This is a genomic window from Caenispirillum salinarum AK4, assembly GCF_000315795.1.
In the GTDB taxonomy this organism is placed as follows: Bacteria; Pseudomonadota; Alphaproteobacteria; order Rhodospirillales; family Rhodospirillaceae; genus Caenispirillum; species Caenispirillum salinarum.
Genome location: NZ_ANHY01000012.1, coordinates 1 through 114,761, shown reverse-complemented (window position 1 = coordinate 114,761; position 114,761 = coordinate 1). Strand labels below are relative to the sequence as shown.

Annotated in this window: 98 protein-coding genes and 1 tRNA gene (1 of these 99 running past the window's edge); 42 read left to right on the top strand and 57 right to left on the bottom strand. The window is 69.9% G+C overall.

Annotated features, from left to right (window positions below; genetic code table 11):
- Both mbhE and C882_RS12810 read right to left on the bottom strand, forming a co-directional pair.
- Positions 1-1,540, bottom strand: the 5' portion of a protein-coding gene (gene mbhE, locus C882_RS12815; RefSeq protein ID WP_009541042.1) for a hydrogen gas-evolving membrane-bound hydrogenase subunit E. 821 nt of this gene lie to the left of the window's left edge; only the first 1,540 of its 2,361 coding nucleotides appear in the window; the start codon lies at positions 1,538-1,540; the stop codon falls past the left edge of the window.
- Between the two features lie 89 nt (positions 1,541-1,629).
- Positions 1,630-2,583 carry a DMT family transporter gene (locus C882_RS12810; protein WP_009541041.1) on the bottom strand — a complete coding sequence of 318 codons (954 nt, stop codon included), beginning with the start codon at positions 2,581-2,583 and terminating at the stop codon, positions 1,630-1,632.
- Positions 2,584-2,746: 163 nt separating this feature from the next.
- Between C882_RS12810 and C882_RS12805 the strand changes: the two genes are divergently transcribed.
- Positions 2,747-3,253 carry an HIT domain-containing protein gene (locus C882_RS12805; protein WP_009541040.1) on the top strand — a complete coding sequence of 169 codons (507 nt, stop codon included), beginning with the start codon at positions 2,747-2,749 and terminating at the stop codon, positions 3,251-3,253.
- A gap of 110 nt (positions 3,254-3,363) precedes the next feature.
- The gene (locus tag C882_RS12800; protein WP_009541039.1) at positions 3,364-4,809 is read left to right on the top strand and encodes a cryptochrome/photolyase family protein; all 1,446 of its coding nucleotides are present in this window, start codon (positions 3,364-3,366) and stop codon (positions 4,807-4,809) included.
- Between the two features lie 198 nt (positions 4,810-5,007).
- On the opposite strand, the gene C882_RS25035 is transcribed toward C882_RS12800, so the two are convergent.
- Positions 5,008-8,301, bottom strand: a complete 3,294-nt coding sequence (locus C882_RS25035; RefSeq protein ID WP_009541038.1) for a coiled-coil domain-containing protein — start codon at positions 8,299-8,301, stop codon at positions 5,008-5,010.
- Positions 8,302-8,648: 347 nt separating this feature from the next.
- Here C882_RS25035 and C882_RS24670 point away from each other — a divergent pair, with 347 nt between their 5' ends.
- The 6 genes from C882_RS24670 to C882_RS12765 are packed head-to-tail and all read left to right on the top strand — an operon-like array spanning position 8,649 to position 16,308.
- Positions 8,649-9,416 carry a WecB/TagA/CpsF family glycosyltransferase gene (locus C882_RS24670; protein WP_043645478.1) on the top strand — a complete coding sequence of 256 codons (768 nt, stop codon included), beginning with the start codon at positions 8,649-8,651 and terminating at the stop codon, positions 9,414-9,416.
- Positions 9,413-10,087 carry a sugar transferase gene (locus tag C882_RS12785; protein WP_052000152.1) on the top strand — a complete coding sequence of 225 codons (675 nt, stop codon included), beginning with the start codon at positions 9,413-9,415 and terminating at the stop codon, positions 10,085-10,087. Before C882_RS24670 ends, C882_RS12785 begins: the two co-directional genes overlap by 4 nt.
- Entirely contained in the window at positions 10,084-11,565 is a 1,482-nt protein-coding gene (locus C882_RS12780) for an O-antigen ligase family protein (protein WP_009541034.1), read from the top strand. The genes C882_RS12785 and C882_RS12780 overlap by 4 nt, the downstream gene beginning before the upstream one ends.
- A complete protein-coding gene (locus C882_RS12775; protein ID WP_009541033.1) occupies positions 11,562-13,025 on the top strand; it encodes a glycosyltransferase family 4 protein in 1,464 nt (487 codons plus the stop codon). Before C882_RS12780 ends, C882_RS12775 begins: the two co-directional genes overlap by 4 nt.
- Entirely contained in the window at positions 13,022-14,122 is a 1,101-nt protein-coding gene (locus C882_RS23285; RefSeq protein ID WP_009541032.1) for a glycosyltransferase family 4 protein, read from the top strand. Before C882_RS12775 ends, C882_RS23285 begins: the two co-directional genes overlap by 4 nt.
- Complete coding sequence (locus tag C882_RS12765) at positions 14,113-16,308, top strand: GumC family protein (RefSeq protein WP_009541031.1); 2,196 nt, start codon at positions 14,113-14,115, stop codon at positions 16,306-16,308. Before C882_RS23285 ends, C882_RS12765 begins: the two co-directional genes overlap by 10 nt.
- Positions 16,309-16,741: 433 nt before the next feature.
- Here the strand turns inward: C882_RS12765 and C882_RS12760 are convergent, their stop codons facing one another.
- From C882_RS12760 to C882_RS12740, 5 genes are all read right to left on the bottom strand, one after another.
- The gene (locus C882_RS12760) at positions 16,742-18,073 is read right to left on the bottom strand and encodes an O-antigen ligase family protein (RefSeq protein ID WP_009541030.1); all 1,332 of its coding nucleotides are present in this window, start codon (positions 18,071-18,073) and stop codon (positions 16,742-16,744) included.
- Entirely contained in the window at positions 18,073-18,606 is a 534-nt protein-coding gene (locus C882_RS12755; RefSeq protein WP_009541029.1) for a polysaccharide biosynthesis/export family protein, read from the bottom strand. Before C882_RS12755 ends, C882_RS12760 begins: the two co-directional genes overlap by 1 nt.
- Before the next feature lie 26 nt (positions 18,607-18,632).
- A complete protein-coding gene (locus C882_RS12750) occupies positions 18,633-19,877 on the bottom strand; it encodes an outer membrane beta-barrel protein (RefSeq protein ID WP_043645397.1) in 1,245 nt (414 codons plus the stop codon).
- 54 nt (positions 19,878-19,931) lie between these two features.
- Positions 19,932-20,732 (bottom strand): hypothetical protein, encoded by an 801-nt coding sequence (locus tag C882_RS12745; RefSeq protein ID WP_152415325.1) that lies wholly within the window; start codon positions 20,730-20,732, stop codon positions 19,932-19,934.
- Positions 20,733-20,878: 146 nt separating this feature from the next.
- Entirely contained in the window at positions 20,879-21,640 is a 762-nt protein-coding gene (locus C882_RS12740; protein WP_009541026.1) for a metallophosphoesterase family protein, read from the bottom strand.
- Positions 21,641-21,787: 147 nt separating this feature from the next.
- Between C882_RS12740 and C882_RS12735 the strand changes: the two genes are divergently transcribed.
- Entirely contained in the window at positions 21,788-22,480 is a 693-nt protein-coding gene (locus C882_RS12735) for an SDR family oxidoreductase (protein WP_009541025.1), read from the top strand.
- 4 nt (positions 22,481-22,484) lie between these two features.
- Here C882_RS12735 and C882_RS23280 read toward each other — a convergent pair whose 3' ends face one another.
- Both C882_RS23280 and C882_RS12725 read right to left on the bottom strand, forming a co-directional pair.
- On the bottom strand, positions 22,485-22,796 hold the full coding sequence (locus C882_RS23280; RefSeq protein ID WP_009541024.1) for a PepSY domain-containing protein: 312 nt from the start codon (positions 22,794-22,796) through the stop codon (positions 22,485-22,487).
- Between the two features lie 62 nt (positions 22,797-22,858).
- The gene (locus C882_RS12725; RefSeq protein WP_009541023.1) at positions 22,859-24,220 is read right to left on the bottom strand and encodes an aminotransferase-like domain-containing protein; all 1,362 of its coding nucleotides are present in this window, start codon (positions 24,218-24,220) and stop codon (positions 22,859-22,861) included.
- 93 nt (positions 24,221-24,313) lie between these two features.
- Between C882_RS12725 and C882_RS12720 the strand changes: the two genes are divergently transcribed.
- Both C882_RS12720 and C882_RS12715 read left to right on the top strand, forming a co-directional pair.
- A complete protein-coding gene (locus tag C882_RS12720; RefSeq protein ID WP_009541022.1) occupies positions 24,314-25,309 on the top strand; it encodes a threonine dehydratase in 996 nt (331 codons plus the stop codon).
- 86 nt (positions 25,310-25,395) lie between these two features.
- Positions 25,396-25,471 (top strand) — tRNA-Thr (locus C882_RS12715).
- A gap of 297 nt (positions 25,472-25,768) precedes the next feature.
- Here the strand turns inward: C882_RS12715 and C882_RS12710 are convergent.
- The 11 genes from C882_RS12710 to C882_RS12660 form a co-directional block, all read right to left on the bottom strand.
- Positions 25,769-26,071, bottom strand: coding sequence for a cytochrome C oxidase subunit IV family protein (locus tag C882_RS12710; protein WP_009541021.1), 303 nt, complete (start codon positions 26,069-26,071; stop codon positions 25,769-25,771).
- 3 nt (positions 26,072-26,074) lie between these two features.
- Positions 26,075-26,725, bottom strand: coding sequence for a cytochrome c oxidase subunit 3 (locus C882_RS12705; RefSeq protein WP_009541020.1), 651 nt, complete (start codon positions 26,723-26,725; stop codon positions 26,075-26,077).
- Positions 26,715-28,343, bottom strand: a complete 1,629-nt coding sequence (locus C882_RS12700) for a cytochrome c oxidase subunit I (protein ID WP_009541019.1) — start codon at positions 28,341-28,343, stop codon at positions 26,715-26,717. Before C882_RS12700 ends, C882_RS12705 begins: the two co-directional genes overlap by 11 nt.
- Positions 28,340-29,308, bottom strand: coding sequence for a cytochrome c oxidase subunit II (gene coxB / locus C882_RS12695; RefSeq protein ID WP_009541018.1), 969 nt, complete (start codon positions 29,306-29,308; stop codon positions 28,340-28,342). The genes C882_RS12700 and coxB overlap by 4 nt, the downstream gene beginning before the upstream one ends.
- Positions 29,308-29,664 (bottom strand): hypothetical protein, encoded by a 357-nt coding sequence (locus C882_RS12690; protein ID WP_009541017.1) that lies wholly within the window; start codon positions 29,662-29,664, stop codon positions 29,308-29,310. The genes coxB and C882_RS12690 overlap by 1 nt, the downstream gene beginning before the upstream one ends.
- Positions 29,657-30,739, bottom strand: coding sequence for a hypothetical protein (locus tag C882_RS12685; protein WP_009541016.1), 1,083 nt, complete (start codon positions 30,737-30,739; stop codon positions 29,657-29,659). Before C882_RS12685 ends, C882_RS12690 begins: the two co-directional genes overlap by 8 nt.
- A complete protein-coding gene (locus tag C882_RS12680) occupies positions 30,736-31,293 on the bottom strand; it encodes a c-type cytochrome (protein WP_009541015.1) in 558 nt (185 codons plus the stop codon). The genes C882_RS12685 and C882_RS12680 overlap by 4 nt, the downstream gene beginning before the upstream one ends.
- Positions 31,290-33,224 (bottom strand): quinol:electron acceptor oxidoreductase subunit ActD, encoded by a 1,935-nt coding sequence (locus C882_RS12675; RefSeq protein WP_009541014.1) that lies wholly within the window; start codon positions 33,222-33,224, stop codon positions 31,290-31,292. Before C882_RS12675 ends, C882_RS12680 begins: the two co-directional genes overlap by 4 nt.
- A complete protein-coding gene (locus C882_RS12670; protein ID WP_009541013.1) occupies positions 33,224-36,205 on the bottom strand; it encodes a TAT-variant-translocated molybdopterin oxidoreductase in 2,982 nt (993 codons plus the stop codon). Before C882_RS12670 ends, C882_RS12675 begins: the two co-directional genes overlap by 1 nt.
- A 3-nt stretch (positions 36,206-36,208) precedes the next feature.
- Positions 36,209-36,865: a cytochrome c3 family protein gene (locus tag C882_RS12665; RefSeq protein ID WP_043645395.1), complete on the bottom strand. Its 657-nt coding sequence runs from the start codon at positions 36,863-36,865 to the stop codon at positions 36,209-36,211.
- Between the two features lie 76 nt (positions 36,866-36,941).
- Positions 36,942-37,880 (bottom strand): LysR family transcriptional regulator, encoded by a 939-nt coding sequence (locus C882_RS12660; protein ID WP_009541010.1) that lies wholly within the window; start codon positions 37,878-37,880, stop codon positions 36,942-36,944.
- Between the two features lie 178 nt (positions 37,881-38,058).
- On the opposite strand from C882_RS12660, the gene C882_RS12655 reads away from it, so the two are divergent.
- The 6 genes from C882_RS12655 (at position 38,059) to C882_RS12630 (ending at position 45,106) form a co-directional block, all read left to right on the top strand.
- Positions 38,059-39,036, top strand: a complete 978-nt coding sequence (locus C882_RS12655) for a tripartite tricarboxylate transporter substrate binding protein (RefSeq protein ID WP_009541008.1) — start codon at positions 38,059-38,061, stop codon at positions 39,034-39,036.
- Between the two features lie 36 nt (positions 39,037-39,072).
- Entirely contained in the window at positions 39,073-40,617 is a 1,545-nt protein-coding gene (locus C882_RS12650) for a tripartite tricarboxylate transporter permease (protein WP_009541007.1), read from the top strand.
- A complete protein-coding gene (locus C882_RS12645; RefSeq protein ID WP_009541006.1) occupies positions 40,607-41,074 on the top strand; it encodes a tripartite tricarboxylate transporter TctB family protein in 468 nt (155 codons plus the stop codon). The genes C882_RS12650 and C882_RS12645 overlap by 11 nt, the downstream gene beginning before the upstream one ends.
- Positions 41,075-41,080: 6 nt before the next feature.
- The gene (locus C882_RS12640; RefSeq protein ID WP_009541005.1) at positions 41,081-42,250 is read left to right on the top strand and encodes a mandelate racemase/muconate lactonizing enzyme family protein; all 1,170 of its coding nucleotides are present in this window, start codon (positions 41,081-41,083) and stop codon (positions 42,248-42,250) included.
- A 146-nt stretch (positions 42,251-42,396) separates the two neighbouring features.
- Positions 42,397-43,455 (top strand): tartrate dehydrogenase, encoded by a 1,059-nt coding sequence (locus tag C882_RS12635; RefSeq protein WP_009541004.1) that lies wholly within the window; start codon positions 42,397-42,399, stop codon positions 43,453-43,455.
- Between the two features lie 673 nt (positions 43,456-44,128).
- Positions 44,129-45,106 carry a GDP-L-fucose synthase family protein gene (locus C882_RS12630; RefSeq protein WP_009541003.1) on the top strand — a complete coding sequence of 326 codons (978 nt, stop codon included), beginning with the start codon at positions 44,129-44,131 and terminating at the stop codon, positions 45,104-45,106.
- A 36-nt stretch (positions 45,107-45,142) separates the two neighbouring features.
- Here the strand turns inward: C882_RS12630 and C882_RS12625 are convergent, their stop codons facing one another.
- The 6 genes from C882_RS12625 to dctP form a co-directional block, all read right to left on the bottom strand.
- Positions 45,143-46,012: a universal stress protein gene (locus C882_RS12625; protein ID WP_009541002.1), complete on the bottom strand. Its 870-nt coding sequence runs from the start codon at positions 46,010-46,012 to the stop codon at positions 45,143-45,145.
- Positions 46,013-46,031: 19 nt separating this feature from the next.
- Positions 46,032-46,655 (bottom strand): glutathione S-transferase family protein, encoded by a 624-nt coding sequence (locus C882_RS12620; RefSeq protein WP_009541001.1) that lies wholly within the window; start codon positions 46,653-46,655, stop codon positions 46,032-46,034.
- Between the two features lie 10 nt (positions 46,656-46,665).
- Positions 46,666-48,042 (bottom strand): malonyl-CoA decarboxylase, encoded by a 1,377-nt coding sequence (locus C882_RS12615; protein WP_009541000.1) that lies wholly within the window; start codon positions 48,040-48,042, stop codon positions 46,666-46,668.
- Positions 48,042-49,358, bottom strand: coding sequence for a TRAP transporter large permease (locus C882_RS12610; protein WP_009540999.1), 1,317 nt, complete (start codon positions 49,356-49,358; stop codon positions 48,042-48,044). The genes C882_RS12615 and C882_RS12610 overlap by 1 nt, the downstream gene beginning before the upstream one ends.
- Complete coding sequence (locus C882_RS12605; RefSeq protein WP_009540998.1) at positions 49,355-49,909, bottom strand: TRAP transporter small permease subunit; 555 nt, start codon at positions 49,907-49,909, stop codon at positions 49,355-49,357. Before C882_RS12605 ends, C882_RS12610 begins: the two co-directional genes overlap by 4 nt.
- 84 nt (positions 49,910-49,993) lie before the next feature.
- The gene (gene dctP / locus C882_RS12600) at positions 49,994-50,986 is read right to left on the bottom strand and encodes a TRAP transporter substrate-binding protein DctP (protein WP_009540997.1); all 993 of its coding nucleotides are present in this window, start codon (positions 50,984-50,986) and stop codon (positions 49,994-49,996) included.
- A gap of 156 nt (positions 50,987-51,142) precedes the next feature.
- On the opposite strand from dctP, the gene C882_RS12595 reads away from it, so the two are divergent.
- From C882_RS12595 to C882_RS12575, 5 genes are all read left to right on the top strand, one after another.
- Positions 51,143-51,820 carry a GntR family transcriptional regulator gene (locus tag C882_RS12595; RefSeq protein WP_009540996.1) on the top strand — a complete coding sequence of 226 codons (678 nt, stop codon included), beginning with the start codon at positions 51,143-51,145 and terminating at the stop codon, positions 51,818-51,820.
- Positions 51,817-53,331: a malonate--CoA ligase gene (locus tag C882_RS12590; RefSeq protein WP_009540995.1), complete on the top strand. Its 1,515-nt coding sequence runs from the start codon at positions 51,817-51,819 to the stop codon at positions 53,329-53,331. The genes C882_RS12595 and C882_RS12590 overlap by 4 nt, the downstream gene beginning before the upstream one ends.
- A 190-nt stretch (positions 53,332-53,521) precedes the next feature.
- Positions 53,522-54,799 (top strand): molybdopterin molybdotransferase MoeA, encoded by a 1,278-nt coding sequence (locus tag C882_RS12585; protein WP_009540994.1) that lies wholly within the window; start codon positions 53,522-53,524, stop codon positions 54,797-54,799.
- 30 nt (positions 54,800-54,829) lie between these two features.
- On the top strand, positions 54,830-55,357 hold the full coding sequence (gene mobB, locus C882_RS12580) for a molybdopterin-guanine dinucleotide biosynthesis protein B (RefSeq protein WP_009540993.1): 528 nt from the start codon (positions 54,830-54,832) through the stop codon (positions 55,355-55,357).
- A complete protein-coding gene (locus C882_RS12575) occupies positions 55,354-56,613 on the top strand; it encodes a molybdopterin molybdotransferase MoeA (protein ID WP_009540992.1) in 1,260 nt (419 codons plus the stop codon). The genes mobB and C882_RS12575 overlap by 4 nt, the downstream gene beginning before the upstream one ends.
- A 178-nt stretch (positions 56,614-56,791) precedes the next feature.
- Here C882_RS12575 and C882_RS12570 read toward each other — a convergent pair whose 3' ends face one another.
- The 8 genes from C882_RS12570 to fdhD all read right to left on the bottom strand — a co-directional run bounded on the left by C882_RS12570 (position 56,792) and on the right by fdhD (position 65,266).
- On the bottom strand, positions 56,792-57,901 hold the full coding sequence (locus tag C882_RS12570) for a formate dehydrogenase subunit gamma (RefSeq protein WP_009540991.1): 1,110 nt from the start codon (positions 57,899-57,901) through the stop codon (positions 56,792-56,794).
- Positions 57,902-57,968: 67 nt separating this feature from the next.
- Entirely contained in the window at positions 57,969-58,589 is a 621-nt protein-coding gene (fdh3B, locus tag C882_RS12565) for a formate dehydrogenase FDH3 subunit beta (RefSeq protein WP_009540990.1), read from the bottom strand.
- 23 nt (positions 58,590-58,612) lie between these two features.
- Complete coding sequence (locus C882_RS12560) at positions 58,613-61,492, bottom strand: formate dehydrogenase subunit alpha (RefSeq protein WP_009540989.1); 2,880 nt, start codon at positions 61,490-61,492, stop codon at positions 58,613-58,615.
- Between the two features lie 27 nt (positions 61,493-61,519).
- The gene (locus tag C882_RS12555) at positions 61,520-61,738 is read right to left on the bottom strand and encodes a hypothetical protein (RefSeq protein WP_009540988.1); all 219 of its coding nucleotides are present in this window, start codon (positions 61,736-61,738) and stop codon (positions 61,520-61,522) included.
- 62 nt (positions 61,739-61,800) lie between these two features.
- A complete protein-coding gene (locus C882_RS12550) occupies positions 61,801-62,430 on the bottom strand; it encodes a TorD/DmsD family molecular chaperone (RefSeq protein WP_009540987.1) in 630 nt (209 codons plus the stop codon).
- Positions 62,431-62,608: 178 nt separating this feature from the next.
- Positions 62,609-63,211 (bottom strand): DUF3306 domain-containing protein, encoded by a 603-nt coding sequence (locus C882_RS23275; RefSeq protein WP_009540986.1) that lies wholly within the window; start codon positions 63,209-63,211, stop codon positions 62,609-62,611.
- Positions 63,208-64,392, bottom strand: coding sequence for a molybdenum cofactor guanylyltransferase MobA (mobA, locus tag C882_RS25745; RefSeq protein ID WP_009540985.1), 1,185 nt, complete (start codon positions 64,390-64,392; stop codon positions 63,208-63,210). Before mobA ends, C882_RS23275 begins: the two co-directional genes overlap by 4 nt.
- Entirely contained in the window at positions 64,385-65,266 is an 882-nt protein-coding gene (gene fdhD, locus C882_RS12535; protein WP_009540984.1) for a formate dehydrogenase accessory sulfurtransferase FdhD, read from the bottom strand. The genes mobA and fdhD overlap by 8 nt, the downstream gene beginning before the upstream one ends.
- 145 nt (positions 65,267-65,411) lie before the next feature.
- On the opposite strand from fdhD, the gene C882_RS12530 reads away from it, so the two are divergent.
- The 3 genes from C882_RS12530 to C882_RS12520 are packed head-to-tail and all read left to right on the top strand — an operon-like array spanning position 65,412 to position 69,018.
- On the top strand, positions 65,412-67,415 hold the full coding sequence (locus C882_RS12530; RefSeq protein WP_236262649.1) for a 4Fe-4S binding protein: 2,004 nt from the start codon (positions 65,412-65,414) through the stop codon (positions 67,413-67,415).
- Between the two features lie 8 nt (positions 67,416-67,423).
- The gene (locus tag C882_RS12525) at positions 67,424-68,131 is read left to right on the top strand and encodes an ABC transporter permease (protein WP_009540982.1); all 708 of its coding nucleotides are present in this window, start codon (positions 67,424-67,426) and stop codon (positions 68,129-68,131) included.
- Positions 68,128-69,018 (top strand): helix-turn-helix transcriptional regulator, encoded by an 891-nt coding sequence (locus tag C882_RS12520; protein ID WP_009540981.1) that lies wholly within the window; start codon positions 68,128-68,130, stop codon positions 69,016-69,018. Before C882_RS12525 ends, C882_RS12520 begins: the two co-directional genes overlap by 4 nt.
- Positions 69,019-69,046: 28 nt before the next feature.
- On the opposite strand, the gene C882_RS12515 is transcribed toward C882_RS12520, so the two are convergent.
- From C882_RS12515 to C882_RS12495, 5 genes are all read right to left on the bottom strand, one after another.
- The gene (locus C882_RS12515) at positions 69,047-69,877 is read right to left on the bottom strand and encodes a substrate-binding domain-containing protein (RefSeq protein WP_009540980.1); all 831 of its coding nucleotides are present in this window, start codon (positions 69,875-69,877) and stop codon (positions 69,047-69,049) included.
- Between the two features lie 30 nt (positions 69,878-69,907).
- Positions 69,908-70,678 (bottom strand): ATP-binding cassette domain-containing protein, encoded by a 771-nt coding sequence (locus tag C882_RS12510; protein WP_009540979.1) that lies wholly within the window; start codon positions 70,676-70,678, stop codon positions 69,908-69,910.
- Between the two features lie 141 nt (positions 70,679-70,819).
- On the bottom strand, positions 70,820-72,268 hold the full coding sequence (locus C882_RS12505; RefSeq protein ID WP_009540978.1) for a helix-turn-helix domain-containing protein: 1,449 nt from the start codon (positions 72,266-72,268) through the stop codon (positions 70,820-70,822).
- Between the two features lie 101 nt (positions 72,269-72,369).
- Positions 72,370-74,151 (bottom strand): crotonyl-CoA carboxylase/reductase, encoded by a 1,782-nt coding sequence (gene ccrA, locus C882_RS12500; RefSeq protein WP_009540977.1) that lies wholly within the window; start codon positions 74,149-74,151, stop codon positions 72,370-72,372.
- Between the two features lie 243 nt (positions 74,152-74,394).
- Positions 74,395-74,667, bottom strand: coding sequence for a DUF1127 domain-containing protein (locus C882_RS12495; RefSeq protein WP_009540976.1), 273 nt, complete (start codon positions 74,665-74,667; stop codon positions 74,395-74,397).
- 217 nt (positions 74,668-74,884) lie between these two features.
- Between C882_RS12495 and C882_RS23270 the strand changes: the two genes are divergently transcribed.
- Positions 74,885-79,474: an alpha/beta fold hydrolase gene (locus tag C882_RS23270; RefSeq protein ID WP_009540975.1), complete on the top strand. Its 4,590-nt coding sequence runs from the start codon at positions 74,885-74,887 to the stop codon at positions 79,472-79,474.
- On the opposite strand, the gene C882_RS12485 is transcribed toward C882_RS23270, so the two are convergent.
- The 11 genes from C882_RS12485 to C882_RS12435 all read right to left on the bottom strand — a co-directional run bounded on the left by C882_RS12485 (position 79,437) and on the right by C882_RS12435 (position 92,241).
- On the bottom strand, positions 79,437-79,814 hold the full coding sequence (locus C882_RS12485) for a group I truncated hemoglobin (protein ID WP_009540974.1): 378 nt from the start codon (positions 79,812-79,814) through the stop codon (positions 79,437-79,439). The genes C882_RS23270 and C882_RS12485 overlap by 38 nt on opposite strands.
- A gap of 228 nt (positions 79,815-80,042) precedes the next feature.
- Entirely contained in the window at positions 80,043-81,245 is a 1,203-nt protein-coding gene (locus tag C882_RS12480; protein WP_009540973.1) for an NAD(P)/FAD-dependent oxidoreductase, read from the bottom strand.
- 17 nt (positions 81,246-81,262) lie between these two features.
- On the bottom strand, positions 81,263-82,492 hold the full coding sequence (locus C882_RS12475; RefSeq protein ID WP_009540972.1) for an NAD(P)-binding domain-containing protein: 1,230 nt from the start codon (positions 82,490-82,492) through the stop codon (positions 81,263-81,265).
- A gap of 83 nt (positions 82,493-82,575) precedes the next feature.
- Positions 82,576-83,181, bottom strand: a complete 606-nt coding sequence (locus C882_RS12470) for an OsmC family protein (protein ID WP_009540971.1) — start codon at positions 83,179-83,181, stop codon at positions 82,576-82,578.
- A 278-nt stretch (positions 83,182-83,459) separates the two neighbouring features.
- Positions 83,460-84,932 carry an FAD-binding oxidoreductase gene (locus tag C882_RS12465; RefSeq protein WP_009540970.1) on the bottom strand — a complete coding sequence of 491 codons (1,473 nt, stop codon included), beginning with the start codon at positions 84,930-84,932 and terminating at the stop codon, positions 83,460-83,462.
- A 113-nt stretch (positions 84,933-85,045) separates the two neighbouring features.
- Complete coding sequence (locus tag C882_RS12460; RefSeq protein ID WP_009540969.1) at positions 85,046-85,750, bottom strand: Crp/Fnr family transcriptional regulator; 705 nt, start codon at positions 85,748-85,750, stop codon at positions 85,046-85,048.
- Entirely contained in the window at positions 85,747-86,817 is a 1,071-nt protein-coding gene (locus C882_RS12455; protein WP_009540968.1) for an adenylate/guanylate cyclase domain-containing protein, read from the bottom strand. The genes C882_RS12460 and C882_RS12455 overlap by 4 nt, the downstream gene beginning before the upstream one ends.
- Positions 86,814-87,206 carry a response regulator gene (locus C882_RS12450; RefSeq protein WP_009540967.1) on the bottom strand — a complete coding sequence of 131 codons (393 nt, stop codon included), beginning with the start codon at positions 87,204-87,206 and terminating at the stop codon, positions 86,814-86,816. Before C882_RS12450 ends, C882_RS12455 begins: the two co-directional genes overlap by 4 nt.
- Positions 87,203-90,595 (bottom strand): PAS-domain containing protein, encoded by a 3,393-nt coding sequence (locus C882_RS23265; protein WP_009540966.1) that lies wholly within the window; start codon positions 90,593-90,595, stop codon positions 87,203-87,205. Before C882_RS23265 ends, C882_RS12450 begins: the two co-directional genes overlap by 4 nt.
- Complete coding sequence (locus C882_RS12440; protein ID WP_043645391.1) at positions 90,592-91,602, bottom strand: ABC transporter substrate-binding protein; 1,011 nt, start codon at positions 91,600-91,602, stop codon at positions 90,592-90,594. Before C882_RS12440 ends, C882_RS23265 begins: the two co-directional genes overlap by 4 nt.
- A 165-nt stretch (positions 91,603-91,767) precedes the next feature.
- The gene (locus C882_RS12435; RefSeq protein WP_009540964.1) at positions 91,768-92,241 is read right to left on the bottom strand and encodes a hypothetical protein; all 474 of its coding nucleotides are present in this window, start codon (positions 92,239-92,241) and stop codon (positions 91,768-91,770) included.
- A gap of 383 nt (positions 92,242-92,624) precedes the next feature.
- Between C882_RS12435 and C882_RS12430 the strand changes: the two genes are divergently transcribed.
- The 4 genes from C882_RS12430 (at position 92,625) to C882_RS12415 (ending at position 97,673) form a co-directional block, all read left to right on the top strand.
- The gene (locus tag C882_RS12430) at positions 92,625-93,899 is read left to right on the top strand and encodes an imelysin family protein (RefSeq protein WP_009540963.1); all 1,275 of its coding nucleotides are present in this window, start codon (positions 92,625-92,627) and stop codon (positions 93,897-93,899) included.
- A gap of 75 nt (positions 93,900-93,974) precedes the next feature.
- On the top strand, positions 93,975-95,471 hold the full coding sequence (locus C882_RS12425; RefSeq protein ID WP_009540962.1) for a di-heme oxidoreductase family protein: 1,497 nt from the start codon (positions 93,975-93,977) through the stop codon (positions 95,469-95,471).
- 8 nt (positions 95,472-95,479) lie between these two features.
- A complete protein-coding gene (locus C882_RS12420) occupies positions 95,480-96,547 on the top strand; it encodes an imelysin family protein (RefSeq protein WP_009540961.1) in 1,068 nt (355 codons plus the stop codon).
- Positions 96,548-96,551: 4 nt separating this feature from the next.
- On the top strand, positions 96,552-97,673 hold the full coding sequence (locus C882_RS12415) for a DUF1513 domain-containing protein (protein WP_009540960.1): 1,122 nt from the start codon (positions 96,552-96,554) through the stop codon (positions 97,671-97,673).
- Positions 97,674-97,697: 24 nt separating this feature from the next.
- Here the strand turns inward: C882_RS12415 and C882_RS12410 are convergent, their stop codons facing one another.
- The gene (locus C882_RS12410; protein ID WP_009540959.1) at positions 97,698-99,692 is read right to left on the bottom strand and encodes a Kelch repeat-containing protein; all 1,995 of its coding nucleotides are present in this window, start codon (positions 99,690-99,692) and stop codon (positions 97,698-97,700) included.
- Positions 99,693-100,057: 365 nt separating this feature from the next.
- On the opposite strand from C882_RS12410, the gene pflB reads away from it, so the two are divergent.
- From pflB to C882_RS12365, 9 genes are all read left to right on the top strand, one after another.
- The gene (gene pflB, locus C882_RS12405) at positions 100,058-102,328 is read left to right on the top strand and encodes a formate C-acetyltransferase (protein ID WP_009540957.1); all 2,271 of its coding nucleotides are present in this window, start codon (positions 100,058-100,060) and stop codon (positions 102,326-102,328) included.
- Positions 102,315-103,079, top strand: a complete 765-nt coding sequence (gene pflA / locus C882_RS12400) for a pyruvate formate-lyase-activating protein (RefSeq protein ID WP_009540956.1) — start codon at positions 102,315-102,317, stop codon at positions 103,077-103,079. Before pflB ends, pflA begins: the two co-directional genes overlap by 14 nt.
- 100 nt (positions 103,080-103,179) lie before the next feature.
- Positions 103,180-103,365, top strand: coding sequence for a periplasmic nitrate reductase, NapE protein (locus C882_RS12395; protein WP_009540955.1), 186 nt, complete (start codon positions 103,180-103,182; stop codon positions 103,363-103,365).
- 12 nt (positions 103,366-103,377) lie between these two features.
- Positions 103,378-103,902: a ferredoxin-type protein NapF gene (locus tag C882_RS12390; protein WP_009540954.1), complete on the top strand. Its 525-nt coding sequence runs from the start codon at positions 103,378-103,380 to the stop codon at positions 103,900-103,902.
- The gene (locus tag C882_RS12385; protein WP_009540953.1) at positions 103,899-104,219 is read left to right on the top strand and encodes a chaperone NapD; all 321 of its coding nucleotides are present in this window, start codon (positions 103,899-103,901) and stop codon (positions 104,217-104,219) included. Before C882_RS12390 ends, C882_RS12385 begins: the two co-directional genes overlap by 4 nt.
- Positions 104,216-106,711: a nitrate reductase catalytic subunit NapA gene (napA, locus tag C882_RS12380; protein WP_009540952.1), complete on the top strand. Its 2,496-nt coding sequence runs from the start codon at positions 104,216-104,218 to the stop codon at positions 106,709-106,711. The genes C882_RS12385 and napA overlap by 4 nt, the downstream gene beginning before the upstream one ends.
- Before the next feature lie 15 nt (positions 106,712-106,726).
- Positions 106,727-107,224, top strand: a complete 498-nt coding sequence (locus C882_RS12375; protein ID WP_009540951.1) for a nitrate reductase cytochrome c-type subunit — start codon at positions 106,727-106,729, stop codon at positions 107,222-107,224.
- Positions 107,224-107,880, top strand: a complete 657-nt coding sequence (locus tag C882_RS12370; protein ID WP_009540950.1) for a NapC/NirT family cytochrome c — start codon at positions 107,224-107,226, stop codon at positions 107,878-107,880. Before C882_RS12375 ends, C882_RS12370 begins: the two co-directional genes overlap by 1 nt.
- Positions 107,881-107,889: 9 nt before the next feature.
- Positions 107,890-108,975 (top strand): peptidoglycan-binding domain-containing protein, encoded by a 1,086-nt coding sequence (locus tag C882_RS12365; RefSeq protein WP_009540949.1) that lies wholly within the window; start codon positions 107,890-107,892, stop codon positions 108,973-108,975.
- A gap of 31 nt (positions 108,976-109,006) precedes the next feature.
- Here C882_RS12365 and C882_RS12360 read toward each other — a convergent pair whose 3' ends face one another.
- The 5 genes from C882_RS12360 to C882_RS12340 all read right to left on the bottom strand — a co-directional run bounded on the left by C882_RS12360 (position 109,007) and on the right by C882_RS12340 (position 112,461).
- Positions 109,007-109,546: a cytochrome b gene (locus C882_RS12360; protein ID WP_009540948.1), complete on the bottom strand. Its 540-nt coding sequence runs from the start codon at positions 109,544-109,546 to the stop codon at positions 109,007-109,009.
- A 73-nt stretch (positions 109,547-109,619) separates the two neighbouring features.
- Complete coding sequence (locus C882_RS12355) at positions 109,620-110,198, bottom strand: YceI family protein (RefSeq protein WP_009540947.1); 579 nt, start codon at positions 110,196-110,198, stop codon at positions 109,620-109,622.
- A 120-nt stretch (positions 110,199-110,318) separates the two neighbouring features.
- Entirely contained in the window at positions 110,319-111,122 is an 804-nt protein-coding gene (locus C882_RS12350; RefSeq protein WP_009540946.1) for a metal ABC transporter permease, read from the bottom strand.
- Complete coding sequence (locus tag C882_RS12345; RefSeq protein WP_009540945.1) at positions 111,119-111,928, bottom strand: ATP-binding cassette domain-containing protein; 810 nt, start codon at positions 111,926-111,928, stop codon at positions 111,119-111,121. The genes C882_RS12350 and C882_RS12345 overlap by 4 nt, the downstream gene beginning before the upstream one ends.
- Complete coding sequence (locus C882_RS12340) at positions 111,925-112,461, bottom strand: Fur family transcriptional regulator (RefSeq protein WP_009540944.1); 537 nt, start codon at positions 112,459-112,461, stop codon at positions 111,925-111,927. Before C882_RS12340 ends, C882_RS12345 begins: the two co-directional genes overlap by 4 nt.
- 89 nt (positions 112,462-112,550) lie before the next feature.
- Here C882_RS12340 and C882_RS12335 point away from each other — a divergent pair, with 89 nt between their 5' ends.
- The 3 genes from C882_RS12335 to mnmD all read left to right on the top strand — a co-directional run.
- Positions 112,551-113,699 (top strand): zinc ABC transporter substrate-binding protein, encoded by a 1,149-nt coding sequence (locus C882_RS12335; protein ID WP_009540943.1) that lies wholly within the window; start codon positions 112,551-112,553, stop codon positions 113,697-113,699.
- A 91-nt stretch (positions 113,700-113,790) separates the two neighbouring features.
- On the top strand, positions 113,791-113,961 hold the full coding sequence (locus C882_RS25025) for a hypothetical protein (protein ID WP_009540942.1): 171 nt from the start codon (positions 113,791-113,793) through the stop codon (positions 113,959-113,961).
- Positions 113,962-114,018: 57 nt separating this feature from the next.
- Positions 114,019-114,761, top strand: a 743-nt coding sequence (gene mnmD, locus C882_RS12330) for a tRNA (5-methylaminomethyl-2-thiouridine)(34)-methyltransferase MnmD (protein ID WP_152415322.1), incomplete at its 3' end; no start/stop codon positions are given.

Here is a 114,761-nt window from a genome sequence, read left to right as displayed (position 1 = left end):
GCGCCGCCCGCAGGCTGCGCCGCCGCCAGTAGAACAGCAGGCCGAGCGCCACTGTCAGGACGCTCAGCATCAAGGGCACGTTGACGCCGTGCCACAGCTTCAGTTCCACGTCTCGGGGGGCTTCCTCGATGGTGATGACGGCCGGCTGGATGATGCGATCGCCGAAGGTTTCGGGCATGAGGCCCAGCGCCAGTCCAAGCGCCGCCAACAACAGGGCCGAACCCCACAGGCGCCAGTCGCCCTCCTCGCCGGGCTCCGGCCCCGGCTTGCGGGCGGAAGCGAAGAAGGGGCGGATGACCAGGATCAGCGCCGCCGTGCCCATGAGGGAGTTGGCGAGCACGCTGCCGCCCACCACCCACGTCGGCGCCGCGGACAGCGCCATGGCGCCCTCGTAGTGCAGTTCCTTTCCGATGAACCCCAAAAACGGCGGAAAGCCCCCCATTGACAAGGCCGCCAGGACGGCGGCGGTCACCGTGCGCGGCATGGGCCCCGCCAGATGCGACAGGCGTTCCACGTCGCGGCTGCCGACTTCATGGTCGACTGTTCCCGCCACCAGGAACAGCGACGACTTGTAGAGCGCGTGAACCACCAGGAAGGTCATGGCCGCCGTCACCGCCGCCTTGTCGCCGCCCGACAGCAGCAGCACGATGGTCCCCAGCCCCATCACGGTGGAATAGGCCAGGATCAGCTTCATGTCCGTCTGGCGGATCGCCAGCACCGCGCCGGTCACCGCCGAGATGACGCCGACGATGGACAGCGTCATCAGCCATGCCTGGCTGTCCGCCAGCGCCGGATGAAACCGCGCCAGCACATAGATGCCGGCCTTCACCATGGCCGCCGAATGCAGGTAGGCCGACACCGGCGTCGGCGCCGCCATGGCGTTGGGCAACCAGAAGTGGAAGGGCACCTGGGCACTTTTGGTGAAGGCGCCGAGCAGGATCAGTCCCAGCATCCACGGATAGAACGGGTGGTCGGGCAGGTTCTCGGCGGCCCGCACGGCCGTTATGGTGAAGCCGCCGGCCGCCAGCCCCAGCAGGATCAGTCCTGCGAGCAGGCTCAGGCCTCCGACGCTGGTCACCAGCAGCGCCTGAAGGGCTGCGGCGCGGCTTTCGCCGTCCTGGTGCTTCCACCCGATCAGCACATAGCTGGTGATCGTCGTCAGTTCCCAGAAAACATACAGAAGGATCAGGTGTTCAGCGGTCACCAGACCCATCATTGCCAGCATGAAAGCAGTCATGTAGAGGATGAAACGTCCCCGGTGCGGCGAATGCTTCATGTAGCCGCCCGAGAACACCATCACCAGCGCCCCGACCCCTGCAATCAGCAGCCCGAACAGGACCGACAGACCGTCGAGCCGCAGGGAGAAAGGCACGTCAAGGCTGGGCACCCAGGGCCACGACAGCACACGCACGTCGCCGCCCTGCACCGCCGGAACCTCGGCGGCGAGCAGGCCAAGGATCAGGAGCGCGAGCAGCGCGGAGAAGGCTCCGGAGGAGAAGATGCGGGCGACTGGCGACGCGGACCCGGACGAGGCCTGCAACGGCACCTCCCTGGGTTCACATTCAAGAAGGGACGGCTTGCAAACACGCCGCCCCACCTGATGGTTGCGCCGCCCTTACGCTCCTCGCCTCAAGAGCCGGCCCCGCGGCGCCGCCTGCGCGCGCCCAGCGTGCCCAGCAGGATGCCGGAGAAGATCAGCACCAGGCCCGCGCCGTGGAACCAATAGAGGCTCTCGCCAAGGAATATGACGGCCAGGATCGCCGTGAACACCGGCAGAAGGTTGATGTACAGCCCCGCCGTGGAGGCCCCGGCCTCCGCCACGCCCCGGTTCCAGAAATAGAAGGCCCCGATGGACGGACCGGTGGCGACATACAGGAAGACCAGCGCCATGCCCCAGGTGACGGGAACGGGGCTGCCGACCGTCGCGGCTTCCACGGCGTAGAGCGGCGCCAGGAAGCACAGGCCCGCCATCATCTGCACGGTCAGCATGGCGCCCGGCGTCAGCCCCGGCGGGTGGGCGCGCAGGCCCACGGAATACAGCGACCACACCAGCACCGCCAGCAGCATGAGCCCGTCGCCCGCGTGCACCTCCAGCCCCATGAGCACGCTCGGATCACCGCGCCCGACCACCACCGCCACGCCCAGCATGGACAGCAGGATGCCGGCAATGCCGCCCCCCGAGGGCCGCTCGCGCAGCCAGATCCACGAGACCAGCACAATCGTCATGGGCATGGAGGTGTTGAGCAGCGTCACGTTGATCGCCGTCGTGGTCTCCAGCGCCATGTAGAGGAACAGGTTGTAGAGACCGGCCGAAAGAATGCCGAGCACGGCAATGCTCTTCCACTTCGCCCGCACCACCGGCCACTGGGTCAGCACGGCCGATGCGGTGAAGGGCAGCAGGATCAGGATCGCCAGGCTCCAGCGCACCACCGACAGCGCCAGCGGAGAGATGTCCGCCACCGCCACGCGCCCGACCACCGCATTGCCGGCCCAGAACAGGGGCGGCATCACCAGCATCAGGTAGGGCGAGGCCCACCAGGGGGCGGATTTGGTGGCGGTGGTGGACGTCTGGGTGTTCGACACGCCGGGGCACTTCCGGAACAAGAGGGTGGGCTCGTACGGGGCCGCATACCATGCCCGACCGGCCGACGCGGCCACAAGGGCCGCTATCACCGTGACAGGCGCCGGCCGTTGCGGCAGGATTGCAGGCGATGCCTTCCCTGCCCTCCGTCCGGAGACCGTTCCCATGTTCACGCTCGACGACCGCTTGGCCGCGGACACCGTTGAAATCGCCCGCTGGCCGCTCTGCCGCGTGCTGCTGATGAACGACCGGACCTATCCGTGGCTGATCCTGGTGCCGCAGCGCGAGGGGATGAGCGAGATCCACGAACTGGCAGCGGAAGACCGCACGCGGCTGATGGAGGAGGCGTCCTGCGCCGCACAACGGCTGCAACTGTTCACTGCCGCAGACAAGATGAATGTCGCCGCGCTGGGCAACATGGTGCGGCAGCTGCACGTCCACGTCATCGCCCGCTTCGACGACGACCCCGCCTGGCCCGGCCCGGTGTGGGGCGCGAAGGAGCGCGAGCCCTACTCCGAGGCCGAACTGCCGCACGTGGTCAGCCGCCTGCGCGAGGCCATCACCCCGCCCGAAGTGGACCCGCCGGCGCGTGAAGGCGGCGCCGGCAGCGGCAGCGGCAGCGGCAGCGCCATCCGCCGGACCCAGGCGCCGGGAACGCGAACGGTGCATTGATACCGCCGCGCGGCACCGGCGTCTTTTTCGGGAAATGCTGATCGGCAGCCGCCCCTCGCGCGTAAAGTGTGGGAATTCTTGCTGAAATCAAGCCCAGCCCAGGACTGCCGATGCCCTCCTCCGCTTCCGCTGCCCCGGTGATCGTCCTCTTCCGCGACGACCTGCGCCTGGCCGACCACCGGGCGCTGTCCGCCGCCGTCGGCACGGGCGCACCGGTCATCCCGCTTTATGTGGTGGACACCGCCCACGGCCTGGGCGCGGGCGAAACCGCACGGCCGCTGGGTGGGGCTGTCAGATGGTGGCTGCACTACAGCCTTGAAAGCCTGTCCGAAGGCCTCCGCGCCCTCGGCTCCCGCCTGATCCTGCGCGCCGGGCGCCCGCACGAGGTGGTGCCGCAGGTCGCCGCCGAGACCGGGGCGGCGCGCGTATTGCTCAACGAAACCGTGGTCCCCACCCACCGCGAAAGCGCGCGCCGGATGGCGGCGGCGCTGGAGGATCAGGGGGTGGAGGCGGTCACCCTGCGTCCCGACGCGCTGGTCTGGCCGTCGGAGCTGAAGACCGGCACCGGCGGGCACTACAAGGTCTACACCCCGTTCTGGAAGGCCCTGAAGCAGGCGGTCGGAGACCCCGAGACCCTGCCGCCGCCCGAGCGCCTGCCCGCCCCGGACCACTGGCCCGACAGCACGCCGTTGGCCGAGTTCCGCCTGACGCCCGCCATGCCCGACTGGGCAGGCGGCCTGCGGGAAAGCTGGACGCCCGGCGAGGATGGCGCCTGGGCCTGCCTGCACACCTTCATCGACGGCGCGCTCGCCCGCTACCGCACCGGCCGCAACCTGCCGGCGGAGGTTGGCACGTCGCGTCTGTCGCCGCACCTGCGCTTCGGCGAGATTTCGGCCCGGCAGGTGTGGAACGCCGTGCGCAGCATGGCCGAGCCGAACGCCAGCACCGACGCTTACTTGAGTGAAATCGGCTGGCGGGAGTTCAACCGCTACCAGCTCTTCCACAACCCCGATCTCCACCGCACGCCGCTGCGCCCCGAGTTCCGCCTGTTCCCCTGGCGTGAAGACGACGCCGACATCCGCGCCTGGCGCAAGGGCCTGACCGGCTACCCCATCGTCGACGCCGGCATGCGCGAACTGTGGGAAACGGGGTGGATGCACAACCGGGTGCGGATGATCGTCGGGTCCTTCCTCGTCAAGGACCTGCTGGCGCCCTGGCAGGTGGGCGAGGCCTGGTTCTGGGACACTCTTGTGGACGCCGACTGGGGCAGCAATCCCGGCAACTGGCAGTGGGTGGCCGGCTGCGGCGCCGACGCCGCGCCCTTCTTCCGCGTGTTCAATCCGGTGCTTCAGGGCGAGAAGTTCGACCCGCGCGGCGACTACGTCCGCCGCTGGGTGCCGGAACTGCGAGAAATGGACCGTCGCGTCATCCACAAGCCCTGGCAGGCGCCGCTCGAGTTGGCGCGCACCGGCTACCCCGAACCCATGGTCGACCACAGCCACGCCCGCCACCGCGCCCTGGCCGCCTGGCGCGGCATCAAGGATGCGGCGGAGTAAGGCGGCTCAGCAGCAGCGATTGACAGGGCTGCGTCAGGGCGGTCAACACCGCAGGTGGGCCCCTGCTTTCGCAGGGGCGACGAGTATTTTACAAAAAATATTAAACACTTAACTGATCGTCATTCCTGCGAAAGCAGGAATCCATATCCACTGTTATCCGACCTGCGAACGACGGCACCGCCCAGGACCGACCAACCCTCATCCTTCCATCGGCCGGCCTACCGCGCGGGCGAGCACCAGGTACAGCTTGCCCATGTCGGCGCTGGTCAGCGTTGCCGCCAGCACCTCCGCCCGGTCCGTCTGGCGGGCGGTGCGCAGCAGGCTTTCGTATTCGGCGATGTAGCGGTTCACGTAGTCGCGGAATTCGGCGTTGGCGCCATAGAGTTCGCGGATCTGGCCAGCCTGCTTGCGGGTCAGCGTGCGGGCGGCGTGGCGCAGGAAGGCCGAGGTGTCGCCCCGGTAGTAGCGCTGCCACAACTCTTCGTCCACCGTCGGGCTGAACAGGCGGGTGACGTCGACAGCCACCGACTGAAGGCGCTCGATGATGAACACCGCGCTGTTGAGGAAGCGTTGCAGGTCCGCCTGGTCGCGCGAGGCCTCCAGGGCGCGCAGCTTCTCCTCGGCCCGGTCGGCGACGTGGTTGAGGGTTTCCGCCCGCCGCTCGAACAGGGTGCCGGCGCGCTCCGTCTGGTCTGTCAGGCGGTCGCTGGCGCGGCTGAGCCCATCGGTCTGCGCACGCATTTCCTCCAGCGCGGCCGCGACCTTCTCCATGGACTCTTCGGACGTGCGGCCCAGGTCGCGGAAGCGCACCCGGAAGTCCTCGCTTGCCAGACGCATTTCCTCGGCAATGCGGCCGGTGTGCTCGCGGTAGGATGTCACGGCGTTGTCCAGCGCCTCGGCACTTTCGCCCACCGCCGTGGAGCCGTTGACGACGATCTCGTGCAGGCGCGAGCCGGTGGTGTCCAGCGCGTGCGCCAGGTCGCCGATGTGCTGGAGCGCACTGTCGGTGACCTGCGCCAGCATCTCGGCCCGCTCGCGCACGCCCGCATCGGTGGCGGCCAGGGCGTCGGCGGCGCGGTCGGCGGAGTCCGTCAGGGCATTGACGTTGCCGGTCAGCGCCTGGGCCAGGTCGCCGACGCGGGTCTCGCAGTCGCCGGTGGCGCGCTCGATCTGTTCGGTCAGGAATCGCGTGCGCTTGCCGACGTCCATGCCCAGCGCATCCATGCGCGCCTCCACGCGCCGGGCGGCCTCGTCCACCGGATCGGCCAGCCCCTCGCCACGGTCCCGCAGCGCCGCGACCAGGATGTTGACGCGCTCCTCGGCCGAACCGGCGGTGCGGTCGATGAGCGCGGCCAGTTCGGCGGCCTTGGCCTCCATGCCCTCGCCCACGGTCGACAGCCGCGCCTCCACCCCGCGCGCCGCCTCGTCGATGGGTGCCAGAAGGCCGGCGGCGCGCTTGGTCACCGCCGTGTTCAACTGCCCGATGCGGCCCTCGGCCTGCTGGGCGGCCTGATCCACCGTCTCGGTAAGCGCGGCGGCCTGGGCCTCCATCGCCTTGCCGGCGGAATACAGGCGTTCCTCCACCCGGGCGACAGCCTCCGCCACCGCACCGTCCAGTTCCTCGGCCCGCTGCCCCAGGCGCTGGCCAACCGTTTCGCCACGCTGCTCAGCGTTCGACACGACCTCGTCCAGCGCCGTATCCAGCGCCGTGACGATCTTGCGCGCCCGGTCGATGAAGGTCTGGTTGAGCCCGGTGAGGCGCGTGTCGGCTCCGGCGGCCGTCTCCTCCACCTCCGCGCCGGCCTTGCGCAGGTCCTCGGTCAGGGCGAGCAGGCGGTCGCGGGCGTCCTCGGCCACGCCGGCGATCGCCTTCGTGCGGGCCTCGACGCTTTCCGCCGCTTCCGTGGCGCGGGCGATGACGCCGTCCGTCTCCTCGGTCGCCGCCTTGACGCCGGCGGTGACGGTCTCCAGCCGCGACAGCGCCTCGGCCGTGGCGCCGTCCAGGGCCTTGGCCTGCTCGGACAGCGTGCTTTCGTTGGCCGTCATGCGCTCGCTCAGGCGGGCGACCACCGCGTCGACCGCCTCCACCTGTTTTTCCAGGCTGCCGCGGATGCCGCCGGTCTGGCGCTGCACCCGCACCGCCGTCTGTTCCAGAAGGTCGGCCTGGGCGCGCACGTCTTCCGAGGCTTCGCGGGCGCGGGCGCCGATGTTGTCGGTGGCGATCCCCAGCGCGCGCACCCGCTCCAGCGCCGTCGCCCCCACCGTGTCCAGGCGCCCGGTCACGGCGTCCGCCATATCGTTGACCGACTGCGTGTAGCCTTCGGCCTTGCCGGTGATGCCGTCCAGGCGGGCGCCGGCCTCGTCCACGGCCGACGCCATGCCGGCCTTGGCCCCCTCCAGGGCCTCCGACGCCTCGGCGGCGCGCTTGACCGCCTGCTCGGCGGCTTCGTCCAGCGCCTTGGCTGCGGCGGCCACGTTGTCGCGGGCCTGAACCGCGTGCTCGTCCAGGCGCCCCACGGCGCGTTCCACCCGGTCGGCACCATCGGCCAGCGAGGTGAGCGTTTCCGTGGTGCTGCCGGCCAGGATCTCGGCGGCCTCGCGCAGCGTCTTGCCGGCCTGCTCGGCACGGGAGGCGACACCTTCCTGGCGCTCCACCAGATGTTCCAGCGCCTCCACCCGGCCGGTGGTGTTCTGGGTGAGGGTATCGAGAACCTTGGTCTGGTTGTCGAGCACCTCGAACAGGCGCACGCCGGCCTCCTCGGCCTTGCCCGTGGCGCCGTCGACGGCGCTGGTGTGCTTGGCGAGCCCGTCCGACAGCCGCTTGCCGACGCTTTCCACCCGTTCCAGCACGCCTTCCAGGGCGCTGGCCTGTTCCTTCAGGGCGTCGGCCGCCGTCTTGGCCTCGCCGCCGACGGAGCCGGACACGCGCGCCAGTTCGCGGTTTTCCTCCGACAGCATGGCGCGGGCGGCCTCGGCCCGTTCCACGGCGCGGCGGCTGGCGTCGGTCAGCGCCTCGGCCTGTTCCTTGAGCGCATCCGTCACCTGCCCCACCCGCGCCCGCGCGGCGGCGTCGGGATAGGTCAGCCGCGCCAGGTGCTCGCGCAGCAGCCGGGCCTCGTGCCGCAGCGCCGATCCACGCTCGATGGTGGAGACCACCAGCCACAGCACGGCCACGGGCACCAGGGCACCGGCCGCCAGCCCGCCGAAGACGTCCGGAGCCACGTCGGGCAGGGCCGGCCACCCCATGGTGCGGCCGATGTACCATGCGCACACGCCCAGCCACGCCGCCGACAGCAACAGGGCGGCACCGTACAACCATCCCGCGCCACGGCGCGGCGGCGCGGGCTCCAGCGCATCCTCGGGTCCCAGCGCCGCAGCCAGGGCCGGAACGGGATGGTTGCCCGATCCGCCGCCGGTGGCGGTGCTGCTGGTGGTGGAGGAAGAGGAGGACGGGTCTTGCGCGCCGCTGGTCGTCGCCTCGTCGGCCTTCACTGCAACGGTACTCCTGCGGGAGAACGGAGGATGCGAACACGGGCGGACCGACGCGACGTGCGGCACGGTCCGGTGGAGCGAAGCCTACACCGCGTCGTGATCCCATTCCAGCGCCGCAAACATGCCGAGTCGCTTCCCTTCGCCGGGCGACGCTACCACTCATGATTTTTTGCCACCATGAACAATTATCATGGGATGCGGAACGAAAGACGATCATCGCGCCTGAGATGCTTTTTCGGCTGCTCTCGCGCGGAAGCAGGGCCGCCTACCCTCGCGTGCCGTGGTACAAGCTTTTCACCGGAAGAGGTAGTACACCACCCTGGAACGGCGGGGATCGCATGGGGGACATGGGGAAGACGCCGGGGCTGGACATCCTGGGGACGACGGTCCACGCCCTGACGCTGGACGAGGCCGCACGCCGCATGGTCGCGGCGGCGGTCGAGGGCCGGCCGCTGACCGTCTGCCCCCGCGACGCCCACGGCATCATCCGCGCCCGATCCGACGACGGCTTGCGCCACGCCCACGCCCGCGCGGACCTTGTCACCGCCGACGGGATGCCGCTGGTGTGGCTGCAGCGCATGGCGGGTTTCCGTGACGCCGCAAGGGTCTACGGTCCGGACCTCATGGACCGGGTCTGCGATATCGGCCGCCCGCACGGCCTGCGCCACGTCATCCTGGGCGGCCGGCCGGGCACCGCCGCACGGGTGGCGGCGGCGCTGGGGACGCGGCACCCCGGCCTGCGGATCGCGAGCGCCGAAGGCCTGCCCATGCGCCCACCGGGCCGCCTGCCGCAGGCCGGAGAGGACCTGGAGGCGCTGCGCGGCTTAGAGGCTGACGTGCTGTGGCTGGGGCTCGGATCGCCGCGCCAGGAGCTATGGCTGGACACCAACCGAAGGGCCTTGACGATCCCGGTCCGCGCCGGTGTGGGCGCGGCCTTCGATTTCGTCGCCGGTACGGTGCCCCAGGCACCCCGCACCCTTCAACGCGCCGGGTTGGAATGGCTGTGGCGGCTGGCCGCGGAGCCGCGCCGGCTCGGCCGGCGCTATGCCCGCACCGTCCCGGCCTTCCTGCTGCTCTGCGCCCTGCACCGGCCGTGGCGGAGGCGCGCCGCATGAGCAGCATTGTGCCCGCCGCCGCTGTCATCGACGCCGCCCCGCCGCTCGTGCGACGCGCACCCGCCGCGCTGAAACGCACCATGGACGTGGCGCTGGCGGTGCCGCTGCTGGCGCTCGCCCTGCCCGTCATCGCGCTGGCCGCCGTCGCGATCCGCCTCGCCGATTGCGGGCCGGCCTTCTACAGCCAGGTCCGTCTGGGTCGCGACGGCCGGCCCTTCCGCCTGTGGAAGTTGCGGACCATGGTCCCTAATGCCGAACGGGTCCTCGCCCGCCGGCTGACGGCGGACGACGCCGTCAAGGCGGAGTGGGCGGCGACGTGCAAGCTGGCCGACGACCCCCGCATCCTGCCCGGTATCGGCCACATGCTCCGTCGCTACGCCATCGACGAGGTGCCGCAGTTGTGGAATGTGCTGCGCGGCGACCTGTCCCTGGTGGGCCCGCGCCCTCTGCCCCCCTATCACCTGAACGCCCTGGACGCCGGCACCCGGACGCTGCGGCGCGGCGTCCGGCCGGGGCTGACCGGCCTGTGGCAGGTCGCCCGCCGCGACCGCTCGCTGGGGGAAATGGCGAGACTTGACGCCGCCTACGTGCGGTCGTGGACGCCCCTGCTGGACGTTTGGCTGCTCCTGAGGACGATCGTCGTGTTGAGCGGCGGCCGGCATTGCCTGTGACCACCGCCCGCCCCTCCGGCACGCTCCTGCTGATGCTGGCCGCGCCCGTCCTGGCCGCCGCCGGTGCGGTGCTGGGCGGGTCCGGCGTGATCCTGCTGGCACTGGCCTGCACCCTGCTGCTGCTGGTGGGCGCGCGGTTGAGCCTCGCCGGTCTGCTGGCCGCCGTTCTGCTGGCCGAGCCTCTGGCGGAGGCGCTGAAGCGGGCGGTGTTCCTGCTGGGCGAGGACAGCCCGGCCGCCTATTACGGTGTGCAGCTTCTGCCGTCCGCCCTGCTGGCGGTGGCGCTGGCTGCCGCCCTGCCCCGCCTGCTGTCGGCCCGCCTGCCGAACAGCGGCATCTGGCTGGCGGCACTGGTAGCGTGGACCGGCGCCGCCGCTGTCGCCTCCTCCTACGGGACGCCGTGGTTCCAGCGGCTGGGCGCCCTGCATCAGGAAATTCTGCCGGCTCTGATCTTCCTGCCCGCCCTGCTGATCGGCGCCGACGCGGCCGCGCGCGCCACCATCGCCCGGGCGGCGGCGCTGGTCTGCATCGCCAGCGCGGCCTACGGCCTGTGGCAGTTCCTGGCGGGCTACACGGGTCTGGACCTCGCCTGGGCCGTAGGTGCGGCGGACCGCTCCATCCAGGCCGGCAAGGTGCACGCCTGGATGATCGGCGACAGTTGGGAGCGCCGCGTCTTCTCGCTGTTTCCCGACCCCTTCACCTGGGGGCAGGCCTTGACCGGCGCCCTGGTGATCGTGCTGCTGGCGCGCCTCGGGCCCGGATGGACCCTCGCCACCTGGGCGGCGGTGCTGATCGGCCTGACCCTGACACAGAGCCGGACGCCGTGGCTGACCCTGGCGGTCACCGGCACGGCCTGGCTGGCGCTGGGCTGGCGGCCGCTGCGGCGCCCGGCGGTGATCGTGGGCGCGGCGCTGGCCGGATTCCCGCTGACGCTGTGGCTGGGCGGATGGGCCTATGACGCGCTGTTCACGGGCCTGCCCGCCACCGACGATCCGTTCCTGCGCCGCTATCTTACCGTCGGGACCATCGAGGCCCGGCTCGACGCCTGGACCAACCTGCGCGACGTGCTGAGTTTCCATCCGCTGACCGGCCTGGGTGCCGGCACCGATCCGCGCTACGGCGCCGCCCTGCCGCTGCCGCCGGCACTGCTGGCCGCGCACGACAGCCACAACGTGCTGGTGAAGCTCGCCATCCTGGGCGGCCTTCCGGCGGTGATGCTGTTCCTGGGATTCCTGTGGCGGTGGACTCGCGAGGCTTTCACCGCCGGCTCAACGCCTTACGCCGATGCCCGCCTGGCCGCCGCCTTCCTGCTGGGCAGCCAGGCCGCCGGGTATCTGAACGCCGGCATCTTCCTGACGTGGCAGTATTTCCTGGTTCTGGGGCTGGTGGCCGGTGCCGCGGCCGTGGCGAAGGCCCCGTCTCAAGTGGTAGCGTCCCGCCTCGATCAATCCCCGGCATCCAGGAGGATCGTGGCGTGAACGTCACCTTCGTCATGTACGGCGCGTGGTTCGCCCAGGGCGGCATGGAAAAGTACAACCGCCGCCTCATCCGCGCGCTGACGGAACTGCCCGGCGTGAAGGCACGGGTGTTTTCCGTGCTCGACGATCCGCACGCGCCCTGCCCCGTGCCCATGCGCACCGGCGGCGGCAAGACCAAGGCCGTGCGCGACGCCGTGCTGACCCACGTTCTGACCAACCGGCCCGACGTGCTGATCCTGGGGCATGTGGACTTCCTGCCCATCGGCGCGGCGGCACGCGTGACGGCGCCCAAGTGCAAGGTGATCCTGCTGGCCAACGGGCCGGAGGTCTGGGGCGATCCGTCCCACCGCCGCACGCCGGGATGGGAAGCTTTCCTGTCGCGCAAGGTGCCCCACCGCATCGCCGCCCTGTCGGCGGTGACGCTCAAGCGCATGAGCCGCCGCCACCACATCCCGCGCGACCGCTTCTTCCTGCTGCCCCAGGCCGTGGATGCGGTCCACGAGGACGTCAAGCGCCCGCACGGCCACAACATCCTGACGGTCGCGCGGCTGGGCGTGCGCGACGTCAACAAGGGCGTCGGGCTTGTGATCCGCGCCCTGCCGCGCCTGCTGGAGCGCTTCCCTGCCCTGCGCTACCGCATCGTCGGCGCCGGCCCGCTGATCGAGCCCCTGTGGGACTACGCCGTGCAGATGGGCGTCCACCGCAGGGTGGAGTTCCTGGGCCCCCTGGACGACGCCGCGCTGGAAAAGGTCTACCGCCAGACGGACCTGGTGGTCCTGCCGTCGAAAAAGGAGGGCTCGGGCCTTGCCTTCCTGGAGGCCTGGTCCCACGGCATTCCGGTCGTCGGCGGCACCGACGATGCCGCCGCCTGGCTGATCGAGGACGGCGTCACCGGCCTGACCGCGCCGCCGGGCCAGGTGGCGTCGGCCATCTGGCGCGTGCTGGTGGATGCCAAGGCGGCGCGCGAGATGGGCCGCAAGGGCCGCGATCAGATACCCGGCGCCTTCGACCACGAAAGCTTCCGCGGCCGCCTCGCCGCCCTTCTGGAGGTGCCCGACACGGCCGCCGTCGCCGAAGGTCCCGCCGCCCTGCCCGAAATGGACGAAGCCCAGTGGGAGCCCGTTTCGTGGGAGGATACACCCGCCGACGACGTCGAGGCCGAACCCTGGCCGGCGGCGGAAAGCGGGGCCGGGGCCGGAGCCGAGGCCTGGACCGACCCGGAGCCGCCGCAGGAGCCCGACCCCTGGGCGCCGGCGCCCGATCATACGCAAGCGTACGAAAAGGCCGAGCCGCGCCCGACCCTGGGCGATGCGCTCGGCGGAATGATGCCCGACGACGTGCGCCGCCAGTGGGAGGAGGAAGGGTTCACTCTGCCCGACAACGGCACCGAACCCAGCGACGCATGGGGACCGCAGGAGCCCGGCGCGCCCGGCGACGAGGGCGACTGGCGGCGATCATGAAGGTTCTGATGGTCCACGCGCGCTACCGCCATCCGGGCGGGGAGGACGTCTCGGCCGCCACCGAGGCCGACGCCCTGTCCGCCATGGGCGTCTCGGTGGAGCGATGGACCCTGCCGCCGGAGGACGGCTCCGGCATCCGTGCCTTCGGCCGCGCCGTTTGGAACCGCGCCACTGCCGCCGAACTTGCCGAGCGTGTCGCGGCGGCGCGGCCGGACATCGTTCACGTGCAGAACTTCTTCCCCGCCCTGTCGCCGCTGGTCCACCGCACGGCGGCACGGCTGGGGGTGCCGGTGGTGCAGTCGGTGCGCAATTGGCGGCTGGTCTGCCCCGCCGCCACCCGCTTCCGCACCGGACGCCCATGCGACGCCTGCGCCGGCCACGCCATCGCCTGGCCCGCCCTTGGCCGCCCCTGCTGGCGCGACAGCCGGACCGCCACGGCGGGCGCCGCCGCCGCCCTGGGCCTGCACCGCCTGATCGGCACGTGGCGGCGCTGCGTGCGGGCTTTCGTCTGCCCCTCCGCCGCAGTGGCCGACATGTTGCCCGCTTTCTGGCCGCGCGCCGTCGTCCCCAACATGACCGAAGCCGCCGCGGCCGGGCCGGGCGGCGGCGCGATCATCTATGCCGGACGGCTGACGCCGGAGAAGGGTGTCGGCCTTCTGGCCGACGCCTGGGCGCGCTTCCGCGGCCTACCGCCCCTGCACGTCCTGGGCGATGGCCCGGCGCGGGTGACGCTGGAGGGGCAGCCCAACATTGTCCTGCTTGGTCAGCGGCCTCATGCCGAAGTGCTGGAACGGCTGGCCGCCGCCCGCGCCGTCGTGGTGCCGAGCCTGTGGCCGGAGCCTTTCGGCCGTGTGGTGATCGAGGCCGCCGCGCGGGGTACGCCGGCCATCGTCAGCAGCGCCGGCGGCCTGCCGGACCTGGTGGAGGACGGCGTGACGGGCTTCATCGTTCCCGCCGGCTCGTCCGCGGCCATCGCCGGTGCCGTGCAGGGCCTGCACCCCGCCATGAGGACCGCCGCCCGCGCCGCCTTCTCCCGTCGGTTCGCCGCGCCCGTGGTGGCGCCGCGCCTGCTCGAGGTCTACCGCTCATGCCTGTGACAGCCGCCCCGCCTCCACCGGGCCTCGCCGCCCCCGACCATCCGCATGCCCAGGTCGACCGTCTGCGCCGGCAACTCACCGTTCCCTGGCGCCGCCGCGGCACCATCGCGGCGGTGACGCTTCTGGGCGTGGTGCTGGCGGGACTGGTCATGGTGCTGGTCACACCGCTCTATTCGGCGACGGCGCTGGTCCTGGTGGCGGCGCCGCAGAGCCGGGTGGTTGAGATGGATGCGGTGATGGCCGGCACCCCGGCCGATGCCGCCACCGTCTTCACCGAGGCTGAAGTCCTGCGCGCCCCGGCGCTGCTGCACAGGGTGGCAGAGGCGGAAGGCCTCTACGCCGAGCCTGAGTTCAATACGGCGTTGAAGCCGCCGGGGCTCGTCTCGATGGCGCTCGGGATGCTGCCGGCCGAGTGGCAGGCGGTGGTTCTGGGGCGGGCGCCGGTGGAAGACCCCGCCAGCCCCGCCGCCCGGGCCGACACGCTGGAGGAATTCCGCGACGCCGTCTCGGTCGCGCCGGTCCACCGCTCGCGCGTGCTGCGGGTGACGGTGGAGAGCGAACGGCCCGAGACAGCGGCCCGGTTGGCCAATGCCCTCGCCGACGCCTACCTGACGGCGCAGCTCGAGGCCAAGTTCGACGCCACCCGCAAGGCCACCGAATGGCTGGACACGCGGCTTGCCGACCTGCGCGCCGAGGTGCGCACCGCCGAGACCGCCGTGGCCGACTTCCGCACGGCACAGGGTCTGACCGAGACCGCCGAGGCGCCGCTCACGGCCCAGCAGATGGGCGAGGTCTCCAGCCAGCTCATCCTTGCCGAATCCCGCCGGTCCGAGGCCGAGGCGCGTCTCGCCGCCGCCCGTCGCCTGGCCGGTGGCGAGGGCGTGCCCGAGGTGCTGAACTCGCCGCTGGTGCAACGCCTGAAGGAGCAGGAGGCCGGCGTCCTGCGCACGGTCTCGGAACTGTCGACGCGCTATGGTGAAAAGCACCCGCGCATGATCGACGCCCGCGCCCAGTTGGAGGAGGTCCGGGCCAAAATCGCGACCGAGGTGGGCGCCATCGTCGCCGGACTGGAAAGCGAGGTGCGTGTCGCCCGCGCCCGCGAGACCAGCCTGCGCAACAGCCTGTCGCGGCTGGAAGGACGCGATGCTCAGGAGGACACCGCCGCCGTCACCCTGCGCGAGCTGGAGCGGGAGGCCGACGCCTCGCGCCTGATGTACGAGGCCTTCCTGGCCCGCTTCAAGGAAACCAGCGCGCAGGAAAGCCTTCAGGAACCCGACAGCCGCGTCGTTTCGCCGGCCGTCGTGCCGGTTGATCCGTCGCATCCGCGCCGCCTGGCCTGGCTGGGCTCGGCCGGGGTGCTGTCGCTGATGGCCGGCGTGGCTCTCGCCTACCTGCGCGAGCACCTGGACCGGGCCGTGCGCACGGCCGCCGAGGCCGAAGCCGCCACGGGCCGCGCGGTCCTCGCCATGGTGCCGCTGACGCCAGGCCGCGCGCCCGCCGACGCGATCCTGGACGCGCCGGGCGATGCCGCCGCCGAGGCGGTGCGGAGCCTGCGCGCCCAGCTTCTCATCCGCACGTGCGGCGCAGCGCCCGGCGTGGTCGCCGTGACGTCTTCCCTGCCAGACGAGGGCAAGTCGACGCTCGCGCTCTGGCTCGCGCGGACGGCGGCGCAGGCAGGGCGCCCGGCGGTTCTGGTGGACTGCGACTTGCGCCGTCCTGCCCTGGCACGCGCCCTGGGCCTGCCCGCCGGCCCGACGGTGCTGGACGTTCTGAGCGGCGAGGCCTCGCTGGAAGAGGCGCTGGCCGACGATCCGCGCACGGGCCTCAAGGTCCTGCCGGGCGGGCGCGCCGGCGTGACCGCGCTGGACCTGGCGGAGGCCGAGGCCATGGCGGCCCTGCTGGCCGACCTGAAGGCGCGCTTCGACACCGTGGTGGTGGACGCACCGCCGGTGCTGGCCGTCGCCGACGGCCGGCTGCTCGCGCGGCGGGCGGACCATGTGCTCTATGCCCTGCGCTGGGACAGCACCCCGCGCGAGGCGGCGGCGGAGGGCGTGCGGGCGCTGGTGGAGGCCGGCGCCGATCCGCTGCCGGTCATCACGCGCATCGACCTCAAGCGGCATGCCCGGTACGGCTATGGCGACGCGGCCTCGGTCTACGGCCGCTATGCCGCCTACTACCGGGCCTGATCCATGCTGCGCCGGCTGCCCGCCCTTGCATTCGGGCTGGCGCTGATCGCCCTCGCCGGCACGACGGCGGTGGAGGCGGTGCGCGCCCTGCCGGCCGCGCCGGTTCTGGACGCCCTGCGGGCGGGCGAGACGGTTCCGCCGGATGAAAGACAGCGCGCCGCCCTGACGCTGGCCGGCCTCCGGGATGCGCGCACGCTGGCCGCCCGCGCGGTCCTGCTGCCGCCGGGGGAAGCCGAGAGGGCGGCTGCGGCGGCACTCATGCGCCGGCCGCTGGATGCTCACACATGGCTGCGGCTCGCCCACCTGCGGCAGGCGCGCGGCGCGACGGAGGCGGAGGTGGCCGCGGCGGTGGTGGCGTCCATGCGTGCCGCGCCGACGGACCGCCCCCTCCTCTTCGCCCGCCTGCCGGCGGCGGCCCATGCCTGGGCAGGGGTCAGAGCTGCCGATCGGGCGACGGTGCTGGACCAGGTGGCGCTGGCGTGGGACGTGGACGCCGCGCGGGTGCGGGCGGTTCTGCGCTCGCCCGCCGGGGCGGCGCTTCTGCGGCGCATGATCGCCCGCACCCGAGGCCGAGAAGGCTTGCCATCAACAGCGCCGCCGCCGGGATCTGCGGGCTGAAGTCGGCCAGCGCGTGCAGCCCCGCCGCCATCGCAGCGCCCACCCCGGCCGCCGCCGTGGTGGAGCCGTTCAGGGCACCGCGCACCGCAACCGCCACCGCCCATCCGATCGCTGCCAGAAGCACGAGGACCGTCGGCACGCCGAGTTCCCACGCCAGTTCCAGGTAGGCCTGGTGGGCGTAGTGCCAGGGCTGGAGAAGCGCGCGCGGGCGGGCGGCGGCAAAGGCATCGGGAAAGGCCCCGGCCCCGATTCCGCGCCACGGTTCTGCCAGAATGCCCTCCAGCGTCACCGCCCAGACCGTCAGGCGCGGCAGCGGCGCCTCGGCGGTGGCGGCCAGGCGCGTCTCCAGCGGCGTCAGAAGCGCGAGCGCCAGCACCCCCGCCGGCACCGCCAGCAGCACCCACCGGCGGCGCCCGAGCAACGCCAACGTTACCGCGACTCCCGCACCGGCGGCCAGTGTTCCGGCCCGGCTCTGGGTCAGCACCAGGGCGACCAGCACCACCGCCGCGCCAGCCACCCAGGGCGCGGCCCGCGCCCACCGCCGGTGCGCCTCCGCCTGCACGGCCGCCGCCGCCAGGGCACAGAGCCCCATGCCGAGCCACAGGGCGAAGGTGTTGCGGTTGGGAAAGGGTCCGGTGGCGGCACCCAGGTGGCGGGTCTTCTCGCCGAACGGCAGCCGGTCCCCGCCCATCGTCAGCAGAACCAGCCCGAATGCCGCCCACACCACGGCGGCCCAGCCGATCGCCCGCAGCGCGGACGCCGATCGCCGGCGCGACGCGCCCCAGGCGGCAAACAGCCAGAAGCAGCCCGCCGCCATCATCAGCCGCAGAAGCACCGCCCGACCCGCGTCGGCGTCCAGCGAGGCCCCGGCGGGCACGGCCTGGCCCAGTGCCGCCGCAGCCCGCGCCCAGACGTCTGGCCGCACGGGCGGGGCGAGGCCGCCGACCTGCGCCGCCACCCAGCCCAGCACCGCGACCCACAGCGCCGCCGCCGGCCACAGGGGACGCGGCAGCGCCGGGCGGGCCGCCGCCAGCAGCAACCCCAGCGCCAGCGCCAGCAGGCTCCATGCCCACGGACGGTTCGCCCCCAGCGGCAGGGGCGCCAGCACCACCAGCGCCAGCCCGGCACGAAAGGCCGCCCGCTCCATCAGAAGAAGCGCTCGCCGATGCGGATGGTGTCGCCGGGCATGACGGCCGTGTCCGGCGGCACCTCGCGCGCCTGCGGGGCGCCGGCGGCCGTGATCTCCACGTCGTCCTCGTCGGCGCGATAGGTGAAGCCGCCGGCCAGCGCCACGGCCTTCATCACCGTCATGCCTTCCGCGTAGGAATACTGGCCGGGGTTCCGCACCTCGCCCAGGATGTAGAAGGGCCGGTAGTTGGCGACCTCCAGCGCCACGCGCGGATGCTTGAGGTAGCCGTCCGCCAGCCGGGCCACGATGCGCGCCTCGGCCTCCTCCAGTGTCAGGCCGCCGACCCTTACCTCGCCGATCAGCGGCAGCGCCAGCCGGCCGCCGCCGTCGACGGAAAACGTGCCGGACAGGTCCGGTTCATCGAAGACCGTCACCCTGAGCGCGTCGCTCGCGCCCAGGCGATAGGCCCGCGTCGCGTCGGCCTCGGCGCCCCCGGGCAGGGCCCAGAGAACCGCGGCGATCAGGATGATGCGCATCAGCACGGCGCGCATGGCGTCATGTCTCCCTCGTCTCATGGTCAGAAGCGCGCCGCCAAGCGCAGCCACGCTTCGTGCACGGTGTAGCCGTTGTCGAGCCAGGTGCTTTCCAGCCGCTCGCGCGAGAAGCCCACCTCCACCCGGGCCAGGCGACCCAGCCGCCAGCGGGCGCCCGCCTCGGACAGGGTGGAGACGTCCTGCCGGCCCAACGGCCCCGGATAGTCGTGGATGGCCGTGCCGACGGTCGACGTCAGCACCAGCGAGCGCAGCAGTTCGTGCTCGGTCTCCAACTCCACCCCGCGCACCACGGCCACCGGCGCGAAAGGTTCGGTGGTTTCCGCAACGGTGGTGTGGAGTCGCAGTTGGTTGGTCATGAGCGGCGTCGTCGCCCAGGTGAGCCCGCCGTTGACGGCGGTCACCGCCACCGGCCGCAGCGCCGGGCTGTCCAGGCTGCGTCCTACCCGGCCGGCTTCCAGAAAGGCCCGCCACAGGCGCGGCCGGCCGAGCGTCAGGCCCGCGAACAGGCCAGCGCCGGTGGAATCGCGGTCGAAGCCGAAGTCGTCCCGCCCGGCGTGGTAGTCGACCCTGTCCGCCGTGCCCCGCACATAGACCGACGTCAACGGCCCGAACTGCCAGGCCGTGCGCCCCGCCACGGCCAACCGGTCCCGATCGCGGTCGTCGTTGTTGATGGTGGCGGCGGTCGGGCTTTCGGAAAAGCCCAGGCGCGGCACATCGGCGAAGTCTTGGTGCGCCGCCTCCAGCCGCAGGTCCATCGCCAGCCGGCCCGGCCGCCACAGCACCTCCGCCCCGGCCGTGGTGGTGCGCAGGCGGGTCGGCGCCCCGGCGTAGCCGTCCGCCAGCGGCGCGGTGCGCGGCTCATGCGCCTGTTGCCAGGACAGGTCCGTCTTGACCACGCCGACCGGCCCGAGCGGCATCTTGACTGAGAGCCCGACGTGCCCGCCCGTGGTGTCGTCCAGTGTTCCATGCGTCCCGCGCGTGACCTCGGCGCCCGCAGAGGCCTCGGCCACCCACCGCGTGTCGCCCACCGCGGCGTCCACGTCGAGCCACGCCGTCGTCAGCCAGCTTTCCGCCGACAGATGCGGCACGGCGTCGAACTGCTGCAACCGGGCCCGGCGTTCCACCGCCGCCTCGGCGTGCAGCAAGAGCCCGCCCAGGCGCGCACCGGGCGGCGCGTAGCCGCTGCGCTCGGCCTGGCGCGGCTCCATGGACTGGATGGGCGCCGGCAGGGGCGGCAGGGAGTCCGCGGCCACCGCGGTCGGAGCCACGGCCGCAACCAGGGCCGCCGCAGCCCGGATCCCTGCCCGCCGAAGCGTCATGGTTCAGCGCGGACTGGCGGTGTCGCCGCCCTGAAGCGGGAGGGGCGGCACGCCGGCATTCTCGGAGGATTCGGCGGACAGGGCGCGCCAGACCGCGTACCAGCGGCTGTAATCGCTCTCCGCGCCGGCATCCGGAACCACGGTCAGGAGCCGGTAGAGGATCACGCCCCACTGCCGGTTTGCCTCGATGGCACCGGACAGGTCGTCAGGGTTCAGGGAACCAACCACCCGCAGGACCGCCGGCGGCACGGCCGGAGACGGATCGACCGACGCAGCCATGGGCATGGAGGCGCGCGGTTCGATCGCCAGAGGCAGGTGCCCCGCCTGTTCCTGCGCCCGGGCGTGAGCCCGGTCGACCAGTGTCTCCGGGTCCTCGCCGATCAGTTCCCCAAGGTCCACCGCCGCTTCCAGGCGCCGCCCGTCGGCCTCGGGTGCCAGAGCCAGCAGCAGGCCGGGCGCCAGGCGTCGGCCCTGGTCCACGGGCAGGAACAACAGCATTTCGGCGGCCAGGTCATGGGCCAGCGCCTCGGCCTCCGGCGCCTCCTGCAGCGTCGCCGTGTTCTGCTGAAAGGCATGGAACAGGGCCAGCGCGAGCCGCCAGTCGGGCTCGAACATCAGGGCGGTCAGGATGTGCTCGATCATTACCCGGGGCGCCACCTGGGCGATACCGGGCTCCCCCGCCAATGCCGCGCCGGCGGCTTGATCCTGCGCCGCCGCGGTCGAACTTACCGGCGCCGGCGCCAGCAGCACCACCGTTGCAGCAAGCAGCGTCCGCACCGTCCCCAAGCAGGTCGTGCCCGTCACGCGATCCCCCAAAATCCCGGTCCCGCACCAGGATGCGAAGACGCCCGCCCCGCGTGCAAGGCGACCTGGACTCAAGTCATAGACAGCGGCCGCGGGTTCGCGATCCGTTTCACTTCTTTTAAGTGTGACGCATTGATGGTGCGCGCTTAGCTATAAAAGCCGGGCGCTCCGTCCGTGGCGAGGAACCGCCGAGTCGTGCCCTCCAGGGCGACGGCCGTCAGCACGCCGCTGTCGAAGGCGCCGGTGTCTATGCCAAGACGGTTGCGCCGTGCTTCCGGTTTCGCGGTGATGGTGTGGCCGTGGACGACGAAGGCGCCGAAGTCGGCGTCACTGTTCAGGAAGGGCCGCCGAATCCACCGCATCTCCTTGGGGTCCTGCTCCTCCAGCGGCACGCCCGGACGCAGCCCGGCGTGAACGAACAGGTATCCGCCCACCCGGTGCGTGTCGCGCAATCCGGCCAGGAACGCCCGGTGCTCTGCCGGCAGAACCGTCCGCAGCCGCGTCACCCCGCCCACCGGATCACCCCCCATGGCTTCGCCAGCCTCGTCCATGTAGGCGCGGACCGTCGCCAGGCCCCCATTCATCAGCCACAAGGGCCCCTCGCCCTCCGGGTCCGCCAGCGCCTTGACCATCATGTCCTCGTGGTTGCCGCCCAGGCAGATGCGCTGCCAGCCGCGCGGCGGCGGCGCCAGCAGGCGGTCGATGACGGCGGGGCTGTCGGGGCCGCGGTCCACATAGTCGCCCAGGTACACCAGTTGGACGCGATCCGCCGGCCGTCTCGCCAGATCGGCACGAATGCGCGCGTGCAGGTCGTCCAGAAGGTCGACGCGGCCGTGCACGTCGCCGACGGCGTAAACGCGCAGGCCTTCGGGCACGGCTGGCTTGGCGGAACCGGAGAACAGGCTCATGGGCTGGACATGGGAGGGGACAGGCCCGCCGCAAGTCCCCGTCGGTGTTAGGCACTTCTGCATCTGCCGCAGCCCCGCGGACGTAGTGGCTGCAGACGCCGCCGCCCGGCGGCCCGTGGCACGCTATCTGGAAAGGAGAGAAAGACCATGGCGGACAACAAGGTCCTGCTTATCACCGGCGCCTCCAGCGGTATCGGCGCCGCCACGGCCCGCGCGGCGGCAGCCGAGGGCTGGTCGCTGGCGCTGGCCGCGCGCTCGACCGACAAGCTGGCCGCGCTGGTCGACGAGATCGGTGCCGAGCGCGCCCTGGCCATTCCCTGCGACGTCACCGATTTCGAGGACCAGCGGCGCATGGTCGATGCCGCGCTGGACCGGTTCGGCCGGCTGGACGCCGTGTTCGCCAACGCCGGCACCGGCGGTCAGCCCGGCGGGTTCTCCGGCGCGCCGGTGGACAGCTGGCGCAAGATGGTGGACGTCAACATCATGGGCGTGGCCTACACCCTGCGCGCCAGCCTGGAGCACCTGAAGGAGTCGCGCGGCCATTTGATCATCACGGGCTCCATCGCCGGACGCCGGACGCTTCCCGGCTCCATGTACTCGGCGACCAAGTGGGCCGTGTCGGCCATCGGCTACGGCGTGCGGGAAGAGGTCAAGGGATCGGGCATGCGGGTCACGCTGCTGGAGCCGGGCATGGTGGACACGCCCTTTTTCGACGAGCCCAAGCCGGACGCCCTGCGGCCCGAGGACGTGGCCCGCAGCGTCGTTTTCGCCCTGTCGCAGCCGCCGGGGGTGGACCTGCACGAACTGGTCGTCCTGCCCACCCCGCCGACGGAAGGCTGAGGCCCTACTGGTCGACGTCGACGATCTCGCCGGAGACGGCGTCGACCTCCACCTCGACAACCTCGCCCTCGGCCGTCAGCACCTCGATCTCGTAGACCCAGCCGCTCGGGCTGTCGTCCTCTTCTTCCATCTCGGCCTCGATGACCGTGCCGGGATGGGCCCCGGCGATGCCGTCGATCGCCTTGGCCATGGGCATCACCTGGTTCGTTGTGATGAACTCCAGCGTCTCATCCGCATCGGCGGCGGCGGCCGGCACGGCGGCGGCAGCCAGCAGCCCGGCGGCGGCGGCCAGCGTGACGGAAAGGGGCGTGCGCATGAGCGTCCTCCTGTAATCATTGCGTCGGGTTCGGACACCAACGCCGCAGCCATGCACGGGGATCAGCCGGCCAGAACCGCCGCCAGTCGCTCCAGCCCGACCGCCAGGTCGCGGCGCGTGCGGGCGGCGGTCAGGCTGACGCGCACCGCCGCCGGCCGCTCGCGCCCGACCGCGAACACCGGCGCCGGCACCACCTCCACCCCCACTGCCCGCGCCCGCTCCGCCACATCGGCGGGATCGTCCGACACCGCCAGCCACTGATGCGGAGCCGGCGCCAGGGTGCGCCCGAGGATGCGCTCGGCCAGCCGCCGGCGTTCGGCGATTTCCGCGCGCTGCCACGCCTGGCGCCGCGCCGCCGTCCCGTCCTCGATCCAGCGGCAGGCGACGGAAAGCATCAGGGGGCTGGCCGGCCAACTCGTGGCATGGACCTCGGCGCGCACCGGCTCCAGCAGGCGCGGCGGCCCGGCGATGCACCCGAACCGCAGGCCGGGCGCGGCGACCTTGGCAAGCCCCGTCACCACCACGCCATGCGCCGGCAAAAGAGCCGCCAGTGGCGGCGTGTCTGTCAGCCCGCCGTAGACGTCGTCCTCCACCACCGTCACGCCATGACGCTGCGCGACCTCTGCCACCGACGCGCGGCGCTCCGGCCCCATGGTGGCGGCGGTCGGGTTCTGCAGCACCGGCACCAGCACCGCCACCCGGGACGCCGTCTGCCGACAGGCGGCCTCCAGCCCCTCGGGCGTGATGCCCTCCCCGTCCATGGGCAGGGGGTGCAGTTTCAGCCGCAATTGCCGCGCCAGCGCCTTCATGCCTGGGAAGGTCGAGGCCTCCACCAGCACCGTCTCCCCCGGCCCGGCCAGCGCCAGCAGCACCGCCAGCAACCCCTGCTGAGCCCCGGCGCAGGGGACGACGTCGCCGGGCCGTACCGGCAGCCCCCGCCCTGCAAGCCAGTGCGCCCCGGCGGCGGCGGCGCGGCGCAGAAGCGCCGGTGGATGATAGGCCGTCAGCGCCGCCGCCTCTCCATCCGCCAGCAGCGCCGCCAGGGCGTCGGCCAGGGCGGTGTCCTCGGGATCGGTGGCGGGCACGTTGGTGGACAGGTCGACCACATGGGCCGCCCCGCCTTCTCCCGGGCCGGGCGCCTTCAGGGCGAACAGCGCCGCCTCGGCGCTGTCGGCCAGCACATACGTTCCCCGCCCCACCTCGCCCGAAACCAAATGACGGCGGGCCGCCTCGCGGTAGGCCTGGGTGATGGTGGAGGTGTTCACGCCCAGGCGCCAAGCGAGGTCGCGGTGGGTGGGCAGGCGGTCGCCGGGCTTGAGATCGCCGGCCGCAACGGCCGCGGCGATGGCTTCCACCAGGGCCAGGTACTTGACCCGGTTGCGGCCCGCCAGGTCGGGTGTCCAGCTCTCCACCGGCTGCGTCATATCTTGTCACCCGGACAATGTTTAGATTGACCCACACAATAGCCGCACCGCAGGCTGAGGACCAGCATTCAACAGTCTTCGGAGAGTGTTCCCATGCGTCCGCTGTTCACCCTGGATGCCTTGCGCGCCGCCGCCGATCTGGTTCACGCGGTGATCCCGCCGACGCCGCAGATTGCATGGCCTCTGCTGTCAAAGCGTCTGGGTGCGGAGGTGTGGGTCAAACACGAGAACCACACCCCTGTGGGCGCCTTCAAGGTGCGCGGCGGACTGGTTTACGTCGATCATCTGGCCAAGCTGCCGGCTGCGGAGCGCCCGGCGGGAGTCATCAGTGCGACCCGCGGCAACCACGGCCAGAGCCTGGCCTTCGCCGGCGCGCGGGCGGGCCTGCCGGTGACCATCGTGGTGCCCGAAGGCAACAGCCCGGGCAAGAACGCCGCCATGCGCGCCCTGGGGGCGGAACTGGTGGAGGCCGGCGCCGACTTCGACGCCGCCAAGGCCGAGGCGGTGGCGCTGGCCGACGCGCGCGGCCTGACCATGGTGCCGCCCTTTGCCGAGCCGCTGGTCCGCGGCGTGGCGACCTATGCGCTGGAACTGTTCACCGCCGCCCCGGACCTGGATGCGGTGTATGTGCCGGTGGGCTGCGGCTCGGGCCTGTGCGGGATGATCCAGGCGCGCGACCTGCTGGGCCTGCGCACCGAGATCATCGCCGTGACGGCTGCCGGCGCTCCGGGCTTCGCGCGCTCCTTCGCCGCCGGAAGGCCGGTGACGGGCGCCCCGGCCGACACCATGGCCGACGGCCTGGCCGTGCGCGGCGCCATCCCTGAGGCCCTGGCGATCGCGACGGCCGGGGCGGCCCGGGTGGTTGAGGTGACGGATGCCGAGATCGAAGCCGCCATGCGCCTCCTGTTCGAGGCGACACACAACGTGGCCGAAGGCGCCGGAGCTGCGGCCCTGGCGGCACTGGCGCGCGAGCGCTCGACCATGGCGGGCCGCCGGGTCGCCGTGGTGCTGACCGGCGGCAACGTCGACCGCGATGTCTATGCCGCCGTGCTGGGCGCCACGGATGGGTCCGAAAGCGTTGCGGCTTGATGCTTTCTTGACGAGGGCGGCGCCGTGCTGCTAGGGAAGGCCGTTCCGTCGCGGTGTCGATCGACGGATCGCCTTCCTTTGGAACAGCCGGTATAGCTCAGCTGGTAGAGCACCTGATTTGTAATCAGGGGGTCGCGGGTTCGAACCCTGCTGCCGGCACCATCCTCTTTCCGCGGCTTTGCGGCCGGTGCTTCCGTCTTGACAGCGGGCAATCCTGGACCCGGTTCAAGCACCAGTTCAAGCACGGCAGTAGGGCGTCATCGACCCCGCTTCGCTGCGCCATCGGGTTCCGTGACGTCCAGCACGACGACAGCCAGCCGCAACCGCTGCTCATCCGTCAGCCGCGCACGCGGCGCCAGGGCGGTCGCCCCCTCACTGAGGACGGTGACCTGATCGGCAATGCACTGAAGTACCTGTGCGGCTGGAAGGCGCGTGGGGAGCAGAACGGATGTTGCCCTATCAGGACCCACCGCGCGTCATCCAGTCGCTAAGGCCAAGGACGATCAGAAAGCCCACCCACATCACCGCCGCTACGGCGAACAGGCGGAGCATCGGCGTGGCCTCCCGGAGGTGCATGAACACCCACAGGATGAGGATCGTCTTCGCAACGGCGATGGACAGGTTGGCGACGACGTTTCCCCATCCCAGGTCCACCATCGCAACGGCCAGTGTCAGGCCCAGCAGCCCCATGAGGCCGCCGTAGACCTTGACGATCAGACGGCGCTCCTGCCGCGCCTGCCGGTCGCTCAGTCCGTCCGCCATGACTCACCTCCCGACCAGGTAGAGCGCCGGGTAGAGAAACACCCAGACGATATCGACGAAGTGCCAGTAGAGGCCCAGGGATTCCACCGAAATGCGGCGCTCGGGCAGGCGCGTCGTCCCGCGGCGCACCCGGAAGGCCAGCAGCAGAACCGCGCCCACGCCGATGATCAGGTGAACGGCGTGCAGTCCGGTCGCGGTGAAGTAGATGTTGAAGAACAACTCCACCGCCCGGTCGTCCGAAGGAAACGCCGGCCCGATTCCCGGTATCAGGCCCTCGCGGTATTCCTTGGCGTATTCATAGGCCTTGATCCCCAGGAATGCGCCGCCGAGCGCCGCCGTCGCCGCCAGCAGCGCGGCGGTGCGGCCTGAGCGTCCACGCCGCGCCTCGACCACCGCAAGGGCGATCGTCATGGAACTGGTCAGCAGCACCGCCGTGTTGAGGCCCCCGATCCACAGGTTCAGGTGGTGCGCGCCTTCGCGCACGGCGTCCGGCAGCGTGCTGCGGTAGACGATGACGGCCATGAACAGCGCGCCGAACATCATCACCTCGGTGGCGATGAACAGCCACAGGCCAAGAAGGTCGGCCCGGCGCTCCTGCCCGGCGCTGGTGAAATGGTGGCCGTGCGGCGGCTGGTGGTCCAGGCTATCGTCCATCGCGGGCCCCCTGGTCTTCCGGCCGCGGATAGTCGTAGGCCTCCCAGGTGACGTGGGGCGTGTCCTTGAACGGCTCGGTCGGAGGCGGCGACGGGATCATCCACTCCAGCCCGAAAGCGTCCCACGGATTGGCAGGCGCGCGCGGCCCCCGCCACAGCGAGCGGACGAAGTAGAAGAACGGCATGATGTAGCCGACCGCCAGCAGCGCCACCCCCAGGGTGGAGATCTGGTTCAGCGTCTCCAACTCCGGCCAATAGGTCTGATAGCGGCGCGGCTGGCCAATGTAGCCGGCCAGGAATTGCGGGAAGAAGGTGACGTTGAAGCCCAGGAAGGCGATCACCGCCGACCAGCGGCCCAGAACCTCGGGATACATGCGGCCGGTGATCTTGGGCCACCAGAAGTGCAGCGCCGCCATGTAGGCCATGACGCTCGCGCCGACCATGATGTAATGGAAGTGGGCGACAACGAAGTACGTGTCGTGGACATGCACGTCCAGCGCCAGGGTCGCCAGGAACAGTCCTGTCAGCCCGCCGACCACGAACAGCCCGATGAACGCCATGGCGTAGAGCAGCGGCACGCCGATGGTCACCTGGCCTTTGTAGAGCGTCGCCGTCCAGTTGTAGACCTTGATGGCCGACGGCACCGCCACCAGGAAGCTCATGGCCGAGAACATCATGCTGGCGTAGACCGACTGGCCCGCCACGAACATGTGGTGGCCCCACACCAGGAACCCGATCGCCGCGATGGCGATGGAGGAGAACGCCACGTAGGCATAGCCGAAGACGCGCTTGTGCGCGAACGCGGTGATGACCTCGCTCATGACGCCCATGCTCGGCAGGATCATGATGTAGACGGCGGGATGGCTGTAGAACCAGAACAGGTGCTGGAACAAAAGCGGATCGCCGCCCAGCGCCGGGTCGAACACACCGATGCCCAGCACCCGCTCCGCCGTTACCAGCAACAGCGTCATGGCGAGGACCGGCGTCGCCAGGATCATGACGATGCTGGTGGCGTAGTGAGACCATACGAACAATGGCAGCCGCATCCAGGTCATGCCCGGCGCGCGCAGCTTGTGCACGGTAACGATTATGTTCAGCCCGGTGAAGATGGTGGAAAAGCCGGCGATGAACACGCCCAGGATCGTCAGCGCCACATAGCTGTTGGAGAACATGGATGAATACGGTGTGTAGAACGTCCACCCCGTATCCACGCCGCCGAGCAGAAGGGCGATGAAGGTGAGCAGCCCGCCGCCCATGAACACCCACCAGCTCGCCAGGTTCAGCCGGGGAAATGCCAGGTCGTTGGCGCCGATCATGGTGGGGATCAGGAAGTTGCCGAACACCGCGGGGATCGACGGGATCAGGAAGAACCACACCATCAGCACCCCGTGCAGCGAGAAGGCACGGTTGTAGACGTCGGGCGTCACCAGGTCGGCCTCGGCGGTGAACAGCTCCAGCCGGATCAGCCCCGCCGCCAGCGCGCCCAGGAAGAAGAACACCGTGATCGAGATCAGGTAGAGCACCCCGATCCGCTTGTGGTCCGTGGAAAACAGCCACGATCGCAGGCTGTATGCGGCGCGGATGTAGTCCGGCGCGTCCCGCGTGTAGATGGCGTTCATCGGCCTTCCCCCTGTTCACGGCCTCCGGTGGGCAACGCCTGGATGTAGGCGATCAGGTCGAGTATCTGCGCCTCGTCCAGCTGCTGACGGAAGCTCGGCATGATGGGATCGAAGCCGGCCACCACATGCGCGTTGGGCCGCAGGATGGCGGTCCGCAGGTAGTTGTCGTCGGCCTCCACCGATCCGCCGCCGGCCAGCGGCACCGCCGATCCATACAGGCCGTCCAGCAGCGGCGCCTCGACGGGCGCGTCCTCGGCGTGGCAGCCCCGGCAGCCGGCTTCCGTGAACAGGCGCCGCCCGCGCTCCACCGGCGCCACCGCGTCCGGCGCCTCCTCCACCCAGGCGTCATAGGCCTCCCGCTCCATGACCACGAGCGAGCCGCCCATGCGCGAATGCAGGGTGCCGCAGTACTCCGCGCAGGTCAGATGGAAGGTGCCGGTCTCGGTGGCAACGAACCGAAGCTTGGTGTAGCGGTGCGGCAGGACGTCCTGCTTGATGCGCAGCGCCGGCAGGTACATGGAGTGAATCACGTCCTGGCTGATCATGTTCAGCACGACCGGCACGCCGACCGGCACGTTCAACTGGTTGATCTGGCGCTTGCCGTTGGGATGCTGGGTCTTCCACATCCACTGCTTCCCGATCACCTCGATCCGCAGGGCGTTCTCCATCTCGTCGTGCATGTCGAAGTAGGCGCGCGCGGCCTGATAGAAAAAGACCATCATGACGACGAGCGGCACCAACGCCCACGTCGCCTCCAGCCACGGCAGGCTGCGCGGACGCCCCATCCGGTCGGCCTTGGAGCCGCGGCGGTACTTGAAGGCGAAGAAGGCCATCAGCACGAAGATGGGCGCGACGAACAGCACCATGACGAACGAGAAGGCCACCATGATGGTGTCCACCGTCGCCGCGTGATCGGAAATCTGGTCGGGCCAGAACGGCAGGGTGTCGATCCAGTCGAACCGCATCACGGCGCCCCCTCCGGCCAGCCCTGCTCGGCCAGCATCTCCATGGCGTCGTCAATCGGGATGCGCGCTGCGGTGCGGTCTTCGTCAAGCCATGCGGCGGTGGTCAGGATCTTGCGGACGTGCGCGCGCAATTCTTCCAGGTCCATCTGCGGATTTTCCTGCAGCGGCGGCTGAATCTGCCCCTGGCGGACCAGCGGCGGGCGTTGCGGAAAGACGTCGGCCGCGCCCTCGAACTGAAGCCTGAGCAGCGCCAGCGCGCCCCCGACCACCAGGATCATCACCGACAGGATGACCGCCGACCAGACGGCGACGCGGATGCTGACGTCGGTCCGCTCGTAATCGCGATGCTCAGCCATGATGCGCCTCCATCGCCTCGCGGCGGGGCGCCGGGTGACGCGCCCGCAGGATGAGCCAGACCCCGCCCCACAGCCCGCCGGCGCCCGCCAGGGCCGCCACCGCCAGCGCCGCCGTCAGGCCGCCGGCCGGATGCAGGGGCACCACCCACCAGAACGCCTCCATGATCCGGACCGCGACGAACCAGCCGCCGATCATGGCCAGCCACGCCGCGTTCCGGCGCACGCGGCTCCACAGCAGCAGCACGAAGGGCACCGCCCCGCCCAGCACGGCCATCACCGTCACCAGCGCGTGCCACACCGGCCCGGCGCGGTCCAGGTAGATGTCGATGTGCCCCGGCAGGTCGCCCGACCAGACGATCAGCCACTGCATGTACTCATGGTACAGCCACAGCATGACGGCCCCGAGCAGCATGTTGCCGATGCCGCGCACCTCCGGCGCCTGCCCGAGGCTCCACGCCCGGCCGAGCGACGTGGCGCACAGAAAGCCCAGCGCTCCGACCATGAGGTGCGACAGGAAGATCAGCCCGAAGATGGACGAGTAGGCCTTGGGCTGAAGCGCGATGACCCAGTCGATGCCGGCCAGGGACGCCGTGACCGCCCACAGGATCAAGCCGGCCGAGGCCATCGCCGGCCGAGGCGCCGCCGCATCCACCGGACGGCCGATGCGCACCGCCACGTGCGCCAGCACCCACCACGTCACAAGGTACACGGCCCCGCGCGCCAGCAGCGCCCCCTCGCGCAGCCAGGGATGCGTCTCGTGCCCGCCGGCCCCGTGCACCAGCGGATGCAGCGCGCCGGATGCCAGGACGACGGGCAGCAGGAACAACAGCACCAGCGGCATCGTCGCCACCGCCGCCTCCATGTCGCGGCCAAGCTGGAGGCCCCAGCGCCCCTTGTGAAGGTGCCATGTCAGCAGCAGCGGCAGCGCCCCCAGCGGCACCACCATCACCGCCAGCACCGCCGCCAGCCACGCCGCGAGCGCCGTTCGCGGGGCGAAGGTGGCGGCGACCAGAACCACCACCACGCCGATGGTGCCGATCCCGAGAAGGAGGGTGATGAAGCGCCGCGCCGTCATGGGCCGTCCTCCCCGTCCGTTGGCGACGCGGGCGCCGCCGCCGGCTTGACGTCCGGCGGCAAGCGGTCGGCCTTCACCCGCTGCGACAACTGCAACGCCTTGATGTATGCGGCGATGGCCCAGCGGTCGGCCGGCTCGACGCGGGTGGCGTAGGAGTACATGTCTCCCACGCCCTGCGTGATGACCTGGACGAAGTAGCGGGCCGGCCGGGCGCGCAGGCGGTCGGTATGGTAGCTCGGCGGGTCGGGAAAGCCGCGCCGCGCAATCATGCCGTCGCCATATCCGGCCGCCCCGTGGCAGGGCGCGCAGTAGATGTCGAACCGCTCCCGGCCGCGTTGCAGAAGGGCCGGCGTCAGGGGCGGACGCTCGTCAAGCGCCGCCCGGCGCTCCAGGTCGCCAAGGGCGATGGTGCCGGGCTGCGGCTTCTGGTTGACGATGCCGTCGGGGAACAGGTCCGCGGTCTCGTAGACCTCGTACTTCGGCTGCTCGTTCATTTCCTGCTCGCACGCCGCCACGAGCAGGATTGCGAGGATGAGAAGGCCGAGGCGCGTCATGCCGGCACCTCCCGCACCAGGGCCGGTGCCGGATCGAGCCCCTCAAGGAAATCGCGGGCCCGCGCCGGGTCGAAGTGCGGATCATCGGCCAGCAGGACCAGGAAGAAGCCGTCCTGCGTCGCACGATCGAACGCCTCCACCTCGAACAACGGATGATGCAGGCGCGGAAGGCGGTTGAGGGCCAGCATTCCGATGACCGCCGTCAGGGCCGCCAGCAGCACCGTGAACTCGAAGGCCGGCAGGCCGTAGGCGGTCCATGCCTCCAGCGGCAGCCCGCCCACGGGCGTCGGGTAATACATCACGTCGATGTACCACAGCAGCCCCAGCGCGAAGACAAGGCCGAAGGCTCCCGCGCCGGTGACCATCCAGGGCAGCCGCCGTTCCTTCAGCCCAAGCACCTCGGTCAGGTCATCGACGGGGAACGGCGTGTGGCAGTCCAGCCGCGTGAAGCCGCCCGCCACCGCCCGCCGGGCCGCCAGCACCAGGTCGTCGGCGCGGTCGTAGCAGGCGAGCACGCCGTAGAGGCCGTCCCGCGCCGGCTCCCGGTTCGTCGGCTCGGCGGCGCGCGGGGCCGGTTCGGGCGCCGGGCGCTTGGCCGGACGCTCCTCGAACAGCACCTCCTTGACCTCCGAGATCGCAACCATCGGCAGGAAGCGGATGAACAGCACGAAGGCGAACAGGAAGAAGCCGATCGTGCCGAGGAACAGCAGCCACTCCGTCCACGGCGCCGAGTAGGTGCCCCACGACGACGGCAGGTAGTCGCGGAAAAGGCCCGAGATGATAAGCATGTAGCGCTCCAGCCACATGCCGACGGTCACCGACAGGCAGACCAGGAACAGCACCACCGGGCGGGTGCGCCACCGCCGCCGCCAGAGCATCTGGATCGGCGCGAAGTTGAGGATCACCGCGCCCCAGTAGATGGGCGCGAACGGCCCGATCAGGCGGTCGCGCAGGGTGTCGACCTCGAACTGATGGCCGGAGGTCCAGGCGGTCAGGGCCTCGAACAGGTAGCCGTAGGCGGTCATCAGGCCGATCGCCAGCATGAACTTGGCCAGAAGGTCCAGGTGGCGCGGCGTCACCAGGTCGTAAAGCTTGAACCAGGCGCGCAGCGTCACGGCGATCATTCCGACCACGGCGAACCCGGAGAACAGCGCGCCCATCACGAAATACGGCGGGTAGATCGTCGTGTGCCAGCCGGGCACGGGGCCGGCGGCGAACAGCAGCGACACGCCCGAATGCACCGACACCACAAGCGGCATGGCAAGCGCGGCCAGCATCACGTAGGCGCGGCGCCACCGCACCCAGTGCATGGCCGATCCCCGCCACCCGAGCGCCGCGAGGCCCAGGGCGACCCGCCAGAACCGGCCCTTCGCCTTGTCGCGCACGCTCGCCAGGTCGGGAATGAGGCCCACGTACCAGAACAGCAGCGACACCGTGAAGTATGTCGAGATCGCCATGACGTCCCAGAACAGCGGGCTGCGGAACTGCGGCCAGACCTCGAAGGGCGTCGGATAGGGCAGCATCCAGTAGAAGAACTGCGGCCGCCCCAGGTGGATGATCGGGTACATGGCCGCGCAGATCACGGCGAAGATGGTCATGGCCTCGGCGAAGCGGTTCAGCGAGTTCCGCCAATCCTGCCCGAGCAGCAGCAGCATCGCCGAGATGAACGTCCCGGCGTGCCCGATGCCGATCCACCACACCACGTTGACGATCGCCAGGCCCCAGTTCACCGGAATGTTGACGCCCCAGACGCCGACCCCCTGGATGAACAGGTGCACAAGCGTCGCCGGCAGAAAAAGGAACAGCGCGCCCGAGACCAGGAACGCCGTCCACCAGCGCCGGCGCGTCGGCAGGTCGAGCAGGATGCTCGCGACCCGGTCGCCGACGCCGCGATAGGTGGTGCCGCGTGGATAGATGGAGTTGCCCGGCATCAGGCCTCCTCGTCCGTGTCCTCGACCACCAGCGCGCGGTACCCGGTGCGCGGGCGGGTATTGGTCTCGGCCAGCAGGGCATAGCTGCGGCGGTCGTCCTTGGCGCGTGCGATGCGCGACGCTGGGTCGTTCTGGTCGCCGAAAACGATCGCCTGCGTCGGGCAGGCGGTCTGGCAGGCCGTCTGTACCTCGCCGTCGGCGATGCGGCGGTCCTCCTTCTTCGCCTCGCGCCGGGCGGCGGAAATGCGCTGGACGCAGTAGGTGCACTTTTCCATGACGCCGCGCGCGCGCACCGTCACGTCCGGGTTCCGCACGGCCTCCTCGCCCGGTGCCGCCGGCTGGGAATAGTCGAACCAATTGAAGCGGCGCACCTTGTAGGGGCAATAACTGGAGCACGTGCGGGTGCCGATGCATCGGTTGTAGATCATCTGGTTCAGCCCCTCGGGACCGTGGACCGTGGCGCGGACGGGGCACCCGATCTCGCAGGGGGCGTGCTCGCAGTGCATGCAGGGAACCGGCTGGAAGTGGATTTTCGGCCGGTCCAGGTCGCCCTCGAAATAGCGGTCGACCCTGATCCAGTGCATCTCGCGGCCCATGCGCACCTGCTCGGGCCCGACCACCGGGATGTTGTTCTCGGCCACGCAGCCGACGACGCAGGCATTGCAGCCGATGCAGGTGTCCAGATCGATGGACATGGCCCAGGCGTAGGGCTCCGCGCCGGGTTTCTCGTAGTCGAAGATGCGCCCGTGCAACGTTTCGTGATGCGCCTCCCCGCCCCCGGCTTCGGCCTGCGCCGCGCCGTGGCCGGCAACCTCCGCCGCCGGCATCGCGCGGATCAGGTCGCGGCCTTCCATGCTGCCGTGCATCTGCGTGTCGGCGAGTTCCCGGGTTTCGTCCAGCACCTCCAGCGTCGCGCCGAGCAGCACGTCGCCGCCGGCCGGGCGCAGCGGATTGACGTCGGTGCCGCCCATCTCCGCCAGCCGGCCGATGACGTGGCGGCCCTGGCCGACGTGCAGCGTCACCGTCTCCGCCGCCTGTCCGGGGACGATCCAGACCGGGATGCGGACGGCGCGCCCCTCGGCCGTGATCTCGACCAACCGGCCGTTGCTCAGGCCAAGACGCTCCGCCAGCGCCGGACTGACCAGCGCGGCATTGCCCCACGTCAGCTTGGTGATGGGCTTGGGCAGCTCCTGCAGCCATCCGACATTGGCGTATCGGCCGTCCCACACCGCCGGGTCGGGGCCGAAGACGACCTCCAGCGCGCGCTCCTCCGCCGGTTCCGGCAGCGTCGCGGGCGGCGCGTCGACGGACGGGGGAGGCACGTTTTCGGCGGCCGTGCCCTCCACGTAGCCGTCGTGCAGCGCCCGCTCCCACCGCGCCTCGCCGTCGTCGAGGCCCAGCGGCGCCCGCCACGTGCGCCGCACCGCGTGCCGGGCCGTCCGCCCCGGCCGGCCGAGCCACGCCTCCAGCATGGCGTGGACCTCGATCCCGCCATAGAGCGGGCGCGTCACCGGCTGCTGGATGCAGGCGGTGCCGTCGGTGGCGCGGCCGTCCGACCAGGTCTCCAGCGCATGCGCCAGCGGCAGGTGCAGCGACGAGCGCCGCGCCGTCGCGTCGGCATAGGTCCCGAGGTGAATGGAGGTCGGCACCGCCGCCAGCGCCCCGGCGAAATCCAGAACACCGGGCGCGGCGAAGACCGGGTCGAGGTCGAGGATCACCAGAGTGCCGACCGTCCCGCCCCGCATGGCGTCGACCAGGTCCGGCAGTCCGCCGTCAGCCGGTGGCGCGATCGGCTCCAGGGTCTGGAGCGTCGTGCCGAGCGCCCCGATCCTCTCGTTGGCGGCCAGCACCAGCGCCTGAACCTCGGCCGGGGCGTGGGCTCCGACGGTCAGCACGGCGCGACCGGCGTGGCGCTCAAGCAGCGCCGCCACCTTCCCGGCCCAGGCGGCGTCCTCGGGCGGCAGCGACGCGGGCGGGGCGTCCACGCCGAGGTCCGCCGCGATCGCCGCCGCCAGATGGGGAACGCGGTGGCTCGGCACGACATGGCGGTCCGCCGCCTTGGCCCCGGTAAGCGTCGGCGTGCTCTCGGCGACGTACAGCCGGTTGAGGTCGCCGGTCTCGTGCCCGCGCCGACGCCGCTCCGCCCAGTCCGGCGCATGGTCCAGTTGCATCAGTCCCGCGCCGAGCAGATCGTCTTCCAGGCTCACCACCACGTCGGCCTCGCCCAGGCGGACCCGCGTCTCCAGCGGCCGGCCGAACGCCATTTCGGCAGCCCGCAGACGCGGCCCGACCTCGTCGACCGGCTCCCACACGTGGTGGCGCAGGCCCGGCAGGCGCTGCTTCAATTCCTCGATCTGCCGCAACAGGGTCGGCGACGTCGTGCGGCCGGTGAGCAGGCGAACGGCCTCGCCGTTCTCCAGCCCCTGGATGACGTTGAGCGCCTGCGACCGTGCCGCGGCGGTGGAGACGGGGTTTCCGTTCCGCAGCGCGGTGGCGGAGCGGTCGGGATCGTAGAGCCGCAGCACCTCCGCCTGGGTGAACGGATCAAGCGCCCGCGTCGCGGCGGGGTGCCTGTGGTTGCCGTCCAGCCGAGTGGGCCGCCCCTCGTGCGTCTCGATCACCACCGGCCGGGCATAGCCCTGGAAGGGGATCATGCTGGCGTAGAAGCGCGGCACGCCCGGAACCATCGCCTCCGGCTGCTCAACCCAGGGCACCACGTCCTCGGGCAGGTAGACGTCGCAGGCGCTCAGCCCGCCCAGCAGGAACGACGCCGCCATGGTCCGCAGGACCGTGCGGCGGGCGTGCGGCTGGTCGAGCAACTGCGCGGCGGCGGGGAATTCGGCGTCCAGCCACGTGCGGAAGGCCGGCTCGTCGGCCGCCTCCTCCAGCCCCTTCCAGAGGCGCGGCCCGCGGGCATCGGCCAGTCGCCGCCGCAGGGCCGGAATGTCGGGCGTGTTGCCGTGGCAGGCTTTCTCGGCCATCCGTCACCTGTGGCAAATATAACAGTGGGTCAGGTCGTCGGTGTCGATGCCGTAGCGTTCGACCAGCCTTTCGCCCAGCGCCCGGCGGTCCGGCGGCGGCGTCCAGTCCATGTCGAAGACGGCCTCGCGCGGCCGCAGCCGGGGCGCCGGATCATCGTGGCAGTCGATGCAAAAGCGCATCCGCAGGTTTTCCGCCTGCCGCGTGAGCGGCATCTCGTCCACGTTGCCGTGGCACTCGACGCAGCCGACGCCGGAACTGACATGGATGGAGTGGTCGAAGTAGGCGAAGTCCGGCAGGTTGTGGACACGCGCCCAGTGGATCGGCGTCCTTTCGGCCCAACTCTGCCGCACCGGCGCAAGCAGGTCGGCGTCCGTCCAGAGCTGGGAATGGCAGGTCATGCAGGTTTCCGTCGGCGGCAGCCCGGCCGACGCGCTCACTTCGACGGCGGCGTGGCAGTAACGGCAGTCGATCCCCAGACCCCCGACGTGATGCCGGTGGCTGAAGGGGACGGGCTGCACCGGCGCAATATTCTCACGCGTCGTGACGTTGGACGCCGCACCAGCGACGAGAAGGCCGACACCCGCAACGAGCGCCACCGCCGCGAGCAGCATGATGACACGCAACCATGTGTCGGCGCTCTTGCGGAAGATCCTGGACATGACGAGAGTTTGTTTCCCGAAAGACTATCAGGAACAACGCGCTGCAGCCGCTGACAGTTCTCCATCCGGCGGGCGGTCAGGATACCGGAAGCGGCTCCGTCCCGGCGGCCGGGTCCATTGTATCCGTCAGGCGGGCCCAGAATGCCTCGATGTCCGGCCCCAGCGGATCGCGAAGGCGGAAGACCCGGACGTCCAGCGGAATGTGCCATGCCTCGCCGAGAACCGGCACCAGCCGCCCCGCCTCCACATCCGGCGCCACAAGGCTGAGGGGAAGCCACGCCATGCCGTGCCCGTCCAGAACCATCGACCGCAGAACGACCGACAGATGCGAGGTGAACCGGCAGCGCAGGGGCGGCCTACGGGTTGCCTCGGCCAAGCAGCGCTCCACCGCGCGCCCCAGGCCCGAAACGTCGGAATAGGCGAGATACGGAATGCCCTCGGACGGCCCCGGCTCGGCCAGCGGCGGATAATCCCCCTGGTCCTGGGGGCGCGCCAGGGGGACAAGCTTGTCGCGTCCGACCTTGCGGCTGTCGAACTGCTGGCCGTTCAGGCGTAGCGGCGCGGCGGGATCGGAATGGCAGAGCAGGAAATGGCACAGGCCCTGCGTCAGCAGCCCCTCGCACGCCAGCATGGTGTCGCTGTCCAGGCGGATCGGGAAAGGGTGCTGCGCGTCCTCGAGCGCCCGAATCCACCCGGGAAAGAACGTCAGCGACAGGCTGTGCGTGGCGGCGAAGTGCAGTGTCACGGAATCGCCGGCCGCGGCGGTGCGCACCTGCTCCCGCGCCCGTACCAACTGGCGCAGCACGGCCTCGGCCACGGGCAGCAGCGCCCGGCCGGCAGCGGTGGGGCGGATGGGCTGGCGCGTGCGGTCGAACAGCGGCGCGCCGGCCCAGGTCTCCAACGCCTGGATGTGGCGGCTGAAGGCGGGCTGCGTCACGTTCCGCGCGGCCGCCGCCCGGGAAAAGTTGCCGGTCTCGCAAAGGACCACGAAGTCTTCGAGCCAGCCGCTTTCCATATACGCTCCGCCCCTGTCAGCACCACGACGAGACATTACGCCTTCCGGCGTAAATGCCGTTTTCGCATTTCTTGATGCGATCTTGGCATTCGATATGACGCCGGTCCAGACAGTAGAGTCCTCCGGTCAAGAATTGCTCGCGGCGGGTAAACGCCGGGGCGCGAACAAGGAGGACACGATGGAAACGTTCCGCACGCTGATGGGAGCCGCAGGGCTGGCCGTCGCCCTTGCCGCCGCCGGCCCGGCGGTGGCCGAGTACCCGGAAAAACCCGTCACCTACATCATTCCGTTCGGCCCGGGCGGCGAGTCGGACATTACGGCGCGCATGCAGCAGGAATTCTGGCCCAAGCACGCCAACGACGAAGAGGTCGTGATCCAGTACAAGCCCGGCGGCGGCGGCAGCCAGGCCTGGTCGCAGCTCAACAGCATGGCGTCCGACGGCTACACGATCATGGGCGCCAACGTGCCCCACACCATCCTGCAGCCGATGATCGCCGATTCCGGCTACCAGACCGACGACGTCAACGTGGTGCACTATTTCCACTACACCCCCGACGCCGTCGTGGTGCCCAAGGACAGCGAGTTCCAGACGCTGCAGGACCTGATCGACCACGCCAAGGAGAACCCGGGTGCGGTGACCTTCGCCGGGTCGGGCTCGAACTCCGCCAACCACCTGATGCAGCAGCAACTCGACAAGCTGGCCGGCATCACCACCACCTACGTGCCGTTCAAGGGCACGGGCGCGGCCGTCCAGGCCATCATGGGCAACCAGACGACCGCCGGCGCCACCTACTCCACCGTCGGCGTCAACTATCCCGAAACCCGCGTGCTGGCCGTGGCGGCCGAGGAACGCCTGCCCAGCCTGCCCGACGTGCCCACCTTCCAGGAACTGGGGCTGGATTGGGTCGGCGGCGCCTATCGCGGCGTGGCCGTGCCCGCCGGCGTCTCCGAGGACATCAAGCAGCAGGTCTCGGACATCGTGTCCGACATCAACGCCGACCCGGCGTTCCGCCAGAAGATGGAAGACGGCGGCTTCGTGCTGACGGCCATCGACCTGGAGAAGATGCCGGCGTTCCTGGAGGAACAGAAGGCCAAGTACCGCGGTATCGCCGAGGAAATGGGGCTGGTCGAGCCGCAGACGGCCGGAAGCGAGTAAGAGCATCACGGAACGGCAACCGGGACGGTCCTCGTCATGGACAGGCTGCAATATCTTTTCGACGCGCTGACGCCGTTGAACATCGCCCTGGCATGGGCGGGCGTGATCGCGGGGACCGTGATCGGCGCCCTGCCCGGCCTGTCCGCCACCATGGCGGTGGCCGTCCTGGTGCCCATCACCTTTTCGATGGACCCGGCGTCCGGCCTTATCATGCTGGGCGCCATCTATACGGGCGCCATCTATGGCGGCGCCTTCGCCGCGATCCTCGTGAACACGCCCGGCACGCCGTCGGCCATCGCCACCACCTTCGACGGCTTCCCCATGGCCAAGCGCGGCGACGGCGACCTTGCGGTGACGCTGGCCGCCATCGCCTCGGTCTGCGGCGGTCTGGTGGGTGCCCTGGCGCTGCTGCTGCTCGCCCCGCCATTGGCGCGCGTGGCCCTGGCGTTCGGGCCGGTGGAATATTTCTGGCTCGCCATGCTGGGCCTGACGCTCATCGCCGCGCTGTCGGAGGGCGACCTGCTCAAGGGCCTGATGGGGGCCTGCTTCGGGCTGCTGCTGTCCATGATCGGCGTGGCCGTAGTGGGCGGCGACGTGCGGTTCACCCTGGGCATGCCGCAGCTGCTGGGCGGGGTGGAAATCGTCTCGGCGCTGATCGGCCTCTACTGCATCCCCGTGCTGATCGACATGGTGAGCACGCCCAAGGCCCACCTGAAGGTCAGCACCACGCCGCGCGGCTTCCGTCTGGGCGAGGCGCTGGGCCTGGCCTGGCGGCACAAGGTCAACCTGGGCCGGTCATCGGTGATCGGCACGCTGGTGGGCATCCTGCCGGGCGCGGGCGGATCAATCGCCGGGCTGGTGGCCTACAGCGAGTCCCGCCGCACGTCCAAGCGCTCCCGCCACTTCGGCACCGGCGAGCCCGAGGGCATCATGGCGACGGAAAGCGCCAACAACGCCACCGTCGGCGGCGGCTTCATTCCGACGCTGGTGCTGGGCATCCCCGGCACGCCGCCCGACGCGGTGATCCTGGGCGCGCTGCTGGTTCAGGGCATCCGTACCGGGCCCAGCCTGTTCACCGATCAGGCGTCGATATCCTTCACCTTCATCTACGGACTGCTGATCGCCACCGTGCTCATGCTGCCGACGGGGCTTCTGATCGGCCGCTATGCCTACAAGTCCATCATCAGCCTGCCCAAGGCGGTGCTGGTGCCGACCATCGCCTTCATGACCGTCATCGGCAGCTACGCCATCCAGAACAGCGCCGTCGACACGGTCATCATGTTCACCCTGGGCGTCGTGGGGTGGGTGCTGGCGCGCTTCGGCTTCAAGCCCTCCCCCATCGTGCTGGGGCTGGTGCTGGGCCAGATCGCCGAGCAGGGCTTCGTGCAGGGCTGGCTGATCGGGTCCGCCACCAATGACCTGGTGGGCATGTACTTCGGCCGGCCGCTGTCCATCGGCATCATTGCCTTCATCGTGCTGTCGCTGTTCTACCCGCTGATCGCGCCACGCCTGAAGCCCCGCCGCCCCGCACCGAACGCCCCCGAGACGTCGTCACGCAAGGGAGCCGCCAATGCCGACTGAGCGCACGCGCCCCCCCCACGACATCGGCGGCATCGTCTGCGGCCTCTTGTTCATCGGCCTGGGCGTCTGGGTCATCACCGAGACCGCCGGCATGAGCCGCCTGGGCGCCGTCTTCCCCCGCTCCATCGCCGGCGCGCTGATCGTCTTCTCGACCATCATGGTGGTGGTGCGGCTGATCCGCCCGCGCGGGCACGAAACGCCGGACCCCGGATCGACCCCGCGCCGCCTGGGATTCATCGGCGTCATGACCGCCTGGGTGCTGCTGCTGAACGTGGTCGGCTTTTTCACCACCAGCCTTCTGTGCTTCCTGGGGCTGATGCTGGTCGCCCACCACGGCCGCTGGACGCCCGGCCTCGCCGCCGCGCTGGTGCTCGCCGGCGTGGTGATCGTCACCGCCTTCCAGGTGCTGTTCACGGAAGCGCTCAACGTCCCCCTTCCCACCGGCCTTGTGTTCTGAGGACCCATGAAGATCATCGACATCCGCGAGACGACGGCCTCCATCGCCTCCCCCATCGCCAACGCCTACATCGACTTCAGCAAGATGACGTGCAGCGTCGTCGCGGTGGTCACCGACGTCATCCGCGACGGCCGGCCCGTCGTCGGCTACGGCTTCAACTCCAACGGCCGCTACGCGCAAGGCTGCCTGCTGCGCGAGCGCTTCATCCCGCGCGTGCTGGAGGCCGATCCCGACAGCCTGATCGACCCGGCGCACGACAATCTCGACCCCCACGCCATCTGGCGCGCCATGATGACCAACGAGAAGCCGGGCGGCCATGGCGAGCGCTCCGTCGCCGTCGGGGTGATCGACATGGCGGTGTGGGATGCCGTCGCCAAGATCGCGGAACAACCCCTCTATCGCCTGCTGGCGGAGCGCTACGGCACCGGCGCGCCCGATGACCGCGTCTGGGTCTACGCCGCCGGCGGCTACTACCATCCCGGCAAGGGACTGGAGCCGTTGAAGGACGAGTTGAAGGGCTACCTCGACCTCGGCTACCACACGGTCAAGATGAAGATCGGCGCCGTGCCGCTGGCCGAGGACATGAAACGGGTGGAGGCCGCGTTGTCGGTGGTCGACCACGACGGCTCGCGCCTGTGCGTCGACGCCAACGGCCGCTTCGACACCGAAACCGCGCTGGCCTACGCCGATGCCCTCGCGCCCTATGGCCTGCACTGGTACGAGGAAGCCGGCGACCCCCTGGACTACGCCCTGCAGGCCGAGGTGTCGGCCCGCTACCCGCACGCCATGGCGACCGGCGAGAACCTGTTTTCCATGCAGGACGCCCGAAACCTCATCCGCCACGGCGGCATGAACCCGGACCGGGACTGGCTTCAGTTCGACTGTGCCCTGTCCTACGGGCTGGTGGAGTACCTGCGCACGCTGGAAATGCTGAAGGAACACGGCTGGTCGACCCGCCGAGTGGTACCCCACGGCGGGCATCAACTGTCGCTCAACATCGCCGCCGGGCTTCACCTGGGCGGCAACGAAAGCTATCCCCACGTCTTCCAGCCCTTCGGCGGCTTCGCCGACGGCACGCCGGTAGAGGACGGATACGTAGGATTGCCCGAGGTGCCGGGAATCGGCTTCGAGGCCAAGTCGGCGCTTTACGCCGTCATGAAGCCGCTGGGCGAATAAAACCGGACGACGCTTGAAGACGGACATTCGTCGTCCGGCAAGGCCGACTGGCCGCCGCGCCTTATGGCGCGTGAGGCTGCATGCCCACTGAACGCAGCGTCGATGATTTCAATCAGCGACGCGTATATGAGAGAGGAGAAAGCAGGATGGCCGAGTACAACATCGCCGTCATCGCCGGCGACGGCATCGGCACCGAAGTGGTGCCCGAGGGCATCCGCGCGCTGGAAGCCGTAGGCCGCAAGTTCGACATCACCTTCCGGTGGGACGAAAAGGACTGGAGTTGCGAACGCTGGAAGAAGACCGGCCGCATGATGCCGGAAGATGCGCTGGAGGGCATCGCCGGCCATGACGCCATCTTCCTGGGCGCCGTCGGCTGGCCGGGGGTGCCGGATCATGTGTCGCTGTGGGGGCTGCTCATCCCCATCCGCCGCGTCTTCCGCCAGTACATCAACCTGCGCCCGGTGCGCCTGTTCGAGGGCGTGCGCTCGCCGCTGGCCGACCGGAAGCCGGGCGACATCGACTTCATGATCGTGCGCGAGAACAACGAGGGCGAATACTCCGAGATCGGCGGCCGCCTGAACGCCGGCACGGCGGAGGAAGTGGTGGTGCAGGAAAGCATCTTCACCCGCAAGGGCGTCGACCGGGTGCTGCGCTACGCCTTCGACCTCGCGCAGTCGCGCGGAAAGAAGCACCTGACCAGCGCCACCAAGTCCAACGGCATCATCCACACCATGCCCTTCTGGGACGAGCGCTTCCAGGCCATGGCGGCGGAGTACCCCGATATCCGCACCGACCAGTACCACATCGACATCCTGACCGCGCATTTCGTGCAGCACCCGGACTGGTTCGACGTGGTGGTGGGGTCGAACCTGTTCGGCGACATTCTGTCCGACCTGGGGCCGGCGGCCACGGGCACCATCGGCATCGCCCCATCGGCCAACCTGAACCCGGAGCGGGAGCACCCCAGCATGTTCGAACCCGTGCACGGGTCCGCGCCGGACATCGCCGGCCAGGGCATCGCCAACCCCATCGGCCAGATCTGGTCGGGCGCCATGATGCTCGACCACCTGGGCCACGCGAACGCCGCCCGCGCCATCGTCACCGCCATTGAGCGCCTGCTGGCCGACGGCGGCCCGCGCACCCGCGACATGGGCGGCACAGCCAGCACCCGTGAGGTGGGCATGGCCCTGGCGGACCTGGTGTGACGGCAGGCGACGCATGACCGTGTGCAGATGCCCACCCGGTAACGCCGATTGCGCCGCAGACGCCGGAACCGGCGCGTCATCTGCCCGGTCGCCAACTTATTCGCCTGCCGACCCCAGCATGTTCCACCGGACTGCCATCAAGTGCCCGCACATCAGGCGCTTGCCCCGCAACCGGACCCGATACGACCCGCGGCATACCAAGATGGCACCACGCGGCGTGATACAAACCCCGAAACCCGGCTGGTGGATATGCCAGAGAACCTGTAGCTTTCCATCCGGCTTCCAGCCCTCGATGACAGCCTTTGAGAGCTTTAAGTGGGCCTGCGGCTCCTGGTTGTTGATGCGCAATCAGTACGTTGCAAACCACCACTTATTCAGCATCATTCAAGCACGGAGGCTGAATGTGAAACCGTCCGGCAATCGCCTTCACAGGCGCGCACCGGCTTGTAAACACCTCCCCAACCCAGCGATTCAGCACGGTTTACGTGGGAGGAACCAGCGACCACGGACGCACCAAGATGGCGCATAACCTGATTCGTTATCAGGGGGTCGCGGGTCCGAACCCTGCTGCTGGCGCCAGCCCGCGTGATCCGCGCAACCGCTGGCCGCCCGCATGTGAACGCCGCCCGGTCGGTGCCCTGGCAGCGTGACCGGAGCCAGGAGACGCAGCAGCATGTCCATGTCCGATACGGGGCCGCGGCAAGCGGCCTTCCCCCTCGACGGCCGCCGCATCTGGGTCGCCGGGCACGGCGGCATGGTCGGACGCGCGCTCGTGCGGCGGCTGGCCGAGGAAGACTGCGAAGTCCTTGTGACGCCCCGCCCCGCCCTGGACCTCAGCCGTCAGGCGGACGTGGAGGACTGGATGGCGCAGGCCCGGCCCGACGGGGTGATCGTCGCCGCCGCCAGGGTGGGCGGCATTCACGCCAACGCTGCATATCCGGCGGACTTCATCCAGCAGAACCTGAGCATTTCCGCCAACATCATCCACGCCGCCCATCTCAGCGGCGTGCGCAAACTGCTTTATCTTGGCTCGTCCTGCGTCTACCCGCGGCTGGCGCCTCAGCCGATCGACGAGGGCGCCCTGCTGAGCGGGGCGCTGGAGCCGACCAACCAGTGGTACGCCGTCGCCAAGATCGCCGGTATCAAGATGTGCCAGGCCTACCGCCGTCAGCACGGGCGCGACTTCATAGCCGTCATGCCGACCAACCTCTATGGCCCCGGCGACAACTACGACCCGCTGACGTCGCATGTGCCCGCTGCACTGATCCGGCGTTTTCACGAGGCGAAGGTTGACGGCAGGTCCCGGGCGGTGGTCTGGGGGACGGGCCGGCCCCGGCGCGAGTTCCTGTACGTCGACGATCTGGCCGATGCTTGCGTGTTCGCGCTGAAGCACTGGTCGTCGGAAGACCTTCTCAACGTCGGCACCGGCCAAGACATGAGCATCGCGCATTTTGCCGCCGAGGTGGCGGCGGTGGTGGGATTCGGCGGAGAAATCGTGTTCGATCCGCAGCGCCCGGACGGTGCACCGCGCAAGGTGCTGGACGTCACGCGGCTCCGCCGCGCCGGTTGGCGCGCCAGGACGCCGCTGGAAGACGGACTGCGGGCGACATATGCCGATTTCCTCGCGGGAGGCGGCCGGTACGGCGGTTGAGCGCGGCTCGACGTCGCCCCATCCCGGCTCCTGATGTCAATGCGCCAGCAGCACCGGCAGTCCCGCCCCGCGCAGAACGTGGCGGGTGGCTCCACCGACGACCAGTTCCCGCAGGCGGGAGTGGGTGGAGCCGCCCATAACGAGAAGGTCGGCGTCGTGCTCCTTGCAGGCTCGCAGAAGCGACGCCCCCGCCCCGTCCAGCCGGGCGACGCGGGCGGTCCTGCACGGCACCCCGTGCCAGGCCATGAACTCTTCCGCCGGGGCCGTGTCGCCGCCTGAACCGGTATCCGGATCGACGACGCGGACGACCGTCACGCTCTCCGCCGCCCCCAGGATGGGCAGCGCGGCGGAAAGCGCCCGCATGGCCTCGGGGCTGTCGTTCCAGCCGACGACGACGTGCCGCCCCACCGTTTCCGGCGGTGCCTCGGGCGCCAGAAGAACGGGCCGCGCCGCCGCCGTCAGCACGGTCTGGAAGGAGCCGGTGACTGCCGGGTCGGCCCGGCCGCGGCCACGGCCAAGCACCACCAGATCGGCCGTACGTGCCCGCGCCGCCAACACCTGGCCGGCGGCGCCGGACGCGATGACGAAGCGGGCGGAGGCGCCCTCCGGCCCCGGAGGCCCCTCGCCTTCCGCAAGGCCGGCGGTGCCGCGCATCTGGTTGAAGAGGTCGCGGGCGGCCTGTGCCTGCTCCTCTTCCGCCTTGGCGGCGTCGCGCCGGAAGGCTTCCACGGTGGTCCCCGCCAGCCCGGCGTCCTGCAAGTGCTGCAGGTTCACGGGTTCCGGCCGCGCGTGAAGGGCCTGAACGTGCGCCTTCTGGGCCGCCGCGATCAGGAACGCGGTCTTCAGCGGTGCCCGCGCCGTCTCGGCGGAGTCGACACCGACGACGATATGCCGAATGCCAAGCATGTCCTTCATCCTCCAGCAATCAGGAGAGCGGCGTCATGACGTGTTCCCGGAACCCAGGACGCTCCGTCAGCCGCGCATACCAGTCTTCCAGCGCCGGCAGCCGGGGCCGGCGGTCGAGCGGCAGGGCGAACCAGCGATGTGCCGTTACCCCCGCCGGAATATCGGCCATGCCCAGCGCCGCGCCGCCCAGGAACGGGCGATGGCGCAAAGCTTCGTCCAGCAATGCGAATCCGCGCGCCGTCGCCTCCTCCGCCCGGGCCAGGGCGGCGGCGTCGCGGTCCGGCGGCGGCGTGCGGACAAGGCCGATGAACAGGGGGCGGAAATCCTTCCACAGGCCCGCCGTCTGCCAGTCCATCCAGGCTTCCTGCCCGAACCGCGCCGGCGCCTCCACCGGGCACAGGCCGCCCGCGCTGTACGTCGCGCAAAGGTAGCGGACGATGACGTTGGACTCCCAGACCACCACGTCGCCGTCCTTCAGGGTCGGCACCATTCCCGAAGGGTTCATGACGCGGTACCCGGCCGTGTCCGTACCGCCGAATGCCCCGCCGGCGTCGATGCGCTGGAACGGCAGGTCCAGCTCCGCGCAGGTCCAGAGCACCTTCTGCACGTTCAACGAATTGGCGCGGCCCCAGATGGTGAGCATGGCGCGGCCGTCAGCGTTTCAACAACCCGCGCACGGCACTTGAGGTCACCACCTGACCGCCGTTGTAGGCCTCGTGGTTCTTCTCGATGTCCGGCAGGTTGTAGAGGTAGTTCACCATGATGCCGTAGGACTGCGTCATCCCCCGGTCCGAGGTGTCGGCCAGCCAGTTTATGCGCTCAAGCCTGGCCCCGTTGTTGAGGTGGAACCGCGCCACCGGGTCCAGCGGCCGGTCGCCCTTTCGCTTTTCCTCCACCAGATAGCGGGCACAGAGACGGCTGAGAGGCTTCTTGATGACCGCCTCCTGGTCGGGGTTCTCGCGCCAGCTTCCCGTCTCCAGAATGCCCTTGAAGGACCCCTTGGCGCCCTCCTTGGGGCGCAGGCCGCGCACCTTGCCGTGTTCGTCGTCGGTCAGCAGGTCCGGGTCGCCGGCCGCCATGGTCTTTTCCAGCCAGCGGCGGAAGCCAGGCACCGGCGACAGGGTCGAGAACGTGGTGATGTTGGGCAGCTCGCGCCGCAGATGGTCCACCACCCGCTTGATGAGGAAGTCCCCGAGCGAAATGCCGCGCAGGCCCGGCTGGGTGGAGGAAATGGAATAGAAGATGGCCGTGTCGGCCTTCTCCGGGTCGCCCTCCGGCGCCTTTTCGTCCAGCAGCGCCTGGACGTTGCCGGCCAGCCCCTTGACCAAGGCGACCTGAACGAAGATCAACGGCTCGTCGGGCATGCGCGGGTGGAAGAAGGCGAAGCAGCGGCGGTCGGACTCCAGCCGGTTCTTCAGATCCGTCCACGACCGGATCTCGTGCACGGCCTCGTAGCCCATCAGCTTTTCCAGGATGTGCGCGGGCGAGCGCCAGGTGATCTGCTCCATGCTCATGAAGCCGATGTCGAACCACGACGTCAGCAGGCCCTGGAAGTCCTGCTCCAGCGGCAGAAGTGCCGGTTCCTTGTCCAGCATGGTCAGCAGGTCGGCGCGCAGGTCCACCAGGAACTTGAAGCCGTCGGGCAGGCTGGTCATCTGGCGCAGCAGCTTGACCCGCTTGGTGTCCAGCACCTGCTTGACGCCCTTCTCGGCCTCGGCGGACGCCTTGAAGTCAGAGGCGCCCTCCCACGCCTCGACGGCCTTGCGGAAGGCGTCGCGGTCGATGCCGAAGTCACACGACAGCATGACCAGGAACCGCCGCCGTCCTTCGGGTGAAAGCTGCAGGTACAGCCGGCCGATCTCGGCGGCGCGGGCGCGCGCGGTGACGGCGCCGCCGATGCCCGAGACGCATTCCTCCACCCGCTGGCGCAGCACCTCGGCCCCGCCCTTTTCAAGGTCGCGCTCCACCACGCTGCGGCCGAGCCGCGCCTTCTTTGCGATGTCGCGCCAAACGGCGCCCAGGTCCAGCATCAGATCTGCTCCCCGAAGACGAGGTCCGGCAGGAAGGTGGCGATCTCGGGGAAGAAGCACAGCAGCACGATGCCCAGCACCATGCAGCCCACATAGGGGATGGAGCCGCGCAGGATCGTTCCAAGGTTCACGTCGGGCGCGATGCCATTGATGACGTAGAGGTTCAGGCCGACCGGCGGCGTGATGAGGCCGATCTCCATGTTGATGGTCAGGACGGCGGCGAACCAGATGGAGTCGAAGCCGGCGCTGACGATGATGGGCAGAAGCACGGGCATGGCCATGAGGATCACACCGGCCGGCGGGATGAAGAACCCGGCGATCAGCAGGAAGACGTTGATGCAGGCCATCAGCACCCAGCGATTGACCTCCAGGTCGGCGATCCAGGCGGCCAGCGACTGCGTGATGAACAGCAGCGACAGCATGTAGGCGAACAGTTCCGCCGTGCCGATGATGAGCAGGATCATCACCGACTCGCGCATGGTCGCCCGCAGCACCTCCCACAGCTCCACGCCCTTCCACATCCGGTAGATGATGATCGCCATCAGCAGGCACAGCAGCGCGCCGACGCCGGCGGCTTCGGACGGCGTGGCGACGCCGCCGTACAAGACGAACAGCACCGCGATCACGATCGCCAGGAAGGGCAGCACCTTGGGCAGCGCGGTGAATTTCTCCTTCCAGGTGAACACCCGGTCGGCGCCGGTCAGCTTGTAGCCCTGGCGCCAGGCGTCGAACAGCGACCAGGCGATGAACAGCAGCACCAGCATCAGGCCGGGCCCGAGGCCCGCCAGGAACAGGCGCCCGATGGAGCTTTCGGTGGCGATGCCATACAGGATCATGGTCACCGACGGCGGGATCAGGATGCCCAGCGTTCCGCCGGCGGCGATGGAGCCGGTAGCGAGAGACGCCGGATAGCCGCGCTTGCGCATCTCGGGGATGCCCATCTTGCCAATCGCCGCGCAGGTCGCGGGCGAGGAGCCCGACAGGGCGGAGAAAATGGCGCAGGCGCCCAGGTTGGAGATCACCAGCCCGCCCGGCACGCGATAGAGCCAGCGGTCCAGCGCCTCGTACAGATCGCCGCCGGCGCGCGAGGACGCGACCGCCGCGCCCATCAGGATGAACATGGGAATGGCCAGCAGGCCGAAGCTGTTCAGGTAACCGAACAGGGACTCGGCCACGAAGTCCAGCATCCCGAAGCCCTCGAACACCACGAGGAAGCCGACGGCGACGCCGCCCAGCGCGAAGGCCACGGGGACACCGACCATGAGCAGGCCGATGGTGACGACAAGGACGATCAGTCCCAGGGTGAGTTCGCTCATTTGCCGACGACATCCTCTTCGGCGAGACCGATCTTCAGGCTCTCGTGATCCTCGATACCGAACGGCGGCTCGCGTCCGGTCAGGACGGCCAGCATTTCGGCGATCAGTTGCAGGCTTAGAAGCGTCAGGCCCACCGGCATGGACAGGTAGACCGCCCACAGTCTGGGGCCCCAGACGGTGTCGGTGGTCCAGTCCTTCACCCAGGCCTCGTGCCAGAAAATCCACGATTTCCAGGCAATCAGGACGCAGAACAGGAACGACACCACGAACGACACCACCGCCAGCACCATGCGCGTGCGCGGCTTGGACCACAGCGGCAGCAGGTCGACATAAACGTGGCCCCGCGTCATCAGCACGTACGGGCTGCCGACGAAGACCGCGGCGATCAGCAGGTATGCGGCAAGCTCCGTCTGCCAGATCGTGGACTGGTTCAGCACATAGCGGACGAACACCATGTGGCAGACCACCAGCGTGGCGACCAGGATCATGGCCGCGGCGGCCATGCCGGTGACGCGCGAGACGGCGGAGACGCCCTTGATGAAGGCACTCATGGAAGGCTCCCGGACAGGAAGGGTCCGGCCGCCGGGCGGGAGGGAACGATGCCCGGCGGCCGGTCGACGAAGGGCGGAGCGTCGTCAGTCGACGGACAGCGCCTTGTCGATCAGTTCCTGCCCGTTGGGCACGGACTCGGCGAAGTTCTTGTAGGAACTCTTGGCTGCGATGTCGCGCCATGCCTGGAACTGCTCCGGCGTCATGGTGGCGATCTCGACGTCGTTTTCCTTGAAGACCTTCACCATGTTCTCGTCGGCGTCCTTCGCCGCCTGGGCGGCGTATTCCTCGGCCTTGTCGCCGGCGGCCTTGATCGCCTCCTGCGCCTCGGGCGACAGGCTCTCGAAGGACTCCTTGGACATGACGATGGGCTCGTACATGAACCAGAGCGCGGTGTCGCCCGGCGGGGTCAGGCACTCCACCTGTTCATAGATGCGGTAGGAGACGAAGCTTTCCGAGCTGGTGTTGGCGGCATCCAGCACACCCGTCTGCATGGCCGTGTAGATTTCCGACGACGGCATGGAGGCGATGGAAGCCCCGGCCTCGGCCAGCATCTCCTCGAACGAGGACCCGGCGGCGCGGGTGGACTTGCCCTTCACGTCGGCGGGCTCGACGATGCACCCCTCCTTGCCGACGAAGCCGCCCGCCAGCCAGGTGTCGGCCAGCACCATGACGCCGGCCTCGTTCATGATGTCCTTGATGTCCTGCATGAACTCGGAGTCGTTCAGGCGCTTGGCGTGCTCGTGGCTTTTCACCAGCGCCGGCATCAGGGTGGCGTTGAACTCGGGATGGCGGCCCGCGGCGTAGGCCAGCGGGAAGGCAGAGATGTCGATCTGGCCGCCGGTCAGGGCGCCCCACTGCTCCTTCGCCTTCACCAGCGATTCGCCGGGATACACACGGACCGTTACGCCGGTGTCGGACTTCTCCATCTCCTTGGCGATGATCTGGACCATTTCGTCGCGCATGTCGCCGGTGCCGCCCGGCCACTGGTGAGAGGCCCGAAGGGTCTCGGCGGCGGCGGCACCCGACATCCCCACGACGAGCGCGGCGGCGGCCGCCGCGGTAAGATTCTTTCGCATGGACGTGCTCCCTAGTCATTGTTGCGGCGCGGTTGGTCCGCGCTCGGCAACATCAAGCGTGACAAGCCCGACAAGCCTTGTAAAGAATATTGTGCGCCAGTGATGCTCTGTGGCATACCAGAATGTGACGCAGGGGCGACAGAAGGGAGAGAGGGCATGGCAGAGGACGAGCAGACCCAGTCGCAGCGGGTGCTCGAGATGCTGGAGAACGCCATCGGCCGGGGCCGGCTGGGGCCTGGCGAGCGCCTGGACGAGCGCGAGTTGGCGGAGCGCTTCGGCGTCTCTCGCACGCCGGTGCGCGAGGCGCTGCACAAGCTGTCGGTCCTGGGGTTCGTCCGCATCCGCCCGCGCGTCGGTGCGGCCGTCATCAAGCTGGACGCCGAGGACCTGATCGACCGATTCGTGGTGATGGCCTCGCTGGAAGGCCTGTGCGCCCAGCTCGCCGCCCGCCGCATGAGCCGCGACGAACACGAACGGCTGATCGAACTGCACGAGGACTGCGGGCGCGACGACGCCATGGCCGATCCCGACCTCTATTACGACCGCAACGTCGCCTTCCACGAGGCCATCTACGAAGGCGCCCACAACCCGTACCTGGCCGCCGAGACGCGCCGCATGCGCAACCGCCTCGCCTACTACCGCCGCAACCAGCTTCACCTGGGTCCGCGCGTCGCCAACTCCTACGACGAGCACTGGGACATCGTGCAGGCCATCATCAAGGGGCAGGCCGAGGCGGCGGAAACGATCATGCGCCGGCACGTCAACGTGCAGGGCGACGGCGTGGCGGACATGCTTGCAACGGCCCGCCGCGCCGCCAGAAGGAGAACGGCATGACCAACCTCTACCAGCACTTCCGCGCCGGCTGGAGCGATCCGGCCCGCCCCCTGATGCACACCGACGACGGCCGCACGGTCACCTACGGCGACCTGGACGGCTTCACCGCCGCCTTCGGCGCCGCGCTGACCGCGGCGGGAGTGAAGAAGGGCGACCGCGTGGCGGTGCAGGTGGAAAAGACGCCGGAGGCGGTGTTATTGTACCTCGCCTGCCAGCGAGTTGGCGCCGTCTACCTGCCGCTGAACACGGCCTACACGCTCTCGGAACTGGAATATTTCCTAAGCGACGCCGAGCCCGTCGCCATGGTCTGCCGACCCAAGGACGAAGGCGACATCGCCGACCTGTGCCGGCGCCTGGGCGTGCCCAACGTCTTCACGCTCGGAACCGGGGAAGGCAGCCTGCTGGACGCTGTCGGCAACGCCGACGCCGGTGCCTTTGCCGACGAAAAGGTGGCCGAGGACGACCTTGCGGCAATCCTTTACACCTCAGGCACCACGGGGCGGTCCAAGGGGGCTATGCTCACCCGCCGGGGGTTGCAGTCCAACGCCGAGGCGCTGGCGGACGCGTGGCGGTTCACGCCCGACGACGTGTTGCTGCACGCCCTGCCCATCTTCCACATCCACGGCCTGTTCGTCGCCATCAACACCGTGCTGGCGAGCGGCGCGTCCATGATCTTCCAGGCGCGCTTCGACCCCACCGCCGTGATCGGCGCCCTGCCCCGGGCGACCGCGATGATGGGCGTGCCCACCTTCTACGTCCGCCTGCTGGCCGAGGACGGCTTCACCCGCGACGTCGCCGGACACATGCGGCTGTTCGTCTCGGGCTCGGCGCCGCTGCTGGAAGAGACGTTCCGCGCCTTCGAGGCCCGCACCGGCCACCGCATCCTGGAACGGTACGGCATGACCGAGACGGGCATGAACACCTCCAACCCCTACGACGGAGACCGCCGGCCGGGCACCGTGGGCTTCCCTCTGCCGGGCGTGTCGGTGCGCGTGGCGGCGGAGGACGGCACCGTGCTCGGCCGCGACGAGGTGGGCGTGCTGGAAGTTAAGGGCCCCAATGTCTTCGCCGGCTACTGGCGGATGCCGGAAAAGACGGCGGAGGAATTCCGCCCCGACGGCTGGTTCATCACCGGCGACGTCGGCAAGATCGACGCCGACGGCTACGTGCACATCGTCGGCCGGTCCAAGGACATGATCATTTCGGGCGGCTACAACGTCTATCCGAAGGAGATCGAGACGGTCATCGACGACATGGACGGCATCGGCGAGTCCGCCGTCATCGGCGTGCCCCACTCCGACTTCGGCGAGGGCGTGGTGGCCGTGGTGGTGCCCGAAAGCGGCGGCCAGGCGCCGGCGGAAGCGGACATCATCGCCGCCGCCCGAAAGCACCTGGCGGGCTATAAGGCACCGAAGAAGGTGTTCTTCGTCGACGCCCTGCCCCGCAACACCATGGGAAAGGTGCAAAAGGCGGAATTGCGCAAGCGCTTCGCGGGCGCCTTCGACCGATAGGAACTATCCCAACCGCCGCCGTGACGCTGCCATAGCAGGTCCTTCTGATGACGCCGGCCGTGCGCCATGAAATGCGTTCGGACGGGGCAGGCGCAGGGCAGCCCGCGAAGGATGAAACAGGCCTCCGCAGGCCGCCGCCGATCGGCAGAGCGTTATGGCAAGCGTCTGGAAAAGACGCTAAAATCCTGGCATGAGTGACACTCTCAACGACTGCTTCAAGTCGCCCGGTGCCTTGCTTCGTCTTGACGACGCCCTGGACATGCTGGCAGCGCGGCTGTTCCCGGTGGTGGACACCGAAGACCTGCCCTTGACCAAGGCCGCCGGACGCATTTTGGCTGCTCCGGTCTGCGCAACCGTCGCCAACCCGCGCTTCGACAACGCCGCCATGGACGGTTTCTGTGCACGCGCCGCCGACCTGAACGCGGACGGCCCCACGAGCCTGGCGGCAGTCGGGCGCATCGCCGCCGGCAGCGCCGCGGAAGAGCCTATCGCCCAAGGTACGGCGGCGCGCATCTTCACCGGTGCGCCCCTCCCGCCGGGTGCGGATGTGGTCGCGATGCAGGAAGACTGCACGGCGCATCCGTCCCTCGACGCCCCGCAAACCGTCACTTTCCCCGCCGGGCTCAGCGTGGGCAACTTCGTCCGGCGCGCCGGAGACGACTTCAGCACCGGCGCCACCGTCCTCTCCCCCGGGCGCCGGCTGCGGCCGCAGGATGTGGCGATGGCCGCCGCCGCGGGCCATGCGACGGTGACGGTCTTCAAACGCCTGAAGGCGGGCGTGCTGTCGACGGGCGACGAGATCGTGGAGCCCGGCCACCCCCTCGGCCCGGCCCAGATCTACGGCAGCAACCGCTACGGCCTGATGGCGGCGCTCGCCGCCCTGGGCGCCGAGGTAACCGACCTGGGCCACCTGCCCGACCGCCGCGACGCCACCGAGGCCGCCTTGGCCGCAGCCGGGCGAAGCCAGGACGTGATCGTCACATCGGGCGGCGTGTCCGTCGGCGGCGAGGACCACGTGGTGGACGCCGTTCGCGCGCTGGGCGAGGTTCATGTGTGGCGGATGGCCGTCAAGCCGGGCAAGCCGACAACGCTGGGCACCGTGGGCCGCGCGGCGTTCATCGGCCTGCCGGGATATCCCGTCTCCAGCCTGGCCACCTTCATGATGGTGGCAAGGCCTGTCGTGCTGCGCCTCTCGGGCGCCCTGGCCGAACCGTTGTTTCCCGGCGCGTTTCCTCTGCCGGCCGGCTTCAGCTTTGCCAAGAAACACCGGCGCCGGCAGTTCGTCCGCGCCAGCATAGACCGGGCCGGAGGCACGCCCGTGGTGCGGCTCTACCCGTCGCAGGAACCGCACGTCCTGTCGTCGATGATCGCAAGCGACGGCCTGGTGGACCTGCGCGAAGACTGCACCGGCGTCGCCGAGGGCGACATGGTCGACTTTATTCCCTACTCCAGCATCCTGCCGGCCTGACCGGCCGGCACAGGCAAGGATTCCGCGTTCATGAAAGTGTTCGGACTGGCGGGGTGGAGCAACAGCGGAAAGACCACCCTGATGACGGCGGCCGTCACCATCCTCACCCGCCGCGGCTTCCGCATCTCCACCATCAAGCACGCCCACCACGCCTTCGACATCGACCGCCCGGGCAAGGACAGTTTCCGCCACCGCGAGGCCGGTGCGTCGGAGGTACTCATCACCTCGGGCCGGCGCTGGGCGCTCATGCACGAGCTGCGCGATGAGGACGAACCCTCGCTGGAGGACCTGGTGGCGCGCATGACGCCCGTGGATCTTCTGCTTGTGGAGGGCTTCAAGCGCCACCCCCACCCCAAGATCGAGGTCCATCGGCCGTCCGTCGGAAAGGACCCGCTGTGGCCGCAGGACGACTCCGTCGTCGCCGTCGCCAGCGATGAAGGCCTGCCCGACCTGACGGACCGGCCGCGCCTTGACCTGAACGACCCCGAGGCCGTCGTGGACTTCGTTCTGGACCACGTCGGCCTGCCGCGCACCATGGGCATGGAGACCGCGCAATGACCCGACCCGCCGTCGACGCCTTCGCCCTTTCCGCCGACATGCTGCCCGCCGACGAGGCTGCGGCGCGGTTGCTGGACCTGGTGACGCCGGTGGCCGAGACGGAGCGCGTTCCCCTGGTGGACGCGCGGGGCCGCGTCCTGGCGGAGGACATCGTCTCGGACCGGAACGTTCCGCCGCACGACAACTCCGCCGTCGACGGCTATGCCGTGCGCTTCGCCGACCTGTCGGCGGAAGACGAGACCCGGCTGCCGATCACCATGCGCATCCCCGCCGGGATCGTTCCCGACCGCCCCCTGGCGGCGGGCGAAGCGGCGCGCATCTTCACCGGTGCGCCGGTGCCCGAGGGCGCCGACACGATCATCCCCCAGGAACCATGCCGCGCGGACGACGACACCGTCGTCCTGCCGCCGGTGCGCAAGGCCGGCCAGAACCTGCGCCGCAAGGCCGAGGACATCGGGGCCGGCGACACGATCCTCGCCGCCGGGCGGCGGCTGCGCCCTGCGGAAATCGGCTTCATGGCCTCCGTCGGCGTGGCGGAACCGCTGGTGCGGCGCCGCGTCCGGGCTGCCGTGTTCTCCACAGGAACGGAAGTGCGCGACCCGGGTGGCGACGCCCCGCCCGGCGCCATCTACGACAGCAACCGCTTCGTGCTCATGGGCCTGCTGGCCGATATGGGCTGCGACGTCAGCGACTACGGAATCCTGCCCGACGATCCCGCCGCCCTGAAGGACACGCTGGCGCGCGCATCGGCCGAGGCGGACGTGGTGCTGACCTCCGGCGGCGTCTCCACCGGCGAGGAAGACCACGTCAAGCCGGTGGTGGAGGACCTGGGCAGCCTGGACTTCTGGCGGGTCGCCATCCGCCCCGGCCGGCCGCTGGCGGTGGGCCGCGTCGGCAATGCCGTCTTCGTCGGCCTGCCGGGCAATCCCGTGGCGGCCTTCGTGTGCTTTTGCATGTTCGCGCGCCCCATGATCCTGCGCCGCATGGGCGTGGCCGAGGTGCTGCCCCGCCCCATTCCCGTGCGGGCCGGCTTCGCCTTCAAGAAGCGCGCCGGCCGCCGCGAATGGCTGCGCGCCAGCCTGACCGGCCGTGACGAGGACGGCCTTCCGGTGGCCGAGCGCTTCCCCACCGAGGGCTCGGGCATCCTGCGGTCCGTGGTGGTGAGCGAGGGACTGCTGACGCTGCCGGAAGAACCGTCCGCGATCGCGCCGGGCGATGTGCTGGAGTTCCTGCCGTTCGAGCGGCTGACCGGCTGACGAGCGCTCCGCGCTTGGGGCGACTGCCCCAAACCCCGTTCGGAGGGCCCAGCCCTCCGAACCTCCCAGTGTTGTGGGGGGTGCGTGCGGCACCAGGTTTCAGAAGACGGGCGCGTGCGAGAGGCTGTGCCTCTCGGTCAGGGGTTCAGGGGACCGAGGTCCCCTGAAGGTCCACCCCCTACTCCGCCGCTTTCGGCTCGACATGACCCTCATCCGGCGGCGGCGTCTTGGGCCCCTTGCGCTCGGGGTTGTTGCCGGCCAGGTACTTGTCCACCCACACGCTGTGGTGCTCGCGGGCCCAGTTGAGGTCGACCCAGCCCGTGGACATGGCGCGGAAGGCCGCCTGCATGCCGACCGAACCGATGTAGATGTGCGCCAGGATGGCGGCGAACATCAGCATCCCCAGCGCCGCGTGGATGATCTGGGCGTACTGCATGGCCTCGATGCTGTCGACGAACCAGAACGGCATGAGCAGGTTCAGGCCCGACAGCGACAGCAGGCCGCCCAGTATGACCACCATCCAGAACACGGTCTTCTGGCCGAAGTTGAACTTGTCGGCCGGCGGGTGGGAGTGCTTGGACAGGAACCCGCCCGCCTGGCGGATCCAGTTCCAGTCGTAGCGGTCCCAGATGTTGTGGCGCACCCACATCACGAAGATGTAGAGCAGCCCCGCCATGAACACGAAGCCGCCGAAGTTGTGCATGTACTTGCTGATCTCGGCGGACAGCGCATAGGCGTCCTGGCCCATCACCGGCAGCAGCAGCGGCCGTCCGTAGAGCAGCCAGATACCCGTCAACGCCAGCAGCAGGAACGAGCCCGCCGTGACCCAGTGGCCGATCACCTCGTGCGGCTTGAACCGCTGGATCAGCCGGCCCGACAAGCCGCTGTCCACCTTGATGCGGCCCTTCACGGCAAAGAACCCGCCCAGCGCGATCAGCATGGCCGCGACGCCATAGGACGACCAGCGGCGCAACTCGTCATTGCGCCAGCTCAGCCACTCCATGCCCTGGGTCTGGATCAGGCGGCCGGCGCGCTCGTCGGGAATGCTGACGTAGCCGGTCTCGCCGTCGACGATGTCCGACCACAGGCCCGAAATGTAGGGATAGTTCATGGTGTCCGGCGGCGAGGCGATGATCTGCCCGGCGGAGCCGGGCGGCGGTCCTGCCTCGGTCTGCTGTGCCTCTGCGGTCGCGCCGGGCGGCCGCACGTCCTGGGCGGCGGCCGGCGCCAGCGTCCCGAACAGGAACACCAGCGCCAGGACCATCGGGAGGAAACGTCGCAGCGTCATCAAGGGTCCTCCGGGGCCGGACCCGCCCGCGGTCCGGTGGACGCGCGGGCGGTGTCGCGGCCGTATGTCAGAGCTTCTGGCCCGCGCGCGGGCCGCCGCCCGACTGCTGGCCGAACTTCTGCTGGAAGCCGTAGCCGCCGCTGTCGAAGCCGCGCTCGACCACGCGCTGGCGGAAAATATCGGCAATCTCGTCGGCATCGCCGGCGATCAGCGCCTTGGTGGAGCACATCTCCGCACAGAGCGGCAGCTTGCCTTCGGCCAGGCGGTTGCGGCCGTACTTGTTGAACTCCTCGGCCGAGTTGGCTTCCTCCGGGCCGCCGGCGCAGAAGGTGCACTTGTCCATCTTCCCGCGCGAGCCGAAGTTGCCTTCCTGCGGGTACTGCGGCGCCCCGAAGGGACAGGCGTAGAAGCAGTAGCCGCAGCCGATGCAACCGTCCTTGTTGTGCAGGACCACGCCGTCTTCCGTGTGGTAGATGACGTTGGTCGGGCACACGTTGACGCACGGCGCGTCCGAGCAGTGCATGCAGGCGACCGAGATCGACTTTTCGCCGGGCACGCCGTCATTCAGGGTGACGACGCGGCGGCGGTTGATGCCCCAGGGCACCTCGTTCTCGTTCTTGCAGGCGGTGACGCACGCGTTGCACTCGATGCAGCGGTCGCCGTCGCAGTGGAATACCATCTTACCCATTGTACGGTCTCCTCCCTTCGGCCTTACGCCGCCTCGATCCGACACAGCGTCGCCTTGGTCTCCTGCATCTGGGTGACCGAGTCATAGCCGTAGGTCTGCGCGGTGTTGCTGGATTCGCCAAGCACGATCGGGTCGGCCCCGTCGGGGTACTTGTCCCGCAGGGACTGGCCCTGGAAGTGCCCGCCGAAGTGGAACGGCATGAACGCCACGCCGCGTGCCACGCGGTCGGTGATCATCGCCTTGACCCTGACCTTGCCGCCGTTGGGACCGTGCACCCAGACGTCGGCGCCATCGCGGATGCCGTTGTCGTTGGCGTCCGCCTGGTTGATCTCGACGAACATCTCCTGCTGCAACTCGGCGAGCCACGGGTTGGACCGCGTCTCGTCGCCGCCGCCCTCGTACTCCACCAGACGGCCGGAGGTGAGGATGATCGGGAAGTCCTTGGAGAAGTCGTTCTCCTGGATGGACTTGTACAGCGTCGGCACGCGCCAGAAGGTCTTGTCTTCGTAGGTGGGATAGTCCGCCACCAGATCTCGGCGCGGGGTGTAGAGCGGCTCGCGGTGCAGGGGCACCGGGTCGGGGAAGGTCCAGACCACCGTGCGGGCCTTGGCGTTGCCGTAGGGAGCACAGCCGTGCTTGATGGCCACCCGCTGGATGCCGCCCGACAGGTCGGTCTTCCAGTTGACGGAGTCGCCGCCGATGCTCTCGATCGTCTGGCGCTCCTCGTCGGTCAGGTCCTTGTCCCAGCCCAGCTTCTTGAGCATGGCCATGGTGAACTCGGGGTAGCCGTCCTCGATCTCCGATCCCTCGGGATAGCTGTCCTCGGCCAGCAGGTTGACGCCCTCGTGCTCCACGCCGAAGCGGGCGCGGAAGCCCATGCCGCCCTGGGCGACGGGCAGCGAGGTGTCGTACAGGTTGGCCGAGCCCGGGTGGCGCATTTCGGCGGTGCCCCAGCACGGCCAAGGCATGCCGTAGTACTCGCCGTCCAGCGGACCGCCGACGGCCCGCAGGGTCGTCTTGTCGAAGTGGTGCTGGTGCTTCATGTGGTCCTTCAGGCGCTCCGGCGACTGGCCGGTGTAGCCGATGGTCCACATGCCCTTGTTGAACTCGCGCGTGATGTCCTCGACCAGCGGCTCGTCGCCGTTGACCTGGATGTTCTTCAGAAGCTCGTTCTCGAAGCCGAACTTGCGCGCGAACAGGGTCATGATCGTGTGGTCGGGCTTGGACTCGAACAGCGGGTCGACCACCTTCTCGCGCCACTGCAGCGACCGGTTGGACGCGGTGACGGAGCCGGAGGTCTCGAACTGGGTCGCCGCCGGCAGCAGGTATACGCCGTCGGTGCGGTCGTGCAGCACCGCGGTGACCGTCGGGTACGGGTCGATGACCACCAGCGTGTCCAGCTTTTCCATCGCCTGCTTCATTTCCGGCAGGCGGGTCTGGCTGTTGGGGGCGTGGCCCCAGAACACCATGCCCTGGACCGTGTTGGGCTGCTCCAGGTTCTCCTTGTCCTCCAGCACGCCGTCGATCCAGCGCGAGACGGGGATGCCGGTGGCGTTCATCATGCCTTCGGCGAAGCGGCTCTTCAGCCACTCCTCGTCCAGTTCCCAGACGCGGGCCCAGTGCTTCCACGAGCCCTCGGCCAGACCGTAGTAGCCCGGCAGGGTGTCGGCCAGGACGCCCAGGTCCGTGGCGCCCTGCACGTTGTCGTGGCCGCGGAAGATGTTGGTGCCGCCGCCCGACACGCCCATGTTGCCGAGCGCGAGCTGCAGGACGCAGTAGGCGCGGGTGTTGTTGTTGCCGTTGGAGTGCTGCGTGCCGCCCATGCACCAGATCAGGGTGCCGGGCTTGTTGGACGCCATCATCTGCGCCACGCGCTTGAGCTGCTCCGGCGGCGCGCCCGTCACGCGCTCGACCTCGTCAGGCGTCCACTTCGCGACCTCCTTGCGGATTTCGTCGAAGCCGTAGACGCGGCGGCGGATGTAGTCCTTGTCCTCCCAGCCGTTCTCCAGGACATGCCACAGGATGCCCCAGATCAGGGCGACGTCGGTGCCCGGGCGGAAGCGCAGGTATTCGTCGGCGCGGGCCGCCGTGCGGGTGAAGCGCGGGTCGGCGACGATCAGGTGCGCCTTGTTCTTTTCCTTGGCGCGCAGCACGTGCTGCATGGAGACGGGGTGCGCCTCGGCCGGGTTGCCGCCGATGAGGAAGATGACCTTGGAGTTGTGAATGTCATTGTAGCTGTTGGTCATCGCACCGTAACCCCACGTGTTCGCCACGCCGGCGACGGTGGTGGAGTGACAGATGCGGGCCTGGTGATCGACGTTGTTGGTGCCCCACATGGCCGCGAACTTGCGGAACAGGTAGGCCTGTTCGTTGCTGTGTTTGGCCGAGCCCAGCCAGTACACCGAATCGGGACCGGACTTTTCGCGGATGGCCATCAGGCGGTCACCGACTTCGTTGACCGCTTCGTCCCAAGAAATGCGCTTCCACTTGCCGCCTTCCAGCTTCATCGGGTGCTTGAGGCGGCGCTCGCCATGGGCGTGCTCGCGGACCGAGGCGCCCTTGGCGCAGTGGGCACCCAGGTTGAAGGGGCTGTCGTAGCCGGGTTCCTGGCCGATCCAGACGCCGTTGGAGACCTCGGCCTCCACCGTGCAGCCCACCGAGCAGTGGGTGCAGACGGTGCGCTTCATCTCGATGTTGCCGCCAGCCGTGGGGGCCGTCTCGACGGCCGCGGCCTTGCGGACGGAGCCCACCGGCAGCACGGCCCCGAGGGCGGCGCCGCCGGCCGCGATGCCCGAGCGGCGCAGGAAGGTTCGACGGTCGACAGCGCCGCCAACGGCGGACGCAAGGCGGTTGAGCATGTGGGGCGCCGGCGGCGCGGAGTTGGTGCGCTTCTTCGTGAGCATGGGACGTTTCCTCTTGTCTGCGCCGTCTCAGAAGCGGGCGAGGTCGTAGTACCGGCGGACGTGCTCCGTCTTGCGGTAGCCCGTCTTGGCGGCCTTCACCGTCACCTCGTCGGCGGCCTCCGCCGAAGCGTGGCCGGCCACGAGAGCCGCGGCGGCACCGGCGCCGGCGGCGCCCAGACCGAACCCGCGAAGAAAGCCGCGGCGGTCGACGCCTCCGGCCTGCTCAATCCTGCTGGACTCGCTCATGCTTCCGTTCCTTTCCGACCTGCGATTTCATTCATGCGGCTCATGCGGCGGCCGGGCGGGGGTCAGCCCTCGCCCTTTTCGCCGACCATGGCGAAGCTTTCGCGCTCGATGTCGAGGAAGGCCCGCCCCACCGCGCCGACGGCCCGGTAGAAGCGGGCGGAGCGCGCCGCCTCGATATCGCGGAACAGCGTGTCCGCCCACGGCGCGATGTGCCTGGTGAAAAACGCCTTCTGCCCGCCCAGGCCGCCGCCGGCAGCCCCACCGAACTCCCCGAGGATCAGGCCGCGCATGATGTCGAACAGGATACCGATATGGTCCTCGGGCTCCACCTGGCCGGGCGCCCGCTCGACACCCAGCGCGCGCAAGGACTCGCGCACTTCGGCCAGCGGCTTTTCGTGGAGGAACCCCGTCAGGTAATGCGAGGCATAGGGCACGACTTCACCGCGAGTGATGCCCACCAGCACGGCAAGGTGCTCCTCGGACACGGCCTCGGCGTCGGCTTCGCGCGCCGCGGCGGCCAGGTCGCCCAGCGCCTGACCGAGCGGCGTCTCATCGCCCGTCAGCCCGCCCAGGTCCGCCAGAACGCCGGCCGGAGGCGGCGCCAGCAGCAGGTTTGAAAGAAGGGTATAGAACCGCGCCCGAAGCACGTCCTCTTCACCGATGGACTGCTGGGCTGCACCGATATTCGACAAGGGTGATCCTCCGCCATCGCGGCACCGACTGCTTCAGCCTCGAAACAGTTGAACGATCATGGTTGCATTGAAAGGTGGGATTGTCCAGGACTTGAAGAGCCCCGGAAGGAGTCCGGGCGGAAGCTGGATTGCAGGGCTTTATCGGAACACACCGATAGTTGAAGCCTGTAGAGTTCCCTCAAGTTTCATCGCGCTTTTCATCGCCCTTTTCCTGAGCCGCGACGTCCTGGGACGGATCAGGAGCAGCTGGCGTCTTTTCGTCGTCTTGCTGCGTCGCAACATGAGCATCCGGTTGTTCGTGCCCGGATTCGGCATCTTCCGATGCACCTTCCGGCTTGCCCTGCGCTGTCTGGGCGACCTCCTCCTCCTCCGGCCGGGCGTAGCCGCGCAGGGCGTTGTACGCGGTGCGGACGGCGGCGCCGGCGACGGCGGGGGTGCTGTAGTCGTCGTCGTAGTCGTTGAGGCCGTCCAGGTTCGCCAGCACCGGGTCGGAGCGCCACAGCTTGCGCAGCGCCTGCTTGCGCAGCGCCGCCGGCACCTTCTCCTTGAGGAAGACCGTGTAGTCCGACTCGGCCGTCAGGCTGTCGATGTCCGGCAGGTCGAGCGGCTCCTCGTCCTCCCGTTCCCGGGCATCGACAGGCGCCGCGTCAGGTTCGGCGGGCGCCGGAAGGTCTTCGTCCGACGCCTCCGCGGGTGGGGCGGCGTGCTCGGGCTCGCGTTCGGCGTGCCGGGCCTCGGCCTTGCGCCGGGACCAGCGCGACAGGAAGCTGTCGCGGCTCATGACGGCGTCCGCCCGCGACGGGCCTGCTGCACCGGCGGAATGCGCGAGAACGTGTCGTCCTCCCGCGCCACCTTGGTCTTCTGCTTGCGCTTCACGAAGGGCTGGTCGACGTGGTGGCGCGCGCAGAACGCGCCCACCCAATGCGCCACGTCATCGGGCATGGGCACGGCCTCCACCTGCGTCTCGTCGCCATGCAGGTAGGCCTCGGCCTCATAGGGGCAGGCGGTGACCAGCACCGGCTTGACCGGCAACGGCCCGTAGGCGTCCCCGTCATCGTCGGTCACGGGCCGCAGGATCACATAGATGCGCGGGGTAGGCGTCGACAGGTTGCGGCGATAGCCCTCGGTTTCCTTGCGGAACAGTTCCAGCGTCACGCCGCCGGTGACCCAGCGGTCGGCCTCCGCCTGGCGGACGGGCCCGCCCGACGGAACACCCGGCGCCACGGCCACCGGCACATAGGAGTCCGAGCCCCAGGGGTGAGAGCTGGCACGGCGCTCGATCACCACGCCGAAGGGCTTGGAGGCCGGCACGTCGGGCGCGGCCTCCCGCGCGGCGGCCTGTTCCAGCAGGTCCTTGGCGGCGTCCAGGTCCTCGGGCCGGTTGACGTTGTAGAAGGGGTCCAGCGGCGTCGCCGGCCACTCCACGGCCTCGGTGCGATAGCGGGCGGTCCAGGCGTCGATCTTGCGCATGCCCTCGTCAAGGACCGCCGCGCGCAGTTCGCGCCGCAGCCGCACGGGCCACAGCGCGATGGGCGGATGGGTCCAGCCGCCCGATGCCGCGCAGGCGATGTCGGCACCCGCGGCGATGCGCGCCCACAGCCGGTCCACCAGGTCGCGCGGCAGGAAGGGCGCATCTGCCGGCACCGTCAGCAGGTGGGTCAGCGTCGGGTGGTCGCGCTTCACCCACTCCAGCCCCGCCAGGATTCCGGCCAGCGGTCCGGCGAAATCCTCCACCTCGTCGGGCACGACGGGCCGGCCGAAGGGGGCGAAGCGGTCGGGGTCGCCGTTGGCGTTGATGGCCAGCGGCCCCACCTGCGGCGCCACACGGTCCAGGACATGCAGCAGCATGGGCCGGCCGTCGAGCAGCAGCAGGGTCTTGTCGCCGCCCCCCATGCGGCGCGACAGGCCGCCGGCAAGAACCAGGCCGGCGACGGGCGGCATCTGCGGCGCGGAGTCACTCATCGGATGTGCTTCCCTTGCGTTTGGCGGACCGGGGTTCCTCTGACACCGCAGCCGGATCGGCGTCCCAGACAAGGCGATCCTCGCCCGAAAGGACCATGAACCGCTTTCCCTTGGCCCGGCCGATGAGCGTCAGCCCCGCCTCGCGGGCCAGTTCCACCCCCCAGGCGGTGAAGCCCGACCGCGACACCAGCACGGGGATCTCCATCTGGACGCACTTCATGACCATCTCGCTGGTCAGGCGGCCGGTGGTGTAGAAACTCTTGCCCCGGGGCGACAGCCCGTGCATCCGCATGTAGCCGGCAATCTTGTCCACGGCATTGTGGCGGCCCACGTCCTCCATGAAGACCAGCGGCCGATCCTCCTCGCACAGGACGCAGCCGTGGATGGCCCCGGTGGTCAGGTAGAGGCTCGGTGCCGTGTTGATCTTGCGCGACAAGGCATAGAGCCACGAGGTGCGGAAGGCCACGGACGTGTCCAGCGGCGTGTCCATGAACCGCTCCAGGATCTCTCCGTACACGGTGCCGAGCGCGCAGCCCGAGGTGTGGGTGCGCTTGGACATCATGGCGTCCAGGTCGCGGTCGGCGTCGATGCGAACCCGCACCGAGCGCGTTTCGGGATCGTGCTCGACGGCGAGAATGGTGTCTTCCCGGCGCACCATGGCCTGGTTCAGCAGGTAGCCGAGCGCCAGATACTCGGGATGGTCGCCGATGGTGACCGCCGTCACCACGCGACGGTCATTCAGGTAAAGCGTAAGCGGCCGTTCGTTGATGATGGGCGCTTCGATGCGTCGCCCGTCCTGGTCCAGTCCCGCGACCATCTCATAGAGGCGGCTGTCCTCGGGATCGGGCCGGACCTCGAATTCTGTCGCTTCCATTCAGCCTCGGCCTCGTGGTTAACTGCCGGAAAGGTTCCGACCATCTTTGTCGACTATTTGCGCACACTTGGCGCCCACGTCGCAAGAGGTGGCAGAGACCCCGAGGAATCTTCGTCCGGAAGGCTCGCCGATGCCGAAAATCACAATGCGTACGATGGTATGCTCCTGCGAGGACACGATGCCGCTCGACCGTGCGAGCATCGCCCATGCCGCCGACGGACCCGGGTTGAGCTGCCACCGCCATTTATGCCGCAGCGAAATCGACGCTTTCAGCCGTGCCGCCAGGGACCCCGGGAAGCTGCTCGTCGCCTGTACCCAGGAAGAGCCGGTCTTCCGCGAGGCCGCCGCCGTCGACGCCGGGGCCGCCGACCTGCATTTCACCAACATCCGCGAGCGCGCGGGCTGGTCCGCGCAGGCCGCGGACGCCGGACCGAAAATGGCCGCGCTGCTCGCCGAAGCCATGGTGGAGCCCGTGCCCACGGCCGCCCTTCCGGTACGCTCCGACGGGCGCGTGCTGGTGCGCGGCGACGCGGATGTGGCGTTGGCGGCCGCGCGCCAGTTGGCGGGGCGCCTTGCCGTGACCTGCGTCGTCGATGGCTTCGGCGACACCCAGCCGCCCGCGGTGGCCGATTTCGCGCTGTTCGCCGGCCGTGCCGCTGCGGCGCAGGGACACGTCGGCAGCTTCGCCGTCCGTTTTTCGGACGTATCGGCACCCCGCCCGGCCTCGCGCGCGCGGCTGGAACCTGCCACGCTGCACCAGACCATGGAGGTCGAGTGCGACGTAGTGCTCGACCTGTCCCGGCGGCCCGCCCTGTTTCCCGGCAAACCGCCGCGCGACGGCTATGTTCGCGTCGATCCGGGCGATCCGGTGGCCGTCCAGAAGGCGCTGTTCGAGGTGGCCGACATGGTCGGCGAGTTCGAGAAGCCGCGCTATGTCGTCGTCGACACCGCCATCTGCGCCCACAGCCGCAACAATATCACCGGCTGCACCAAGTGCCTGGATGCCTGCCCCACCGCCGCGATCACGCCCGCCGATGACGCCGTGCAGGTCGACGCCCTGGCCTGTGGCGGCCACGGTGCGTGCAACAGCCTGTGCCCGACGGGCGCCATCCAGTACCAGGTCCCGCGCCAGCAGGACCAGTTCGAGCGCCTGCGCGTGCTTCTCGGCACCTATGCCAAGGCCGGCGGAGAGCGTCCCGTGCTGCTGCTGCACGACCGCCATGGAACGCAGGCGGTCGACCTTCTGGCCCGCCACGGCCGGGGCCTGCCGGCCAACGTGCTGCCGTTCGCCATCAACGAATTGGGATCGGCCGGCCCGGACCTGTATCTGACCGCCTTCGCACAGGGCGCGGCGCGCATCGTGCTGCTGGCGATGCCGGAGCATCGCGGGACGCTCGACCACCTGGGCGGCGGCCTGGAGCTTGCCGACGACCTCATGGAAGGGCTGGGCTACGGCCCCGACCGGCTTGCGCTGGAGTGGGTCGAAGACCCCGACGCCTTCGCCGAAGCGTTGGAACAGCCCGTCGAACCGGGCGCCCCGCATGCCGGATACATGGTTCTGGGCGGCCGGCGCGAGGCCTTTACCGCCGCCCTCGACCACCTGCATGCCCACGCCCCGGCGCCGGTGGACGTGCTGCCGCTTGACGAGGGCGCGCCGTTCGGCCGCGTCGTGGTCGACACCGACGGCTGCACGCTCTGCCTGGCCTGCGTCGGCGCCTGCCCGACCCATGCGCTGAGCGACAACCCGGACCGGCCGCAGCTCTCGTTTGCCGAGGACGCCTGCGTGCAGTGCGGCCTGTGCGTCGGCACCTGCCCGGAAAAGGTCGTCAGCCTGGAGCCGCGCATCCGCTTCGGCGAAAAGACGCGCGAGGTGATCAAGGAGGAAGAACCCTTCGCCTGCGTGGTCTGCGGTACCGAGTTCGCCACGAAATCGGCCATCGACCGCGTGGTGGAGAAACTGGCCGGGCACAGCATGTTCTCCAGTGAGGAACAGCTGAACCTCCTGAAGATGTGCGCCGACTGTCGCGTGATCGCCCAGGTGAAGGCCAGCGGCTCCAGCACGCTGGCGCCGCCGCCGCGCGTGCGCACCACCGACGACTACCTGGCGGAGCGCGCCGCACGCGACCCGGCCCGCCGCAAGGACCACTGAGGCCGGGCATGGAGGACATCGTCGCCGGCTTCGCTCAGGCGTTCGACCTGCTGACGGGACTGGACCCGGCGCTGGTGGAAATCGTCGCGCGCAGCATGATCGTCAGCCTGTCGGCGGTGGCGCTGGCGGCGGCGGTGGGCCTGCCGCTGGGCGCGGCGCTGGCGTTGGCGCGGTTTCCCGGGCGGCGAGCCTGCCTGGTCCTGGTCAATGCCGCCATGGGCCTGCCGCCCGTGGTCGTGGGGCTGGCGCTCTACCTGCTGCTGTCCCGCAGCGGACCCTTCGGCGTCTTCGGACTGCTGTTCACGCCCGAGGCGATGATTATCGCCCAGGCCATCCTGGTCGGCCCGATCATCACCGCCCTGACGCGACAGGCCGTGCAGGACCTGTGGCGCGAGTACCACGAGCATCTCCGGTCGCTGGGGGCGACGCCGCTGCGGGCCGTTCCGACGCTTCTGTGGGACGGCCGCGTGTCGTTGTTCACCGCGCTGCTGGCGGGGTTCGGCCGGGCCACCGCCGAGGTCGGCGCCGTGATGATCGTCGGCGGCAACATCGACCACGTCACGCGGGTCATGACCACGACCATCGCCCTGGAAACCAGTCGCGGCGACCTGGCGCTGGCGCTCGCGCTCGGGATCGTGCTGCTGGTGGTGGCGCTGGCGGTGAACGTCGCGGCGTTCCTGGCCCAGGAGCGCGCGGCGGGGAGCCAGGGCGCGTGACGTCTCCGCTGATGACCGTGCCCGAGGTTGCCGCCTACCTCCGCCTGGGGGAGCGCAAGATCTACGACCTCGTCTCCCGCGGCGACATTCCCTGTGTGCGGGTGACGGGCAAGCTTCTGTTTCCGCGCGCCCACATCGACCTGTGGCTGACCGAGCGGGCCGACCTGCCGCAAGGCATGCCCCGGCGGCCGCAGCGCCCGCCGGTCATCACCGGCAGTCATGACATGCTTCTGGAATGGGCGGTGCGGCAGTCGGGCTGCGCGCTGGCGCTGCTCATGGACGGCAGCGGCAACGGCCTCAGGCGTTTCGCCGAGGGCGGGGCCGTCGCCTGCGGCGTCCATGTCGTCGATCCGGACACAGGCGTGTTCAACGGCCCGGCGGTAGAGCGCGCGCTGGTCGGCGTGCCGGCCGTCCGCATTCATTGGGCGCGGCGGGAGACGGGGCTGGTGCTTCCCGCCGGCAATCCGTCCGGCATCCGCACCCTCGCCGACTTCGCCAACGCCGACATCACTTTCGCCGACCGGCCGCCCGGCGCCGGCGGCCATATCCTTCTGCGCCACCTGATGCGCCAGGAGGGATTGCCGGCCGACGGCCTGTGGCGCTCGCGCCGGGAAGCCGTCAACGAGGCCGACGTCGCCAGCCTCATCCTGGAAGGCAAGGCCGGGGCGGGCTTCGCCCCGCGCGCCGCCGCCAACCGCTTCGGCCTCACGTTCATCCCGCTGGCGTGGGACGAGTTCGATATCGTGATCGAGCGGCGCGACTACTTCGACCCGCCGTTCCAGGCCCTGCTGCGGTATGCCCGCTCGCCGGCGCTGGTCGACAAGGCCCGGCTGCTCGGCGGCTACGACATTTCCGGCCTGGGCGAGGTGCGCCACAACGCGCCCTGAGCGCGCCCCCGTCCGGGCTGGGTGTACGTCAGCTTCCGGCCGCGTTCGGGAAGAACAGCTGGTCGCCGTCGATCTTGTATTCCGCGATGGCTTCCTGCCCCTCCGGCGACACGAGCCAGTCGGCGAAGGCCTGCGCGTCGTCGGCCTTCACATGAGGGAACCTCTCGGGGTTCACCACGATCACGCCGTACTGGTTGAACAGCGCCGGATCGCCCTGGAACACGATGCCCAGATCGCCGCGGTTGCTGAAGTTGAGCCAGGTGGCGCGGTCGGAGAGCGTGTAGGCATCCATCCCCGCCGCCGTGTTCAGGGTCGCGCCCATGCCCGATCCGGTCTCGCGGTACCAGTCGCCGCTGGCGTCCTTCACGTCGACGCCGGCCGCCTTCCACTGCGCCAGTTCCGCCTTGTTCGTGCCGCTGTCATCGCCGCGCGAGGCAAACGGCGCCTCGGCCTCGGCGATCTTTGCCAGGGCGCCGGCCGCGGTCCCGGCCGCGCCGGCGCCGGCCGGATCACTTTTCGGGCCGACCAGCACGAAGTCGTTGTACATCACGTCCCGGCGCTCCAGGCCGTAGCCTTCGGCGACGAAGGCCTCTTCCGACGGCTTGTGGTGGACGAACAGAATGTCGGCGTCCCCCTTCTCCGCCATGCGGATGGCTTTCCCGGTGCCCACGGCGACCACCCGGACGTCGATGCCGGTCTTGTCCTCGAACTTCGGCAGCAGGTGCTCGAACAGGCCGGACGCCTGCGTGGAGGTGGTCGAGGCGACGGTGATGAACCGGTCCTCGGCCTGGGCGCCGGCGGCCAGCCCGACGACGACGGCGGCGGCGGCGGCGGCGGCGGCACGGGTCAACAAGCGCATGAACGAACCTCCGTTTCCACTGTATTGTATTCAGGCGGTCAGGTCCCCGGCGAGGAAGCGGCGGCCCAGTTCGGACCGCGGCTCGGCCAGAAAGACGTCGGCCGGCCCGCTTTCCACCAGACGGCCGTCCGCCATGAAAAGGACGTCGTGCGCCAGCCGGCGGGCCTGGGCGAGGTCGTGGGACGCCATGATCACCTTGATTCCGGACGCCACGACGGACGCGACGGCGCGCTCGACCGCGGCTGAATGCGCGGGGTCCAGGCTCGCCGTCGGCTCGTCCAGGAAGAGCACCAGCGGCCGCAGGGCCCGCGCCTGCGCAAGGGCGACCAGTTGCTGCTCTCCGCCCGAAAGGACCCGCGCCTGCCGCCCCGCCAGATGGGCAAGCCCGCCTTCTTCAAGCGCCGCCATCGCAAGGCCGCGGCGCTGGCCGCGCGGCACCCGCCGCATCGCCAGGGCATAGACCAGGTTGTCGAGCACCGGCCGGCGCAGCATGACCGGGCGTTGGAAGACCATCGCCTGATGGCGCGCCGCCCGGGAAACCGGCAGGCCGCCCCAGCTGATCGTACCGCTCGCGGGTTCGACCAGCCCGTGCAGAAGGCGCAGCAGCAGGCTCTTGCCGGCGCCGTTGTGCCCGAGCAGGAAGGTCGGCAGCGATGTGTTCAGGCAAAAGGAGATGTCGCGCAGGAGCTCGCGCCCCCCGGCGGCGAAGGAAAGCCCTTCGACGCGCAGCGGTATCAGCGGCATGTCGCTTGTCTGCACCGAAGCACCCGAAGGGCGCGGATGCTCAAGAATGATCTGCATCTACAGTCCGTTCCGCATGACTATTCCGACCATGCGGATCAGCCATTTCCCGTTCCAGGAAAATCGTGCGGCACAACGGCCACATGGGAACTCCATGCAGCAGTATGCAGTCAGATGCAGCGAAACGTCCGAACGCCCCGACTACGGCGCCGGGTCAGGCTTGAAGTAGAAGGCGGAGTGGCCGCGCAGGTTCTGATCCACGATCAAGGCATGGTTCAGCGGCGGGAAGGCCCGCTGGCTGCAATCCAGGCGTTCGCACAGGCGGCAGTTGACGCCGATGGGCACCGCGGCTTCCCGATTGTCGAGCTGGAAGCCGTCGGCGTGGACCAGTTGCGCGGCATGGTGTGCCTCGCAGCCCAGCGCCAGGGCGAAGCGCTGTGGCGGCTGGCGGTGGCCGCCGCCGGGCTTGGTCATGGACTGCGCCACGAAGAAGTACAGCGTGCCGTCGGGCATTTCCGCCAGCTGGGTGTGCAGGACGCCCGGCATGGCAAAGGCGTCGTAGACGTTCCACAGCGGGCAGGCCCCGCCGAAGCGCGCGAACTGCAGCGGCGCGGCGCTGAAGCGCTTGGACACGTTGCCCGCCTTGTCGACCCGGATCATGAAGAACGGCACGCCCCGCGCGCCCGGCCGCTGCAGGGTCGTCAGCCGGTGGCAGATCTGCTCGTAGGTGACGTCGAAGCGGTGCTGCAACAGGTCCAGGTCGTACCGGTGCCTGCGCGCCGCGGCGTAGACCTTGTCGTAGGGCAGCAGCACCGCCCCGGCGAAGTAGTTGGCCAGCCCGACGTAGGCCAGTTCGCGCGCTTCCCGCGTGCTCAGGGAGGCGCTGTCGATGATCCTGCGGAACAGGTCGCCGTGTTCCAGCAGGCCGATCTTCACCGCCATGTGGAAGACGCGGGCCTGCGGCGACAGCAGCTCCGACAGCATCAGCCGGTTGTTGTGGCGGTCGAAGCGGCGGATGGCGTGGCCCATCACCTCCACCGGCATCCGCTTCACGCGCAGCCTGTGGGCGTGGGCCAGATGGTCGGTCAGGCTGCGGCTCAGCTCGCCGATTTCCAGATTCGCCTGCCGCCACAAGTCCTCGGCGGCCTCTTCGATCTTGGGGAAGTGGTTCTCGTGGGCCTGAAAGAAGTCGCGCACTTCCTCCAGCGGAAAGGCCTTGGTCTGGAGAACCTGCAGCTTGTCGCGGTCGGCCACGCGCTCCGACAGGGCGCGGATGGCGACGTGCGCCTCGGAATAGGCATGGTAGAGGTCGAGCACCGCCTCGCTGAGCGCCGGCGCCACCGACGCGATCTCGCGCACGTCCTGCTTCTTGATGTCGTTGTCGCGGAACAGCGGATCGGCGAAGACTTCCGTCAACTCGCCGGCAAGCCGCGCCTCCTCGGTGTCGGCGAAGGACTGGATCTCGACGTCGAACGCCTGGCTCAGCTTGATGAGCAGGCGGGCCGTCACCGGCCGGTGATTGTTCTCGATCAGGTTGAAGTAGCTCGGCGACAGGCCGAGGCGCTCGGCCATCTGGGCCTGCGTCAGGTCGAGGTCCCGCCGCAGGCGCCGGATCTTGTGACCCAGCATGACCTTGCCGTCTTTCGCCATTCCTCTGTCCTTCACATTGGAGGACTGGCAATACAGCAGAAGGTCCGGCTCGCCGTCAACGAAAGCGGGAGCGGCCGGCGGCCGCTCCCCTTTCCTACCGGTCATTCGGCGGCGGTGCGCGCCGTTTCCGAGACCATGCGGCGCATGACGTCGCCGGTGGCGATGATGCCCGCGGCCTTGCCGTTCTCGGTCACCACCAGATGGTGCACCCGGTGGCCGGTCATGAACGACACCGCCTGGGTCAGGGTGGTGCCCGCCTCCACGGTGTAGGGGTCGGGGGTCATCACCTGCTTCACCGGCGTGTCGTGGACCACCTGCGTCGGCCGCCCCTGCCCCGCCAGCACCACGTCGGTGTGGGAGACGATGCCGACGGGCTTGCCCTGGTCGGCGACCACGACGGCGGTGGTGTTGCGCTCCAGCATCAGGCGCGCGGCGGTCGCCAGGGTGTCGTCCGGGCCGACCATGGACATGTCGCGGACCATGATGTCGCGCACCGTCGCGCCGTCGTTGGCCCCGCCGGCCGCTTCGGCGGTCTCGGCCGCCTCCACGTCCTCCAGCGGGATGGAGACCGGCACCAGGCGCGGCAGGTCGTCCTCCTGGTGGGCCGGCATGTCCGGGTGCGGCAGCGGCATCGGTTCGTCGGCGGTCTTGCCAAGGCCGAACTCCGTGGCGCCGACCAGCACGCCCATGTTGCCGTGCGGGTGCTTGTTCTCGTACATGAGCTGGTGGGCGTCGGGGATTTCATCCCAGGTGAACCCGCGCGACAGGCAGGGGTCGATCAGGCCCTGGATGACCATGTCGTTGAAGGCGTAGCACTGCGCGTCGTTGGCGAAGTGGGAGCCCTGAACGCGCTTCTGGCGCATCCACATATACCGCAGGTCGACGGTGGCGTTGTAGCCCGTGGTGCCGGCGCAGATGGCGACCATGCCGCCGGTGTCGCAGACGAACAGCGACGTCGGGATGGTGGTCTCGCCCGGATGCTCGAAGACGATGCGCGGCTGCTTCTTCTCGCCCAGCACCTCCCAGATGGCCTTGCCGAAGGAGCGCACGCCCTTGAGCCACGTGTTGTAGCCCGCCGTGTCCTTCCAGTGCGGCAGCATGCCCCAGTGGTCGAAGTTCTTGCGGTTGATGCAGCCCTTGGCGCCCAGCTGCTGGCAGTAGTCGAACTTGTCCTCGCCGGAAACGACCGCGATGGGCACGGCACCCTTCGCCTTGGCGATCTGGATGGCCATGGAGCCGAGACCGCCGGCCCCGCCCCAGATGAGCGCCACGTCGCCCTCGCGCAGGGCGTGCTCGTTCCAGCCCAGCAGCATGCGGTAGGCGGTCGCGCCGACCAGCATGTAGGCGGCGGCCTCTTCCCACGTCAGGTGCTTGGGCTTGGGCGCGCACTGGGTGCCCTTGACCTTGGTGAACTGGGCGAAGCTGCCGTAGTTGGTCTCATAGCCCCAGATGCGGTAGGTGGGCGAGTACATCTGGTCGACGCCCGCCTGCACGCTCGGGCATTCCGGGTCGTAGGTGCCGCAGTGGACCACGACCTCGTCGCCGACCTTCACGTTGGTGACCTTCTTGCCCACCTTGTAGACGATGCCCGACGCGTCGGAGCCGCCGATGTGGAACTCCTCGGGCTCGCCGGCCTTGTTGCGCGCGGCGATGACGTTGACCGGGATGCCGAGGCCCGCCCACACGTTGTTGTAGTTGACGCCGGCGGCCATGACGTAGACGAGGCAGTCGTAGTCGCCGATCTCCGGCACGTCCACGACTTCCTTCTCGAAAGCCTTCGACGGCTCGCCGAAGCGCTCGGGCCGGATCAGCCAGGCGTGCATCTTGGCCGGCACTTCGCCGATGGGCGGCATCTCGCCGATGTCGTACAGGTCCTTGGTCATGGTCGCGTCCCTCGTTTTGTTGCGACGCGATGATGTATGACAAAATTTTCTTCCGCAATGCACAATCTGATGTAAATTTGCAAACTTGCAAACTTTCTGCAGCGAAAAATGCGAAAACCTGAAAATTTTGAAAATCCGCCGCCGTGATCTGAACCGGGGCGGGAAACAGGCACAGCGCGCCAGAAGGCGGCTGTGCCTGGACAGTATGATCGCGGGTGCGAAGCGGCGCCAGCCTCTGTCATATCAACCGCCCGACAGGCGGGTCCTGTTCCGGCGGCTTTCAAAGGGTTCGAAGGCGCCGCGCGCCACGGCGCCGATGTCGCAGCGCTCGATGCCGATGTCCTTCAAGTCGCGGTCGGTCATCGCGTGCAACTCGGCGATCTCGCGGGCGATGCGGCGCCGCTCGGCCAGGCGGTGCGCGGCGCGGGCAAACGTTTGCGCCACGGCTCGAAGAACGGTGCTCACCTGGCGTTCGAGGGTCGAGCCGTCGACGACGGCGTTCAGGGTCTTTTCCATGGTCTTTTCCTCCGGGGGCGAGGACCGGCCCCATGCCGTCCTCCCATGCCCCCACGATGCCGCGCGCCAGTGGAAGCGGCCGTGGAAGGCGGCGTGGAAACGGCGTGGAATCCGTGCCGCCGCCTTTCGGATGAACCACCGCATACGGCTTTCGCGCGCGGTGGGCGTCGCGGTGCTTTGCTAAACTTCCGGCTTGAACGGCAGCGGACGTCGGCTCATGGACGGACGGCTGGAGATCGGGGTTCTGGGCGACCTGAAGGTGACTCGTGGCGGCGAGGCGGTGGTGCTGCCCCCCTCGCGCAAGACCCGTGCGCTGCTTGCCTACCTGGCGGTGGTCGACCGTCCCCAGCGGCGCGAGCGCCTGTGCGAGTTGTTCTGGGACATTCCCGACGATCCGCGTGGCGCCCTGCGCTGGAGCCTGTCGAAGCTGCGCCGCATCGTCGACGACGAGGGCCGCGTCCGCCTGGACGCCCAGCGCGACACGGTCTTCCTGCACACCGACGGCATCGACCTGGACCTCGACCGTGTCGCCGGACTGGACCCCGAGCGACTGGAAGAGGTGGAGACGTCCACGCTGGAGGACGCCGTGTCGGCCTTCCGAGGCGGCTTCCTGGAAGACCTGTACCTGTCCAACTGCCCCGAGTTCGAGGCGTGGCGCATGGCCCATGCCAACGCGCTGGAAATCCTGCGCCTGCGGCTGCTGCGGGACCTGATCGGGCGCCTGCGCGACCACCCCGACCGCGCCCTGCCCCATGCCCACGCCCTGCGCGCCCTCAGCCCGGAGGACGAGGATCTGGCCCGCGAGGTCGAGGCCCTGGCGGCCGCCGCCCGCGCGGCCGCCGGGACGGCGCGGCTGGCGGCGCCTCCCCCACCGCCGCCTGCACAAGCCGACGCGCCGGAGGAGGACATTCGGTTCTGCACCACGCGCGACGGCCTGCGCATCGCCTGGGCACCGGCCGGAGCCGGGCCGCCGCTGCTGCGGGCCGGGCACTGGATGTCGCACTTACGCTACGACCGCGAAAGCCCGGTCTGGCGCCACTGGATCAAGGCGCTCTCGGACGGCCACACCTTCATCCGCTATGACGAGCGCTGCTGCGGACTGTCCGGCACCACCGAGGATGTCTCGTTCGAGGCCATGGTGGGTGACCTGGAGGCGGTTGCCGACGCCGCCGGGCATGACCGCTTCGCCCTGCTCGGCATTTCGCAGGGGGCGGCGGTGGCGGTGGCCTATGCGGTGCGCCACCCCGGGCGGGTATCGCACCTGATCCTGTACGGCGGCTACGTCCAGGGCTGGCGCAAGCGCGGCAATCCCGGCGAGATCGCATCGCGCGAGGCCATGGCCGTGCTCATGCGCGAGGGGTGGGGGCAGAACCATCCGCTGTTCCGCCAATTGTTCACGTCGCTGTTCATCCCCGGCGCGACGCCGGAGCAGATGGCGTGGCTCAACGACCTGCAAATGCGCACCATGTCGCCCGCCGACGCCTATCGGCTTCAGGCAAGCTTCGGAGAGGTCGACGTCTCGGCCCTGCTGGACCGCGTGAGCGTGCCGACGCTGGTCCTGCACGCCCGCGAGGACGGCGTGGCGCCGCTGGACCAGGGCCGCGCCTTTGCCCGCGGCATTGCCGGCGCGCGGTTCGTGGAGCTGGACAGCGCCAACCACATCCTGCTGGCCGGCGAGCCCGCCTTCGACCAGTTCCTGCGCGAGCTGCGGGCGTTCACCGGCACCGAGCAACCGCGGCCCCGGGCACCGGCGCCTATGCCCGCCCCTGCCCCGGACCAGTCCCGCAAGCAGGTGACCGTGCTGGCGCTGGAGATCATCAGCCCGCTCACCGCCTTCGAGGACGACGACCCCGAGGCCGCCCTCGCCGTCATGGACCCGCTGATGGCCGCCGCCCGACGCGCGGTGGACGACGCCGGGGGCGTGGTCATCGGTGCCGACCCCTCGGGCCTCACCGTCCTGTTCGGGGCGCCGGTGGCGCAAGAGGGGCACGCCTGGCAGGCCTGCCGCGCCGCGCTGGCCATTCGCGACGCCGTATCCGTCCAAAGCGGCGGAAGCGCCCGGATGCGCGCCGGCATCGACACCGGAGAGGCGGTGGTGCGCGGCTCGGGCACCCTGGCTGCCTTCAGCGGCGGTCTGGAAGTGGCCGGGGCGCCGGTGCGGCTCGCCCGCACGCTGACTGGCTGCCTGAGGCGCGCCGCCATCGCGGCGACCGACCGTGCCCGCTCCGCCGCCGGCGGCTCGGTCCGCACCGAGCCCCTCCCCCGCTCCGAGTGTCCCGGCTGGAGCCGCGACCGGCCGGTGTTCGAGGTTCTGGAGGAAAACCGCGCGCTCACCCGCTGGCACCTGCGCGCCGGCCGCATCCTGACGCCCATGGTGGGGCGGGAGACCGAGCTGCAGCTGCTGATCCGGGCCCTTGGCCGCGCGCGGGCCGGGCACGGCCAGGTGGTGGGCGTGGTGGCCGATCCGGGCCTCGGCAAGTCGCGCCTGACGCATGAATTCCTGGCGTCGGAGGCGGTCGCCGGCTGCATCCTGGTGGAGGTCGGCGCACTGGAATTCGATGCCAATGTCAGCCACGGCGTGCTGCGCAAGCTGGTCCGCGCGCTTCTCGGCATCGGCGAGACCGATCCGCCCGAGGCCGCCCGTGCCGCCGTCTCCCGCCGCCTCTCCGTCCTGCCCGGATCGGAGGCGCTGCTGCCCCCGCTGCTCTTTGCCCTGGACCAGCCGCCGGCGGATGCCGCCTGGGACACGCTGGACGCCGGCGCCAGGCGCGAGCGGATGACAGAGGCGGTGCGCGTGCTGCTGTCGCTGGAGGCGCGGCGGGCGCCCGTGGTGCTGCTGGTCGAAGACCTGCACTGGATGGACCCGGGCAGCGACGCCGTCCTCGCCCGCTTGGTGGAGGGGCTGGACGCGCTGGGGGTGCTGCTGCTGGTGACCTACCGGCCGGAATACCACCCGCCGTGGTCGGGGCGGAGCAGCTTCCAGCCCCTGCGCCTGGACCCGCTGGACCGCTGGGAAACGCAGGAACTGGTCCGCGCCCTGCTCGGCGACGATCCCAGCGTCGCGACGCTTCTCACACTTCTGGCTGAGCGCGCCGACGGCGTGCCCCTGTTCGCCGAAGAGACGGTGCGCACGCTGGTCCAGGACGGCCGGCTGGAGGGGCGCCCCAGCCGCTATCGCGCGCTGGTGCCGGTCACGGCGGTGGAGGTTCCGCCGACGGTGCAGTCGGTCATCGCCGCCCGCATCGACCGTCTGGCGGAGGACGACCGCCACCTGCTCCAGGCCGCCGCCGTGGTCGGCAAGGACGTGCCGGTGGCGCTGCTGGAAGCCGTGGCCGACTTGCCGCCGGACCGGCTGGCGGCGGCGCTGGGGCGGCTCCAGGCGGCGGAGTTCCTGTTCGAGACCCAGTGCTACCCCGAGCGCGAATACACCTTCAAGCACGCCATCACCCACGACGTCGCCTATGCCTCGCTGCTGCGCGACCGTCGGCGGACGATCCATGCCGGCGTGTTGGCGGCCATGGAAGCCCTCTACGCAGGGCGCCTGACCGATCACATCGAGAAGCTGGCCGATCACGCGGTGGAGGCGGAAGCCTGGGACAAGGCGGCGCGCTATCTGGTGGAGGCCGCCGACCGCGCCATCGACCGATCCGCCTACGCCGCCGCCGCCCAGGCGCTGGAAAAGGCGGCACGCGCCCTTTCCGCCCTGCCCGAGACGCCGGAGGCGCTGCGCCGCGCCGTCGACATCCGCACCCGGATGCGCCCGGCCCTGGACGGCATCGGCGCCTTCCACGCAGCGTTCGAACGCCTGCAGGAGGCCCGCGCCCTTGCCGCGCGGCTGGAGGACCCGGAACGGCTGGCGCAGGTGCTGCTTCACACCAGCTACATCGAAAGTACCCACGGCCGCCTGGACGACGCCATCGCCACAGCCGATGCGCTCAAGGCGCTCGCCAAGGCCAAGGGGCTGGAGCGGTACGGGCGGGAGGCGGACCTGGCGGCCTCGCAGGCGCTTCTGCTGCGGTCCGATGCGAAGGCGGCGGAGCGGCGGCTGGCGCCTCATCACGACCACTTCGTCGGCCTGCGCGGCGACCGCTTCGGCCAGTTCGGCACGCGGTCGGTCTGGTATCTGGGCCATGCGGCGCTGGCGGCGGCGTACCTGGGTGATGCGACGCGGGCGCGGACCCTGTCGGATCAGGCGGCGACGCTGGCGGCCGAGACGGGACGGCCCTTCGATACCTTCTTCGCCACCTACTTCCGCACGCGCGCTCTTCTGCTGACCGACGCCCGGGCCATCGACATTCCGGCGGTGGAGGCGGCGGCGGCCGGCTGCCGGGAACACCCCAAGCTGATCTTCCAGTGCTGGCTGCTGGCGACGCTCGGCCATGCCCTGCTCCTGCGCGGCGACGGGACGATGACACTGGCCGCCGCCGCCACTCTGGATGCGGCGCAGGCGGCGGCCGACCGGTTCCACATGCGGCAGTTCCTGGACTATGCGTCGGTGGTCCGCGCCTGCTGCCCGGCCGCGCCCGGCGTCGACCCCATCGCCCGCCGCGCCGCGCTGCGCGAGGCCCTGGCGCGGACGGAAGCGATGCGCGACCGCTGGCTGCGGGTGCAGGTTCTGCGTGCCTTGGCCCAAGCCCTGGCGGATGCGGGCCAAGCCGCCGAGGCCGCCGCGCTGTTGGACGATGCGCTGCGCACGGCGGAAGCGGCCGGCTACCGGCTGGAGGCCGATCGGTGCCGGGCGGCCATGAAGACCGGGGCGCCGTTGGGCGTCAGCGCGACGGCGACGTCTCCCGCGCCCGGACGATGAGCGGCCGTCGCCTGCGCATCTCCGCCATGACATGCTCCACATCGGCGGGTGCCACCGCATGCGCCTGAAGGGCTTCCTGCAGCAGGCCCAGCATGGCGTCGAAGTCCTCCGGCCGGATGTCGAGCCCGGCATGGACCTCGCGCAGCCGCCCGTCCGATTGCGCCGCCGGCCCGCCCATGACGCTGCCCAGGAACCGGGCCTGATGGTCCACCAGCCGCGCCATGTCGGTGGTGGCGAAGAAAGCCGCCAGGCGCTCGTGCTTCAGCACCCGGTCGTAGAAATCGAAGACGAGGCGCGCGACGGCGGCGGGCCCGCCGAGGCGGGCGTAGAGCGTGTCCATGACGGCGGCTCCACCATGCGGCCACGGACCCGCACCCGGCAACGGACGGCGGCGCAAACCCGGGCGACACTTGAAATCGTACATGCGTCGCCCGGCAAGGCCCACCGGCCGCCGCGCCTTATGGCGCGTGAGCCTGCGTGGCGCTTGAACGCAGCGACGACGATGCCAATCGTCGTCGCGGATAAAGATCAAGCCTACCGCCGGCCGTCGGGGGGCGTCCACGGGCCATCAGGCGGGGACCGGCGTGATCGAAGGGCGCAGGTGCCGCGCCTTCGGCACGTCCGGCCACGTGAGCATGTGCGCGACCTCCGCCTTCATGGCCTTGTTGAGGCCGATGTGCAGGGCCTTCAGCTCCGGCACCGTCCAGTCGAAGGAGGCGACGGCATCGGTGACCTCGAACAGGGGCCGCGAGAGGGTGTCGCGCACCGCCTGGTATTCGGCCAGCGCGGCATCCGTGCCGGCAGCGGCGGCGTTCGCCAGAAGCTCGGAATCGCGGAAGGCATCGGTGATGCCGTGTGCCGTCAGCGGGTCCTTGAAGTATCCCGCATCGCCCACCAGCGCCCAGCCGGGACCATGGGCGCGGCGGAGGAAGCCCTTGCGGCCGGTAAAGGCCAGCAGCCGTCCTTCCAGACGCGCACCCTTCGCCGCCATCTCCGCCGGCAGGTCGGGCGCGCTTTCGGCGACCACGGCATTGAAGCCAGCCGCCGCGCCGTCACGCATCATGCCCTTGAAGCGCCCCGGCGGCATGGAGGCGAAGACGCAGGCCCGCCCGGCCGTGGTCGGGATGACGCCGGCGGAAACGTTCGGCCGGTAGAACCAGCGGTAGGCGTCGCCGGACAGGCCGGTGAAGTAGCCGTAGATAACCGCCGAGGCATGGCGCGCCTTCACCTCCACCGGTGCCCCGGCCAGCCGCGCCACCGCCGAGCCGATGCCGTCGGCGCCGACCACCAGCCCGGCGGTCACGGCGACCTCCCGCCCCTCCTCGTCGCGCAGAATGCCGCCGGTAACCCGGCCGTTTCCGTTGCGCATGAGCGCGGTCAGGGTGTGGTGGTGGCGCACCTGCACGCCGGCTTCTTGCGCGGCGTCCACCAGAATGCTGTCCAGCACCATGCGGCGGGGTGAATAGAGGGCATCGGTGCCGTGGGCGGGCGCGATCTCGATGTCCAGCACCTCCTCGTCGTAATGGAATTCGGTGCGGCGGACGGCGGGCGTGTTCATGGCCCTCACCCGCTCCAGCAGCCCCCAGCGGTGCAGTTGCAGGACGCCGCCGCGCATCAGGGCGTGGGTGGACAGCGTGTCGGTGCCGTAGCCGCCCCGATCCGCCATCAGGACGGACAGGCCGTGGCGGGCCAGAAGCATGGCGGTGGCCGCGCCCGCGCAGCGGGCGCCGATCACCAGGACATCGACGGTCAGGGCTGTACGCGTGCTCATGGTCGGTCTCCCGAGGGTCAGGCCGCGACGACGCGGCGCACGGTCGCCAGGTGGCGGACCAGATGATCGGCGAGCGCCTCGGCATCCCGCCCGACGCCGCCGATGAAGTTGCTCGATCGGTGGCGGAGGAACCGCAGTCCCAGCACCACCAGGCCCGGCGCCGGCGTGACGCCGCCGTCGTGGATGATCTCTCCGGCCGCATCCAGCACCGGCACGTGCAGCCACGAATAGTCGCGGCGGAACCCGGTGGCCCAGATGACGGTGCCGATGCCCTCCGCCCGCAGGTCCAGGCGCGACGGCGTGGCGGGCGCCGTCAGCGGCCGGGGCCGCGCGCCGGATGTGCCGGCGAAGGCGTCGATGCCGTCCAGCAGCCGCACCATGCGGGCATCGGCGGCGGCCATGGCCTCCGGCAGGTCGTCGGCGAAGGCCATCCGCCCGCCGGTCACTGCCCCGGCACGGCCCGTCAGCCGCACGCCCGCGTCCATGAGCGTGCCCAGGTCCAGGCTCCCGTGATCCGGCCGCCCGACCAGCTGCATGGAGGGCTGGCGGCGGGCGCGCTCCAGGTTGGGGACGGCCTGGGCGGGCTGGGTGAGCGTGCCCATGCGGTCGAACCACCACAGGATGTCCCGCCCCAGATACCGCCGGGGCAGCCGGATGTGGCGGCCGACCGAGAGCGTCACGCGCCGCCCGGCCCGCGCCAGTTCCTCGGCCAGTTGCAGGCCCGAGGCCGAGGCACCAACCACCAGCACGCCGCCGTCCCGCACCATGGAGGGATTGCGGTAGGCCGTCGGCGTCAGTTGGTCGATGTCGTCGGGCAGCGCGGCGGAGGCCGGCGGGATCAGCGGCACGCCGCACATGCCGGTCGCGACCACCACCGCCGGCGCCTCCCATGCGCCGTGGCTTGTTTCCACCCGGTAGCGGCCATAGCCGCGGCGGGTGACGGAGCGGACGGACACGCCCGTCTCCACCGGGCAGGCGCCGGAGGCGGCGTAGTCCTCCAGGAACCGCACCACCTCGGCCATGCTCATGAAGCCGTCGGGGTCGGGTCCGTCGTAGGCGCGGCCCGGCAGGCGGGTCATCCAGTTGGGCGTGAGAAGGCGCAAGCTGTCCCACCGCTCCGACCGCCAGCGCTCGCCCACGCGGCCGCGTTCGAGCACGACATGATCGACGCCCCGGCGGGTGAGGCAATGGCTCATGGCAAGGCCCGCCTGGCCGCCGCCGATGATGATGACGCTGGTGCGGAACATGGGACTGATCTCCGGGATCAAGGCCGGCTCGACGGCCGTCCGGTCCGGCTTAAGGCTCGGACGGCCGTCGGCGCGGGGCTTCGTCAGGCGTCGACCATCACCTCGACGGGGACGCCGTTGGTGAGGATGTCGAAGACGGCGGAGCGCTTGCGGGACTGCTCCACGATCTCGCGCAGCTTCTGGGGGGAGGCATCGCCCTCCACCGCGAAGCGGATGCGGATCGCCTGGAAGCCGTTGCGCACCTCGTCCGACAGGCCGAGGATGCCGCGCAGGTCGATGTCGCCTTCCACGCTGCTTTCCACGCTCCGCAGCCGCACCCCGCGCGCCGCCGCGATGTTGGCGATGCCCGCCGTCAGGCAGGCGGCCAGGGCGTGCAGCACGAACTCCACCGGCGTCGGGCCGTTGTCGGCGCCGCACAGGACGGCGGGGTGGTCGGCATCGGCCTTGAACACCGCCGCGTGGACGTGCTCCCCGCCCGCGCCGAAGAAGCCCGACATGGTGCTGCGGCTGTGGGTGCCGTCCACCCAGCGGCTCTGGGCGCGGAACTGGAACCGCGCCAGCTCCGGCTGGCCGCCGACGGCGTTGATGGTGGCGAACAGCGCCGGCGTGTCGACGCCGTTCATGGGCTCCGGCGCCTTGTGCTCGGCCTTGTCCATCGTGGTGGTGGTGTCCATGGTCATCTGGGTCATCGGACCGTCTCCTGGTCTTGGGTTGTGTCTCTTCGTCTGGACTGCGGGCGGGTCTGCGTCCGCCTCACGAAGACAGGTTTAGGCCCTGCGCGTGGAAGGCCGCGTGGAAACGGCAGTGGAATTGACGGGGCTAGTCGTGGAATTGCCCAGGGCCTCGATTCACACGGTCAAGCCATTGTTCCGGAAAGAAAAAAGCCGCACCACCACGACACCCCGAAGGGTGCCGCAGGGCGCGGCAAGGCCGGTTGAGCGCAGAGAGATCGCTCGGGGCTGCGGGCCTATTCGGCCGGCATGGGGGTGGCGCGGGGCCGGATGTTCTGGTTGACGCGGAACAGGTTGCCGGGGTCGACCTCGGCCTTGATCCGCGCCAGCCGCTCCATGTTGGCGCCATAAGCGCTGTCGGTGCGCCCGCCCTCGTCCTCCGGCATGAAGTTGACGTAGGCCGTGCCGGCGGCGAAGGGGGCGGTGGCGTTGAACAGCCCGCGCGCCCAGGCGATGCAGCGGGCGTCGTCGGCCCTGTCCTGCCAGCGCGCGTGCACGTTCATCACGTAATGCGGCCGGCGCTGCGGGAAGGCCGTAGCTTCCACCGGAACCCGCGACGACGCGCCGCCGACATGGCCGAAGAACACCTCGCACTCGCCGGTCGGCAGACGGTCGGCGTAGTTGAACACCGCCTCCATCGCGGCGTCGGGCAGCGTCAGGAAATCATGGGTTTTCCAGTAGTTCCGCGCTCCCGGACCGGCCGAGGCGTCGAAGGCCATCTGCCAGTCGGCGAAGGACTGCGGACCGACGGCGGTGCCGATCGCGCCGGGCAGCGCCAGCACGGGCGCCAGGGCGGCGTCGGCATCCTCCAGCGGCCCGACGTGGCAGACCACCAGGATCAGAACGTCGGTCCCGTGCACCTCCTCGGGCAGGAACGGCAGCGGCGGCGCCTTGCGCAGGACGGCCCAGACGGTCAGGTCGTCCGGCCCGTCGGCGATGGAGGCGCGGTAGGTTTTCATAATCTCCCGCGCGCGGTCCATGGGAAAGACCACCAGCCCGGCCGTCACCTGGGGCCCCAGGTCGTGCAGGGCGAACTCGAACGCCGTCACGATGCCGAAGTTGCCGCCGCCGCCGCGCAGGGCCCAGAACAGGTCCGGGTTCTCGGTGGCCGAGGCGCGCCGGATGGCGCCGTCGGCGGTGACCACCTCGGCGGCGGTCAGGCTGTCGATGGTCAGGCCGTGCTTGCGGGTCAGCCAGCCGAAGCCGCCGCCCAGCGTCAGCCCGGCGATGCCGGTGGTGGAGTTGATGCCCGTCGGCACGGCCAGGCCATGCGCCTGCGTTTCGCAGTCGACGTCCGACAGCAGGCAGCCCGGTTCCACGACGGCGCGGCGGGCGGCAGGATCGACGTGCACCGACCGCATCAGCGACAGGTCGATGAGCACGCCGCCCTCGCACACAGCCCGGCCGGCAATGTTGTGGCCGCCGCCGCGTACGGCCAGCAGAAGTCCGTGCTCGCGGCAGAAGTCGACGGCGCGGGCGACGTCGGCCGCGCCCCGGCAGCGCACGACGACGGCCGGATGGCGGTCGATCATGGCGTTCCACAGGGTGCGCGCCTCGTCATAGCCGGCGTCGCCGGGCAGGCAGACGGGGCCGCGCACCGCGGCGCGCAGGGCCTCGACGGCGGCGACGGGCACGGCACGGTCATAGCCGTCCAGCGTGGTGACGAGAATGGTCTCGTCCGCGCGGGTGAGGGTGTCGAAGGGTGTCATGGGTCTGGTCCCCGGTCTGGAATGCGGGTGGCCGGTTGACCGGCGTCTCACCAGGGACCGTAGCGGGCGCGGCAGAGGGCGCTTGTGCGAAAAGGCACAGGCTGTGAGATGGGTCACTCTTCCTCGGCTTCCCGGATCATTTCCAGAAGGCGGTCGGGATCGGTGAGCACCAGCCCGCCGCGCCGCCTTTCCAGCAGGCCCGCCTTTTCCAGCGCCCGCAGTTCACGGTTGACGGCCTCGCGGCGGGCGGCGACCCGGGCGCCGATCTCCGCATGGGTGGGCGGCGGCGAAAGCACCGCGGCCCGCCCGTCCGCCGACGGCCGGGACAGGCGCAGAAGCTCGGCGTAGATGCGGTGGCGGGCATTCAGCGTGCCGTACTCGTTCACCCGCGCCGACAGCCGCCGCACCTGCCCGGCCAGCAGCGCCAGCACCTGGTCGCAGGCGTCCGGCCACCGGTGAAGCGTCTCGCGGAAGACGCCCGCCGACATCCGCGCCACCGTCACAGCGGTCAGCGCCAGGATGCCGGCCGAGCGCGGGGCGCCGTCGATGGCGGCCAGCTCGCCGAAGAACTCGCCGTCGCCGATGTCGCGCAGGATCACGTCCTGCCCGCCGACTGTGCGGATCAGCACGCGCACGCGCCCGACGGTGACGAAGAAGACGTCGGTGCCGTCCTCGTCGTAGTCCAGGATCCACTGGCCGGGCTCGTAGCGCTTCCAGCCGCAGCGGGTGTCCAGCCGCGCGATCTCCTCGGCCGGCAGGGAGGCATAGAGCGGGATGCGGCCCAGGGTTTCCAGGGTGCGCGCGGCGGCGGCCGTCATGGTGATGCTCCCCGGCAGCGCCACAGGACCATGTCGCCCCGCCCGCGCACGGGCACCGGACCAAGGGCCTCGAACGAAAACGTCGAGGCACCCGACCCGAGGCGGCGCCAGGCACGGTCGGTGAGGTAAAGGGCCTCATCCGCACCCAGGCCCGACAGGCGGCTTGCCACATTGACAACATCGCCCCAGACGTCGAAGGAGAACTTGGTCCGGCCGACGGCGGCGGACAGCACCGGACCAGCATCGATGCCCACCCGCATGCGCCAGTGGGGGTGCTGGGCGCGAAGGCCCGAAAGCATGTCCAGCCCGCCGCGCAGGCAGGCGCCGACGGGGTCGGGGTTGGGCAGCAGCAGGTTGGCCGTTACCGCCACGCCGTCGCCGACGCCCTTGATCTTCTCCAGCCCGTGACGGTCGAGACATCCGTCGCAGGCGTCCAGCAGGCGCTCCAGCTCCTCCACCACCTGTTCGGGCGGGTGGGCCTCGGCATAGCGGGTGAAGCCCACGATGTCGGCGAACAGCACCGCCACATCCTCGTGCCGGCGGGGCGTGACCCGGCCCGTCGCCTTCAGTTCCGTCACAGCCGGTGCGGGCAGGATGGCGTGCAGCAGCGCATCGGCACGGGCGCGTTCGGCCTCGATCTCGCGCAAGTAGGCGGCTTCCCGGTCGCGCCAGCGCTTCTTCTCCAGGCAGGCCTGGACGCGGGCGCGCAGGAGCGCCGGCTCGAAGGGCTTTGTCAGGTAGTCATCGGCGCCCAGTTCCACGCCGGCAACCACGCTCGCCAGGTCGTCGAGGGCCGAGATCATCACGACGGGCACGTCGCGCAGCCGAGCCGAACCGCGCATGGCCGCCAGCACGGAAAAGCCGTCCACCACCGGCATCATCACGTCCAGCAGGACCAGATCCGGCGGATCGTCCTCCAGCATCGCCAGCGCGGCCATGCCGTCCGAGGCCAGCAGCGGATCGCAGTCCATGGCCTCCAGCTCCTGCTCCAGCAGGTCGCGGTTGGCCGCGTCGTCGTCGACGATGAGGACGCGCGGCAGCTGCGCCGCCACGGTGTCGCGGGTCATGGCGCCGGCTCCCCGTCCAGCGCCCCGGCACCAAGGAAGGCGCGCAGGCGGTCGAACAGCTGGTCCTCGTCCAGCGGCTTGGCGAGATACTCGTCGCACCCGGCCGCCCGCGCTTTCTCGGCATCCCCTGCCATGGCGTGGGCGGACAGGGCGATGACGGGGATGGACGCCAGCTCCGGGTCGGCCTTCAGGCGGCGCGTCGCCTCCCACCCGTCCAGCACGGGCAGGGACAGGTCCATGAGGATGATGTCCGGCCGCACCCGCGCCGCCGCCGCCAGCCCCGCCGCCCCGTCGGCGGCCGTGACGACCGTGCAGTGATCCTCCAGAAGCTGGACCATGAGGTCGAGGTTCATCTCCACGTCCTCCACCACCAGGATGGTCGCCGTCATGACACCGCCTCCCCCGTCTCCGCCGGGTCCGGCGCAACCGCTCGCGGCGGCAGGATCACGCGAAAGACGGAACCGCCGCCCGGCCGGTCGGCCAGCGTGATGTCGCCCCCCATGAGCCGCGCCAGCCGTCGGCTGATGGACAGCCCGAGGCCCGTGCCGCCGTGCGCGCGCGTCGGGCCGCCGTCGACCTGCCGGAATTCGTCGAACACCAGCTCGCGGGCGTCTTCCGGGATGCCGATGCCGGTGTCGGTCACCGTGATCTCCACCCCCTCCGCCACCGCGCGGGCGGACACGGTGACGGTCCCCGCCTCCGTGAACTTGACCGCGTTGCTCAAGAGATTGAGCAGTATCTGCCGCACCTTGCCCTGGTCGGCGAGCAGGTCGGGCAGCGCCGGGTCCAGGTCGGTTTCAAGCCGCACGCGGCCAGGCCGGCGGATCATGGGCTCGACGGTGCGCAGGGACTGCTCCACCAGCGGCGGCAGGGCGAAGCGGACAGGGCGGACGTCCATTTGCCCGGCCTCGATCTTCGACAGGTCCAGCACCTGGTTGATGAGCGACAGCAGGTGGTTGGCGCTGGCGAGAATCTTTTCGAGGTTCCCCACTTGGCGTTCCGGCAGCACGTCGCGCCCGCGCCGCAGGACGATGCGGGTGAACCCGATGATGGCGTTCATGGGCGTGCGCAGCTCGTGGCTCATGTTGGCGAGGAACTGGGACTTGGTGCGGCTGGCGTCCTCCGCCCGGCGCTTCTCGGCGGCGTAGCGCTGGGCCAGTTCCACCTGCACCGCCGCCTGGCGCTGAAGCGCGGCGCGGGAGCGTTCCAGGTCGGACACCGTGCGGCGCAGCGCGGCCTCCGCCTGCTTCAACTCCGTGATGTCGAAATAGGTGAGCATCCGCCCGCCGTCGGGCAGCGCGATGCCGTGGAACTGGATGATGCGGCCGTTGGCCAGCGCCAGTTCGCGGGAGGGAATGCCGCCGGCGCGCACCTCTTCAATGCGGTCTTCCAGATAGGCCGGCCATTGCTCGCGCGTGACCGGATACAACCCGGCGCGCATGCTCTGCTCCAGGTCCTGGCGCAGGGTGCGGGGGTGGTCGTAGAAGTCCTGCGGAATGCCCCAGATTTCGCGGTAGGCCCGGTTGGCGAGCCGCGCCTTCAGGTCCGGACCGCAGAACAGGACGCCGTAGTCGATGGTGTCCAGCACGGCGTTCAGGTCGCGCAACGCGGCGTCCTTGAGCGCGCTGGCGTCGCGCAGTTCCTGCTCGCGCTGCTTCAGGATGGAGATGTCGTGGAAGCCCGCGATGACGGCCGGCTGGCCCTCGTGCTCGGTCTGCACGGCGTTGACCAGCGCCCAGAACTCCCGGCCCGAGGGCAGGCGCAGGCGCACCTCGCACTGCTCCGCCCGGCCCGTGCGCTGAAGTCGCTCCTTGAGCATGGCGCGGTGCTCGGGCGCGATGAAGCGCTCCACCCCCGGCGCGCCCAGAAGCTGGTTCAGCGGAATGCCCGCCACCTCTGCCATGCGGCCGTTGGCATAAAGGATCGTGCCGTCGTCCTGGCGGGTGACGGTCAGCGGGAAGGGTGCTGCCTCAAGCAGGCGGCGGTGGCGGCGCTCGGCGGCATGCAGGGCCTCCATGGCGCGGCGCTCCGCCGTCACGTCCTGATAGGTGAGCATCCGCCCGCCGTCGGGCAGCGCCACCACGCGATAGAGGATCGTCCGCCCGTCCAACCGCTTCATCTCGCGCGGGGCCGTGGGACCGGCGCGGATGGCGGCCATGCGGCCGGCGACATAGGCTTCCCATTCGGCGTCCGGCACGTCGTAGAGCCCGGCGTGACGGTTGACGTCGAACAGCATCCGCACCGGCGTGCCCGGCGTCGCCAGGCTTTCGGGGATGTTCCACAGCTCTCGGTAGGCCCGGTTGCCGATGCGGATCCGCAGGTCGCGGTCAAGAAACAGGATGCCGTAGTCGATGACGTTGAGCAGCGCCAGCAATTCCCGCTGGTTGCGCAACTCCCGCTCCGCCCGCGCGCGCTCGTCCAGCTCGCGGCGGAGCTGTGCGTTGAGGTCGGCAAGCGTGCCCTTCTGTGCGGTCAGCGCCCGCTCGCGCGCGTCGATACGCTGAGCCATTTCCTCGAAGGCGCGGGACAGGATGCCCACCTCGTCGCGCCGGACGGTGTCCAGGTCCGACACCGGCCGCCCCGCCGCCACAGCGCGGGCGGCGCCGGTCAGGCGCTTCAGCGGCGCGCTGACGTGGCGGCGCAGCACCCAGGACAGGATCACCAGCTCGATCACCAGCGCCAGCAGGCCCAGCGCCATCACCAGCCTTGCCGTGCGGAAGGCCTGGTCGCTGAGCAAGGCGCGCGGAAAGGCAGTGATGAGAAACCACCCCGGCCCGTCCAGACGGGTGACGGCCAGAACTTCGCCGTCGGTGCGGTTCTCGACGATCACATCGTCTGCGCCCTCCCGCGCCAGGTCCAGTGTGCGGGCGAGATGGGCGTCGCCGGTGCGGGCCACGGTCAACTGGCCGCTGCTGGCCTGCACCGCCTCCATGAAGCGGGGGTGGGCGATCAGGCGGCCGTCGTCGCGCACAAGCAGGCTGTAGGGGCCGCCCGGCTCGCTGGTGGCGATGCGGGTCATCAGGTCGTTGAGCAGCAGGTCCTGCCCGAAGCTCGCGAGCAGCCGGCCGTTTTCGGACACCGGGCGCAGGGCCGAAACCACCCATTCGGCCGCACCATAGTCGTAGTAGAGGTCGGACCACTCCGCATGGGGCACCGTGCCTTCGGCCGGCAGGGGATGGTCCGCCTGCGACAACAGGTCCAGCTTGCCGAAAAGCTGCCAGTCGGAGGCCTCCAGCGCCCACGGCGTGTCCGGCCAGAACATGAGCACCGCCGGCTCGGGCAGGACCATGTAGAAGTTGGTGTAGCCGGCCCGGAACGCCGGCCCCAGGCGCGCGAGCACGTCGTAGCCCGCCACGATGCGGCGCTTCAGATCGTCGTCCACCAGCACATGCTTGCCGATGAAGCCGGTCACGCCGGTGCGCCAGAAGACATCCTCGGCGACGCGCAGCGTGCCGTCGTCGTGCCGGTCGAACAACACGTCGAAGCGATGGCGCACGTCGGGAAAGCCGGTCAGCGTGAGCTGCCGGTCGTAGGAGGTGGCGGCGATGTCCAGGTTGGCGCCGGCATGGGTGAAAACCATGCTCTCGCGGGCGCGGCGTTCCTCGATGGTCGTGCGCAGGCTGGCCAACGCCTGGCTTTCCAGCCCGGCCTCCACCTGCCGATACGCCAGCAGGGTCGCCACCACGACCACGAGCGTGATGCCCAGACTGACCGAGCGCAGCGCCCGCCATGCCAGCGACGCGCCGCGGCCGTCGCGCGCCGTGCCGGCGGCGGTCACGGCACCATGCGGGCGAGCGGCGGCGGCGTGTCGATGCCCAGCCGCGCGGCGATGCGCTGGTTGAACAGCAACTCGCCCTCCCTGTTGTAGGCCAGCGGGATGTCACCCGGCCGCTCGCCGTGCAGGATGCGTTGCGCGGCCTCGGCCATGAAGCGGCCCTGCTCCTCGGGCACCTTGGCGACCGCCAGCAGCGTGTACGGCGCCAGCCACGCAAAGTCGGTGCCGGTGGGAATGCGGGTTTCCTCTTCCGTCAGGCGGCGGGCGGCGGTTTCGTCCCAGTCGGTCAGCGCCCCGACGCCCAGCACCACCAGCATGTCCACCTCTGACTGCGCACGGCGAAAGGCCGTCGTCCACTCAGGGAAGCTGGAAACCAGGTAGACGGCGTCGTAGGACAGGCCGAACAGCTTTTCGTGGTGGGCCAGTTCCTTGCGCTTGGTGTCGGTGTCCTCGGCAATGAAGCCGATGCGGTCGCCACGCGCGTGGGACCGCAGAAGCCGCACGATCTGCGGGATGGGCGAAACCTCGACCATGCCGGTGACATTGCCGTAGGGCAGGCCGTAGGCACCCGCATCCCAGTTCAGGCCCGAGAAGACGATGGGCAGGTCGGCGTCGCGGAAATGCGGCATGATGACGTACCGCGCGACGGGATCGTCGCTGGTTGTCACGACGTGGGGGCGAAAGGCCTCGATGGTGCGCAGGACCGCCTCCACCGCGCCGGCGATCTGGTGCGGCTCGGCCTTGCGCTTGGCGTCCATGTGGATGATGCGCAGGTCGACGCCCGTGTCCTCGAAGCCCTCTCGCACGGCCACCGCGATCCGGTCGTTCCACTCGTTTCCGGCGTGGTAGCTGTCGATGTGCAGGACGCGCTTGCCGGCCAGATGGTCGGCGCGCGCGGGCCCCATGCCGAAGCCGGCGGCGGCGGCGGTCAGCATGACGACGAGAAAAAGCAGGGCCCGGACCATGTCGCCCACCATGGTGACGCGGCGCCGGCGGAGCACGGACGCCACGGGATCCACCCTCTGCCCGACAAGGCTACAGGACCGGCGCCGCCGCCCCAACCGAGCTTCGGTGGTAGCGGAGGACCGGGCGGCCGCCTGTGATCCTCCGCCGCTTGTCCGGGCCCGCCGGAGCGGGACGACGGTTGCCGTCCGATCCCGCTCCGGCCCCGGCCGTCATCGCGCCTCCGCGACCTCGGCCGGACTGCCCTTGGCGTCGCCGGCCACCATCGTGCCCGAGGCCGCGCCGGTGTGGATGTAGGTCACGCGGCTATACCGGCCGTTTCCCTCGTGTCGGAAGCCGGGCGCCCAGATGCCGCGGCCCTCGACCTTCATCACCAGGGCGGGCGTGCGGTTGGCGTCGCGCTCGACGATGCGCTGGTAGGTGCCGTCCCCGCCGCCGCTGAAACCCGGCGCCCAGGTGTGCCGGCTCTCGATGCCCGTGGTGCGGGCGTCGGCCCCGGTTTCGGCCATGACGAACTTGATGTAGCGGTTGTCGTCGTCCTTCATGTAGCCCGGCTTCCAGGTCGTGCTGGTCAGGGTCTTCATGTGCTCGCCCGCGACGGCGGATGCGGAGGGGCCGGTCAGGGCGGCCGCACCGACGGCGATGGCGACGGCGGCGGCGAAGATGTTGCTGAAACGCTTGGTCATTTCCTGTCTCCTGCTGGATCATTTGTTTCATTTCCGGGATCTCGTGTCCCGGTGAGGAGACAGTAGCCGCGCGGATGGCCCGTCCTTGTGCGATTTGACACAGGCCGAACCGGCCAAGGCAGGAGCGGCGGCCATCGCCCTCTCGCGATGCCGGAGGCCAACCGCCTTGCCCGCTCTCGCTGCAAATGATAATGATTATTATATAAACGACCGCTGGTGAAGGACCGGCGGAGAAGCCCGCACTTGGGGACTGAGCCGCGGGGCGGACGGAGAAAGCACTCAGCCGCCGGGCTGCGACATACCCGAGTGCAGCGGGTGGTTGCAAATCACTTTGAGTTGCGTTAGCACATAAAAACCACACTTGAACCAGGGGAACACATCGGATGAAGACGCTTGCCACCGCTGGCGCCGCCGCGATTCTTCTCGCTGCCGCCTCCGCCGCGCCCGCCCAGGCCGCGCCGCCGGCCGCCGCCGACGTGGTCGCGACCTATGCCGACATGGCCCACGCCAAGTACGAGGACAGCCTGAAGGCCGCCCAGGACCTCGACGCCGCCATCGACGCCCTGGTCGAGTCGCCGTCCGAGGAGACGCTGGCCGCCGCGCGCAAGGCCTGGGTCTCGGCCCGCGAGCCGTACCAGCAGTCCGAGGTCTACCGTTTCGGCAACCCCATCGTCGACGCCTGGGAAGGCCGCGTGAACGCCTGGCCGCTGGACGAAGGGCTGATCGACTACGTCGCCGCCGCCTATGGCGATGAAAGCGCCGAGAACGCCGCCTATTCCGCCAACGTCATCGCCAATCCGACCCTGACGCTGAGCGGCGAGCAGATCGACGCCTCCGCCATCACCAAGACCCTGCTGTCGGACACCCTGCACGAGGCCGACGGCGTCGAGGCCAACGTCGCCACCGGCTACCACGCCGTCGAGTTCCTGCTGTGGGGCCAGGACCTGAACGGCACCGGCCCGGGTGCGGGTGCCCGCCCGGCCACCGACTTCGACCCGGCCAACTGCACCGGCGGCAACTGCGAGCGTCGCATCGCATACCTGACCACCGCGTCGGAGCTGCTGATTGACGACCTGAAGGAAATGGTCGCGGCCTGGGCGCCGGGCGGCGAGGCGCGTGCCGCCGTCGCCGACGACCCGACCAAGGGCCTCGCCATGATGGTCACCGGCATGGGCAGCCTGTCCTACGGCGAACTGGCCGGCGAGCGCATGAAGCTCGGCCTCATGCTCCACGACCCGGAGGAAGAGCACGATTGCTTCAGCGACAACACGCACTACTCCCACTACTTCAACGCCAAGGGTATCCAGAACGTCTACCACGGCCGCTACACCCGCATTGACGGCACCGTGGTGACCGGCCCGGCGCTGGCCGACCTGGTGGAAGCCAAGGACCCGGCGGTGCACAAGGACATGACCACCCGCCTGGCCGCCACCATGGACGCCATGGGCGTGCTGGTGGACACCGCCCAGGGCGGCGAGGCCTACGACCAGATGCTCGGTGCCGAGAACCCCGAGGGCAACGCCAAGATCCAGGCGGCCGTCGACGCGCTGACCGCGCAGACCCGCTCTATCGAGCAGGTGGTGGCCGCGGCCGGTCTGGGTGGTCTCGACTTCGAGGGCTCGGACAGTCTTGATGCGCCGGAGAAGGTTTTCGAGTAAAAGACCCTTCGGGGTTTGTGGACCCGAACAGGGCGGCGCGTACGCCGCCCTGTTTCCGGTTGAAGGGGTGAGACCATGAAGCGTTTCCTGACCATGCTGGCCGTCGGTGCCTTCGCGGCGGCACCACTGGCCGCCGCCACGGCGGACACGGCTGCCGACGACGGACGGGCGGGACTGGCGCCCACCACCGACTTCTCGGCGCCCGAACCGGGCGAGGACCGTCCCGGCGGCGACACCACGCACACCAAGCGGCTGGACCGCAATGCCTTCTCCCACAGCTCCGCCAACATGGCGTTTGAGCGGGAGATGAACTTCAAGGTCGGGAACGGCTTCTTCCGCCGCCTGTGGGTTTCCGCCCCCGCGTCGACCAAGGCGGCCGACGGTCTGGGGCCGCTCTACAACGCCAAGTCCTGCCAGCGCTGCCACCTGAAGGACGGCCGCGGCCATCCGCCGGCGGCCAACCACCCCGACGACGTGGCCGAGAGCATGTTCCTGCGCCTGTCCATCCCGCCGCAGGACGACGCCCAGCGCAAGCTTCTGGAAACGCATCAGGCCACCGTCATCCCCGACCCCGTCTACGGCGGGCAGTTGCAGGACCTTGCCATCCAGGGCCACGCGGCCGAGGGCCGCATGCACATCACCTACGAGGAAGAGACGGTCGAGCTGTCCGGCGGCGAGACCGCATCGCTGCGCCATCCCACCTACACCGTCACCGACCTGGGCTATGGCCCCATGCACCCCGACGTCATGATTTCGCCGCGCGTCGCGCCGCAGATGATCGGCCTCGGACTGCTGGAACAGGTGCCGGCCGAACAGATCCTGGCGCTCGCCGATCCCGACGACGCCGACGGCGACGGCATTTCCGGCAAGCCGCAGTGGGTGACGGACCCGGAAACCGGCGAGGTCGTGCTCGGCCGCTTCGGCTGGAAGGCCGGCAACCCCACCATCGACGCCCAGGCTCAGGGCGCCTTTGCCGGCGACATGGGCATCTCCACGCCCATGAAGCCCGCCGGCTCGGGCGAATGCACAAGTGCGCAGGAGCCCTGCATCGCCGCCATCCATGGCGGGGACGAGCAGTACGACGGGCTGGAAGCGCACCAGCAGGTCACCGATCTGGTGCTGTTCTACAGCCGCCACCTGGCCGTGCCCGCCCGCCGCGATGCCGACGACCCGCAGGTGCTGCGCGGCAAGGGCCTGTTCTACGGCATCGGCTGCGCAAGCTGTCACAACCCGAAATTCCGCACCGCCGCCGACGGCCCGGAGCCGGAACTGCGCGACCAGCTCATCTGGCCCTACACCGACATGCTGCTGCACGACATGGGCGAGGGCCTGGCCGACAACCGGCCCGAGGGCGAGGCATCGGGGCGCGAGTGGCGGACGGCGCCGCTGTGGGGCATCGGCCTGACGGAAACGGTCAGCGGCCACACCAACTTCCTGCACGACGGCCGCGCCCGCAACGTCACCGAGGCCGTCCTGTGGCACGGCGGCGAGGCCAAAGCCGCGCGCGAAGCCTTCCGCACCATGCCCAAGGAGGACCGCGACGCCCTGCTGCGGTTCGTCAATTCCCTGTGAGGCCGATCATGCTCCGCACGTTTGCTGCCGGCGTCGCCCTGCTGTGGGCGGCTCCGGCCCTCGCCGCCGCACCGGACTTTCCGACCGAAACGGTGCTGACCGACCACATCCAGCCGCGCCACGCGGCCCTGCACCAGTCGGCGGACCGCCTGCACGAGGCCGCCGCCACCCTGTGCGCCGGGCCGGCGACGGCGGACCTGGAGGCGGTGCGGGCGGCCTATCACGATGCCATGGACGCCTGGGCCGGCGTGCAGCACGTCACCTATGGCCCCATAGAGAATTTCAACCGCCGCTTCCGCCTTCAGTTCTGGCCCGACCCGCGCAACGTGGTGGAGCGCGAACTGGGGGCGCTGCTGCGCGAGCAGCCGACGGATATCCTGGCGGAGAACGGACTGACCTTTGCCAGCGTCGCCATCCAGGGCCTGCCCATGGTGGAGCGCCTGACATTCGGCGCAGAGGCGGATGCGCTGGCGGACGGTACCGACGACGGCGCCTACCGTTGCCGGCTGCTGGAGGCCGTGACCGCCAACGTGGCCGCCATCGCCGAGAACCTGGAGACCAACTGGCGCGAGACGGACGACCCGTGGCCCGCCGCCTTCCGCGACCCTGCCGCCGCCGACCTGGTGGCCGATGACGCGGACCTGGCAGGCATCGTGCTTACGGGCCTGACGACCCAGTTGCAGTCCATCCGCGACCAGCGCCTGCTGCCCGTCATGGGCGACTCCGCCGAGGACGCCGACCCGGCCAAGGCGGAATCCGGCCTGTCCGGCCGCTCGCTGCGCGGCATTGCCGCCAGCGTCGAGGCCATGGCGGACGGGTTCGACCTGATGTTCGCGCCCGCGCTCGCCAACGCCGAGCCGGAGTTGGCCGACCTCATGGGCCGTGCCTTCACCCAGACGCGGGCCACCGCGCAGGGCATCGACGGACCGCTGGGGGAGGCCGTCACCGATCCCGCGCGCCGGGCGGAAGTGGAGAAGCTGGCGACGCAGGTCCGCGCCCTGCAACAGCTTCTGGCCACCCGCGTCGCCTCGGCGCTCGGCCTGTCGCTCGGGTTCAACAGCCTGGACGGGGACTGACGCCATGCCGCTGAGCCGCCGCTCCCTGCTCACCGCCGGGGCCGTTGGAGCCGCCGGCATGATGACCGCCGCCCTGCCCTTGCGCCGCCTGTCCGCGGCTGAGGATCGTGGCCTCTACCTCAGCGCCAACACCGGGCGCGACGGCGGGCATCGGTTCTCCGCCTTCACGGCCGACGGCACGGTGGTCATGGACATTGCCGTGCCTGATCGCGCCCACGGCTGCACCCTGCATCCCGATGGCGACACGGTGGCGGTCTTCGCGCGCCGGCCCGGCCGGTTCGTGGTGATCGCGAGCGTGGCCGAGAACCGCGTGCTGCGCACCATCGACTCCGTCCCGGGCCGCCATTTCTACGGCCACGGCACCTTCAGCGCCGACGGCGGCCTGCTGTACGTCACCGAGAACGCCTATGACGAGGAGGCCGCCGGCATCATCGGCGTCTACGACGCGACCGACGGTTTCCGCCGCATCGGGGAAATGAACAGCGGCGGCATCGGCCCGCACGACATGCGCCTTATGCCCGACGGCCGGACGCTCGTCGTCGCCAACGGCGGCATCCGCACACACCCGGACATGGCCCGGGTCAAGCTGAACCTGGACACCATGGACCCCTCGCTCACCTACCTGGACGCCAGTGACGGCCGGGTGCTGGAGCAGGCGCGCCAGCCCGAGGCGCTGAATTTGAACAGCATGCGCCATCTCGCCGTGACGCCGCAGGGCCGCGTGCTCTGCGTCCAGCAGTGGCAGGGCCCGGCCGACCGCACGCCGCCGCTGGTCGCCATGCACGAGCGCGGGGCGGACCTGAGCCTTCTCGCCGCTCCCGATGCCGTCCAGGGCCGGATGCGGAACTACTGCGGCAGTGCCACGGTCGACCCGTCGGGCTCGATCGCCGCCGTCTCGGCTCCGCGCGGCGGGCTGGTGACGTTCTGGGACCTGGAGGCCAAGGGCTTCCTGGGCTCGACGGACGTTGCCGACGGCTGCGGCGTCGCGCCCGCGCCCAAGGGAGCCGGCTTCGTCATCACCAGCGGCGCCGGCGGCGCCTGGCGCTGGGAGAGCGGCGGCGCCGCTGCCCTGCCCGCCATGCCCGACGACCGCCGATGGGACAACCACCTGACACTGCGCGGCTGACGGCGCTGGACCGGGTCCCGCGCCCTATTGCGCATCGTCGGCGGCAGTGGAGCGCACGCGCGTCACGGTGGCGACGGGGCTGTCGGTGCGGGCGCCGTCCTCATAACCGTAGCTGTGACCGCCCATGATGAGCAGCCCCCCATCCGGATGGCGCGAGACGATCGGAAACCCCTTTTCCTCCGCCAGATAGCGTCCCGTGTTCGCCCAGGCGTCGGGAGACGACAGGTCGAGCGCATAGATGGTGTTGCGGTACCGGCCGTTGGGCGTCATGCCGCCGAACAGATGGAGCGTGCCGCCGTACACGCCGGCCCCAGGCGCGAAGGTGGGGAATGGCAGCGGCGCAAGGTCGCTCCATGCGCCGGTGGCGGGATTGAAGGCGCTGGCGCGGTCCACCCAATCGAAGTGCGACCGCCCCTGCGTGATGCCTCCCAGCACGATGATCCGACCGTCGTCGACGACGCCGGTGAAAGCCCGCCGCAACGGGTCGGGCAGCCTGTGCTCGGAGACGGACGCCGTTTCGGACTTCAGGTCGAACACGTCGATCTCGGCGTGGAAGTCACCCTCCTTGTCCCCTGGTGATTGGGGCGTGCTGTCCCAGCCGCCGATCAGGAACACCGTGTCTCCCACGGCCGCGGCCACGTTCGAGGACCGGGGCCGCGGCAGGCGCGCGTCCAGAACCTCCCACCGGTCGGCGGCGATGTCGTAGCGTTCGATGATGTCGAGCGACCGCCAGCCGGGATCATGCTCGGCCGAGTAGGCGAACCCGCCGAAGGCGTAGAGATAGCCGTCGTGCGCCACCATCTCGAACCCGTGCCGAGGCACGCTCATGGAAGCCCCCTGGCGCCACGTTCCGGTCTTCGGGTCGTAGATGTCCAGGCGATCGAGAAAGGATTCCGGCGGGTAGCGGTGCTCGGCGCCCTGGTGACCGCCGGCGACGTAGACCTTGCCCTTGTGGGTGGCGGCTCCGAAGGAGGACCGCGCAGGCTCCGGCAGTTCCGCGACCTGCTCCATCACCAGGTCCGTCGCGCCGCTGAAGGCGGGAATGTACTCGGCCACCTGCGGCTCGGCGACGAAAGGCGTCGGCTGCGCGGCCTTTTCCCTGTCGAACACCTGTTCCGCCGCAATGCGGTAGAGGTCGAGTTCCGGCGCATCGCCATCCGCAATGCGGGTGTAGGTGATGCTGCCGTCGGGAGCGAAGACGGGCGTGAATTCCTTCTCCGGCGTGTCGGTCACGCGCCACCGCTCATCGGTCCACAGGTCGATGACGTGGACGTCCCACTGACCTGTTTCGGTCGACGCGAAGGCCACGGTGCGGTCGTCCCACGACAGCGACGGAACCATGGCGTGGCCGCCCGCCTCCGTCAGCCGCCTGGTGGAGCCGTCGCGGCGGTCGTACAGGACCAGTTCCTTGGCCGTTTCATGGCTCCTGGTGTCGTGCGTGCGGTGATAGACGACGAAGCCCCCGTTGGCCGCCAGGGCCGGGAAGAAGGCGTCGGCCTCGCCCGGCAGGGTCTCCACCGCCGGCTCGTAATAGCGCCAAGTCCGCCCGTCGCGGACCTCGGTGCGCGCCGGGCCGGCGGCGCGGGCGGCGTGCAGGTCGATCAGGCTGATGGCCTGCCGCGGCGCGCCACCGTCCGTTCCCTCGGCGCCGACAGGACCGCTGTAGGCCAGCCACCGGCCGTCGCCCGAGAACTCCGCGTGGATGTACTGATCGCCCGACGGCGTCCAGACCTCCACGTCGCCCGTCTCCAGGTCCTGAACATGGATCGCCACGTCCACCCGCTCGCGCGTGATGGTGCCGATGGAATAGGCGACGTGACGCCCGTCGGCGCTGATCTCGGGGTGGTAGGCCTGTTGATCCGCCGGGGTGAGAAGACGGACCAGCGTTCCGTCATCCTTGGCGAGGGCGACACGGCGGCTGTCGCCCTCCTGGTGCAGATAGACCATCTCGGCCGCGGCCGGGCCCGATGCGGCAACAAGTCCCGAAACGAGGGCGGCGACAAGAGGAGCACCCTGCATGACCTTCTCCCCTGCACGCTGGTCGCAGTTGAGACCCAACGGTCGAACCACCAGGTCCGTTCAGGGAGCGTCCCGAGCCGGCGGTTCAGCGCACTTTGTCGGGATGTGCTGCGCGTGGCGCATGACAGCACCATGAAACTCGGGGACCGCGGTCTATATCACTGTTTCTTCTCATTTTTCGTCGGCGGGTTCGGGTTAGTGTGGGATCGATACCGCTTCATGGCCGTTCCCTGGTGTAGTAAACCTTTAGTCCGAGAACGCCGCCCCGGAACGGCCGTTGGAAAGCTACCGGGAAGGCTGCGCCGCACGGCCGGAGCAGGTCGCGGCCCCTCTTTGCGCAAGGACCGATCATGAATACCGCAGCGATGTCCCTCCGTTCCGACACCGAACAACGTGCGACCGCCGAGGACCCGTGGCGCGGCTTCACGCCGGGAACTTGGCAGCGCGAGATCAACCTGCGCGATTTCATCCTCGGCAACGTCACGCCGTACGAGGGCGAGGCCGGCTTCCTGGCGGGGGCGACGGAGCGCACCGCCGCCCTGTGGGACAAGGTGTCCGACCTTCTCCGGCAGGAGCGCGCCGCCAAGGGCCATGTGCTGGATGCCGACACCGAAATGGTGTCGTCCATCACCGCGCACCCGGCCGCCTACGTCGACCGCGACCTGGAGGTGATCGTCGGCCTTCAGACCGACAAGCCGCTCAAGCGGGCGATCATGCCGTTCGGCGGCTGGCGCATGGTCAAGACCGGGCTGGAGGCCTACGGCTTCACGCCGTCGCCGCGCCTGAAGGAGGTGTTTCCCGGCCTGCGCAAGACCCACAACGACGGCGTCTTCGACGTCTACACCGACGAGGTCCTGCGCTGCCGCAAGTCGGGCCTGATCACCGGCCTGCCCGACGCCTACGGCCGCGGCCGCATCATCGGCGACTACCGCCGCCTGACCCTCTACGGTGCCGACCGCCTGATCGCCGACAAGCGCGACCAGATGGGATCGCTGGACGTGACCGTCCTGGACGAAGCCGTCCTGCGCCTGCGCGAGGAGATCGCCGAGCAGATCCGGGCGCTTGAGGAGCTGAAGGAGCTGGGCGCCATCTACGGCTTCGACCTGTCCCGCCCCGCCGCCACGGCGCGGGAAGCGGTGCAGTGGACCTACCTCGCCTACCTGGCGTCCATCAAGGAGGCAAACGGCGCGGCCATGTCGCTGGGCCGTGTCTCCAGCTTCCTGGACATCTACATCCAGCGCGACATGGCCGAGGGCACCCTGACCGAGGCCGAGGCGCAGGAACTGATCGACCAGTTCGTCATCAAGCTGCGCATGGTGCGCTTCCTGCGCACGCCCGAGTACGACGAACTGTTTTCCGGCGACCCCACCTGGGTGACCGAATGCCTGGGCGGCATGGCGCTCGACGGCCGCCCGCTGGTCACGCGGTCCAGCTTCCGCATGTTGCAGACCCTCCACAACCTGGGGCCTGCGCCCGAGCCCAACCTGACGGTCCTGTGGTCGGAGCGCCTGCCGCAGGGCTTCAAGGACTTCTGTGCCGAGACCTCCATCAAGTCCAGTTCCGTGCAGTACGAGAACGACGACCTGATGCGGCCCTACTGGGGCGACGACTACGGCATCGCCTGCTGCGTCTCGGCCATGCGCATCGGCAAGCAGATGCAGTTCTTCGGCGCCCGCGCCAACCTGGCCAAGGCGCTGCTGTACGCCATCAACGACGGCCGCGACGAGGTGTCGGGCGACCAGGTGGCGCCGGCCTTCGCGCCCATCACCGACGACGTTCTGGACTACGACGCCGTGGTGGAGAGACTGCTGCCCATGATGGAGTGGCTGGCGCGCGTCTACATGAACGCGCTGAACGCCATTCACTTCATGCATGACAAGTACATGTACGAACGGCTGGAGATGGCCCTGCACGACCGCGACGTCCTGCGCACCATGGCCTGCGGCATCGCCGGCCTGTCGGTGGTCGCCGACAGCCTGTCGGCCATCCGGCACGCCCGCGTGACGGTGGTGCGCGACGACCGCGGCCTTGCCACCGACTTCCGGGTGGAGGGCGACTATCCCGCCTTCGGCAACAACGACGCCCGCGTCGACGACATCGCCGTGTGGCTGGTGGAGACCTTCATGGGCGTCCTGCGCAAGCAGAAGGCCTATCGCGATGCCGTGCCGACGCAATCGGTGCTGACCATCACGTCCAACGTGGTCTACGGCAAGAAGACCGGCTCCACCCCCGACGGCCGCAAGGCGGGCGAGCCCTTCGCGCCCGGTGCCAATCCCATGCACGGGCGCGACCACAAGGGCGCGCTGGCCTCCATGGCGAGCGTCGCCAAGCTGCCCTACGAACACGCCCAGGACGGCATTTCCTACACCTTCACCATCGTGCCCTCGGCCCTGGGCGCGACGGAGGAGGAGCGCATCGCCAACCTGACGGGCATGCTCGACGGCTACGTCGGCGCCGGCGGCCACCACATCAACGTCAACGTCTTCGACAAGGAGACCCTGCTGCACGCCATGGACCACCCGGAACTGTACCCGCAACTGACCATCCGGGTTTCGGGCTATGCCGTGAACTTCGTGAAGCTGACGCGGGAGCAGCAGCTTGACGTCATCAACCGGACCTTCCATGCCAAACACTAGCGGTCAGGGCAAGCCCGTTCCCTCCGTCGTCGGCTGGGTTCACTCGACCGAAACCGGCGGCACGGTGGACGGGCCGGGCCTGCGCTACGTCCTGTTCCTGTCGGGCTGCCCGCTGCGCTGCCGCTACTGCCACAACCCCGACAGTTGGCACATGCACGACGGCCACCGCGAGACGTCCGACGCCGTCGTCGCCGAGATCGCGTCGTATGCGCCGTTCCTCAAGCGGGCCCACGGCGGCGTGACCTTGAGCGGCGGCGAGCCGCTGGTGCAGCCGGCGTTTTGCCGCGCCGTGCTGCACGGCGCCAAGGCGCTCGGCCTGCACACGGCGCTCGACACCTCGGGGTTCCTCGGCAGCCACGCCGACGACGCCCTGCTGGCGGAGACGGACCTCGTGCTGCTGGACATCAAGGCCTTCTCGGAAGAGACCTATCAGAGCCTGACGGGCGCGCCCCTGCGTCCGACCCTGGAATTCGCCGAGCGCCTGGCCGCCATGGGCAAGCCCATCTGGCTGCGCTACGTGCTGGTGCCCGGCCTGACGGACATCACGGCAGAAATCGAGGGACTGGCCGAGTTCGCCGCCGGCCTCGGTACCGTGGAGCGGGTGGACGTGCTGCCCTACCACGACATGGGCGCCTACAAGTGGGCGCAGTTGAGCATGGCCTATCCGCTGGCCGATACGCAGCCGCCCACCCCCGAGGAGGCGGAGCGGGTGCGCGAGATCTTTCGCGCGCAAGGGCTGACGACGCATTGATTGGCACATGCGTCCATTAGATGCCCGTAATTTTCGAAATACAGATCATCCGCAACGCTCGCACGCCCTGCCCTGTTGATGGGCAGGGAGGGTTGTTGTCATGTCTACTGAAACGGAAACGGCGACCAAGAGCCAGGACCGACGCCGCGAGATCTTTGCCTTCATCTTCCTTGCCATCCTGATCTGGCCCGTCATCGCCGTCGGTGTCGTCTCCGGCACCGGCTTCGTCATCTGGATGTACCAATCCATCACCGGTCCGCCGGGCCCGCCGGACTATCCGGTATAGGAGGCCGGCGCCATGTCCGGATCCCCCAGTCTTGGGCGCCGCCGCCTGCTTGGCCTGAGGAAACCCGACACACCGCCGCCCCTGCGCCCGCCATGGGCGCGGGAGGACGACATCGCCGACCGCTGCACGCGCTGCGGCGACTGCCTGACGGCATGCCCGGAAGGCATTCTCAAGGTCGGTACGGGCGGTTTCCCCGAAGTGGATTTCCGCAACGGCAGCGGCGAGTGCACCTTCTGTGGTGATTGCGCCACGGCCTGCTCGAAGGGCGTTTTCGCCGCGCCCGACCCCGATTCCGCCGCTACGCCTCCGTTCGCGGCGCTGGTCTCCATCGGCGCAAGCTGCCTGGCCGAGGCCGGCGTCATGTGCCAGAGCTGCGGCGACGCCTGCCCGGAACGCGCCATCCGCTTCGCCCTGGTGCGCGGCGGCGCCCCCCGACCCAGCCTCGACCTCGACGCCTGCACCGCCTGCGGGGCCTGCGTCTCCGTCTGTCCGGCGGACGCCATCGCCATCCATCCACTGGAAGGAGCCCCGGCATGAAGGACTGCGTCCACATCTCCAGCGCCATCATTCACGCCCAGCCCCACACCGCCGACGCCGTATGCGAGCGCATCACGCGCACCATGCCGGGCGTGGAAATCCCGGTGGCCGAGGGCGGCAAGCTGGTGGCGACCCTGGAGACAGAGACCGAGCACGCCATCGTCGAGCGCCTGGACGCCATCGCGCTGATGGACGGTGTCATGTCGGTGTCGCTCATCTACCACCACTTCGAACCGCTGGACGCCCTGGAGCGGGACGTCGCCGGCGGCACCACCGAACCAGAACAGCAGCCCAGCGAGGGAGGAACCGCGCCATGACCGGGTTTTCGCGGCGTGACTACCTGAAGGCCAAGGCCGCAGCCGCGGCGGCGGCCGTCGCCAACGTGTCGTTTCCAGCCAGCGCGCAGCCCCTGGTCTCGCGCGAGGAACTGGAGGTCAAGTGGAACAAGGCACCCTGCCGCTTCTGCGGCACCGGCTGCGGCGTCATGGTGGGCGTCAAGGACGGCCGCGTCGTCGCCACCCATGGCGACACCAAGGCCGAGGTCAACCGCGGCCTCAACTGCGTGAAGGGCTACTTCCTGTCCAAGATCATGTACGGCCGCGACCGGCTGGAACAGCCCATGCTGCGGATGCGTGACGGCGAATACGCCAAGGACGGAGAGTTCACGCCCGTCTCCTGGGACCGCGCCTTTGACGAAATGGCGCGCCAGTGGAAAAAGACGCTGGAGGAAAAGGGCCCCACCGCCATCGGCATGTTCGGCTCCGGCCAGTGGACGGTGTGGGAAGGCTATGCGGCGTCGAAGCTGATGCGCGCGGGCTTCCGCTCCAACAACCTGGACCCCAATGCGCGGCACTGCATGGCGTCGGCGGCGGTGACCTTCATCCGCGCGTTCGGCATCGACGAGCCCATGGGCTGCTACGACGACTTCGAGCACGCCGACACCTTCGTGCTCTGGGGCGCCAACATGGCGGAAATGCACCCCATCCTGTGGACCCGCCTGACGGACCGCCGCCTGAGCAAGCCGGATTCCGAAATCCTGGTGATGTCCACCTTCCACCAGCGCAGCACGGACCTGTCGGACGACGCCATCATCTTCCGTCCCGGCACGGACCTGGCGATCGCCAACTACATCGCCAACCACATCATCCAGTCGGGCAACGTGAACGAGGAATGGATGCAGAAGCACTGCACCTTCCGCCGTGGCAACACCGACATCGGCTACGGTCTGCGGCCCGAACACCCGCTGCAGATGAAGGCCGCCATGGCGCGGCAGGCCGCCGGGTCCGAGGAAATCGACTTCGAGACCTACAAGCAGTTCGTCTCGGACTACACGCTGGAAACCACCGCCGAGCTGACCGGCGTGCGCGAGGCCCAGCTCAAGCGCCTGGCCGAGGCCTACGCCGACCCCGACCGCAAGGTCATGTCGCTGTGGACCATGGGCATGAACCAGCACGTGCGCGGCGTGTGGATCAACCACCTCGTCTACAACCTGCACCTGCTGACCGGCAAGATCAGCCAGCCCGGCAACGGCCCCTTCTCGCTGACCGGCCAGCCGTCGGCCTGCGGCACCGCGCGCGAGGTGGGCACCTTCGCCCACCGCCTGCCCGCCGACATGGTGGTCACCGACGACGTCCACCGCGCCACGGCGGAAAAGATCTGGCGGATTCCCGAGGGCCTGCTCAACCCCGAGCCCGGCTACCACGCCGTCCTCCAGGACCGCAAGCTGAAGGACGGCGAGCTGAACTGCTACTGGGTCAGCACCAACAATAACCTTCAGGCCGCGCCCAACAACGCCAACGAAACCTGGATGGGCTACCGCAATCCCGACAACTTCATCGTGGTCTCGGACGCCTACCCCACCGTCACCACCCAGGGTGCGGACCTGATCCTGCCGGCGGCCATGTGGGTGGAGAAGGAAGGCGCCTACGGCAACGCCGAGCGCCGCACCCAGTTCTGGCACCAGCTGGTCGACGCCCCCGGCGAGGCCAAGTCCGACCTCTGGCAGTTCGCCGAGTTCTCCAAGCGCTTCACCACCGATGAAGTGTGGCCCGAGGACATCCTGGCCGCGAACCCCGAGTACCGCGGCAAGACGCTGTTCGAGGTGCTGTTCGCCAACGACACCGTGGCCGGCTACTCCAACGACGAGATCGAGGAGGGCTTCGGCAATCACGAGGCCGAGGACTTCGGCTTCTACATCCAGAAGGGCCTTTTCGAGGAATACCGCGTCTTCGGCCTGGGCAAGGCGCACGACCTGGCGCCGTTCGACGTCTACCACGACACCCGCGGCCTGCGCTGGCCGGTGGTCGACGCCGACGAGACCCGCTGGCGCTTCAACGCCGCCTACGACCCCTACGTCCCCGACGGCGAGGACTACTATTTCTACGGCAACAAGGACGGCAAGGCCCGCGTCTTCGCCCTGCCCTACGAGCCGCCGGCCGAGCCGCCGGATGACGAATACGACATGTGGCTGGTCACAGGCCGCGTGCTGGAGCACTGGCACTCTGGCTCCATGACCATGCGGGTGCCCGAGCTCTACAAGGCGGTGCCGCAGGCGCTGGTCTACATGCACCCCGACGATGCCCGCGGACGGGGCCTGCGCCGCGGGTCCGAGGTGCAGGTGGAAAGCCGGCGCGGCGCCATCCGCGCGCGGGTGGAGACGCGCGGCCGCAACCGCCCGCCCGAAGGCCTGATCTTCGTGCCATGGTTCGACGCCCGCGTGCTGATCAACAAGGTCACGCTGGATGCCACCGATCCCATTTCCAAGCAGACGGACTTCAAGAAGTGCGCCGTCCGCGTCGTCACGGTCTGAGGAAGGAGCCGCGCCATGTGGACCCGCAAGACCATCCTGTCGGCCGCCCTGGCGCTGGTCGCCGCCGGCGCCGCTTCGGCCGCGCTGGCCCAGAGCGGGCTGGAGGACGGGCTGGAGCCGACCCATCCGCTGACCGGGCCGAACCCTCTGCCGCAGGTCACGCCGGCCGATCCCATGCCGCCGGAGGTCGTCGACGAGCAGCGCGTGCGGCGCGGCTATCCCGAACAGCCCCCGGTCATCCCGCATCGCATCCGCGACTACCAGATCGACCTGAACACCAACAAATGCCTGACCTGTCATGCGCGGGAGTTCGCGCCGCGCGTCCAGGCGCCCATGATCTCGGTCACCCACTTCATGGACCGTGACCAGCAGATGCTGGCCGGTGTCGCGCCCCGGCGCTACACCTGCCGCCAGTGCCATGTGCCGCAGACCAAGGCGGTGCCGCCGATCCCCAACACCTTCATGGAGATCGGCACCCTTGCCATCGACGAGGCCCAGGGGGGCGGCGACTGATGGCGTGGCGCGACCGCTTGAAAACCCTGTGGCGGACCATCCGGCGCCCGCCCCGCACGCTCAGCCTGGGCACGCTGACGCTGGGGGGCTTCGTCGCCGGCGTGGTGTTCTGGGGCGGCTTCAACACCGCGCTGGAAGCCACCAACACAATGACCTTCTGCACCAGCTGCCACTCCATGGAGAACTACGTCTACGCCGAGCTTCAGGGCACCATTCACGACACCAACCGCTCTGGCGTGCGCGCCGGCTGTCCGGACTGCCACGTTCCACACGAATGGACCGACAAGATCGCGCGCAAGATGAAGGCCTCAAAGGAGGTCTGGGGCTGGGTCTTCGGCACCATCGACGAGCCCGAGGAGTTCGCCGCCCACCGCAAGGAAATGGCCCAGCGCGAGTGGAAGCGGCTGAAGGCCAACAACAGCCTGGAATGCCGCAACTGCCACAGCGAAGTCGCCATGGACATCACGCGCCAGTCGCCCCGCGCGGCGCGCGTCCACGAGGAATGGCTGTTTGCCGGCAAGGCGACATGTATCGACTGCCACAAGGGCATCGCCCACAAGCTGCCCGACATGAGCGGCGTTCCGCCGGGATGGACCGATCCCGACCTGCCCTCGCCGGGCCGCCCGCAGGGGCCGGAAGAACGCCTGGAGCATTAGGAGATCGCCATGAAGATCGCCCTCACCGCCTCTGCCGCCGCGCTTGCGGCCGCACTGTCCGCCACCGCCGCGCCGCCCGGCGCCCTGGCGCAAAGCCAGGGCCAGACGCAGTGGAGCGCCGGCGAGCGCACTGCTGCGCAGCGGACGGAAACCTACTCCACCGCCGATATCCAGCGCGCCCTGTCGGCGGCCGGCTACAACCCCGGCCCCATCGACGGCATCATGGGCCGCGGCACCCGGTCGGCCATCCAGGCCTTCCAGCGCGACAACAACCTGTCGGTCACGGGCAGCCCCAACACCGCGCTCTACCGCGCGCTGGAGCGCCAGGGATACCTGACCGCCCGCATGGCCTCGCCGCCCGCCATCGACGACGAGGTCGCCCGCGTGCGCGAAATCGAACGGGGCCTGGCCCGCGCCGGCTATGACCCGGGCACCATCGACGGCCGCATGGACTGGGAAACCCGCAGCGCCATCCGCGCCCTGCAGCGCGATGCCGGCCTGCGGGCCACCGGCGAAATGGATACGCGCACCCTGACCGCCCTGCGTGACCGCGCCGGCCGCCTCGCCGACGAGCCGCGGACCACCGCCGGGGACACGGTCAATCCGGCGCTGGTCGAGGACGTGCAATTGGCGCTCAAGCGGCGCGGCTATGAAAACCTGTCGATCACGGGCGAACTGGACGCCCGCACGCGCGCCGCCATCCGCGACGTCCAGCGCGAGATGAACCTGCCGCCCACCGGCCAGCCCTCGGCGGAACTGCTGGTGCTGATCGAGGACCCCCCGGTGGACGAGCCGGCGCCCAGCCGCACGCCCGACAATGTGGTGGAGCAGATCGAGATCGCGCTCACCAACAAGGGCTACACGGTCGGCCCCATCAACGAGCGGGTGGAGCCGGAGACGGCGGACGCCATCCGCACCTACCAGGAGCAGCGCGGCCTGCCGGTGGACGGCCAGCCGACCGAGGAGCTTCTGGCCGACCTGCGGCAGTCGGACATCCAGGCCCCGGAGGCCGGGCCCCAGCAGGCCGAGGACCCGACGCAGCAGCTGTTCCGCCTGCTGGGCGAGCGGGCCCTGCGCGAAATCCAGGAGCGCTGATCGAACCGCCGTCGATGTGCCGCGCCGGGTGTCACACCATCCGGCGCAGCACGTCGTCGCGGTCGATGAAGTGATGCTTGAGCGCCGCCAGCGTATGCAGGGCGACCAGCGCCGCGGCCCCATAGACAGTGTAAAAGTGCACTTCGGTCGCGAGGTCGCGCAGGGTGTCCGAAACCTCGATCACCGCCGGGACGGAGAACAGGCCGAAGACCGGCACGGGGTCGCCCGCCTCGGTAGAGATCAGGTAGCCGCTGACGGGCATCACCACCATCAGCGCCACCAGCACAAGATGCACCGTGCGCGAGGCGATCATGTCGAAGCGGGTCAGGGACAATGGCGGGCGCGGCCGCCGGTCCGCCAGCATCCAGCCCAGCCGCGCCACGACCAGCGCCAGCACGATGAGCCCCAGACTCCGGTGCCACGACAGGCTGTCGTGGTAGAGGGGGTCGTAGTAGGTCAGCCCCACCATGTACCAGCCGAGCCCGATCAGGCCGATGATCAGGACGGCGATGATCCAGTGGAACAGCTTGGCGACGAGGCCGTAGCGGTCCTCGGAATTGCGCAGCCGCATGACGGTCTCCCGGCGCGTGGAAACGAAGGCCGGGGCGGCGCCCTGTGAGGGGCGCGCCGCCCCGCTTCGGCGGTTACTGCCGCACGCCCTCGATCATCAGGGTCATGTCGACGGTCTCGGCGGCCGGGCCAAGATCGTAGGAGATGCCGAAGTCGTTGCGGTCGAGCGTCGTGGTGCCGATGAAGCCGGCGCGATAGCCGCCCCACGGGTCCTCGCCCTCGCCCACCTTCTCGACCTGGATCTCGATCGGCTTGGTGACGCCGTGCAGGGTCAGGTCGCCGGTCATGACGCCGCCGGTCTCATCGCCGGTGAAGCCGGTGCTGACGAAGCGCGCTTCGGGGTATTCCTCCACGTTGAGGAAGTCCTCGCTGCGCAGGTGCTTGTCGCGCTCGGCGTGGTTGGTGTCGACGCTCTCCGTCGGGATCACGACGGTGATGGCCTGGGCGCCTTCGCCCTCTTCCGGCGCATAGGTGAAGGTGCCGGAAACGTCGTTGAACCGGCCGTCCATGATGCTGAAGCCGAGATGCGGGATCTTGAACTCGACGAACGAGTGCGCCGGGTCGATCTCGTATTCGGCGGCCTGGGCCAGGCCGGCGGTCATGGCAAGGGCGAGGCCGGCACCGGCCAGGGCGGAAACGCTGGAACGCAGCATAAGGGTCATCCTCCGGAAATGGATCATGACTCCAGGCTATGCGTTCTCCTGCCTGCGGGAAACAGGGCAAATGGCAACCGACTGTTTCCGCACAGGAAACGAAAAACGCCAATGGCCGCCTCAGCGCCGGCCGAGCAGAACGCCGACCAGCGGGCTGAGGGCGAAGAGTCCGACCGCCGCCGCCACCACCGACGGTCCCGCCGGCGTGTCCCAGTTGGCGCTGCCGACCAGCCCCAGCACGACGGCCGCCGCGCCCAGCCCGGCGGCGATGGCGGCCATGGCTTCCGGCGAGGCGGCGAAGCGACGGGCCGTGGCGGCGGGAATGATGAGCATGGCGGTGATCAGCAGCACGCCGATGATCTTCATGGCGACCGCCACCACCACGGCGATCACCAGCATGAAGGCGACCTGGACGGCCGTCACCGGCACGCCCTCGGCCTGGGCGACCTCGGGCGAGACGGTGGCGGCCAGCAGCGGGCGCCACAGCCACAAGAGCACCGCCAGCGCCGCCAGTCCGCCGCCCCAGATCCAGGCCAGGTCGGCAGGCATCACCGCCAGGATGTCGCCGAACAGATAGGCCATGAGGTCGACCCGCACCGTCTCCATGCTCGCCAGCAGGATGACGCCCAGCGCCAGGGTACCATGGCTGAAGATGCCCAGAAGCGTGTCCGAGGCATGCCGGCCGCGCCGTCCCAGGATGGTCAGGAACGCCACCAGCACCGCGCCGACGGCCATGATGCCGATCACCGGGTCGGCGCCCAGCAGCAATCCCAGCCCGACGCCCGTCAGCGCCGAATGCGCCACCGTGTCGCCGAAGTACGCCATGCGCCGCCACACCACGAAACAGCCCAGCGGCCCCGCCACCAGCGCGACGCCCAGGCCGGCGGCCAGTGCGCGCAGGATGAAGTCCTCCAGCAGGATCATGGCATCCGCTCCCCGGCCGGGACGTGCGGAACATGGCCGTGGGTCGGATCGTTGCAGGCGGCCGGGTCGTGGGGCGGCACCGGGTTGCCGTGCAGGTCGTGGTCGTGGTCATGGTGGTGGCGGTAGATCGCCACCTCCGCCGCCAGGTCGCCGAACAGCCGGCGGTATTCCGGATTGCCCGCCACCGCCCGCGGCTCACCGTGGCAGCAGACGTGGCGCTGCAGGCAGATCACCCGGTCGGTGGCGGCCATCACCACGTGCAGGTCGTGGCTGATCATGAGCACCGCGCAATCGTGGCGCTCCCGCACCCGGCGGATCAACTCGTAGATCTCCGCCTGGCCGGACTGGTCGACGCCCTGGGTCGGCTCGTCCAGCACCAGAAGGTCGGGGTCGCGCAGCAGCGCGCGCGCCAGCAGCACCCGCTGCGTCTCGCCGCCGGACAGTTCCGCCATGCTCTTGCCCATCAGGTGCGCCGCCCCGGTCTCGGCCAGCGCCTCTTCCACCTGTGCGCGGGAGGCGCGGCGCGTGAGCGTCATCAGGCGCTTGACCGACAGCGGCAGCACCGGGTCCAGGTGCAGCTTCTGCGGCACATAGCCGAGCGTAAGCCCCGGCCGGCGCTCGACCGAGCCGGCATCGGCCGAAAGCAGTCCGATCAGCACGCGCACCAGCGTCGTCTTGCCGGCGCCGTTGGGGCCGACCAGCGTGACGATCTCGCCAGGGTTCACACGGATGTCCACGCCGTCGAGGATGGTCTGGCCGTCGCGGGCGAACACCAGGCCGCGCGCGGCGATGAGGGGCTCTGTCATGCGGAAGCGGCGTCCGGGTCAGAGGTTTCGTCTGGGCGGCACCGGGGGCACAGGCCGCCGACCTCCACCACCGCGTCGAGCAGCGTGAAGCCGGCCGCCTCGGCCGCCGCGTCAAGATTGCGCGCCAGCCCGCCCCCGTCCAGTTCCGCCACGGCACGGCAGTCCCGGCAGATGAGAAACTGCGGCCGATGGGCGGCGTCGGGCCAGGCGCAGCCGATAAAGGCGTTCACGCTGGCAAGCCGGTGGGCCAGGCCTTGATCCACCAGGAAGTCCAACGCGCGGTAGACGGCCGGCGGTGCCGGACGCTTGCCGCCATCGTCGGTGTCCGCCAGGCGGTCGAGCAGGTCATAGGCTCCGACGGCGCGATGACCCTCGGCCAGCAGCAGCTCCAGCACCCGCTTGCGCAGGGGCGTGAGCCGGGCGCCGGCCTCGGCGCAGCGCGCTTCCGCCGCATCGAGCCCGCGGGTGACGCAGGCGGCGTGGTCATGGTCGGGGCCCGGAAAGGGACCGGCAGTGCGAAGGCGTGAGGACATGGCAAAAAGTTTCTGGACAGGATGACGCTGGATCGCAATGTTATATTGTATCAATCACCGTCGCAACGCCCGTTTCAGGAGCTTCGTTCATGATCCGCCGCCTCGCCCTTGCCGCTGGAACCGCCGCCGCCATGGCCGCCGCCGCGCCCGCCCTGGCCGCACCGCCCGACGTGGTGGCCACCGTGCGGCCGCTGCATTCCCTGGCGGCGGCGGTGATGCAGGGCGTGGGGGAGCCGACGCTCCTGCTGCCGCCGGGCGCGAGTCCCCACGACTATTCCTTGAAGCCCTCCGACGCCCGCGCGCTGGGCGAGGCGGACGTCGTGTTCTGGATCGGCCAGCCTCTGGAAAGCTTCCTTTCGAAGTCGGTCGACACGCTGGCGGAGGACGCCCGCGTGGTGGCGCTGGCGAGCGCCCCGGACCTGACCCTGCTGCACACCCGCGAGGGCGGCGTGTGGGAGGCGCACGATCACGGCCATGGGCACGACGACCATGGGCACGACGACCATGGGCACGACGACCATGGGCACGATGAGCACGCTCATGACGATCACGGGCACGACGACCACGGGCACGAAGACCACGCTCACGACGACCACGCCCACGACGATCACGGGCACGACGACCAAGGGCACACCCACGGTCATGCCGAAGCTGACGCCGGTGCCGGTCTGATCCCGGCCATGGCGGCACTTGATGCCGACGCCGCCGAACTGCCCGGCCATACCGACAGCCACATCTGGCTCGACCCGCGCAACGCCGCCGCCATGGGCCGCGCCATGGCGTCCGTCCTGGCCGAGGTCGACCCCGCCAACGCCGCCACCTACCGCGCCAACGCCGACGCCCTGGCTGCCGACATGGAGGCCCTGGAGGCCGACCTGCGCGACCGCCTGGCGCCGGTTTCGGATGTGCCGTACATCGTCTTCCACGATGCCTACCACTACCTGGAGCACCGGTTCGGCCTGTCGCCCGTGGGCTCCATCACCGTCGAACCCGGCCGCCCCATCGGCGCCCGTCGCCTTGCCGAGCTGCGCGACACCGTGCAGGACCGCAACGCCGCCTGCGTCTTCGCTGAACCCCAGTTCGAGCCGCGCCTGATCGCCACGGTCACCGAGGATACCGACGCCCGCACCGGCGTGCTGGACCCGCTGGGCAGCGATCTTGCGCCCGGCGCTGACCTTTACGCCGCCCTCTTGCGCGACATGGCGGACGCTTTGGTCGGCTGCCTCTCCGCCGAGTGAGCCCTCGCGGCTACGCCGGATGGGTGCACCGTGCATCCAATGCCCGTGCTAGCGTGTTTCTCCCATAGAAGAAAAACAATGGGAGGCACGGATGAACACGGACCTGCTGCTGTGGCGCGCCATGGCGACGCACACCCGCCCGGCCCACCTGCGTCACGGTGCCCGCCGCCGCGCACGGCGCCTTGGCCTCGGGCGGATTCTGCACCACCTGGCCCACCTGCTGGCGCCCAAGCCCGTGGCGGGACCCGCCGCGCACGGTTGAGCCGCGCCCCCGCCCCCGCTATAAGGGCGCCGAACTCATGAAGAGGGAGGCGCCCGCGTGGCGGAGGACATCGTCTGGCGCAACGCGCGCACGCCGGCCTCGGCGCGGTTCGGCGACGTGTATTTCTCCGCAGAGGACGGCGCGGCGGAAAGCCGTCACGTCTTCCTGGACGGCGTCGGCGCACCCGACCTGTGGCGGGGCCGCGCCCTGACCACCATCGGCGAGACCGGCTTCGGCACCGGCCTCAACTTCCTGCTGACCTGGAAGCTCTGGCGCGAGACGGCGCCCGCCTCCGCGCGCCTTCATTACCTGTCGGTGGAAGGCTACCCGCTCCCGGCCGAGGCCCTGGCCCGCGCGCTGGCCGCCTTTCCCGAACTGGCGGAGGAGGCCCCCGCGCTGGTCGCCGCCTGGCCCATCCTGCATCCCGGCCACCATCCGCTGGTGCTGGACGGCGGACGGGTGACCCTGCACCTGCTGCTCGGCCCCGTTGAAGACATGCTGGCCGGCGCCTCCGCCCGGGTGGATGCGTGGTATCTGGACGGCTTCGCGCCCAGCCGCAATCCCGAAATGTGGACGGCCCGCGTCTTCCACCACATCGCCCGCCTGTCGGCACCGGGCGCGCGGGTGGCGACCTTCACCGCCGCCGGGCAGGTCCGCCGCGACCTGACCGCCGCCGGCTTCCGCCTGGAGAAGCGCCGCGGCTTCGGCCACAAGCGCGAAAGCCTCGCCGGCTGCTTGGCGCCCGCCGCCGCGCCGCCCGCCGATCCCGCGCCCTGGTTCCGCCGCGCCGCCCCGGCGCC

Excerpts from the sequence above, each read along its gene's own strand:
- C882_RS12605 (WP_009540998.1), bottom strand. The coding sequence starts at position 49,909 with ATGAGTGCCTTCATCAAGGGCGTCTCCGCCGTCTCGCGCGTCACCGGC.
- C882_RS12615 (WP_009541000.1), bottom strand. The coding sequence starts at position 48,042 with ATGCTGGACCTGGGCGCCGTTTGGCGCGACATCGCAAAGAAGGCGCGG.
- C882_RS12625 (WP_009541002.1), bottom strand. The coding sequence starts at position 46,012 with ATGCTTGGCATTCGGCATATCGTCGTCGGTGTCGACTCCGCCGAGACG.
- C882_RS12390 (WP_009540954.1), top strand. The coding sequence starts at position 103,378 with ATGTCCGGATCCCCCAGTCTTGGGCGCCGCCGCCTGCTTGGCCTGAGG.
- C882_RS12505 (WP_009540978.1), bottom strand. The coding sequence starts at position 72,268 with ATGGCGAAAGACGGCAAGGTCATGCTGGGTCACAAGATCCGGCGCCTG.
- C882_RS23285 (WP_009541032.1), top strand. The coding sequence starts at position 13,022 with ATGAAGGTTCTGATGGTCCACGCGCGCTACCGCCATCCGGGCGGGGAG.
- C882_RS12480 (WP_009540973.1), bottom strand. The coding sequence starts at position 81,245 with ATGAGCACGCGTACAGCCCTGACCGTCGATGTCCTGGTGATCGGCGCC.
- C882_RS12575 (WP_009540992.1), top strand. The coding sequence starts at position 55,354 with ATGACCCGACCCGCCGTCGACGCCTTCGCCCTTTCCGCCGACATGCTG.
- C882_RS12620 (WP_009541001.1), bottom strand. The coding sequence starts at position 46,655 with ATGCTCACCATCTGGGGCCGCGCCAATTCGTTGAACGTGCAGAAGGTG.
- C882_RS12590 (WP_009540995.1), top strand. The coding sequence starts at position 51,817 with ATGACCAACCTCTACCAGCACTTCCGCGCCGGCTGGAGCGATCCGGCC.
- C882_RS12510 (WP_009540979.1), bottom strand. The coding sequence starts at position 70,678 with ATGCAGATCATTCTTGAGCATCCGCGCCCTTCGGGTGCTTCGGTGCAG.
- C882_RS12665 (WP_043645395.1), bottom strand. The coding sequence starts at position 36,865 with ATGTCCAGGATCTTCCGCAAGAGCGCCGACACATGGTTGCGTGTCATC.
- coxB (WP_009541018.1), bottom strand. The coding sequence starts at position 29,308 with ATGCGGTTCGACTGGATCGACACCCTGCCGTTCTGGCCCGACCAGATT.
- C882_RS12690 (WP_009541017.1), bottom strand. The coding sequence starts at position 29,664 with ATGGCTGAGCATCGCGATTACGAGCGGACCGACGTCAGCATCCGCGTC.
- C882_RS12570 (WP_009540991.1), bottom strand. The coding sequence starts at position 57,901 with ATGACGCTGCGACGTTTCCTCCCGATGGTCCTGGCGCTGGTGTTCCTG.
- C882_RS12335 (WP_009540943.1), top strand. The coding sequence starts at position 112,551 with ATGATCCGCCGCCTCGCCCTTGCCGCTGGAACCGCCGCCGCCATGGCC.
- C882_RS12470 (WP_009540971.1), bottom strand. The coding sequence starts at position 83,181 with ATGACCCAGATGACCATGGACACCACCACCACGATGGACAAGGCCGAG.
- C882_RS12375 (WP_009540951.1), top strand. The coding sequence starts at position 106,727 with ATGTGGACCCGCAAGACCATCCTGTCGGCCGCCCTGGCGCTGGTCGCC.
- C882_RS12660 (WP_009541010.1), bottom strand. The coding sequence starts at position 37,880 with ATGGAAAGCGGCTGGCTCGAAGACTTCGTGGTCCTTTGCGAGACCGGC.
- pflA (WP_009540956.1), top strand. The coding sequence starts at position 102,315 with ATGCCAAACACTAGCGGTCAGGGCAAGCCCGTTCCCTCCGTCGTCGGC.
- C882_RS12385 (WP_009540953.1), top strand. The coding sequence starts at position 103,899 with ATGAAGGACTGCGTCCACATCTCCAGCGCCATCATTCACGCCCAGCCC.
- C882_RS12525 (WP_009540982.1), top strand. The coding sequence starts at position 67,424 with ATGGAGGACATCGTCGCCGGCTTCGCTCAGGCGTTCGACCTGCTGACG.
- C882_RS12370 (WP_009540950.1), top strand. The coding sequence starts at position 107,224 with ATGGCGTGGCGCGACCGCTTGAAAACCCTGTGGCGGACCATCCGGCGC.
- C882_RS12450 (WP_009540967.1), bottom strand. The coding sequence starts at position 87,206 with ATGACGGCGACCATCCTGGTGGTGGAGGACGTGGAGATGAACCTCGAC.
- C882_RS23280 (WP_009541024.1), bottom strand. The coding sequence starts at position 22,796 with ATGCGCACGCCCCTTTCCGTCACGCTGGCCGCCGCCGCCGGGCTGCTG.
- dctP (WP_009540997.1), bottom strand. The coding sequence starts at position 50,986 with ATGCGAAAGAATCTTACCGCGGCGGCCGCCGCCGCGCTCGTCGTGGGG.
- C882_RS12435 (WP_009540964.1), bottom strand. The coding sequence starts at position 92,241 with ATGACCAAGCGTTTCAGCAACATCTTCGCCGCCGCCGTCGCCATCGCC.
- C882_RS12630 (WP_009541003.1), top strand. The coding sequence starts at position 44,129 with ATGTCCATGTCCGATACGGGGCCGCGGCAAGCGGCCTTCCCCCTCGAC.
- C882_RS23275 (WP_009540986.1), bottom strand. The coding sequence starts at position 63,211 with ATGAGCCGCGACAGCTTCCTGTCGCGCTGGTCCCGGCGCAAGGCCGAG.
- C882_RS12655 (WP_009541008.1), top strand. The coding sequence starts at position 38,059 with ATGGAAACGTTCCGCACGCTGATGGGAGCCGCAGGGCTGGCCGTCGCC.
- fdhD (WP_009540984.1), bottom strand. The coding sequence starts at position 65,266 with ATGGAAGCGACAGAATTCGAGGTCCGGCCCGATCCCGAGGACAGCCGC.
- C882_RS12720 (WP_009541022.1), top strand. The coding sequence starts at position 24,314 with ATGCGTCCGCTGTTCACCCTGGATGCCTTGCGCGCCGCCGCCGATCTG.
- C882_RS12415 (WP_009540960.1), top strand. The coding sequence starts at position 96,552 with ATGCCGCTGAGCCGCCGCTCCCTGCTCACCGCCGGGGCCGTTGGAGCC.
- C882_RS12430 (WP_009540963.1), top strand. The coding sequence starts at position 92,625 with ATGAAGACGCTTGCCACCGCTGGCGCCGCCGCGATTCTTCTCGCTGCC.
- C882_RS12710 (WP_009541021.1), bottom strand. The coding sequence starts at position 26,071 with ATGGCGGACGGACTGAGCGACCGGCAGGCGCGGCAGGAGCGCCGTCTG.
- C882_RS12560 (WP_009540989.1), bottom strand. The coding sequence starts at position 61,492 with ATGCTCACGAAGAAGCGCACCAACTCCGCGCCGCCGGCGCCCCACATG.
- C882_RS12350 (WP_009540946.1), bottom strand. The coding sequence starts at position 111,122 with ATGATCCTGCTGGAGGACTTCATCCTGCGCGCACTGGCCGCCGGCCTG.
- C882_RS12515 (WP_009540980.1), bottom strand. The coding sequence starts at position 69,877 with ATGCGCTTGTTGACCCGTGCCGCCGCCGCCGCCGCCGCCGCCGTCGTC.
- C882_RS12555 (WP_009540988.1), bottom strand. The coding sequence starts at position 61,738 with ATGAGCGAGTCCAGCAGGATTGAGCAGGCCGGAGGCGTCGACCGCCGC.
- C882_RS25025 (WP_009540942.1), top strand. The coding sequence starts at position 113,791 with ATGAACACGGACCTGCTGCTGTGGCGCGCCATGGCGACGCACACCCGC.
- fdh3B (WP_009540990.1), bottom strand. The coding sequence starts at position 58,589 with ATGGGTAAGATGGTATTCCACTGCGACGGCGACCGCTGCATCGAGTGC.
- C882_RS12475 (WP_009540972.1), bottom strand. The coding sequence starts at position 82,492 with ATGTTCCGCACCAGCGTCATCATCATCGGCGGCGGCCAGGCGGGCCTT.
- C882_RS12650 (WP_009541007.1), top strand. The coding sequence starts at position 39,073 with ATGGACAGGCTGCAATATCTTTTCGACGCGCTGACGCCGTTGAACATC.
- pflB (WP_009540957.1), top strand. The coding sequence starts at position 100,058 with ATGTCCCTCCGTTCCGACACCGAACAACGTGCGACCGCCGAGGACCCG.
- C882_RS23270 (WP_009540975.1), top strand. The coding sequence starts at position 74,885 with ATGGACGGACGGCTGGAGATCGGGGTTCTGGGCGACCTGAAGGTGACT.
- C882_RS12735 (WP_009541025.1), top strand. The coding sequence starts at position 21,788 with ATGGCGGACAACAAGGTCCTGCTTATCACCGGCGCCTCCAGCGGTATC.
- C882_RS12355 (WP_009540947.1), bottom strand. The coding sequence starts at position 110,198 with ATGCTGCGTTCCAGCGTTTCCGCCCTGGCCGGTGCCGGCCTCGCCCTT.
- C882_RS12705 (WP_009541020.1), bottom strand. The coding sequence starts at position 26,725 with ATGGACGATAGCCTGGACCACCAGCCGCCGCACGGCCACCATTTCACC.
- C882_RS12725 (WP_009541023.1), bottom strand. The coding sequence starts at position 24,220 with ATGACGCAGCCGGTGGAGAGCTGGACACCCGACCTGGCGGGCCGCAAC.
- C882_RS12645 (WP_009541006.1), top strand. The coding sequence starts at position 40,607 with ATGCCGACTGAGCGCACGCGCCCCCCCCACGACATCGGCGGCATCGTC.
- mobB (WP_009540993.1), top strand. The coding sequence starts at position 54,830 with ATGAAAGTGTTCGGACTGGCGGGGTGGAGCAACAGCGGAAAGACCACC.
- C882_RS12595 (WP_009540996.1), top strand. The coding sequence starts at position 51,143 with ATGGCAGAGGACGAGCAGACCCAGTCGCAGCGGGTGCTCGAGATGCTG.
- napA (WP_009540952.1), top strand. The coding sequence starts at position 104,216 with ATGACCGGGTTTTCGCGGCGTGACTACCTGAAGGCCAAGGCCGCAGCC.
- C882_RS12765 (WP_009541031.1), top strand. The coding sequence starts at position 14,113 with ATGCCTGTGACAGCCGCCCCGCCTCCACCGGGCCTCGCCGCCCCCGAC.
- C882_RS12670 (WP_009541013.1), bottom strand. The coding sequence starts at position 36,205 with ATGGCCGAGAAAGCCTGCCACGGCAACACGCCCGACATTCCGGCCCTG.
- C882_RS12395 (WP_009540955.1), top strand. The coding sequence starts at position 103,180 with ATGTCTACTGAAACGGAAACGGCGACCAAGAGCCAGGACCGACGCCGC.
- C882_RS12585 (WP_009540994.1), top strand. The coding sequence starts at position 53,522 with ATGAGTGACACTCTCAACGACTGCTTCAAGTCGCCCGGTGCCTTGCTT.
- C882_RS12610 (WP_009540999.1), bottom strand. The coding sequence starts at position 49,358 with ATGAGCGAACTCACCCTGGGACTGATCGTCCTTGTCGTCACCATCGGC.
- C882_RS12740 (WP_009541026.1), bottom strand. The coding sequence starts at position 21,640 with ATGAGCCTGTTCTCCGGTTCCGCCAAGCCAGCCGTGCCCGAAGGCCTG.
- C882_RS12635 (WP_009541004.1), top strand. The coding sequence starts at position 42,397 with ATGGCCGAGTACAACATCGCCGTCATCGCCGGCGACGGCATCGGCACC.
- C882_RS12755 (WP_009541029.1), bottom strand. The coding sequence starts at position 18,606 with ATGCGCGCCGTGCTGATGCGCATCATCCTGATCGCCGCGGTTCTCTGG.
- C882_RS12485 (WP_009540974.1), bottom strand. The coding sequence starts at position 79,814 with ATGGACACGCTCTACGCCCGCCTCGGCGGGCCCGCCGCCGTCGCGCGC.
- C882_RS12465 (WP_009540970.1), bottom strand. The coding sequence starts at position 84,932 with ATGACACCCTTCGACACCCTCACCCGCGCGGACGAGACCATTCTCGTC.
- C882_RS12640 (WP_009541005.1), top strand. The coding sequence starts at position 41,081 with ATGAAGATCATCGACATCCGCGAGACGACGGCCTCCATCGCCTCCCCC.
- C882_RS12455 (WP_009540968.1), bottom strand. The coding sequence starts at position 86,817 with ATGACCCGCGACACCGTGGCGGCGCAGCTGCCGCGCGTCCTCATCGTC.
- C882_RS12495 (WP_009540976.1), bottom strand. The coding sequence starts at position 74,667 with ATGGAAAAGACCCTGAACGCCGTCGTCGACGGCTCGACCCTCGAACGC.
- C882_RS12700 (WP_009541019.1), bottom strand. The coding sequence starts at position 28,343 with ATGAACGCCATCTACACGCGGGACGCGCCGGACTACATCCGCGCCGCA.
- C882_RS12760 (WP_009541030.1), bottom strand. The coding sequence starts at position 18,073 with ATGGAGCGGGCGGCCTTTCGTGCCGGGCTGGCGCTGGTGGTGCTGGCG.
- C882_RS12675 (WP_009541014.1), bottom strand. The coding sequence starts at position 33,224 with ATGCCGGGCAACTCCATCTATCCACGCGGCACCACCTATCGCGGCGTC.
- C882_RS12685 (WP_009541016.1), bottom strand. The coding sequence starts at position 30,739 with ATGACGGCGCGGCGCTTCATCACCCTCCTTCTCGGGATCGGCACCATC.
- C882_RS12460 (WP_009540969.1), bottom strand. The coding sequence starts at position 85,750 with ATGACGGCCGCCGCCGCGCGCACCCTGGAAACCCTGGGCCGCATCCCG.
- C882_RS12800 (WP_009541039.1), top strand. The coding sequence starts at position 3,364 with ATGCCCTCCTCCGCTTCCGCTGCCCCGGTGATCGTCCTCTTCCGCGAC.
- C882_RS12805 (WP_009541040.1), top strand. The coding sequence starts at position 2,747 with ATGTTCACGCTCGACGACCGCTTGGCCGCGGACACCGTTGAAATCGCC.
- C882_RS12340 (WP_009540944.1), bottom strand. The coding sequence starts at position 112,461 with ATGTCCTCACGCCTTCGCACTGCCGGTCCCTTTCCGGGCCCCGACCAT.
- C882_RS24670 (WP_043645478.1), top strand. The coding sequence starts at position 8,649 with ATGGGGAAGACGCCGGGGCTGGACATCCTGGGGACGACGGTCCACGCC.
- C882_RS12420 (WP_009540961.1), top strand. The coding sequence starts at position 95,480 with ATGCTCCGCACGTTTGCTGCCGGCGTCGCCCTGCTGTGGGCGGCTCCG.
- ccrA (WP_009540977.1), bottom strand. The coding sequence starts at position 74,151 with ATGACCAAGGACCTGTACGACATCGGCGAGATGCCGCCCATCGGCGAA.
- C882_RS12530 (WP_236262649.1), top strand. The coding sequence starts at position 65,412 with ATGCGTACGATGGTATGCTCCTGCGAGGACACGATGCCGCTCGACCGT.
- C882_RS12410 (WP_009540959.1), bottom strand. The coding sequence starts at position 99,692 with ATGCAGGGTGCTCCTCTTGTCGCCGCCCTCGTTTCGGGACTTGTTGCC.
- mobA (WP_009540985.1), bottom strand. The coding sequence starts at position 64,392 with ATGAGTGACTCCGCGCCGCAGATGCCGCCCGTCGCCGGCCTGGTTCTT.
- C882_RS12680 (WP_009541015.1), bottom strand. The coding sequence starts at position 31,293 with ATGACGCGCCTCGGCCTTCTCATCCTCGCAATCCTGCTCGTGGCGGCG.
- C882_RS12365 (WP_009540949.1), top strand. The coding sequence starts at position 107,890 with ATGAAGATCGCCCTCACCGCCTCTGCCGCCGCGCTTGCGGCCGCACTG.
- C882_RS12785 (WP_052000152.1), top strand. The coding sequence starts at position 9,413 with ATGAGCAGCATTGTGCCCGCCGCCGCTGTCATCGACGCCGCCCCGCCG.
- C882_RS12345 (WP_009540945.1), bottom strand. The coding sequence starts at position 111,928 with ATGACAGAGCCCCTCATCGCCGCGCGCGGCCTGGTGTTCGCCCGCGAC.
- C882_RS12425 (WP_009540962.1), top strand. The coding sequence starts at position 93,975 with ATGAAGCGTTTCCTGACCATGCTGGCCGTCGGTGCCTTCGCGGCGGCA.
- C882_RS12360 (WP_009540948.1), bottom strand. The coding sequence starts at position 109,546 with ATGCGGCTGCGCAATTCCGAGGACCGCTACGGCCTCGTCGCCAAGCTG.